Origin of the sequence: Cellulosimicrobium sp. AB352 (assembly GCF_049538415.1) — a bacterium.
GTDB classification, from domain to species: domain Bacteria; phylum Actinomycetota; class Actinomycetes; order Actinomycetales; family Cellulomonadaceae; genus Cellulosimicrobium; species Cellulosimicrobium funkei.
Map to the genome: position 1 here is coordinate 56,973 of NZ_JBMVFX010000009.1, position 99,140 is coordinate 156,112.

The 99,140-nt window shown below is 73.9% G+C and carries 92 protein-coding genes and 2 tRNA genes (1 of these 94 only partly in view); 52 read left to right on the forward strand and 42 right to left on the reverse strand.

The window, feature by feature from the left end; translation table 11 throughout:
- The 3 genes in view from ACPCUX_RS08465 to ACPCUX_RS08475 are tightly spaced (each overlapping or abutting the next) and all read left to right on the forward strand, a layout consistent with a single transcriptional unit that may run on beyond the window.
- On the forward strand, nt 1-1,348 hold the 3' portion of the coding sequence (locus ACPCUX_RS08465) for a glycoside hydrolase family 3 N-terminal domain-containing protein (protein WP_423388549.1). Its footprint begins 365 nt before the window's first position; 1,348 of the gene's 1,713 nt are visible here — the last part of the coding sequence; its start codon lies off the left edge, out of view; it ends in the stop codon at nt 1,346-1,348.
- The gene (locus ACPCUX_RS08470) at nt 1,345-2,646 is read left to right on the forward strand and encodes an anhydro-N-acetylmuramic acid kinase (RefSeq protein ID WP_137281005.1); all 1,302 of its coding nucleotides are present in this window, start codon (nt 1,345-1,347) and stop codon (nt 2,644-2,646) included. The genes ACPCUX_RS08465 and ACPCUX_RS08470 overlap by 4 nt, the downstream gene beginning before the upstream one ends.
- Complete coding sequence (locus ACPCUX_RS08475; protein WP_083711907.1) at nt 2,643-3,635, forward strand: N-acetylmuramic acid 6-phosphate etherase; 993 nt, start codon at nt 2,643-2,645, stop codon at nt 3,633-3,635. The genes ACPCUX_RS08470 and ACPCUX_RS08475 overlap by 4 nt, the downstream gene beginning before the upstream one ends.
- 102 nt (nt 3,636-3,737) lie before the next feature.
- Here ACPCUX_RS08475 and ACPCUX_RS08480 read toward each other — a convergent pair whose 3' ends face one another.
- Complete coding sequence (locus ACPCUX_RS08480; protein ID WP_423388550.1) at nt 3,738-4,508, reverse strand: YggS family pyridoxal phosphate-dependent enzyme; 771 nt, start codon at nt 4,506-4,508, stop codon at nt 3,738-3,740.
- Between the two features lie 109 nt (nt 4,509-4,617).
- On the opposite strand from ACPCUX_RS08480, the gene ACPCUX_RS08485 reads away from it, so the two are divergent.
- A complete protein-coding gene (locus ACPCUX_RS08485; RefSeq protein ID WP_021483390.1) occupies nt 4,618-5,016 on the forward strand; it encodes a YccF domain-containing protein in 399 nt (132 codons plus the stop codon).
- A gap of 8 nt (nt 5,017-5,024) precedes the next feature.
- Here ACPCUX_RS08485 and ybaK read toward each other — a convergent pair whose 3' ends face one another.
- From ybaK to ACPCUX_RS08500, 3 genes are all read right to left on the reverse strand, one after another.
- Nucleotides 5,025-5,528 (reverse strand): Cys-tRNA(Pro) deacylase, encoded by a 504-nt coding sequence (gene ybaK / locus ACPCUX_RS08490; RefSeq protein WP_194228482.1) that lies wholly within the window; start codon nt 5,526-5,528, stop codon nt 5,025-5,027.
- 44 nt (nt 5,529-5,572) lie between these two features.
- The gene (locus ACPCUX_RS08495) at nt 5,573-6,760 is read right to left on the reverse strand and encodes a Cmx/CmrA family chloramphenicol efflux MFS transporter (RefSeq protein ID WP_423388551.1); all 1,188 of its coding nucleotides are present in this window, start codon (nt 6,758-6,760) and stop codon (nt 5,573-5,575) included.
- Nucleotides 6,761-7,020: 260 nt separating this feature from the next.
- Nucleotides 7,021-7,746 (reverse strand): VIT1/CCC1 transporter family protein, encoded by a 726-nt coding sequence (locus ACPCUX_RS08500; protein ID WP_144682468.1) that lies wholly within the window; start codon nt 7,744-7,746, stop codon nt 7,021-7,023.
- An 89-nt stretch (nt 7,747-7,835) separates the two neighbouring features.
- Here ACPCUX_RS08500 and ACPCUX_RS08505 point away from each other — a divergent pair, with 89 nt between their 5' ends.
- From ACPCUX_RS08505 to ACPCUX_RS08515, 3 genes are all read left to right on the forward strand, one after another.
- Nucleotides 7,836-8,261, forward strand: a complete 426-nt coding sequence (locus tag ACPCUX_RS08505) for a carboxymuconolactone decarboxylase family protein (RefSeq protein ID WP_034650365.1) — start codon at nt 7,836-7,838, stop codon at nt 8,259-8,261.
- Between the two features lie 723 nt (nt 8,262-8,984).
- The gene (locus ACPCUX_RS08510; RefSeq protein WP_423388552.1) at nt 8,985-10,019 is read left to right on the forward strand and encodes a ParA family protein; all 1,035 of its coding nucleotides are present in this window, start codon (nt 8,985-8,987) and stop codon (nt 10,017-10,019) included.
- Entirely contained in the window at nt 10,012-10,872 is an 861-nt protein-coding gene (locus ACPCUX_RS08515; RefSeq protein WP_423388553.1) for an SIR2 family protein, read from the forward strand. The genes ACPCUX_RS08510 and ACPCUX_RS08515 overlap by 8 nt, the downstream gene beginning before the upstream one ends.
- A 104-nt stretch (nt 10,873-10,976) precedes the next feature.
- Here the strand turns inward: ACPCUX_RS08515 and ACPCUX_RS08520 are convergent, their stop codons facing one another.
- Nucleotides 10,977-13,712 (reverse strand): DEAD/DEAH box helicase, encoded by a 2,736-nt coding sequence (locus ACPCUX_RS08520; protein WP_423388554.1) that lies wholly within the window; start codon nt 13,710-13,712, stop codon nt 10,977-10,979.
- A 383-nt stretch (nt 13,713-14,095) separates the two neighbouring features.
- Here ACPCUX_RS08520 and ACPCUX_RS08525 point away from each other — a divergent pair, with 383 nt between their 5' ends.
- Complete coding sequence (locus ACPCUX_RS08525; protein WP_423388555.1) at nt 14,096-19,162, forward strand: glycoside hydrolase domain-containing protein; 5,067 nt, start codon at nt 14,096-14,098, stop codon at nt 19,160-19,162.
- Nucleotides 19,163-19,280: 118 nt separating this feature from the next.
- Entirely contained in the window at nt 19,281-19,874 is a 594-nt protein-coding gene (locus ACPCUX_RS08530; RefSeq protein ID WP_423388556.1) for a YdeI/OmpD-associated family protein, read from the forward strand.
- Nucleotides 19,875-19,901: 27 nt separating this feature from the next.
- On the opposite strand, the gene ACPCUX_RS08535 is transcribed toward ACPCUX_RS08530, so the two are convergent.
- Nucleotides 19,902-20,729 carry an aminoglycoside 3'-phosphotransferase gene (locus ACPCUX_RS08535; RefSeq protein WP_085387629.1) on the reverse strand — a complete coding sequence of 276 codons (828 nt, stop codon included), beginning with the start codon at nt 20,727-20,729 and terminating at the stop codon, nt 19,902-19,904.
- Nucleotides 20,730-20,810: 81 nt separating this feature from the next.
- Nucleotides 20,811-21,800 (reverse strand): 3-methyladenine DNA glycosylase, encoded by a 990-nt coding sequence (locus ACPCUX_RS08540; protein WP_423388557.1) that lies wholly within the window; start codon nt 21,798-21,800, stop codon nt 20,811-20,813.
- A 44-nt stretch (nt 21,801-21,844) separates the two neighbouring features.
- Here ACPCUX_RS08540 and ACPCUX_RS08545 point away from each other — a divergent pair, with 44 nt between their 5' ends.
- A complete protein-coding gene (locus ACPCUX_RS08545; RefSeq protein WP_423388558.1) occupies nt 21,845-22,573 on the forward strand; it encodes an HNH endonuclease family protein in 729 nt (242 codons plus the stop codon).
- A gap of 7 nt (nt 22,574-22,580) precedes the next feature.
- On the opposite strand, the gene ACPCUX_RS08550 is transcribed toward ACPCUX_RS08545, so the two are convergent.
- The 4 genes from ACPCUX_RS08550 to ACPCUX_RS08565 form a co-directional block, all read right to left on the reverse strand.
- Nucleotides 22,581-23,819: a PIN-like domain-containing protein gene (locus ACPCUX_RS08550; RefSeq protein ID WP_128082835.1), complete on the reverse strand. Its 1,239-nt coding sequence runs from the start codon at nt 23,817-23,819 to the stop codon at nt 22,581-22,583.
- A 233-nt stretch (nt 23,820-24,052) separates the two neighbouring features.
- Nucleotides 24,053-24,748, reverse strand: coding sequence for a hypothetical protein (locus tag ACPCUX_RS08555; RefSeq protein WP_423388559.1), 696 nt, complete (start codon nt 24,746-24,748; stop codon nt 24,053-24,055).
- Between the two features lie 11 nt (nt 24,749-24,759).
- The gene (locus ACPCUX_RS08560) at nt 24,760-25,179 is read right to left on the reverse strand and encodes a hypothetical protein (protein WP_034654486.1); all 420 of its coding nucleotides are present in this window, start codon (nt 25,177-25,179) and stop codon (nt 24,760-24,762) included.
- Nucleotides 25,180-25,329: 150 nt separating this feature from the next.
- Complete coding sequence (locus ACPCUX_RS08565; protein ID WP_043655110.1) at nt 25,330-25,545, reverse strand: hypothetical protein; 216 nt, start codon at nt 25,543-25,545, stop codon at nt 25,330-25,332.
- 397 nt (nt 25,546-25,942) lie between these two features.
- Between ACPCUX_RS08565 and ACPCUX_RS08570 the strand changes: the two genes are divergently transcribed.
- The 3 genes from ACPCUX_RS08570 (at nt 25,943) to ACPCUX_RS08580 (ending at nt 27,859) form a co-directional block, all read left to right on the forward strand.
- Nucleotides 25,943-26,728: a hypothetical protein gene (locus ACPCUX_RS08570; RefSeq protein ID WP_034654492.1), complete on the forward strand. Its 786-nt coding sequence runs from the start codon at nt 25,943-25,945 to the stop codon at nt 26,726-26,728.
- Nucleotides 26,725-26,976, forward strand: coding sequence for a hypothetical protein (locus tag ACPCUX_RS08575; RefSeq protein ID WP_034654493.1), 252 nt, complete (start codon nt 26,725-26,727; stop codon nt 26,974-26,976). Before ACPCUX_RS08570 ends, ACPCUX_RS08575 begins: the two co-directional genes overlap by 4 nt.
- Before the next feature lie 541 nt (nt 26,977-27,517).
- Nucleotides 27,518-27,859 (forward strand): hypothetical protein, encoded by a 342-nt coding sequence (locus tag ACPCUX_RS08580; RefSeq protein ID WP_137281009.1) that lies wholly within the window; start codon nt 27,518-27,520, stop codon nt 27,857-27,859.
- Nucleotides 27,860-27,890: 31 nt separating this feature from the next.
- On the opposite strand, the gene ACPCUX_RS08585 is transcribed toward ACPCUX_RS08580, so the two are convergent.
- A complete protein-coding gene (locus ACPCUX_RS08585; protein WP_034654496.1) occupies nt 27,891-28,196 on the reverse strand; it encodes a histone-like nucleoid-structuring protein Lsr2 in 306 nt (101 codons plus the stop codon).
- A gap of 161 nt (nt 28,197-28,357) precedes the next feature.
- Between ACPCUX_RS08585 and ACPCUX_RS08590 the strand changes: the two genes are divergently transcribed.
- On the forward strand, nt 28,358-28,861 hold the full coding sequence (locus tag ACPCUX_RS08590) for a hypothetical protein (protein WP_423388560.1): 504 nt from the start codon (nt 28,358-28,360) through the stop codon (nt 28,859-28,861).
- A gap of 4 nt (nt 28,862-28,865) precedes the next feature.
- Here the strand turns inward: ACPCUX_RS08590 and ACPCUX_RS08595 are convergent, their stop codons facing one another.
- Entirely contained in the window at nt 28,866-29,702 is an 837-nt protein-coding gene (locus ACPCUX_RS08595) for a hypothetical protein (protein ID WP_137281010.1), read from the reverse strand.
- A gap of 301 nt (nt 29,703-30,003) precedes the next feature.
- Between ACPCUX_RS08595 and ACPCUX_RS08600 the strand changes: the two genes are divergently transcribed.
- The 3 genes from ACPCUX_RS08600 (at nt 30,004) to ACPCUX_RS08610 (ending at nt 33,526) form a co-directional block, all read left to right on the forward strand.
- Nucleotides 30,004-30,270, forward strand: coding sequence for a hypothetical protein (locus tag ACPCUX_RS08600; protein WP_085387632.1), 267 nt, complete (start codon nt 30,004-30,006; stop codon nt 30,268-30,270).
- 1,212 nt (nt 30,271-31,482) lie between these two features.
- A complete protein-coding gene (locus tag ACPCUX_RS08605) occupies nt 31,483-32,550 on the forward strand; it encodes a DUF4190 domain-containing protein (RefSeq protein WP_085387633.1) in 1,068 nt (355 codons plus the stop codon).
- A 28-nt stretch (nt 32,551-32,578) separates the two neighbouring features.
- On the forward strand, nt 32,579-33,526 hold the full coding sequence (locus tag ACPCUX_RS08610; protein ID WP_423388561.1) for a hypothetical protein: 948 nt from the start codon (nt 32,579-32,581) through the stop codon (nt 33,524-33,526).
- A 24-nt stretch (nt 33,527-33,550) separates the two neighbouring features.
- Here the strand turns inward: ACPCUX_RS08610 and ACPCUX_RS08615 are convergent, their stop codons facing one another.
- From ACPCUX_RS08615 to ACPCUX_RS08625, 3 genes are all read right to left on the reverse strand, one after another.
- On the reverse strand, nt 33,551-33,931 hold the full coding sequence (locus ACPCUX_RS08615; RefSeq protein ID WP_423388562.1) for an MmcQ/YjbR family DNA-binding protein: 381 nt from the start codon (nt 33,929-33,931) through the stop codon (nt 33,551-33,553).
- A 76-nt stretch (nt 33,932-34,007) separates the two neighbouring features.
- Nucleotides 34,008-35,015, reverse strand: a complete 1,008-nt coding sequence (locus ACPCUX_RS08620) for an aldo/keto reductase (RefSeq protein ID WP_396052212.1) — start codon at nt 35,013-35,015, stop codon at nt 34,008-34,010.
- 10 nt (nt 35,016-35,025) lie between these two features.
- Complete coding sequence (locus ACPCUX_RS08625; protein WP_423388563.1) at nt 35,026-36,246, reverse strand: heparan-alpha-glucosaminide N-acetyltransferase domain-containing protein; 1,221 nt, start codon at nt 36,244-36,246, stop codon at nt 35,026-35,028.
- A 129-nt stretch (nt 36,247-36,375) separates the two neighbouring features.
- On the opposite strand from ACPCUX_RS08625, the gene ACPCUX_RS08630 reads away from it, so the two are divergent.
- The 5 genes from ACPCUX_RS08630 (at nt 36,376) to ACPCUX_RS08650 (ending at nt 40,703) form a co-directional block, all read left to right on the forward strand.
- Entirely contained in the window at nt 36,376-37,266 is an 891-nt protein-coding gene (locus ACPCUX_RS08630; RefSeq protein ID WP_083385369.1) for a methyltransferase domain-containing protein, read from the forward strand.
- A 31-nt stretch (nt 37,267-37,297) separates the two neighbouring features.
- Complete coding sequence (locus ACPCUX_RS08635) at nt 37,298-38,080, forward strand: fumarylacetoacetate hydrolase family protein (RefSeq protein ID WP_034654511.1); 783 nt, start codon at nt 37,298-37,300, stop codon at nt 38,078-38,080.
- A gap of 2 nt (nt 38,081-38,082) precedes the next feature.
- Entirely contained in the window at nt 38,083-38,349 is a 267-nt protein-coding gene (locus tag ACPCUX_RS08640) for a hypothetical protein (RefSeq protein ID WP_137281016.1), read from the forward strand.
- 66 nt (nt 38,350-38,415) lie between these two features.
- The gene (gene gltX / locus ACPCUX_RS08645) at nt 38,416-39,918 is read left to right on the forward strand and encodes a glutamate--tRNA ligase (RefSeq protein WP_021482938.1); all 1,503 of its coding nucleotides are present in this window, start codon (nt 38,416-38,418) and stop codon (nt 39,916-39,918) included.
- Nucleotides 39,915-40,703, forward strand: a complete 789-nt coding sequence (locus ACPCUX_RS08650; protein ID WP_415296466.1) for an HAD family hydrolase — start codon at nt 39,915-39,917, stop codon at nt 40,701-40,703. The genes gltX and ACPCUX_RS08650 overlap by 4 nt, the downstream gene beginning before the upstream one ends.
- 184 nt (nt 40,704-40,887) lie before the next feature.
- Here ACPCUX_RS08650 and ACPCUX_RS08655 read toward each other — a convergent pair whose 3' ends face one another.
- Entirely contained in the window at nt 40,888-42,153 is a 1,266-nt protein-coding gene (locus tag ACPCUX_RS08655) for a YeiH family protein (protein WP_415296464.1), read from the reverse strand.
- Nucleotides 42,154-42,222: 69 nt separating this feature from the next.
- Between ACPCUX_RS08655 and ACPCUX_RS08660 the strand changes: the two genes are divergently transcribed.
- The gene (locus tag ACPCUX_RS08660) at nt 42,223-43,146 is read left to right on the forward strand and encodes a LysR family transcriptional regulator (RefSeq protein ID WP_415296462.1); all 924 of its coding nucleotides are present in this window, start codon (nt 42,223-42,225) and stop codon (nt 43,144-43,146) included.
- 9 nt (nt 43,147-43,155) lie between these two features.
- On the opposite strand, the gene ACPCUX_RS08665 is transcribed toward ACPCUX_RS08660, so the two are convergent.
- Nucleotides 43,156-43,803 carry a hypothetical protein gene (locus tag ACPCUX_RS08665; protein WP_043656671.1) on the reverse strand — a complete coding sequence of 216 codons (648 nt, stop codon included), beginning with the start codon at nt 43,801-43,803 and terminating at the stop codon, nt 43,156-43,158.
- The gene (locus tag ACPCUX_RS08670; RefSeq protein ID WP_043656645.1) at nt 43,800-44,579 is read right to left on the reverse strand and encodes a class I SAM-dependent methyltransferase; all 780 of its coding nucleotides are present in this window, start codon (nt 44,577-44,579) and stop codon (nt 43,800-43,802) included. The genes ACPCUX_RS08665 and ACPCUX_RS08670 overlap by 4 nt, the downstream gene beginning before the upstream one ends.
- A 202-nt stretch (nt 44,580-44,781) precedes the next feature.
- Here ACPCUX_RS08670 and ACPCUX_RS08675 point away from each other — a divergent pair.
- A tRNA-Gln gene (locus ACPCUX_RS08675) sits at nt 44,782-44,853 on the forward strand.
- A gap of 100 nt (nt 44,854-44,953) precedes the next feature.
- A tRNA-Glu gene (locus ACPCUX_RS08680) sits at nt 44,954-45,026 on the forward strand.
- 184 nt (nt 45,027-45,210) lie between these two features.
- On the opposite strand, the gene ACPCUX_RS08685 is transcribed toward ACPCUX_RS08680, so the two are convergent.
- The 3 genes from ACPCUX_RS08685 to ACPCUX_RS08695 all read right to left on the reverse strand — a co-directional run bounded on the left by ACPCUX_RS08685 (nt 45,211) and on the right by ACPCUX_RS08695 (nt 47,239).
- Nucleotides 45,211-46,173 carry a PH domain-containing protein gene (locus tag ACPCUX_RS08685; RefSeq protein WP_198163048.1) on the reverse strand — a complete coding sequence of 321 codons (963 nt, stop codon included), beginning with the start codon at nt 46,171-46,173 and terminating at the stop codon, nt 45,211-45,213.
- Between the two features lie 2 nt (nt 46,174-46,175).
- Entirely contained in the window at nt 46,176-46,343 is a 168-nt protein-coding gene (locus ACPCUX_RS08690; RefSeq protein WP_163187158.1) for a hypothetical protein, read from the reverse strand.
- Between the two features lie 176 nt (nt 46,344-46,519).
- Entirely contained in the window at nt 46,520-47,239 is a 720-nt protein-coding gene (locus ACPCUX_RS08695) for an IclR family transcriptional regulator (RefSeq protein WP_034654517.1), read from the reverse strand.
- 161 nt (nt 47,240-47,400) lie between these two features.
- Between ACPCUX_RS08695 and leuC the strand changes: the two genes are divergently transcribed.
- Nucleotides 47,401-48,882: a 3-isopropylmalate dehydratase large subunit gene (gene leuC, locus ACPCUX_RS08700; protein ID WP_061266852.1), complete on the forward strand. Its 1,482-nt coding sequence runs from the start codon at nt 47,401-47,403 to the stop codon at nt 48,880-48,882.
- A gap of 57 nt (nt 48,883-48,939) precedes the next feature.
- Nucleotides 48,940-49,575, forward strand: a complete 636-nt coding sequence (gene leuD / locus ACPCUX_RS08705; RefSeq protein ID WP_076405679.1) for a 3-isopropylmalate dehydratase small subunit — start codon at nt 48,940-48,942, stop codon at nt 49,573-49,575.
- A gap of 193 nt (nt 49,576-49,768) precedes the next feature.
- On the opposite strand, the gene ACPCUX_RS08710 is transcribed toward leuD, so the two are convergent.
- From ACPCUX_RS08710 to ACPCUX_RS08725, 4 genes are all read right to left on the reverse strand, one after another.
- Entirely contained in the window at nt 49,769-50,680 is a 912-nt protein-coding gene (locus ACPCUX_RS08710; protein WP_244550477.1) for an LLM class flavin-dependent oxidoreductase, read from the reverse strand.
- Nucleotides 50,681-50,788: 108 nt separating this feature from the next.
- Nucleotides 50,789-52,096, reverse strand: coding sequence for a hemolysin family protein (locus tag ACPCUX_RS08715; protein ID WP_255179215.1), 1,308 nt, complete (start codon nt 52,094-52,096; stop codon nt 50,789-50,791).
- Between the two features lie 36 nt (nt 52,097-52,132).
- Nucleotides 52,133-53,119: a DUF808 domain-containing protein gene (locus ACPCUX_RS08720; RefSeq protein ID WP_114552894.1), complete on the reverse strand. Its 987-nt coding sequence runs from the start codon at nt 53,117-53,119 to the stop codon at nt 52,133-52,135.
- Nucleotides 53,120-53,314: 195 nt separating this feature from the next.
- Nucleotides 53,315-55,819, reverse strand: coding sequence for a leucine--tRNA ligase (locus ACPCUX_RS08725; RefSeq protein ID WP_423388564.1), 2,505 nt, complete (start codon nt 55,817-55,819; stop codon nt 53,315-53,317).
- 379 nt (nt 55,820-56,198) lie between these two features.
- Here ACPCUX_RS08725 and lpdA point away from each other — a divergent pair, with 379 nt between their 5' ends.
- Nucleotides 56,199-57,605, forward strand: coding sequence for a dihydrolipoyl dehydrogenase (lpdA, locus tag ACPCUX_RS08730; RefSeq protein WP_034654525.1), 1,407 nt, complete (start codon nt 56,199-56,201; stop codon nt 57,603-57,605).
- Between the two features lie 174 nt (nt 57,606-57,779).
- Here the strand turns inward: lpdA and ACPCUX_RS08735 are convergent, their stop codons facing one another.
- Together ACPCUX_RS08735 and ACPCUX_RS08740 are read right to left on the reverse strand one after the other, a co-directional pair.
- Complete coding sequence (locus ACPCUX_RS08735) at nt 57,780-58,223, reverse strand: MarR family winged helix-turn-helix transcriptional regulator (RefSeq protein ID WP_423388565.1); 444 nt, start codon at nt 58,221-58,223, stop codon at nt 57,780-57,782.
- On the reverse strand, nt 58,220-59,164 hold the full coding sequence (locus ACPCUX_RS08740; protein WP_171468131.1) for a serine aminopeptidase domain-containing protein: 945 nt from the start codon (nt 59,162-59,164) through the stop codon (nt 58,220-58,222). Before ACPCUX_RS08740 ends, ACPCUX_RS08735 begins: the two co-directional genes overlap by 4 nt.
- A gap of 169 nt (nt 59,165-59,333) precedes the next feature.
- On the opposite strand from ACPCUX_RS08740, the gene ACPCUX_RS08745 reads away from it, so the two are divergent.
- From ACPCUX_RS08745 to ACPCUX_RS08775, 7 genes are all read left to right on the forward strand, one after another.
- Nucleotides 59,334-60,224: an SDR family oxidoreductase gene (locus ACPCUX_RS08745; protein ID WP_061266821.1), complete on the forward strand. Its 891-nt coding sequence runs from the start codon at nt 59,334-59,336 to the stop codon at nt 60,222-60,224.
- A gap of 113 nt (nt 60,225-60,337) precedes the next feature.
- The gene (locus ACPCUX_RS08750; protein WP_171468129.1) at nt 60,338-61,378 is read left to right on the forward strand and encodes an adenosine deaminase; all 1,041 of its coding nucleotides are present in this window, start codon (nt 60,338-60,340) and stop codon (nt 61,376-61,378) included.
- Between the two features lie 351 nt (nt 61,379-61,729).
- Nucleotides 61,730-63,046: a UDP-N-acetylglucosamine 1-carboxyvinyltransferase gene (gene murA / locus ACPCUX_RS08755; RefSeq protein WP_061266819.1), complete on the forward strand. Its 1,317-nt coding sequence runs from the start codon at nt 61,730-61,732 to the stop codon at nt 63,044-63,046.
- An 81-nt stretch (nt 63,047-63,127) separates the two neighbouring features.
- Nucleotides 63,128-64,408: a sensor histidine kinase gene (locus ACPCUX_RS08760; RefSeq protein ID WP_363370912.1), complete on the forward strand. Its 1,281-nt coding sequence runs from the start codon at nt 63,128-63,130 to the stop codon at nt 64,406-64,408.
- Nucleotides 64,405-65,010, forward strand: a complete 606-nt coding sequence (locus ACPCUX_RS08765; protein WP_061266816.1) for a response regulator transcription factor — start codon at nt 64,405-64,407, stop codon at nt 65,008-65,010. Before ACPCUX_RS08760 ends, ACPCUX_RS08765 begins: the two co-directional genes overlap by 4 nt.
- A 31-nt stretch (nt 65,011-65,041) precedes the next feature.
- A complete protein-coding gene (locus ACPCUX_RS08770) occupies nt 65,042-65,767 on the forward strand; it encodes a lysophospholipid acyltransferase family protein (RefSeq protein WP_034654564.1) in 726 nt (241 codons plus the stop codon).
- Nucleotides 65,764-66,789, forward strand: a complete 1,026-nt coding sequence (locus tag ACPCUX_RS08775; RefSeq protein WP_423388566.1) for an NAD(P)H-dependent glycerol-3-phosphate dehydrogenase — start codon at nt 65,764-65,766, stop codon at nt 66,787-66,789. Before ACPCUX_RS08770 ends, ACPCUX_RS08775 begins: the two co-directional genes overlap by 4 nt.
- Nucleotides 66,790-66,815: 26 nt before the next feature.
- On the opposite strand, the gene ACPCUX_RS08780 is transcribed toward ACPCUX_RS08775, so the two are convergent.
- Nucleotides 66,816-67,535, reverse strand: coding sequence for an AMIN-like domain-containing (lipo)protein (locus tag ACPCUX_RS08780; protein ID WP_423388567.1), 720 nt, complete (start codon nt 67,533-67,535; stop codon nt 66,816-66,818).
- Nucleotides 67,536-67,668: 133 nt separating this feature from the next.
- Here ACPCUX_RS08780 and ACPCUX_RS08785 point away from each other — a divergent pair, with 133 nt between their 5' ends.
- The gene (locus ACPCUX_RS08785) at nt 67,669-68,004 is read left to right on the forward strand and encodes a DUF6191 domain-containing protein (RefSeq protein ID WP_423388568.1); all 336 of its coding nucleotides are present in this window, start codon (nt 67,669-67,671) and stop codon (nt 68,002-68,004) included.
- Nucleotides 68,005-68,068: 64 nt separating this feature from the next.
- The gene (locus ACPCUX_RS08790; RefSeq protein WP_423388569.1) at nt 68,069-68,539 is read left to right on the forward strand and encodes a hypothetical protein; all 471 of its coding nucleotides are present in this window, start codon (nt 68,069-68,071) and stop codon (nt 68,537-68,539) included.
- Nucleotides 68,540-68,618: 79 nt separating this feature from the next.
- Here ACPCUX_RS08790 and ACPCUX_RS08795 read toward each other — a convergent pair whose 3' ends face one another.
- From ACPCUX_RS08795 to ACPCUX_RS08810, 4 genes are all read right to left on the reverse strand, one after another.
- Nucleotides 68,619-69,770 carry a trans-sulfuration enzyme family protein gene (locus ACPCUX_RS08795; RefSeq protein WP_423388570.1) on the reverse strand — a complete coding sequence of 384 codons (1,152 nt, stop codon included), beginning with the start codon at nt 69,768-69,770 and terminating at the stop codon, nt 68,619-68,621.
- 153 nt (nt 69,771-69,923) lie between these two features.
- Entirely contained in the window at nt 69,924-71,108 is a 1,185-nt protein-coding gene (locus ACPCUX_RS08800; RefSeq protein WP_423388571.1) for an acyl-CoA dehydrogenase family protein, read from the reverse strand.
- A 107-nt stretch (nt 71,109-71,215) separates the two neighbouring features.
- Complete coding sequence (locus tag ACPCUX_RS08805) at nt 71,216-72,247, reverse strand: hemolysin family protein (RefSeq protein ID WP_043654869.1); 1,032 nt, start codon at nt 72,245-72,247, stop codon at nt 71,216-71,218.
- The gene (locus ACPCUX_RS08810; RefSeq protein ID WP_081600013.1) at nt 72,244-73,674 is read right to left on the reverse strand and encodes a hemolysin family protein; all 1,431 of its coding nucleotides are present in this window, start codon (nt 73,672-73,674) and stop codon (nt 72,244-72,246) included. Before ACPCUX_RS08810 ends, ACPCUX_RS08805 begins: the two co-directional genes overlap by 4 nt.
- Before the next feature lie 242 nt (nt 73,675-73,916).
- On the opposite strand from ACPCUX_RS08810, the gene ACPCUX_RS08815 reads away from it, so the two are divergent.
- Nucleotides 73,917-75,086 carry a D-alanine--D-alanine ligase family protein gene (locus ACPCUX_RS08815; protein WP_144682401.1) on the forward strand — a complete coding sequence of 390 codons (1,170 nt, stop codon included), beginning with the start codon at nt 73,917-73,919 and terminating at the stop codon, nt 75,084-75,086.
- Nucleotides 75,087-75,131: 45 nt separating this feature from the next.
- Here the strand turns inward: ACPCUX_RS08815 and ACPCUX_RS08820 are convergent, their stop codons facing one another.
- Complete coding sequence (locus ACPCUX_RS08820; protein ID WP_232422964.1) at nt 75,132-75,683, reverse strand: DUF3515 family protein; 552 nt, start codon at nt 75,681-75,683, stop codon at nt 75,132-75,134.
- Nucleotides 75,684-75,747: 64 nt separating this feature from the next.
- Between ACPCUX_RS08820 and ACPCUX_RS08825 the strand changes: the two genes are divergently transcribed.
- Nucleotides 75,748-76,740 (forward strand): thiamine-phosphate kinase, encoded by a 993-nt coding sequence (locus tag ACPCUX_RS08825; RefSeq protein ID WP_137281033.1) that lies wholly within the window; start codon nt 75,748-75,750, stop codon nt 76,738-76,740.
- Between the two features lie 9 nt (nt 76,741-76,749).
- Here ACPCUX_RS08825 and ACPCUX_RS08830 read toward each other — a convergent pair whose 3' ends face one another.
- Complete coding sequence (locus ACPCUX_RS08830; RefSeq protein WP_114554181.1) at nt 76,750-77,268, reverse strand: GNAT family N-acetyltransferase; 519 nt, start codon at nt 77,266-77,268, stop codon at nt 76,750-76,752.
- A 154-nt stretch (nt 77,269-77,422) separates the two neighbouring features.
- On the reverse strand, nt 77,423-77,614 hold the full coding sequence (gene rpmB / locus ACPCUX_RS08835) for a 50S ribosomal protein L28 (RefSeq protein ID WP_024840757.1): 192 nt from the start codon (nt 77,612-77,614) through the stop codon (nt 77,423-77,425).
- A 319-nt stretch (nt 77,615-77,933) separates the two neighbouring features.
- Here rpmB and ACPCUX_RS08840 point away from each other — a divergent pair, with 319 nt between their 5' ends.
- The 3 genes from ACPCUX_RS08840 to ACPCUX_RS08850 are packed head-to-tail and all read left to right on the forward strand — an operon-like array spanning nt 77,934 to nt 82,714.
- Nucleotides 77,934-79,769 carry a DAK2 domain-containing protein gene (locus ACPCUX_RS08840; protein WP_137281034.1) on the forward strand — a complete coding sequence of 612 codons (1,836 nt, stop codon included), beginning with the start codon at nt 77,934-77,936 and terminating at the stop codon, nt 79,767-79,769.
- A complete protein-coding gene (gene recG, locus ACPCUX_RS08845; protein ID WP_423388572.1) occupies nt 79,766-82,024 on the forward strand; it encodes an ATP-dependent DNA helicase RecG in 2,259 nt (752 codons plus the stop codon). Before ACPCUX_RS08840 ends, recG begins: the two co-directional genes overlap by 4 nt.
- Nucleotides 82,025-82,060: 36 nt before the next feature.
- On the forward strand, nt 82,061-82,714 hold the full coding sequence (locus tag ACPCUX_RS08850; protein ID WP_423388573.1) for an RsmD family RNA methyltransferase: 654 nt from the start codon (nt 82,061-82,063) through the stop codon (nt 82,712-82,714).
- A 173-nt stretch (nt 82,715-82,887) separates the two neighbouring features.
- Here ACPCUX_RS08850 and ACPCUX_RS08855 read toward each other — a convergent pair whose 3' ends face one another.
- Nucleotides 82,888-83,625: a GNAT family N-acetyltransferase gene (locus tag ACPCUX_RS08855; RefSeq protein ID WP_423388574.1), complete on the reverse strand. Its 738-nt coding sequence runs from the start codon at nt 83,623-83,625 to the stop codon at nt 82,888-82,890.
- 87 nt (nt 83,626-83,712) lie between these two features.
- Here ACPCUX_RS08855 and coaD point away from each other — a divergent pair, with 87 nt between their 5' ends.
- From coaD to mutM, 6 genes are all read left to right on the forward strand, one after another.
- Nucleotides 83,713-84,213: a pantetheine-phosphate adenylyltransferase gene (gene coaD, locus ACPCUX_RS08860; protein ID WP_031315746.1), complete on the forward strand. Its 501-nt coding sequence runs from the start codon at nt 83,713-83,715 to the stop codon at nt 84,211-84,213.
- 23 nt (nt 84,214-84,236) lie between these two features.
- A complete protein-coding gene (locus ACPCUX_RS08865) occupies nt 84,237-84,821 on the forward strand; it encodes a hypothetical protein (RefSeq protein WP_228485008.1) in 585 nt (194 codons plus the stop codon).
- 280 nt (nt 84,822-85,101) lie between these two features.
- A complete protein-coding gene (locus tag ACPCUX_RS08870; protein ID WP_163187270.1) occupies nt 85,102-85,620 on the forward strand; it encodes a YceD family protein in 519 nt (172 codons plus the stop codon).
- A 2-nt stretch (nt 85,621-85,622) separates the two neighbouring features.
- Nucleotides 85,623-85,817 carry a 50S ribosomal protein L32 gene (gene rpmF / locus ACPCUX_RS08875; RefSeq protein ID WP_021482203.1) on the forward strand — a complete coding sequence of 65 codons (195 nt, stop codon included), beginning with the start codon at nt 85,623-85,625 and terminating at the stop codon, nt 85,815-85,817.
- A gap of 5 nt (nt 85,818-85,822) precedes the next feature.
- Nucleotides 85,823-86,572, forward strand: a complete 750-nt coding sequence (rnc, locus tag ACPCUX_RS08880) for a ribonuclease III (RefSeq protein ID WP_423388575.1) — start codon at nt 85,823-85,825, stop codon at nt 86,570-86,572.
- Nucleotides 86,565-87,509, forward strand: coding sequence for a bifunctional DNA-formamidopyrimidine glycosylase/DNA-(apurinic or apyrimidinic site) lyase (gene mutM / locus ACPCUX_RS08885; RefSeq protein ID WP_168944353.1), 945 nt, complete (start codon nt 86,565-86,567; stop codon nt 87,507-87,509). Before rnc ends, mutM begins: the two co-directional genes overlap by 8 nt.
- Before the next feature lie 16 nt (nt 87,510-87,525).
- Here the strand turns inward: mutM and ACPCUX_RS08890 are convergent, their stop codons facing one another.
- Nucleotides 87,526-88,467: an NAD(P)-dependent oxidoreductase gene (locus tag ACPCUX_RS08890; protein ID WP_423388576.1), complete on the reverse strand. Its 942-nt coding sequence runs from the start codon at nt 88,465-88,467 to the stop codon at nt 87,526-87,528.
- A gap of 296 nt (nt 88,468-88,763) precedes the next feature.
- On the opposite strand from ACPCUX_RS08890, the gene ACPCUX_RS08895 reads away from it, so the two are divergent.
- The 3 genes from ACPCUX_RS08895 to ACPCUX_RS08905 are packed head-to-tail and all read left to right on the forward strand — an operon-like array spanning nt 88,764 to nt 92,181.
- Entirely contained in the window at nt 88,764-90,251 is a 1,488-nt protein-coding gene (locus ACPCUX_RS08895; protein WP_423388577.1) for an APC family permease, read from the forward strand.
- The gene (locus tag ACPCUX_RS08900) at nt 90,248-90,781 is read left to right on the forward strand and encodes a hypothetical protein (protein ID WP_144682383.1); all 534 of its coding nucleotides are present in this window, start codon (nt 90,248-90,250) and stop codon (nt 90,779-90,781) included. The genes ACPCUX_RS08895 and ACPCUX_RS08900 overlap by 4 nt, the downstream gene beginning before the upstream one ends.
- On the forward strand, nt 90,778-92,181 hold the full coding sequence (locus tag ACPCUX_RS08905; RefSeq protein WP_423388578.1) for a dipeptidase: 1,404 nt from the start codon (nt 90,778-90,780) through the stop codon (nt 92,179-92,181). The genes ACPCUX_RS08900 and ACPCUX_RS08905 overlap by 4 nt, the downstream gene beginning before the upstream one ends.
- A 10-nt stretch (nt 92,182-92,191) precedes the next feature.
- Here the strand turns inward: ACPCUX_RS08905 and cydC are convergent, their stop codons facing one another.
- The 4 genes from cydC to ACPCUX_RS08925 are packed head-to-tail and all read right to left on the reverse strand — an operon-like array spanning nt 92,192 to nt 98,452.
- The gene (gene cydC, locus ACPCUX_RS08910; RefSeq protein ID WP_423388579.1) at nt 92,192-94,006 is read right to left on the reverse strand and encodes a thiol reductant ABC exporter subunit CydC; all 1,815 of its coding nucleotides are present in this window, start codon (nt 94,004-94,006) and stop codon (nt 92,192-92,194) included.
- The gene (cydD, locus tag ACPCUX_RS08915; RefSeq protein WP_423388580.1) at nt 94,003-95,787 is read right to left on the reverse strand and encodes a thiol reductant ABC exporter subunit CydD; all 1,785 of its coding nucleotides are present in this window, start codon (nt 95,785-95,787) and stop codon (nt 94,003-94,005) included. The genes cydC and cydD overlap by 4 nt, the downstream gene beginning before the upstream one ends.
- Nucleotides 95,784-96,896, reverse strand: a complete 1,113-nt coding sequence (gene cydB, locus ACPCUX_RS08920; RefSeq protein WP_085387659.1) for a cytochrome d ubiquinol oxidase subunit II — start codon at nt 96,894-96,896, stop codon at nt 95,784-95,786. The genes cydD and cydB overlap by 4 nt, the downstream gene beginning before the upstream one ends.
- Before the next feature lie 41 nt (nt 96,897-96,937).
- Nucleotides 96,938-98,452, reverse strand: a complete 1,515-nt coding sequence (locus ACPCUX_RS08925; RefSeq protein ID WP_061266797.1) for a cytochrome ubiquinol oxidase subunit I — start codon at nt 98,450-98,452, stop codon at nt 96,938-96,940.
- A 410-nt stretch (nt 98,453-98,862) separates the two neighbouring features.
- Here ACPCUX_RS08925 and ACPCUX_RS08930 point away from each other — a divergent pair, with 410 nt between their 5' ends.
- Nucleotides 98,863-98,985, forward strand: a complete 123-nt coding sequence (locus ACPCUX_RS08930; protein ID WP_255181389.1) for a hypothetical protein — start codon at nt 98,863-98,865, stop codon at nt 98,983-98,985.
- Nucleotides 98,986-99,140: the final 155 nt, after the last annotated feature.

Here is a 99,140-nt window from a genome sequence, read left to right on the forward strand (position 1 = left end):
CGCGCTCGGTCGTCTGCTCACCGCGACCGGTGTCGACCTCGACCTCGCGCCCGACCTCGACGTGAACTCCGACCCCGACAACCCCGTGATCGGCGTGCGCTCGTTCGGCGCGGACCCCGCGCTCGTCGCCCGCCACGGCGCGGCGTTCGTCCGCGGACTGCACGCGGGCGGCGCGGGTGCGTGCGGCAAGCACTTCCCAGGGCACGGCGCGACAAACGTCGACTCGCACCTCGCCCTCCCGGTCGTGGACGCGAGCCTCGACGAGCTCCGCGCGCGCGACCTGCCCCCGTTCGTCGCGACCATGGCCCCGGACGCCGGACCCGGCGACGTGCTGCTCGACGCCGTGATGACGGCGCACGTCGTCGTCGCCGCGCTCGGCGCGCTGCCCGCGACGCTCGAGCCCGCCGTCGGCGCGCTCGTGCGCGAGCTCGGGTTCGACGGCCCGATCGTCACCGACGCGCTCGACATGGGCGCGGTCGCGACGTTCGCGGCGGACGGCGCGGGCTCCTCGTCCCGTGCCGACGACGCCGCGCCGCACGGCATCGGCGAGGTCGCGGTCCGCGCGGTGGAGGCCGGCGCCGACCTGCTGTGCCTGGGCACGACCGTCGGTCGCGACGACGAGGTCCTGTTCCGCCAGGCGCAGCGCGCGCTCGTGGACGCCGTCGCGTCCGGCCGGGTCACGGTCGAGCGCCTGCACGCGTCCGCCGCGCGCACGGCGCGCACCCTCGCCGCGGTGCGCGCGCGCCAGGCCGCGAGCGGCGTCGTCCCCTCGCCGGAGTCCGCGCGCGCCGCGCTCGACGCCCTCGACCAGGTGGGCGCCCGCGTCGCGGCGCGCGCCGTCCGGTTCGCCGGGCCCGCGCCGCAGGATCCGCCCGTCCCCACGGCACCCGACGTCGTCGACCTGCGCCTGCGGTTCGACCACGCCGCGGGCCGCACCGCGCAGCACGTCCAGCGCGCGCTCGACGACGCGTTCGGCCCCGACGTGCGGCACCTGCGCCCGGCCGACGCCGAGGCGTGGGCGCGCACGCTCGACGCCGTGCGCGCGGCCGACCGCCCGCTCGTCGTCCTCACGCGCGAGCCCGTCCCGGGTTCGGGCGAGCACGAGCGGCTCACCGAGCTGCTCGCCGCGCGGCCCCACGCCGCCGTCGTGCACACCGGGTTCCCCGGTGCCGTCGGCGCGTGGTTCGGCGCGGACCGCACGGTCGTGGTCGCGTGCGGGACGGGGCGCGCCAACGCGCGCGCCGCCGTCGCGCTCCTGCAGGGGGCCGCGGGCCCGCGCACGAGCCCGGACCAGGAGACGCGTGGCGCCGACCTGACCGTCGGCGCGGCGGGGGAGGGAGAGCGATGATCGTCCTCGGACTGTCCTCCGGCACGTCGGTCGACGCGATCGACGCGGCCGCGGCCGACCTCACGCTCGGCGACGACGGCGTGCTGCGCATGCGGCCCCTCGGCCACACGGAGTACGCGTGGCCGCGCGCCCTGCGCGAGCGCATCCTCAAGGCGTTGCCGCCCGCCGCCGTCGACGTGGCCGAGGTGGCCCAGCTCGACACCCTCATCGGGCAGGAGCTCGGCCGCGCCGGTCGGCGCGCGATCGACGACGTCGCCGGCGGTGACGTCGACCTCGTCGCGTCCCACGGCCAGACGATCTACCACTGGGTCGTCGGGGCGCGGGCCCGCGGCACGCTCCAGCTCGGCAACGCCGCGTGGGTCGCCGAGCACGTCAAGCGCCCGGTCATCAGCGACTTCCGCGTGGCCGACGTCGCGGCGGGCGGCCACGGCGCGCCGCTCGTGAGCGTGCTCGACGCGCTCTGGCTCGGGCGCGAGGACGCGGGCGCCGACGCGACCGCGGACGCCGGGCTCACCGCGGCGCTCAACATCGGGGGGATCGCGAACGTGTCCCTCGTGGGGCGCGTCGACGACCCGGTCACCGGCTGGGACACGGGCCCGGGCAACTGCCTGCTCGACGTCGCGGTCGCGGCGCTCACCGACGGCCGTCTCGCGTACGACAAGGACGGCGAGCTCGCCGCGCAGGGCACGGTCGACCCGGTGGCGCTCGCCGCCCTGCTCGACGACCCGTACTTCGCCGCGCCGGCCCCGAAGTCGACGGGCCGCGAGCTCTTCGACACGACGTACACGGCCCGCCGGCTCGCGTCCGTGCGCCCGGGGCTCACCGGCCCCGACCTCGTCGCGACGCTCACCGAGCTCACCGCGGTCAGTGTCGCCGACGCGCTCGCGGGCCGCGACGTGCGCCGCGTCGTCGCGTCCGGCGGGGGAGCACGCAACCCCGTGCTCCTCGACCGGCTGCGCGCGGCGCTCGCCGAGCGCGTGCCGCACGCGTGCGAGGTCGTGACGTCCGAGGCGCTCGGCCTGCCGGTCGACGCGAAGGAGGCGTACCTCTTCGCGCTCCTCGGCTTCCTGTCGGCCCACGGACTGCCGGGCACCGCCGCCGGCGAGCACCGCCGTCGGGCGACGGGGGCCCGCCGCGCGGTCGTCCTCGGCTCGCTCACCCCGCCCACGCCGCTGCCGTGGCCCGCCGCGAGCGGCCCGGTGCGCCGTCTGGCGCTCGCCAACACCCCGCACGGCCTGCACCCGGGCCCGCGCACCCAGGGTCCGCTGCCGGACCCGACGAAGGGAACCTCCCGATGACCGACCCGACCGTCGCCACGAGCGGCACTCCGAGCGGGGCTGCGAGCACCACCTCGAGCCCCGACGAGTGGCAGGAGCTGGTGCGCCTCGCCTCGCCGACCGAGGAGCGCAACCCGCGCACGACCGACGTCGACCTGCTCCCGACGGCGGACGTCGTCCGGCTCATCACCGAGGAGGACGCCGTCGTCGCGGACGCGGTGCGGGCCCAGCGCGGCCGCATCGCGCAGGCCGTCGACCTCGCCGTGGAGGCGCTGCGCTCCGGCGGCCGCGTGCACTACGTGGGGTCGGGCACGTCGGGCCGCCTCGGCGTGCTCGACGCCGTCGAGCTCCTGCCGACGTACGGCGTGGGCGAGGAGTGGTTCGTCGCGCACCTCGCCGGCGGCGTGGGCGCGATGATGCTGGCCGTCGAGGGGGCGGAGGACGACGTGGCGCTCGGGCGCGCCGACGTCGACGCGGTCGGCCCGCGCGACGTCGTCGTCGGGCTCGCGGCGAGCGGACGCACCCCGTACGTGCGCGGGGCGCTCGACGTCGCGCGCGAGCGCGGGGCGCGCACGGTGCTCGTCTCGGCCAACCCGGACGCGCCCCTCGCGGCCGGGGTGGACGTCGCGATCCTCGTCGACACGGGCCCCGAGGTCGTCACTGGTTCCACGCGCATGAAGGCGGCGACGGCCCAGAAGCTCGTGCTCAACACGTTCTCGACCGCGACGATGATCCGCCTCGGCAAGACGTACTCGAACCTCATGATCGACGTGCGCCCGACGAACCAGAAGCTGCGCGCACGCATCGTCCGGATGCTCGTGCAGGCGACCGGGCTGGGCTCGGCGGAGTGCGAGGACGTGCTGCGCGCGGCCGACGGCGAGGTGCACGTCGCGCTCGTGATGCTCCTCGCGGGCGTCGAGGCCGACGCCGCGCGCGAGGCGCTGGCCGGCGACGGCGTGGCCGGCGTCCGCGGCGCGCTCGCCCGGCTGGGCGCCCTCCCCGCGCGATGACCACCCTGCCGAGGGAGAGGCCGGGTACCGCGAGGTAGAGCCGTGGTCGCGACCAGGCCTCTACCTCGGCCGACCGGGCCTCTACCTCGGCCGGCCGGGCCTCTACCTCGGCGTGCCGGGGCTCTCCCTCGGCGGGGTGGGGCGGGGGCCGAAGACGGCGGTGCCGACGCGGACGATCGTCGCGCCCTCGGCGACCGCGAGCTCCAGGTCGCCGCTCATGCCCATGGACAGCGCGCGGGCGTCCGCGGTCCCCGGTGCGCCCGAGCCCACGACGGCGTCGCGCACCGCGCGCAGGCGTGCGAAGCCCGCGCGCACCACGGCCTCGTCGGGCGAGTTCGCGCCGATCGTCATGAAGCCTGCGAGCCGCAGCCCGTCGAGCGCGGCGACGGCCGTCGCGAGGGCGGGCGCGTCGTCGGGCCGAACGCCCGACTTCGACTCCTCGCCCGAGACGTTGACCTGCACCAGCACGTCGAGCACGCGGCCGTCGCGCGCGCAGCGCGCCGCGAGCGCCTCGGCGAGCGCGAGCGAGTCCACGCTCTCGACGCCGGTCGCGGTGGCGAGGACCTGGTTGACCTTGTTGCGCTGGAGGTGGCCGATCATGTGGACCTCGACCCGCCCCGCGGCGACGAGGTCGGCGAGGTCGGGCGCCTTCGCGACGAGCTCCTGCACGCGGTTCTCGCCGATGAGGTCCGCGCCCGCCTCGACCACGGCGCGGACCGCGTCGGCGGGCTGGGTCTTCGTCGCCACGAGCAGCCGCACGTCCGACGCCGCACGCCCGGCCGCGCGCGCGGCGTCGTCCACCCGGGCCCGCACCCGGTCGAGGTTCTGCGCGATCTGCGCGGGCAGCACGGACGACGGCTCGGGGAGGGGCATGCGGCCAGTCTAGGTCGGCCGCACGGTCCGGGATCCGGGTCGTCTCAGGGTGGTCCCCGATCCGCACCGAGCGCTCGATCGGCGAGAATGGAAGGGAAAGGACGGTGCCGTGAAGACGCTGCTCAACATCATCTGGCTCGTGTTCGCCGGGCTGTGGCTCGCGCTGGGCTACGTCGTGGCGGGGATCATCTGCTGCATCCTGATCGTGACCATCCCGTTCGGGATCGCGTCGTTCCGCATCGCGGGCTACGCGCTGTGGCCGTTCGGCCGCACGGTGGTCGACAAGCCGACCGCGGGCGCCTGGTCGACGATCGGGAACGTCATCTGGGTGCTCGTCGCGGGGATCTGGCTCGCGATCGGGCACGTCGTCACCGCGATCCCGCTGTTCGTGTCGATCATCGGGATCCCGCTCGGGATCGCCAACCTCAAGATGATCCCCGTCTCGCTCCTGCCGCTCGGCAAGGACATCGTCCCGACCGACGCCCGGTACACCTTCTACCAGCGCTGACGGACCGCCTACCGCGCGATCGGGGCGGCCGTGCCCGCCGTGAGGCGCAGCAGGTCCGCGGGCGCCAGGCCCACGTCGAGCCCGCGGCGCCCGCCCGAGACGTAGACGGCGTCGAACGCGAGCGCGCTGTCATCGAGGAACGTGCGGTGGGGCTGCTTCTGGCCCAGCGGCGAGATCCCGCCGACGACGTAGCCCGTCGCGCGCTCGGCGGCGGCAGGCTCGGCCATGCTCGCCTTCTTGCCGCCTGCGGCCTTGGCGAGCGCCTTGAGGTCGAGCTGCCGGTCGACCGGCACGATCCCCACGACGAGCGGGCCGCCGTCGACCACGGCGAGCAGCGTCTTGAACACCTGCTCCGCGGGCACCCCGATGGCCGCGGCCGCCTCGAGCCCGAAGGACAGCTCGCTCGACGGGTCGTGCTCGTACGGGTGGAGGGTGTGCGCGACCCCCTCGCGCTCGAGGAGGGCGACCGCGGGCGTGCCGGCGTGCGCGGAGGACTTCGACTTCTTGGCCACGGCCCGATTGTGCCGCAGCGGACGCGGGGGAGCGCCCGCACGGGTCAGCGGGGGGCGCGGGCCGTCGCGGGGCCGGTGACGCGACGCAGGACGGCCACGGGCACCAGGGCGAGCGCGGTCGCCGCCACGGCGACCCACACCGGCCCGCGGTCGCCGAGCCCGGTGGCGATGGTCGCTGCGGCGGCGGCCGGTCCCACGGCCGCGCCGACGTTGAGCGCCGCCGTCGCGAAGGAGCCGCCCAGCGTCGGTGCGCCCGACGCCGCGCGGAGCACCTGCGCGATCAACGTGCTGCCGACCGCGAAGCCGAGGACGCCCTGCACGAGCACGAGGCAGAGCAGCACCACCGGATCGGCGGCGAAGGCGGCCAGGGCGACCCAGCCACCCAGCAGCAGGACGCCGCCCACGGCGACCACGACCCCGGGGACGCGGTCGGACGTCCGGCCCGCGACGGCGACGCCGAGGAAGGAGCCGACCCCGAAGAGCACGAGCGCGACGGGCACCCACCACCGGCTCAGCCCGGCGACGTCGGTCACCAGCGGAGCGAGGAACGTGAGCGTCGCGAAGGTGCCGGTGTTGACCAGCGCGGCGGACACCATCGTGAGGACGAGCGGGGGCGAGACGAGCTGCGCCAGCTCCGCACGCAGCGGCGGCGCGACGATGGGCGACGGGTCCGCGCGCTCGCTCCCGCGCGCGGCGGGGAGGCCGCGCGCGATCCCGACCGCGGCGGGCAGGCAGAGCGCCGCGACGGCCCAGAAGGTCGACTCCCAGCCCCACGCGGCGCCGAGGAGCGCCCCGGCCGGGACGCCCGCGACCATCGCGACGGTGGTGCCCGACAGCAGCACGGCGACGGCGCGCCCCGTGCGGTCCGCGGGCACGAGCGTCGCCGCCGTGCTGAGCGCGACGGCGAGGAACCCCGCGTTGGCGAAGGCCGCCACCACGCGCACCGCGACGAGCGCCGCGAAGCTCGGGGTGACCGCGCCGACGACGTGGGCGAGGGCGAACAGCGCGACGCAGCCGAGCAGCGTCGCCCGCACCGGCAGGCGGCGGGCCGAGGCCGCCATGACCGGCGCGCCGACGACCATGCCGACGGCGAAGGCCGACGTCAGCAGGCCCGCCGTCCCCACCGGGACGTCGAGGCGGGCGGCGATGTCCGGCACCAGGCCGGCGAGCATGAACTCCGAGGTGCCCATGGCGAAGACCGCCAGGGCGAGCAGGTACAGGGCACGAGGCATCGAGGGCTCCGGGGTGCGAGAGGACGAGCAGGAGGCGTCTCGTCACACCACGGTCAGCGCCCGGAGGGCAGCATCCGGCACGGCACCCGCACGCAGCGGGGGGCGGAAGGCAGCGCTGAGAGGCTCAGCGGTCCTGGGGGCTGACGGTGTGACCGTAAGCCCCCGGAGTGGATGCCTCAGGGCTCGACATGGGCCACACCCTACCCAAGGCGCCGCGCGGGCGCCCGGAGCCCCCGACCGTCCCGGGCCCGGCACTCCGGTCAGACGTTCACGTCGAGCAACGAGCCGATCGCGTACGTCACGCCCATCGCGACCGCGCCGCCGACGACGGTCCGGACCGTCGCGCGACGCGTCGGCGCGTTGCCCAGGCGTGCCGACCCCCAGCCGGTGAGGACGAGCGCGAGCACGACGGCGACGAAGGTGAGCGGGATGCGGATGGTCGCCGGGGCGAGGAGGATCGCCGCGAGCGGCAGCAGCCCGCCGACGGTGAACGACACGATCGAGGCGACCGCGGCCTCCCACGGGCTCGTGAGCTCGTCGGGGTCGATGTGCAGCTCGGCGTCGGCGTGCGCGGCGAGCGGGTCGCGCTCGGTGAGCTGGACGGCGACCTGGCGTGCGAGGTCGGGCGTCAGGCCCTTCGCCTCGTAGATGCCGGCGAGCTCGTCGAGCTCCGCGTCCGGCATCTCCGCGAGCTCGCGGCGCTCGGTCGCCAGCAGAGCCTTCTCGGTGTCGCGCTGCGTGCTCACCGAGACGTACTCGCCCGCCGCCATGGACAGCGCGCCCGCGAGCAGCGCCGCGCCGCCCGCCGTCGCGATGACGGGGATCGACGTGCTCGTCGCCGCGACGCCCACGACGACGCCCGCCGTCGAGACGATGCCGTCGTTCGCGCCGAGCACACCCGCCCGGAGCCGGTTGAGCCGCGAGCCCGTGCTCTCCGGGTGGTGGGGCTCGCCGGGGTGCCGACCGGTGCGCGGTGCGTCGCTCATGGGTTCACCGTAAGACGCGACCGGCGCGGCGCGACCCGGGGCGCGAGACCGTCGACCCCGACCGCCGCGCGTCCTCTACCCTGCTCCGCGTGACGCAGGGGAACTCCACGGACGAACGGCCGACGACGCGCGCGGAGCGCTACGAGCACGGGCGGGCGGTGTTCGGCGCGGTCAACGAGGCGGCGCCCGCCGCCATCGCCGAGGCGCTCGCCGACGTCTCGCCCGAGCTCGAGCACCAGATCTCGGCGTGGGCGTACGGCGAGATGTACGCGCGCCCGCACCTGGAACCGCGGGACCGCCAGCTCGTCACGCTCGGGATGCTCGCCGCGCTCGGCGGGTGCGAGGCGCAGCTCGACATCCACGTGGGGACCGCGCTCGACGTCGGGCTGACGCCCCGGGAGATCGTCGAGGCGCTCCTGCAGTCGGCGGTGTACTGCGGCTTCCCACGCGCGCTCAACGCGACCGCTGTCGCGAAGGAGGTCTTCGGGCGGCGCGGGCTCCTGCCGGTCGAGTGATGGTGGCGTGGCCGAGACCCACCGGCCTGGCCCGGCCTAAAAGCGGCCCGACGGCAAGCAGCGTCACCGCGTGCGCGCCTGCCTCGTCGCTCGTCGCTCGTCGTGATGCCCCAGTCGTGGTTGTCCGCCGGCGTCGACCGTGTGCGTGGACAGGCGGGTAGTACTCGTGACGACGAGGCGTGGACATTGCTGCGCCGGGGTAGGCCTCTCCGGTCGGGACCCTGCGCCCGGGTGGAGGGTGCTGAACCGAGACAGGAGTAGTGCGGGGGCAAGACTTGCGTTTGTCGATCGGCGAGTCCACTCCTGCGCTAGTGGGTCCCCACTGTGGCTATTGCGTACAGACGGGCGGGGAATAGTAGTGCGTGCCTGCCCACTTCCCTCGCGCTATATAACCATGCGCGGTTACTACGTTGCCCATAGGGCCGCCGTAACCACTTCACGACAGGAACGCGTCCGCGCATTTGTCCCTGCGTCTCCTTGCGACTCTACCGACTTGAGAGGGCGGTCGTGCTCCAGCGCGTAGCAAGGGACGGGAAGTGTGGAAGTACGAGGGACCAGCGACCCTAGTTCCCAGCCAAACGGCGGGACCGTCTTCCGCTCCCGAGCAAGACTCGGGTCGCAACCGGGTGGCCGCATATAGGCTAAGTCATGCGTTGTATCCTATTGTCGGTCCGGCGAAGTTGCTGATACTATCCCAGGAGTCACAGCTGGGGCGGGAGGACAATGAAGACTGTCGCGTTTTTCAATAACAAGGGTGGAGTTGGGAAGACTACACTCGCGTGCAACGCCGCTGCGTTCATGGCACGCTTGGGGCAACGTGTAGTCTTGATCGACTGCGACCCCCAGGCAAACAGCACGCAACTACTTCTCCAAGACGAAACGTGGGGGGCGCTCTACGAGGATCGCCGCCGGGCCGAAAACGAGACAGTCATCAAGGCGCTGCGGCATATTCGATCAGGTGATTCTGGGATCGAGTCGAACGTAACCCTAATAGACTCACCGAGATTCGGAGTGAGGGTTCTCGCCGGTCACCCGTCGCTCTCGACACTTGAAGATCAACTCAGTCAATCGTGGGGCGAGTTTGGGAGCGGAGTGCTCGGAGGCGCGCGCCGGTCTCTTTGGGCTCGGAAACTGACTGACACCATCGACGCCGACGTGATTATATTCGACCTCGGGCCGAGCCTCGGTGCACTGAACCGCAGCGTCCTGATCGGAGCCGACTATTTTGTCACCCCTGTGGCGGCTGACCTATTCTCACTATACGCGCTTGAGAATATCGCCGAATGGATGAGGGACTGGGTTTCTGAGTATAAGGAGAGTTGGCAGAAACTCAATAAGAAAGACCCTGATGGGGTGCGCGATTGGGTGATTCCGGAAGGAGTCCCCATAACTAGTGGCTATGCCGGCTACACGGTTCAGCAGTACGTAACACGGAATACGCGAGGGCAGGGGCGTGGTGTCGCCGCCTACGAGCGCTATAGGCGGCAGATCCCGGAGCGCGCCAGCGGCTTGCAAGAATTTGGTGTCGGCAGCGACGGCTCCCTTGAGCTGGGCGTCGTGCCGAATATGTTCTCAATGATCCCTCTCGCCCAGTTCGCGCATGCGCCGATCAGCCACCTCACCACGAGCGACGGGGTGCGCGGGGCGCAAGTTTCTCAACAAGCGCGCTATACGCTACAGCTCGACAGGATATTCTCTCGTCTTGCAAAGAACGTGGGTGTCACTGAGCCGGGCATCTCGGGTGTGCTCAATGTTTGATTGGCCCGAGGACGTGCTTGAACATGCGCGCCGTAGAGAGCTGGTCCTCGTAATAGGTGCGGGTGTTTCGCAGAACGCCCAACCAATTGCGTCCAGGCGTCCGCCCGGATGGCGCGATCTGCTGAAAGAACTCGCCTCGAGGATTGGCGATCCTGAACTAGACGTAGAATTGGAGGAGTTGTTCTCTCAGGAGCGTTATCTCGACGCTGCAGAACTTCTCCGTCAGCACGCACGTGCTAAGAGTCAGGAGCAGGCGGTTCATACTCAACTCCGGCGCTCCGTAGACGGACACCCTCCCAACGTCTTTACGGGAGGTGAATGGCACGAGCAGATTGTTCGACTCGAGCCAAGAGTGATTATCACGACGAACTTCGACAAGATTCTGGAACGTGCGACAAATGATGGCTATGCCTCCCATAGCTTCGACTCGCCAACAGTCGCCAGCGACGTTCGCCGCGGTGAGCCTGTGCTGCTGAAGATGCACGGAACAGTGGATCACATTGAACGCGTGGTTCTCAGCAGGCGGGACTACACTCGTTTGCGCGTCGACGGTCGGCCTATGTTAGAAGTGATCCAGGCCCTATTCTTGACCCGAGTCGCGCTTTTTATCGGGTACAGTCTGCGTGACCCCGATATGCAACTTCTTCTTGAGAACAACTTCGGCGGCACGGACGGCCCCCCCGCGCATTACGTCCTGCTTGGTGACAATCTTCCCGATTTCGAACGAGAGGTCTTGAGGTTCTCGTATGGAGTCACGCCAGTCTTGTATCCTGCAGGCGATCATGATCAAGCGCTTGGGATGTTGAGAGTGCTTGCTGACGAGGTCGAGGCCGCCCGGCCCGAAATAGCGTAATTGTATTGAGCGGCGATTGGCCTTTGGGGTAGCAATAGTCTTGGCCCCTGACTCTAATTGGGGCAAATCGTTGACCAGTTAGGTGGGGTGCTTCTGATCTGTTTCTACAGCGGCCCGACGGCGAGCACGGTCACCACGGGCTCGCCCGCCTCGTCGCTCGCCGCGAGGTCGACGCTCGCCGTGACGGCCCAGTCGTGGTCGCCCGCCGGGTCGTCGAGCACCTGCCGCACGAGCCACGTGCCCGCGGGGACCACGCCGCCGGGGGCGTGCTCCGCCGTCGGGCCCTCGTGGCCGGCAGGGAGCTCGGCGCCCGCCTCGACGACGCGGAACAGCGCCGCGGAGCGAGCTCCGGGCCCGATGCCGATCGCGTCGTCGCCCTGGTCCTCGAAGAGCGGGTCGAGCGCGTCGCCCCACGCGTCCGCGTCCCAGCCCGCGCCGCCGTCGAGCGCGCCGAGCGCGCGGTAGTCCTCGCGTGCGGCGAGCTCCACGCGCTTGAACAGCGCATTGCGCACGAGGCGGCGGAACGCGCGCGGGTTGCCCGTGACGGGACGGGTCGGCGCCTCGGCCCCCGCCCCGGAGAGCGGGCCGTCGCCCACCTCGGTGTCCGCGTCGTCGTCGACCGGGTGCGCCAGGCGCTCCCACTCGTCGAGGAGCGACGAGTCGACGCCGCGCACCAGCTCGCCGAGCCACTCGACGATCTCCTGCACCTCCTCGGTGCGGTGCTCCTCGGGGACGACCTGGCGCAGCGCACGGTAGGCGTCCGCGAGGTAGCGCAGCACCACGCCCTCCGTGCGCTCGAGCCCGTAGACGGACACGAACTCCGCGAACGTCATGGCGCGCTCGACCATGTCACGGACCACGGACTTGGGGGAGAGCTCGGCGTCCGCGACCCACGGGTTGGACCGCTTGTACATCGCGAACGCGGGCGCGAGCAGCTCCTCGAGCGGCTTGGGCCACGTGATCTCCTCGAGCAGCGCCATGCGCTCCTCGTACTCGTACCCCTCGGCCTTCATCGCGGCGACGGCCTCGCCCTTGGCGGCGTTCTGCTGGGCGTAGAGGACCTGGCGCGGGTCGTCGAGCGTCGCCTCGATGACGGAGACGACGTCGAGCGCGTGGGTCGCGCCCTCGACGTCGAGCAGGTCCAGGGCCGCGAGCGCGAACGGCGACAGCGGCTGGTTGAGCGCGAACTCGCGCGACAGGTCGCCGACGAGGCGCACGCTCGGGCGGTAGCCCGCGGGGCGCGACGGGTCCGGGACGCGCACGCGCTCGACGATCCCCGCCACGCGCAGCGAGCGGTAGATGCGGAACGTCTGGCGCACGTGCTCGCGGCGCTGCGACTCGGTGTCGTGGTTCGCGAGGAGCAGGTGGCGCATGGCCTCGACCGGGTCGCGACGCGGGTCGCTCGCGTCGGCCTGGCCGCCGCGACCGTGCTGCGCGGTGCGCGCGAGGACGTTGAGCACCATGGCGTGCGTGACGGTGAAGTGGCTCGTCAACGGCTCAGGCTCGGCGTCGCGCAGGCGCTCGAACGTCGCGTCGGTCCAGTTGACCGAACCCTGCGGCGCCTTCTTGCGGACGATCTTCTTGAGCTTCTTCGGGTCGTCGCCCGCCTTGGCGAGCATCTTGCGGTTCTCGATGACGTGCTCGGGCGCCATGACGAGCACCTCGCCCACGGTGTCGTACCCGGCGCGGCCCGCGCGCCCCGCGATCTGGTGGAACTCGCGCGCCGTGAGGTGGCGCATGCGCTCGCCGTCGAACTTCACGAGGCTCGTGAGCAGCACGGTGCGGATCGGCACGTTGATGCCGACGCCGAGCGTGTCCGTACCGCACACGACCTTGAGCAGGCCCGCCTGCGTGAGGCGCTCGACGACGCGCCGGTACTTGGGCAGCATGCCCGCGTGGTGCACGCCGACGCCGTGGCGCAGGAACTTGCTGAGCGTCTTGCCGAACCCGGTGCCGAAGCGGAAGTCGCCGAGCTCGGCGGCGATCGCCTCCTTCTCGGACTTCGTCGCGACGTTCATCGACAGCAGGGACTGCGCGCGCTCGACCGCGTCCTTCTGCGTGAAGTGCACGACGTACACGGGCGCGCGGCGCGTGCTGACGAGCTCCTCGATGACCTCGGTCAGCGGCTCGACGACGTAGCTGAAGTGCAGGGGGACCGGCCGCTGCGCGGTGGTCACCTCGGCGACGGGCCGGCCGGTGCGCTCCTCGAGCTCCTCGACGAACCGGGTCGTGTCGCCGAGCGTGGCGGACATGAGCAGGAACTGGGTGTTCGGCAGCTCGAGCAGCGGCACCTGCCACGCCCAGCCGCGCTGCGGGTCGGCGTAGAAGTGGAACTCGTCCATGACGACCTGGGAGATCGCGTCCTCGTCGTCCGCACCGGCGTTCTCGCCGCCGCGGCGCAGCGCGATGTTCGCGAGGATCTCGGCCGTGCAGCAGATGATCGGCGCGTCGGGGTTCACGGCGGAGTCGCCCGTCGTCATGCCCACGTTCTTGGAGCCGAACGCCGCGACGAGCGCGAAGAACTTCTCGCTGACGAGCGCCTTGAGCGGCGCGGTGTAGTAGGTGCGGCCGCCGCGGCCCGAGCGGTGCGCGGCGAGCGCCGCGAACTGGGCGCCCATCGCGACGAGCGACTTCCCCGACCCGGTGGGCGTCGAGAGGATGACGTGCGAGCCGGTGACCAGCTCGATGAGCGCCTCGCTCTGGTGCGGGTAGAGCTCGAGGCCCTGCTCCGTCGCCCACGTGGTGAACCCCTCGTAGAGCGCGTCCGGGTCGGGGGCCTTGCCCGTCGGGGCGGGCACGTGCGCGAGGAGAGCCGGGGTGCGGCCGGTCGTGGTGGTCACTGGACGAGTCTGTCAGGTGTCGCGCAGGCGGGTCGCCGGGCCGCAGCCCGGGGCGATAGGCGAGGAGCGAGACGGGGGTTGATAGCGCTGTCAACGTGTGCGAGGGTAGCCCCGGACGTGCACGGGACGCGCGTCCGGCCTCCGCGTCACCGACGACCACCGAGCCCACGCCGCCGTGGGACGGAGGGAGCACCCCGTGCGGTCACCCGCAGATCACCCGCTCGTCACCTGCCCCTGACAGGGTGGCGCGGGCCCGCCCCGGCCCTCCGCGCCATCCCACCCCCTGACCGACCCTGCCGCCCCGGCGCCCCCGCCGGCGGCCCCTGCCCGAGGACACCATGGCCCCCAGCCTGCCGACCCCCCGATCCCTGCACCCCAGACCCGTGACCCCCGCGACCCCGGACCGCCCGCGCCGACCCGCCCCGCGGCTGGTCGCGGGCGCGCTCGCCGTGGCGCTCGCCGTCGTCGGCCTCGCGCCCGCGACCGCCGCGAGCGCCGCCCCCGAGCCGCCGTCGGCCGACTACGCGTCCCTGGTCGACGTCTTCGTCGGCACCGAGGGTGACTACGGCAACGACATGCCGGCCGCGCAGGCGCCGAACGGCCTCGCGAAGGTCAACCCACGCACGACCCCGGGCCGCAACAACACCGGGTACGACTACGCGCAGTCGAAGATCTCGGGCTTCACGCACACCAACCTCGACGGGGTCGGGGGCTCCGGCGGCGGTGGTGACCTCCTCGTGGTGCCGACGTCCGGGTCGTACACGGCGCGCCCCGGCACGGGCACGTACGCGCACCCGTTCTCGCACGACGACGAGGACGCCGGACCGGGCTTCTACTCCGTCGGGCTCGGCAACGTCGCGGGCACGGACGGCGCGATCACCGGCGCGCCGGGCACGATCGAGGCCGAGGTCGCGGCGGCCACGCGCTCGGGCGTGCACCGCTACGCGTTCCCCGCGGGCTCGACGCCGAGCCTCGTCGTGGACCTCGAGACGAACAACACGAGCCGCCGGTCGTCCTCGGTGCAGGTCGAGACGCGCGCGGACGGCACCGTGGAGCTGTCCGGACAGGTCACGGGCTACTTCTACAACGCGGCCTACACGCTGTACTACACCGCGCGCACGCTCCAGCCCGCGACGGTGCAGACGTGGGGCGACGACGACCGGCTCGTCGACGCCACGGCCCAGGACGGCGTCGACACCGGCGCGATCCTCACGTTCGACCCGGCGGACGCCGGGGAGATCGGGCTCCAGGTCACCCTGTCGCCGGTGAGCGTCGAGCAGGCGCGGATCGACCAGCAGGTCGAGCTCGGCGACCTGTCGTTCGACGCGATCCGTGACCGCACGCGCGCGGAGTGGAACGCGACGCTGGGGCGGGTCGCGATCGACGCCTCGACGGCGACGGACCCGACGGGCGAGCTCCAGCAGCTCTTCTACACGCACCTCTACCGCATGTTCGCGATGCCGATGAACGCGACGAGCACCTCGGGCACGTACCGGGGCGTCGACGGCGCGGTGCACGCCGCGCAGGGCTTCACGTACTACGACTCGTGGGCCACGTGGGACGACTTCCGCAAGTTCTCCGTCATCGCCTACATCGACCCGGCGCTGTACCGGGACATGGTGCAGTCGCTGGTCTACCTGTTCGCGGACGCCGAGGCGACGGGGACCGGCGGCGGGCTCGGCGGGTTCGTGCACTCCGTCCCGACGGTGCGCTGGGAGCGGTCGTCGGTCGTGGTCGCGGACGCGATCGCCAAGGGCTTCGACGGGTTCGACCGCCTCGACGAGGCGTACCCGGCGCTCCAGCGCCTCGTGGGACAGTACAGCGCGGACGAGCTCCGGCGCGGCTACGTGGCGGGCAACCCCGGCGCGTCGGTGCAGCGGGGCTACGACCAGTACGGCCTCTCCGTGATCGCGGACGAGCTCGGGCGGACCGACGAGGCCGAGACGCTGCGCGAGCAGGCGTCGTGGCCGATCGAGAAGCTCACCAAGCCGGGCGCGTGGACCGCGGCCGACGGCACGCCGGTCGGCCTCCTCACCCCGCGTGCCGCCGACGGCTCGTGGCAGAGCGCGGACCACGAGCGCTTCGAGGCCGCGAGCCTCTACCAGGGCACGCTCTGGCAGTACCACTGGTACGACGCGTACGACATGGACGCGCTCGTCGAGGCGATGGGCGGCCCCGAGGCGGCCCGCCTCGCGATGCGTCACATGTTCGGGGAGCACGCACCGGACGACGGCAAGGCCATGCTCCACTCGAACGCCAACGAGATCGACCTGCAGGCGCCGTACCTGTTCAACTACACGGGTGAGCCGAGCCTCACGCAGAAGTGGGCGCGCGCGATCTACACGAAGGAGACCTGGAACCGGTACATCGCGACGGGCTCCTCGAGCGCCGTCCCGAGCGGCGGCGGCGAGTTCACGCCGCCCGTGAGGACGAAGGTCTACCGGCTCGACCCGCGCGGGATGCTCCCCACGATGGACAACGACGCGGGCACGATGTCGACGATGTTCGTCGCCGCGGCCGTCGGGCTGTTCCCGGTGACCGCGGGCTCGTCCCAGTTCCAGGTCGGGTCACCGTTCTTCGATTCGACGACCATCACCTACGACGACGGCAGCGCCTTCACGGTCACGGCCGACGGCGTCTCGGAGGACGCGTTCTACGTCCAGTCCGCGACGCTCGACGGCGCGACGTTCGGCAACACGTGGGTCGACTACGCGACCGTGGTCGGGGGCGCGGACCTCGCGTTCCGCATGGGCGAGCAGCCGAGCGACTGGGGCACGGACACCGCGCCCGCGTTCTCGATGAGCACCGCGACCGACGAGCCGGCCGAGGGACCGCGCGTCAGCGCCGAACCGACCACCGTGCAGACCGGCGACGGCGGCGCGCTCGACGCGACCGTGACGCTCACGCTCGACGGCGCCCGCCTCGCCGCGCCCGCCGGTACGGACCTCGTCACGAGCGGGGCGGCGAGCGTCGTCGGGCTGCCCGACGGCGTCACGGCGGCGGTGACGGTCGCGTCGCCGACCGCGCTGACCGTCTCCCTGACGGGGACGGCGTCCGCCGACGCGCGCTTCTTCGTGCACCTGCGCGACGCCGCGCTCGCCGACGGCGTCGCCGCGGCGACGCTCCAGGGACAGGGCGTCTCGGTGCGCTCGCCCCTGCGGCTGTCCGTGGCGTCCGCCGAGCGCGACGCGCTCGCCGCGCTCGTCGACGACGCCGTGCTCGTGCGGCACGGGAACTACTCCTCGGTGACGTTCGACCGGTTCTCCACCGCGCTGACGAAGGCGCAGGAGGCCCTCGGTGACGAGGCCGCGACGAGCATCGCGCTGCGGTTCGCGGCCGACCGGCTCGGTGCGGCGGCCGACGCGCTCGACCTCACGGGCGGCGGGTACCGCACGCTCGAGGCCGAGCAGTCCGAGGCGTGGTCGGGCGGGGAGCTGAAGAACGAGGCGAACAGCTCGTCCGGCAACCTCGGCGGCGTGCGCTCCGGGTCGTGGGTGCAGTACCGCGACATGACCTTCGAGACCGCCGCCGGGGACACCCCGCCGCGCTTCCTCACGGTCCGGTACGACACGAGCTTCGCCCCGACGGACACGCCGAGCACCGTGCGCGTGCACGCGGGCGACGTGAGCGGCCCTGTGGTCGCGACCGTCGACCTGAAGGGCACGAGCGGCTGGGGCAAGTACACCGAGGTCACGGCGGAGCTCGGCGACGTGCAGGCGCTCGTCGACGCGCAGGTCGTCACGTTCGAGCTGCTCGCGCCGTCCGGGCGGAGCTGGGTCGGCAACTTCGACTGGTTCCGGTTCAGCGCCGAGGACCCGGCTGCCCCAGGTCAGCCGGGCGAGTCCCCGACGGTGACGATCGAGGCCGAGGACTGGACCGCGAGCTCCGGTCGCGGGCTCAAGAAGGAGTCCTCGACGTGGACGAGCGGTCCGGTGACGAACGTCGGCGGCACCGCGGACGGCGACTGGATCGCCTACGGCGAGGTCGACCTGGGTGAGCTCCCGCTCGGCGAGCTGTCGGTCCACTACGTGCACAACTCCAACCGGTCCGGGAACAACTCCGCGCTGTCGGTGTACCTCGACGCGTTCGACCCGGCGAACCCGGGCGAGCCGTTCGTCACCGTGCCGCTGCCGACGACCGGGTCGAGCTGGACCGCGGACGGGACCGCGACCGTCGTCCTGCCCGAGACGGTGCAGGGGACGCACGAGGTGTTCGTGCGCCTGTCGACCGAGCCGTACGCCGACCACCCGTACGTCGCGAACCTCGACAGCCTGACGTTCGCGCCGGGCGGCCCGACGTCGGTCGTCGTCGAGTCCGAGGCCTGGACGTCGAACTCCGGCCGCGGGCTGAAGAACGAGAGCTCGACGTGGACGAGCGGTCCGGTGACGAACGTCGGCGGCACCGCGGACGGCGACTGGCTCGCCTACGGCGAGATCGACCTCGGCTCCGCCGCGCTCGACCAGCTCTCGGTCCACTACGTGCACAACTCCAACCGGTCCGGGCGGAACTCCGCGCTGTCGGTGTACCTCGACGCGTTCGACCCGGCGAACCCGGGCGAGCCGTTCGTCACCGTCCCGCTGGCCAACACCGGGTCGAGCTGGACGACGGACGGGACCGCCGTCGTCGACCTGCCGAGCACGGTGCGCGGCAAGCACCAGGTGTGGGTGCGCCTGTCCACCGAGGCGTACGCCGACCACCCGTACGTCGCCAACCTCGACAGCATGCGCTTCTTCACCGACGCGTACGACGTCGAGGTCCCGCCGACCGACACCGCGGCGCTCGCGGCGGTGGTCGACGCGGCCGGGACGCCCGAGGCGGAGATCGCGCGGTACGGCCGGATCGACGCGCGCGTCTTCACACGCGAGCTCGCGGCGGCACGGTCCGTGCTCGCCGACGCCGGCGCCACCCAGGCGCAGGCCGACGAGCGGGCGCGGCGCCTCGGCCTGGCGACCGACCAGCTCGTGCCCGCCGAGCGCCGTCGGCTCGAGAACCTCGTGGCGAGCGCCGAGGCCCTGACCGACGAGGGGTACAGCCCCGAGTCCTGGCAGGCCTTCCGCACGGCTCTCGCCGCGGCGACCGGGACGCTCGACGACGCGGCGGCGTCCGACGAGGCGCTGCACGACGCGCGGCTCGCGCTCCAGGGCGCCGTCGACGCCCTGGAGGAGCCGGCCGACGTCGTGCTCGTCGAGGTCGAGGTCAGCCCGCGCTGCCTCGCCGGCAAGCCCTACGTCGCGGTCCGCGCGGTGAACGTCTCCGACGCGGCCGTCGACGTCGAGCTGGCGTCGTCACTGGGCACGAGGTCGTTCGTCGGCGTCGCGCCGGGGGCGAGCGCGTACCAGTCGTTCGCCGCGCGGTCCGCGACGGGCGACCTGGACGTCACCGTCACGGCGACGGGGGCGGACGGCACCCAGACGGTCGAGCAGGTCGTCACCGTCCCGTCCTGCTCCTGACCGCAGGACGCACCACCGACCCGGGAGGCGCCGACGGGGCGCCTTCCGGGTCGGCACCCTGGCGCCTCCGCGGCGGACCGGGCACGCTGGAGCCCCGACCGACGACGGAGGCGCCACCGTGACCGAGGAGTACCAGGGCCGGCCCGCGTTCCACGCGCAGACCCCCGCGGAGTGGCGGGCGTGGCTCGCCGCGCACCACGACGACCCCGAGCCCGGGGTCTGGCTCCTCACGTGGCGGCGCGAGAGCGGCCGGCCGACGTTCGGGTACGAGCCGTGGATCGAGGAGGCGCTGTCCTACGGCTGGATCGACGGGCAGGCCGCGACCGTCGACCAGGACCGGCATGCGCTGTGGTTCACGCGCCGCCGCCCCGGCTCCCGGTGGACGCGCCTCAGCAAGGAGCGGGTCGCGCGCGTCGAGGCGGACGGGCGCCTCACGGACGCGGGGCGCGCCGTCGTGGAAGCGGCCCGGGCGGACGGGTCCTGGACCCGGCACGACGACGCGGAGGCGCTCGTCGTCCCCAACGACCTCGCCGCGGCGCTCGGCGAGCGGCCCGACGCGCGGGCCCGCTTCGACGCCTTCACGCCCGGCGTGCGGCGCTCGATCCTCGGCTGGATCGTCGAGGCGAAGCGGCCCGACACCCGGGCGCGCCGGATCGCGGAGACCGCCGAGCTCGCCGAGCAGGGCGTCGCCGCCCACCAGCCGCGTCGCTGACGGCGCACGGCGCGCCGCACCCCGCCGTCAGGACAGGTCCCAGAGCAGCCGGTAGTACGCGATGCGCTCCGGGTCGGGGTCGATGCCGTAGCCCGCGTAGACGTGGCCGTCGTACCCGGGGCCGTAGTTCCACTCCGTGCTCCACGCCGCGACGGCGAGGTCCGCCCAGCGGTCCGCGACCCCGAGCGACCCGAGGTCGACGTGCGCGGCGAACGTGCCGTCGTCGTGCAGGAGCGTGTTCGGCACGCACGCGTCCCCGTGGCACACGACGAGGCGGTCGACCGGGGGAGCGTCGTCGAGCCGGGCGCGCGCCTCGGCGACGGCCAGACCGCGGTGCTCGGGGAACCACTCGTCGGGCCCGTGCCCCCGTGCGAGCCGGTCGTCGGCGTTCGCGACACGCTGCGCGACGGACCAGGTGAAGGGGCACGACGCGACCGGGAGCGCCTCGTGCAGCGCGCGCAGCCCGCGGCCGATCGCGACCGCCGCGACCGCCGGGTCGCCTGTCCAGCGCGCCTCGACCGCCGACCGCCCCGCGACGGCCTGCGTCACGAGCCACGAGCCGTCGTCGTCCGCGCCCTGGTCGAGGACGCGCGGCACGGGGGTCCGGTCGCCGACCCACGCGAGCCGCTCGGCCTCTCCCGCCAGGTCGATCTCCGGGACGCCCGCCGGGACCCACTTCGCGTACCGGACCGGTCGCGCGGCCTCGCCGCCGCGCGGGTCGAGACGGAACGTCAGCCCGCCGACGGTGTTGCGCCAGACCGGGGTGACGGCGTCGTCCCCCGCGAGCGCGCGGACGACGGCGGGGACGGCCACGGGGCCCGTGGGGATCTCGGCGATGGTCTCGGCGCGGCTCACGCGGGCGATCCTCGCACGCGGGCCGGTCGCCGGTCACAGCCGTCGCCGGCGCGACGCCGGTCTCGTCTGCGCGTCGGCGCGTCAGCGGGGAGAGCGGGCGGCCACGCCGTCCGGCGGGAGCAGCGCGTCGCACGCGGCGACGAGCCGCTCGCGCAGCGCCGCCCCGCGGGCGGCGAACGCGCGCTGGTGCCGCACGTACTCGGCCTTGCCCTCGGGCGTCTCGATCGCCACCGGCTCCAGCCCGTACGACGACACGTCGTAGGGCGACGCCTGCATGTCGACGACGCGGACGTCGCGCGCGAGCTCGAAGGCGTCGAGCACGACGTCCCCGGGGACGGCCGGCGTGAGCTTGAGCGCCCACTTGTAGAGGTCCATCGTCGCGTGCAGGCACCCCGGCTGCTCCAGGGCCGGCTGCGTCTCGCGCGTCGGCCGCAGGCGGTTGAGCGGACCGGCCTCGGGCGTGAAGAAGCGGAACGCGTCGAAGTGGGAGCACTGCACGGGGTGGTCCTCGACGACCCGGTCCGTCCCCTCGTGCCCGAGCCGCAGGGGGAGCGGGTGCCGGTGGTCGCGCCCGGCCGCCTTGTCGCGGTAGACCATGGCCCACTCGTGGAGCCCGAAGCAGCCGAACCGGCCCGGGCGCGACGCGGTGGCGTCGAGCAGGGCGCGCAGGTACCGCACGGTGTCGCTGCGGTCGGCGAGGAACGCGTCGGTGTCGAGCGCCAGGCCGTCGGGCGTGCGCCGGTACCAGCGCCATCCGGCGCGGTCGGCGTACGGGTGGGGCGCCGCGTCGGTGCCCGGCGCCGCGCCGCGCGCGGCGGTCGGGGGAGCCAGCACGACGCCCGGCCCCGGGTGCCAGCGCCGGAGCTGGGCCGGGCGCGTGGGGTAGTAGGTGAAGAGGAAGTCCTCGATCGCGTGCTTCTGCCCGAGCGGCTTGCGGTGCCGCCACCCGGCCGTGAGCGCGTCCGCGCGCTCGGCGTGGGCGCGGTCGAGCTCCGCCCACTCCGCGGCGGGCAGCACGACAGGGCCGACGACGGGCGTCGTCCGGTGGGTCGCGGTGGCGGTCGCAGGCACGCATCCAGGGTACGAGAGCCCACGGGGAAGCCCTAGGAGGACGCGTGCCACGGAAACGAACCGTCACCATCTCGACCCTCGTCGTCGCCGCGCTCGCGTGCGCAAGCATCGCCACGGCGCGCGACGACTTCCCAGCCCTGCTCGACGAACTCCGCGAGACGGCGGGCAGCTCCGCGCAACTGCCGGACGCCACCGCATCACCCGACCCCTCCGTCGACGTCGAGGAGGTTCGGGCGCTACTCGATGAGCTCGAGGTCAAGGGCCGCGCGCCCAAGGCCGGCTACGACCGAGACCTCTTCGGGCCTGCCTGGGCCGACACCGACCGCAACGGATGCGACACCCGCAACGACGTGCTGCGCCGCGACCTCACTGCCGTCACCTTCAAGCAGGGCACGAACGGCTGCGTCGTCCTGAGCGGGACGCTCCAGGACCCCTACACCGGGCAGTCGATCAACTTCGAGCGCGGGCAGGACACGTCCTCGGCCGTCCAGATCGACCACGTTGTCGCCCTCGCCGACGCATGGCAGAAGGGCGCCCAGAAGTGGAGTGCTGAGACCCGCGAGCAGTTCGCCAACGACCCGTTGAACCTGCGTGCGGTCGACGGACCGACGAACCAGCAGAAGGGAGCGGGCGACGCCGCCACGTGGCTCCCCCCGGCCAAGGGCTACCGATGTGAGTACGTCGCTGCGCAGGTCGCGGTGAAGAGCGCGTACGGCCTGTGGGTCACCGCGGCCGAGGCCGACGCCATCGAGCGTGTACTGGAGGGCTGCTGAATCTCGCTCAGCTTGTGCCCTCGTCATCCGGTTCTTCGGGCGGTGGTTCTTGCTCTGAGCGTTCGTGTCGGATGAAGTCTGCGTGCGTGAGCTGTTGGCGCAGCGCCCGGAGTGCCTCCGCCATCTCGGGCGTCAACGGCACCTTGTAGTGGCTGCCGAAGAGGTGACCCACCTCGTGGATCTGCGAGCTCAACCCACGGCTCGCTGCCGCGATCAGACGCTCCCGGTCGCTGTCAGAGAGGTTCCAACTGGGGCCATAGGTCCGGAGAAGATCGTTCTCGACGGCGGACGCTGCCGCGGATACGGTGAGACGGCCCCGGAAGTCGGTGATCCGTTCCAGGGCCCGCTCGGCCTCGACCGCCGCCGCGAGCTCGTCCTCCTCCTCCAGGTTCTGGGACGTGACGGAGATGGCGAGGGCGTCGTCAGCCTTCCTCAAGAGCTCGCGCGTGGAGAGCTGGTAGTACCTCTGTCCCGTCTCGCGCTGGAACTCCGACACCAGGAGCGGGTGCGGCACGTCGCGCCCGCCCGGGACCTTCTGCCACCAATCCGTCTTGGCGTCGTCGGTGATGAGGACGACGTCGGTCCCGTTCTTCCTGGCGTGGGCGAGCACCTCGCACCACAGCAGGTAGTCACCCGCCGCCGCGGACACGCCGCGGCCAGTGATCTTGTGCGCGTCGTCGAACCCCGGGGGTAGGCGCAAGGGGACGCGGACCGTCTCGAAGTCGCGGGCACGCTTCGCGACCTTCTTCGCCCGAGGGGCTCGGCCGACCTGGTCGTCGTCGAGCAGTGTTTCGAGCTCGGCGAGGACAGGGTCGTCGCTCTGGTCGATGCGGTGCGGGTCGTCCTTCTCGAGCTCATCGAGTCCGTCGACGATCGCCTTGACCAGCGGGTTGATGAGCTCCTTCACGCGGGTGGTCGTCTCGTCGTAGCGGCCTTCGCCGCCGCCGAAGGTCTTCACGGACTTCTGGAGCGCGTCCGCCGCCGCGCGGACCGTCTCGTAGGCGGTGCCGATCCCGGCCGCGACCTCGCGACGGTTGCGGTGGAACTCGATGCCCACCTGGTGGGGGAGGAAGAGCCGGGGGCCGATCGCCTTCAGTACCTTGAGTCGCGTGGCGCGCAGGTCAGGGGAGACGCGGTAGAGGCCGAGCAGCACGTTGGTGTCGAGCACGACCGTCGCCTCACGCAGGGCGGTGTTGACCTCGTCGTCGTCGGGCCGCTCGTAGTGGTGGCTGAACTGGGTTCGCACGCGCACACGCTACGCCCTCGGCGCTCGCTGTCGGTGGGGGCCGATACGCTCCCGCACGACGACGCCCCTACCGGCTACCCCCTGAGCTGGTCGGGGCTCGTCGCGTCTGGGCTCAGCGGCGCTCGACGGCGTCTGCCCAGAGCCACGCCCAGCCCTCGCTTCCCTCGCGCGAGACGTATTCCCCGGCTATTCGGTCCTCGTCGGGCTCATGCGTCGGTGCCACGCCCGTGCCCTCAGGCATCAGGTCGGATGTACGGCGTCACCTTGACAAGGCCCGTTGGAAGATCAGAGACCGCTCGCGCAAGGTCTGGTGTCACGAGTTTCACCTCGAGGAGGACCTGCGGCTGCAGCTGCTCTGTTACCGCTTCGCCGAAGGCGCTGAGCAGTTCGTCGGGGACGTGCGCGTACAGGCCTCGGGCCGTCCCCAGCTCGGTTCGGGTCCATTGGCACCGGACGATCCGGAACTGGGTGATTGGTATGCCCTCCGCGCGCAGCACGCGTTGGGCGGTGGGGGCGTCGAACACGCACAAGTCGCCGACGAGGTCGCTCCCTGGCGTGGTGTGCGCTGCGGCGAGCAGGTCTGCGGCCGTGAGCGCGTCGAGCGCCTTTCTCAGGATGGCGTAGCGCGATGGCTCGATCGGTCTGCCGGCAGAGGCTCTCTGCTGGAGGGGCTTGGGTTCCTCGCGCGTGACGGTCACGCGGGAGACGGCGATGCCGGAGCCGTCCCAGATCCCGTGCACCTTCAGCAGCTCGTCAGGTCGAAGGGTGGGCTCGGGTGGATCGGGCCACGTGGTCCTTACCGTCCATGGCGAGTCGTAAGGGGCAGTCTGCGCATGTTCCGGGTCGAGGGCGAGGCCTGTCTCGCCCTCGACCACAATGGGGAGTCCGGCGGCCACCACTCGTGACCCCGGCTGCAGCCCTTCGATCACGGTGATGGCGCTCAGTAGTTCGTCCCCACCATGACCATCCAGTAGTAGTACCCGGTCGGGCAGCCCGGCACGTAGAACCGCTGGCACTTCCATGACTTGAAGTCCGGTGCCACCTTCTTCAGGTACGCCATACGAGACTGACAGTTCGCAGACGACGTGATGTGGAAACCGTCGTAGGGCGTCCAGGTGATGACCTGCGGCGTGACGATGACCCCGCCGTCATCAGTGTCGACAGCGCCCCGCTCATCGATGCCCTGGAGCTCGCTGGCGACGTGAAGCTGGGCAACCTCGGCCTGGGCGTTCTCAGCAGCTGCGCACGCCGCTGCTGCGGCTGCCGGGCGAGCGCCGACAAGTAGGGCAACCAGGATCGTTGCCAGCACGGCAAGGGGGATCAACCCCTTGCGTGTACGCAAAGCGATCGATTCGTTCATTTCCACGCTTCTCTCTCGTCGGGAGCGTGCGCGAACTCCTGCAGCCCCCTGCTGGTGCCTGGGACGGTACGCCCGAACGTGTTCCTTGTCTCGGGATACCTCGGCCCGCCCGGCTCTGCAGCAGTCGCTACGGGCAACTCGAGGCTCCACTCAACTACCTGACCTGCACAAACAGATCCGATAGCCGGTTAACAGGTAGCGCACGTGGACCTGGCGGCCCGCCCATGCGACGGCCTCGCCGTCGACGCGGGCCTCGCCGCTCTGGCGCTGCGTGACCCACGCGCGCACCGGGATGCCCTCGGCCGGTCGCACGATCCGCTCGCCGCGCCGCGCGAGCTCGGGCGCTTCATCGGCGTGGTCGCGCATCGGGACCGTCTCGATGCCGGACGGTCAGCCGCCCGGAGGCGGACGTCGACGAGTACCCACGACACAATCGTATTCGAACACCAGTTCTATTGGGTTCTCGCCAAGGCGTCGTCGACGTAGGCGACGCAACTGCTGAGCCCGCACATCTCGTCGCACCCGGATGTTCTCCAGGGTGTTGTTGTCGACGCGGGCCTGACGAGGAGGAGAGGAGCCCGCGGCCAGCGGCGCGTAGCGGGGGTACGAGGCCGGAAGACGGCCCGAAGGCCATTCAGCCCCGAACGGGTGACAAAGGTCCTCGATCTTGTGTCTGGGCGAGCACCTGGCCGAGGTGACTGCCACGGTGGGGCGCGTCGGCCCGCAGGGGGCCAGACGCTTCAGTCGAAGGAGACCGCCAGGCATGAAGCAGCAGATGAGGCGCTCGACCACAGCACTCGTCACCGTGATGGCGCTCTGCGCCGCATCCATTCCCACGGCTGCCGCGCAGGAATCGAGCACCGCCACACAAGACCCGACCACGGACGTGGCCGTGCTTGATGGCCTCGATCCTCAGGCCGAGGTCCTAGTGATCGACGTCGGTGAGGGGCCCGGAGACCTGAGCACCCTTGTCGTCGACGTCAACGACCTGACCGAACGTGAGCAGCACGAGGTGGCGAGCGACCTTGAGATCATGCTCGACGCTGACGCCACCGCACAGGTGCTGCCCGCCGGTGAGGCTGAGAGCCAGCTCGCGCTCGACACAACAGTCGGGGCGGCGCTGCGCGAGGCGGGCGCACCCCAGGGCGGCGGGGGTGTCGTCACCGCGATGAAGACCGCGGCGACAGTCTCGATCAAGTGCAAGGCTGACCGCGAGTTCGTCGACGCCAACAATCGGCTCAGCATCCAGAACAACTGCCCCGTCAAGAAGGTCCACTGGGGGCTGCGTCTGAGCGACGGCTTGAAGAGCATCATCAACTCAACCGTCACTGAGCGTGGTGCCAAGGGCTGGCGTAACGGGATCTCCCTCGGCATGAACGCCCGCCACGCCAACGTGGGCAAGACCTACTGGTTCCACGGCGGGTTCTCGATGAACAGCGTGCCTGCGACATTCAAGTTCGATGACCAGTTCACGTTCACCATCCGCTCGGGAGGCAAGACCCTGCCTGCCTCGCTCTACGTCTGCAAGACCGTCAGGCTGACCGCATGAGCGCCAGCGACAAGCCCCCTGCCGCGGACCTCGCCACCATCACGACCTGGCTCCCCGAGGAGTCCCATGGGGTCGCCACGACCGACACCGATCGCCATGAGGTCTGGATCTTCTTCCCGATGCTCCGCGGCGGATTGCGCACCGACCAGCTCTACGTCGGTAAGCGAGTGCACCTCACCTACGAGCCGACCCCCGACCAAGACGGCTACAAGTGGATCGGGATCGAGGTAACGCCGCTACCCCGATAGTGTCCGGCGCGGGCCCGCAGACACGGGCCCGCGCCCTCGCACTGCCTGCCGCGTGACAGACACCGTCCACGATGCAGAAAGCCAGCATTCCCAACGATCTCTCGCGTCTCGCTCAGGGGAATACGTGTTCGAACAGCGGCGTAGCCTGGACGGGTGACGACGACCGCGCTCGACCCGCTCGAGGTGGCTCGCGCGACCTTGCGTCGCGCCGAGCTACGCACGGGCGTGCGCGCGTCGACGCCGGGCGTCGTCGACCTCGACGACGGCCCGCGGCCGCTCGGCGCGATTCTCGACGACGGGCGCCTGCCGCGTGGCACAGCGAGCGTCGTGACGGGCTCGACGTCGCTCCTGCTCGCGCTACTCGCGACCTCCCAGGGCACCTCGGACTGGCTCGCCGTCGTCGGCGCGCCCGACGTCGGGATGCTCGCGGCCAACGACGCGGGCGTGGCGCTCGACCGCGTCGCCCTGGTCCCCAAGGTAGGGGAGGACCCTGCGGGCGTCGTCGCGGCCCTCCTGGGTCGTCGCGGCCCTCCTGGACGGTATGACCTACGTCGTAGTAGGCCCCGACGCCCACCTCAGCCCATCCGAGCGACGCCGCTTGCTCGCCCGCGCGCGAGAACGCGGCTCGGGGCTGGTGAGTGTCTCACCGTGGGATCAGGCCGCGGTGCGTCTCGACGTCGTCGAGCGCCGCTGGGCGGGGCCGGACCGTGGGGCCGGCTACCTGCGTCGTTGCGAACTCGACGTCGCTCGCACGGCACGCGGCATGACGGACCGCTGGACACTCACCCTGCCCATGCCGGGAAGCCCGCTCGTCGACGCCGTCGACGGCCAAGCGCGCCCGGCAGCGTCGACGCGCCGCACGCGGCTGCGCCTCGTCGGGTAGGGCCTCGCCGCTCGGCGCTCGCGGCCCCGGGTCAGCGGTTGTTGTACGCCTCGACGACGGCGGCCGAGATGCGGCCGCGGTCAGACACCTCGTGCCCGTTCTCGCGCGCCCACTGACGGATCGCTGCCCGGTCGTCGCCACTGGCGGCGGGCACGGTGCGCCGTCCAGCGCGTCGTCCGGCGTCGATGAAGGGCTGGAGCGCGCGCAGGAGCTCGTCGCGGTGCTCGTCGTTGAGGTCGATCTCGTAGACGGTGTTCTGCCACGCGAACCGGTAGGGCTTCGCACCCTCCGTGCCGTCCAAGTCGTCGGTCACGATCACGCGCTTCTGCTGCACCATGCGCCCCATGATCGGGCATCGGCGCCCATGGACGCACCAGAACGGTGCTGGCCCCGTCCCAGCGCTTCGCAAGTGGCCCTCAGGCAGAGGCTCGGGTGATTTCCTGCGCGCTGGCGTCGTCCGGCGTTGAGCCCTCGGGCGGGGGCTGGCTATGGTCAAGCATGAGCAACCAACCGGAGGACCCGCGTGACCCTGACTACGAGGGTCGACGGTTCGCTAGCGACGAAGAAGCCGCCGCGGCATTGCCTGAACCGAGTCTCGACGACCCAGTCGCCGTGGGCATCTTGTTCCTCAAAGCGCTGCGAGACCCGGTGCAGTACTCGAATGCGCTCCACAATCTTGTCACTCCGGAGTCGCTCGACGTCTGGGGAGATTTTTCAGAGGCCGCGAAAGGCCTCGAGGCTATTCAGAACCCGGGCTTTGGAAGCAGGGCAAACAGGGCTCACGATGCCTCGGACGTTGCGTACGTCAAGATTCTCTCCAACATCGAACAATCGTACGAGGTAACAGAGGAGCAGGTGGTCCTCGCAGCAGCGGTGGTGACGCTTGTCTGGAGGCCTGAGTTCGGGCAATGGATGGTACATGGGCTCGGCGACCACATTCGCCCCGAAGACCTGCCACGTACCTCTCCCAACGATGCGCCAGAGGAGAGTCCGGAACCGTAGATTTTTACTCGGCCACTTCAGGGGATGGAAGTTCTATGCCATCCGGTCGTGAGAGCCAGTACGTTCGGTACTCCCGTTGAACGATGAGGCTCGGTGAGCCGGGACTGCTTCGGCCGGGCGAAGGTTCGGCCGAAATGAGGCGGTAGCGCCCGGGCTCTGAATCGTGCGTTTGGTAGATCGGGGCATGGCTGATCGCAAACGACCAGCTGATGCTCCCCCCACTGTCGAGCTGATCAGAGTAGGAGACTCCAGGTGGCTGCCCCTCCAATGACCGCGTTGCGGCATCCTCTTGGGTCACCCAGTGTTCGATCCAGGTCCAGGCGAGAAACTCAATCGAGTGATCTGCACCTGGGGCCAGCGTGACGACCCGGTCGTAGACCCTCTCTCCACCGTCCATCGGCAGGTAGTCGACTCGCAGTTGGACGACTCTCTGGCTGCCGTTGTAGATCCCAATGCGGCCCTGGACACCGAGCGCCTTGCGTGCGTCGGCGGGGAGCGTGAAAGACGCGTCCAGTGGGCAGCGTTCCCAGGAGTTGGCCTGGTAGGGATTCGGCGAGAGCGTCGGTGGCCAGAAGATCGTCTGCTGAGGGATGACCGAGATAGCTGGAAGTGTCGCGTCGATGCGAGCTCGATGAGCCTCTACGACGAGTGCCCTGCTATGGCCTTCCTCCTGCCGCGCGATCTCGAGCGCGTCGTTCGCGGTTTCTAGACCTGCTGCTGCTGCCTGGGCCGCCTCGCGCGAGGCATTCGCACTCTTCCGCGTCTCCCACGACTGCCAAGCGACGATTGCTGCTGCGACGCAGGCAGCAGTAGCAGCGACGACCTCGGCTCCATCCGGCATGTCCCGAAGGTAGCCCCGAAAGGGCCCGCAGTACGGGTGAATCTGGAGCAGGGCGCGACGCTACGGTCCGACGTGCTCCACCATGCGCGCCATGGTGATCGCAGATCAGGTTCAGCAGGTAGGGGAGCGCGCGCGTGGCCGCGTTCCGGAGGATCACGGCCTGGGTGGCGCTCGCGGCCCGGGAGGGGCCTCAGAGGGCCCGTGGGAGACGTGGGAGCCGTGGGAGCCCTCGTGGGAGGAGCCTGGGGGCACTGATCCTTGGTGGCCCGGTTGGGGGCCTCCTGACGCGGAGCGCGTGCGGGTGAGCGCGCGGGGCCCGCGGCGCTCGTGGACCTGGACGCGCACGGCCGCGGGGGACGAGTTCGAGCAGGTCGTCGAGGAAGGCGCCGTGCTCGCGGTCGAGGTCGACCGCGGCGGCGGCCCTCGCTCGCAGACCGTCCGCGGCGGGTCGCAGGTCCAAGACGGGGGAGACAGCCGGGCGCTCGCGGTGCTCCAGCTCGTCGTCGACGTCGTGGGGGTCGTCGTGACGGTCGGCGGGCTCGTGGCGACGGTCGCTGCGTTGGGGTGACCCGGCCGTCCCGCGGGGTCGGGCGTCGGAGCTTCGCCGGCTGGGGTCTGGGGGACGGTATGTCCTGGCTCTGGCCCTGGCCCGCGCGGTCCCCGGGTGAGCTGCTCGTCGAGCTAGCCCCCAGGCAGACATACCGCCGTGGGATCTCCTCGAGCTGAGCCGGCGGTGGTATGTCCGGGGGCTCGTGGTCGTCGAGCTGGGCGGCGAGCTCGTCGAGCTAGGGGGAGACATACCGTCGTGCTGGTCTGGCTCGAGCTCTCCTCGAGCTCGAGCGCGCGCCCGGGTTGTCGGGCTGCTGCTGGGGGCCCGCGTCGACGCGGGGCTTCGGTGGGGGCGACGTCGTCGTGCTCCGGGTCTCGTCGCGGTCGTCGTGCGCGGGCTGGTGGGGCGCTCGCGGCCGCGGCGGTCGCTCGTCGACGTCGGCGCTCGCGGCTGGTGGGGCGCTCGCGGGCGGCCGTCGGGGTGGGGGCTCGTCGGGCCGGGGCCCGGGCGGTATGTCTGGGGGGGTGGCCGCGGTCGTCGAGCTGCTGGTCGGGCTCGAGCTGCTCGTCGACGGGGAGCTGGTGGGACATACCGTCGGGCGTGAGCTGCGTGAGCTGCGTGAGCTCGGGGGTGTGGGGATCTCGGTGGGCTGGTCGTCGAGGGGGTGCTCGTCGACGTCGGGCGTGGGGTCACGGGCGTGGGCTACCAGGGCCAGTGGTGGGCGAGGGCGATCAGGGCGAGGCGTAGGGCGGTGGTCGCGGCTTCTCGGTGCCACCAGGGGCGTCCTTGGTGGCGGGCGCGTCGTCGGGGGCTGTGGTGCTCGGGCATGGTCGTCCTCTCGGGTCGTGGGGCCCCGGTCGGGGCCCTCGCTTCGAGGGTGCGGGGGCTGTCGAGCCACCCCCGCGGCGCTCGCGGCCGGGAGCCGGCTCCGGGTCGGGGGCGGTATGTCTGGGCGCGGAGGCCGCGGCTGGGTCGGGGGCGAGCTGCGTGAGCTCGCGGGGGACATACCGTCGTCGCGGTCGGAGCTGGAGGAGATCTCGGCGGCCTGGCTATGGGGCGTCGGCGCGGCGGACTTTCACCCGCCGCGCGGTTTTCCCGATGTGGGCGCGACCGGGAAGAATGGCCGTGAACGTGCTGTGAAGACCCGGCGCGTCCGGCCGGCCGACCGCGCGTCGGCCGGCCACCCCGACCCGAACGACCGATCTCGCGGCGAGGCCGCGGAGGAGCACCATGTCGCAGCCGCCCACGGCACCGCAGGACCCGTACCAGTTCGACCCCTACCGGCCGCAGGGCTCCGACCCGGCGCAGGAGGGGCACGGACAGGGGCAGGACGCGTGGGCGTCGCAGGGAGAGCCGCAGCCCCAGCCGTACGGCTCGCCCGACGCCGCGCCCGGGTACGGCGGCACGCCGGAGCAGGCGCCCTACGGAGACCCCGGCCACCCGCCCTACGGTGCCGATCCTCAGGCCGCGTACGGGCAGCAGGGCTACGGCCAGCCTGCCGGGTCCCCGGCGCAGGGGTACGCGCAGCCCTACCCCGACGCCGGGGCGCAGCAGCCGTACGGCCAGCCCTACGGCGACCCTGCCCAGCAGCCCTACGGCGCCGCACAGCAGCCCTACGGGAGCCCGTACGGGAACGGCTACGCCGCGTACACGGCGCCGGCGCCGTCGACCGGGACGATGGCGATCGTCGGCTTCGTGCTGGCGATCCTCGGCTTCCTCGGCAGCTGGATCCCGTTCGTCAACATCTTCGCCGCGGTGATGGGCATCGCCGGCGTGGTGCTCGGCTTCGTCGGGCTGTCGCAGGCGAAGCAGGGCCGGTCGGGCAAGGGCTTCTCGATCGCGGCGATCGTGCTCGGTGTGGTCTCGGTGCTCGTGACCATCCTCGTGTGGGTCCTCTTCGTCGTCGCGGCGAACGAGGCCTCGTCGCAGTACGAGCAGACGCTCTCGGAGATCCAGGAGGACTCCGACCGCGCGCTCGGCGAGTCGACGGACGAGATCCTCGCGAACGACCTCGGTGTCGAGGTCGGCACGTTCGAGGGCACCGCCGACGAGTTCGGCTGGGTCGAGTCCGCCCTGCCGCTCACGCTGACCAACACCTCCGACGAGCCGCTGACGTTCGACCTCGACGTCGACGCCGTCGCGGCCGACGGCACGGTCGTCGAGTCCGACTTCGTCTACACCGACCAGCTCGCCCCGGGCGAGTCGACGACCGTCGAGGCCTTCGACTTCATCGACTCCGAGAACCTGGAGGCCATGAAGACGGCGACCTTCGAGGTCACGCGCGTGAGCGCGTACTGACCGGCGCACGGGACCGAGGGACGGACCGGTGAGCACGAGCGACCCCAGGACCCCGCCCGACGACGCGGGGCCCGCACCCGCGTGGGGCACGGCGCCCGGCGCGGCGGGGGAGCGCGAGCCCGCGCCGTCGGCACCCGGCCCTGCGGAGCCCTCGCCGCCCGCAGACGGCGGGGAACGCCCGGCCCCCGGCGACCCCGAGCCCGCACCGACGGCGCAGCCCGCGCGGGTCCGACGGCCGGGGACGGGCGTGCTCGTCACGGCGTGCCTCGGCGTCCTGCTCGTCGGGGCCGTCCTCGTCACCGAGGCCATGACGGCGCGCTGGGGCTGGGCGCACGTGGGCTGGCTCTACCCCGTCGCCGGAGCCGTCGTGCTGACGGTCGGCGCCGTCGCCTGGCGTCGGGGCACGCGCGGCGTGCCGGGGGCGACGCGCGCGCTCGTCGCGCTGCTCGCGGGGACGGTCGTCGTCACGACCTGGGTCGCGGTCGACGTCGTGCCCGCGGCCGGTCCCGGCTACGGCGTGGGGAGCTCGCTGCGCGGGTACCCGCTCGGCGGCGGGTCCGACGACGGCCCGGAGATCACGGCCGTGTCCGACCGCGTCTGGTTCGGCGACTCGGTCCGGTACGCCGACGGCCTCGTCGTCTCGGTCTCGGCCCCGCAGGCGTACACGCCGAGCGAGCACGCGGCGGTGCGGGACGGCGACCCGCCGGACTCCGTGCGCGTCCGGGTGCGCCTGACGAACGGCACGGGCCGCGCCGTCGAACCCGGGAGCATCGACGTGCAACCGGTGTCGGGCGGCCTCGTGGCCCGCCGGGTGTACGACTACGCGCCGGACGTCCTGCTCGAGCGTCCCGACCTCGTGGCGCGGGGGTCGAGCGGCGAGTGGGATCTCGTGTACGCCGTCCACGACCCGGAGGACGTCACGGTGGCGCTGGAGCCGACGTGGGCGAACTACGCGGTGGCCGTCTTCTCCTGGTGACGCCTCTTCCGACGTGCGCAGGCGTCACTCCGTGCGTCGCAGGTACTCCTGCGCGAGGCGGTGCGGGGCGCGGGCGAGCCACGCGTCCTGCACGAGCTCCTCGAGCTCCGGCACAGGGACCCGGTCGAGCCGCGCGAGCACGATCGGGTACCCGTCGAAGTGGCTCGTCGTGAAGAACGTGCCGGGGTCGTCCTGGATCAGCGCGGCCTTCTCGCCCTCGTCCGCGACGCGCAGCGCGACGGGCGGCTCCGCCGGGGCCGCGTCGCCCAGCTCGTCGAGGTCGCGCGGGCGCAGGGGGCGCTCCCACACGAAGAGCTTGCCGTGCACCGTCCACCGGCGCGCGTCCTTGAGGTCCGTGCCCGACAGCACCGCCACGACCCGTCCGACGTCCTCCCACGAGGCCATGCCCCCACGGTAGGCAGCCGGTCGCGGTCGGGCCACACGACCGGCCGCCGCGCCCGCGGGAGCGCGGCGGGACGGGTCAGAAGGGTGCGACCTTCCCGAGCGGCGGGAAGATCTCGTCGAGCTCCGCGAGATCGTCGGCCGTGGGCCGCCACGCACCCGCGGCGGCGTTCTGCCGCACCTGCTCGGGCTTCGTCGCACCCGCGATGACGCTCGACACCTGGGACCGGGAGAGCAGCCACCCGAACGCGACCTGCACCTCGGTGATGCCGCGCACCTGGCAGAACGCGCCCAGCCGCGCGAGCGCCTCCCAGGGCGCGGACTCGAGCAGGTGCGGCTTGCTGCGCACGAGCCGGCCGTCGTCGGGCCGCGCGCCGTGCGCGTACTTGCCGGTGAGCAGGCCGTTCGCGAGCGGGAAGTACGGCAGGACGCCGAGCCCGTACGCCGCCGCGGCGGGCAGCACCTCGAGCTCGGCCGCGCGGTCGACGAGGTTGTACTGGTTCTGCGCGGACACGAACCGCACGGTGCCCGCCGCGCGCGCGACGAGCTCTGCCTCCGCGATCTGCCACCCGGCCCGGTTGGAGTGACCCACGTAGAGCACCTTGCCCGCGCGCACGAGGTCGTCGAGCGCCGCGAGCGTCTCGTCGATCGGCGTCTGCGGGTCGGGGGTGTGGAACTGGTAGAGGTCGATGCGGTCGGTGCCGAGGCGGCGCAGCGAGCCCTCGACCGCCCGCACGACGTAGCGGCGCGAGCCGCGCGCGTCGAAGTCCGCCCCCGCGGCCCCGCGCATCGACATGCCGAACTTCGTCGCCACGACGACGTCGTCGCGCCGCGACCCGAGCGCCTGGCCGAGCAGCTCCTCGCTCAGGCCCGGGCGGCCGCCGTACGTGTCGGCCGTGTCGAAGAACGTCACGCCCGCGTCGAGCGCGGCGTCGACGACGGCGCGCGTGCCCTCCAGGGTCTCCGTCGCCGTCGAGGGGCGCCCGAAGTTGTTGCACCCCAGCCCGACGGCGGACACGGCCAGGCCGGACCGGCCGAGACGGCGCAGGGCGGGGCGGGGTGCGGTGTCGTCGCTCGTGGTGGTCATGCGGCCGACCCTACGTCGGCCCGCGCGACGACGTGACGGCGGAGGCGCGCGCCGCGACGGACGCGACGAGCCGTTCCAGCGGGCCGCGCCCGATCGCCCAGCGCCACAGGGTCGCCACCACGAGCGTCGCGAGCACGAGCGCGAGGAGCGGTCCGTTCGTCGTCTGCTCGTACGCCGCGTCGCCCCACGCCCACAGGACGACGATCTGGGCCGAGTAGACCGTGAGCGCCATGGCACCGACCGCGGCGACGGGGGCGAGCGCCCAGCGTCCGACCCGGCCCGCGAACAGGCACAGCCCGAGCACCGCGACGGCGAACCCGCCCGACCCCACGACCTCGAGGAGCGTGTCCGTGTGCGGGCCGGCGAGCCAGAGGTACGCGCTCGTCGGCCACGGGTCCGCCCACCCGAGCGGCTCCGGCCGGTACGCGCTCGACCACACCGCGGCCGCGTCCTCCACGGCCTGCGCCCCGCCGAGCGGACCCGTCACCAGTGCCGAGACGCCGTACCCGAGCCCGGCCGCCAGCAGCCCGCCACCCACCAGCGCGACGCGCGTCGTCCTCGCGCCGAGGTCGGACCGGCCGATCGCAATCCCGACGAGCACGTACGCCATCCACACCACCGCCGGGTAGTGCCCCGAGACGAGGAAGTCCGTGAGCGCGCCCGACCCGTCGTCGGGCAGGTGGAGCCCGGCGCGCGCGAGCACCTCCGGGAGCCACAGGGCGAGTACCGGGCCGACGACGGCGACCACGCCCGCGAGGACCAGGAGGTCCCGGCGCCGCCAGCGCAGGAACGGCAGCGCGAGCACGAAGTAGGCGGCGTAGAAGCCGAGGATGAGCAGCACGCGCGTGCCGAGCAGGTCCAGCAGCCCGGCCAGGGCGAGCAGGAGCACCGCGCGCACGAGGACCCGGGTGCGGTTCTGGAGCGCGGGCAGCCCGTCGAGCGGGGTGCGTCCGCCCGAGACGAGGGCGAGCGACACCCCGGCCACGAGCGCGAAGAGGACCGACGAGCGGCCGTGCGACAGCGAGAGCCAGCCGGAGACCTCGCCGAAGTCGTCCGTCGTGAAGCCCACGTGCGCCGCGAACATCCCGAGGACCGCGACCCCGCGCGCGACGTCGAGCCCTGTGACGCGGCCCGGCCCGCCGAGCAGGAGCGCGGCGTGGCGCCGCGCGAAGCCGGCGGAGGGGCGAGCAGGGTCGCCCGGGGCGGAGGTCGTGCCGGTCGCGGCCGTCATGGGGGGATTGTCCGTGCGCGGGCGCGCTCCCACCCCGCCGCCACGCCGGGGACGAGCCGCGCGGGGACCGCGCGCCCAGAGTGTGAGAACGGGGTCGAGAACGCCGCACCCGCGGCCTACGGTGCGGGTATGACGCACACCCCCCACGGCGCCGACGAGGCCGCCGAGCACCACGCCGACGCCCCCACCGGGGCAGGCAGCGACCCCGCGCAGGAGTCCGAGTCGTACACCCACGGCCACCACGAGTCCGTGCTGCGCTCGCACCGCTGGCGCACGGCCGAGAACTCGGCCGGCTTCCTCCTGCCGCACCTGCGCCCCGGCATGAGCCTCCTCGACGTCGGCTGCGGCCCGGCCACGGTCACCGTCGACCTCGCCGACCGCGTCGGCGACGGGCGGGTCGTCGGCGTCGACGCGTCGGAGGCCGTCCTCGACAGCGCGCGCGAGCTCGCCGCCCAGCGCGGCACCGCGAACATCACGTTCCAGCACGCGAACGCCTACGAGCTGCCGTTCGCCGACGGCACGTTCGACGTCGTCTACGCGCACCAGCTCCTGCAGCACCTGTCCGACCCGATCGCCGCGCTGCGCGAGATGCGACGCGTCACGAAGCCGGGCGGGCTCGTCGCCGTGCGCGACGCCGACTACGCCGCGATGACCTGGTACCCCGAGTCGCCGGGGCTCACCGAGTGGAACACGCTCTACCACGAGGTCACGCACGCCTACGGGTACGAGGCCGACGCCGGCCGTCGCCTCTTCTCCTGGGTGCAGGACGCCGGGTTCCCGCTCGACGGGATCGAGCCCAGCGCGAGCACCTGGTGCTACGCCACCCCCGCCGACCGCACGTGGTGGGGCGGGCTGTGGGCCGAGCGCTGCGTCGCGTCGAACTTCGCCGTCCAGGCGAAGGAGTCGGCGCTCGCGGACGACGTCGCGCTCGAGCAGCTCGCGCAGGACTGGCTGCGCTGGGCCGAGGAGCCGGCGGGCTGGTTCGCCGTCCTCAACGGCGAGGTCCTCGCCCGCGCGTGATCGACCGGGCACGGCCGGATAGCCTGGGCCCGTGCGCATCGCGAGATTCACCACCGGAGACGACCCCCGCTACGCCCTCGTCCAGCAGGAGGGGGACCGCACCTACCTCGCGGTCCTCACGGGCGACCCGCTCTACATGCCCGTCACGCCGACGGGCGAGCGCGTCGAGCTGGGCGACGGCGTCCGGCTCCTCGCGCCGGTGATCCCGCGCTCCAAGGTGGTCGCCGTGGGCCGCAACTACGCGGACCACGCGAAGGAGATGGGCAACGACGTCCCGACGAGCCCGCTGCTCTTCCTCAAGCCGAACACGTCGGTCGTCGGCCCGGACGACCCGATCGTCCTGCCCGACTTCTCGCAGGAGGTCTCGTACGAGGCCGAGCTCGCGGTCGTCATCGGGCGCCTCGCGAAGGACGTGTCGCCCGAGGCCGCGCCGGCGTACGTGCTCGGGTACACCGTCGCGAACGACGTCACCGCGCGCGACGCGCAGCGCACCGACGGCCAGTGGGCGCGCGCCAAGGGCTTCGACTCCGCGTGCCCCCTCGGGCCGTGGATCGACACCGACCTGAACCCGGAGGACGTCGGCGTCCGCAGCCGCGTCAACGGCGAGGTCAAGCAGGACGGCCGCACGAGCGACATGATCTTCGACATCCCGTTCCTCGTGTCGTACGTCTCCGAGGCGATGACCCTGCTGCCCGGCGACGTCATCCTCACCGGCACCCCCGCGGGCGTCGGGCTGATCGACGTCGGCGACCGCGTCGAGTGCGAGGTCGAGGGGCTGGGCGTCCTGAGCAACCCGGTCGTCCGGCGCGGCTGACCGTGGGACGCGGTCCGGGCCGCGTCGTCGCGCGGTGGGCAGGCTGGGGCGCCGTCGTCCCGTGCGTGGTCGTGGTCGTGCTCGCGGTCCTCGCGATCGCCTCCGGGAACGTCCCCCTGGGCGAGGTGCTGGCGTACGCCGTCGTGCTGGCGATCGTCCTGGTCCCGGGGTGCGCGCTCGCGGGCGCCGCCCTCGGCGCGGCGGTCGCCGCGACGCGGTCGTGGCGGGCCGGGCGCGCGGGAGGCGCGGCGGGGACCGTCCCGGACTGAGACGAGGACGGGCCCGGCGCCGGACGCCCGGGCGGGGGGCGGCGTCGGGCAACTAGGCTGGGAGCCGTGATCCCCGCACCTGGTTCCTCGCCCGTCCGCGTCCGCTTCTGCCCGTCCCCGACCGGGACGCCGCACGTCGGGCTCATCCGCACCGCGCTGTTCAACTGGGCCTACGCGCGGCACACGGGCGGCACGTTCGTGTTCCGCATCGAGGACACCGACGCCGCGCGCGACAGCGAGGAGAGCTACCAGCAGCTCCTCGACGCGCTGCGCTGGCTCGGGCTCGACTGGGACGAGGGCGTCGAGGTCGGCGGCCCGCACGAGCCGTACCGGCAGTCGCAGCGCGCGGACATCTACCAGGACGTCATCGCGCGGCTCGTCGAGGGCGGGTACGTCTACGAGTCGTTCTCGACCCCGGAGGAGTCCGACGCGCGCAACGCCGCCGCGGGGCTCAAGACGAAGGGCTACGACAACTTCGACCGCACCCTCACGGACGAGCAGAAGGCCGCCTTCCGCGCCGAGGGCCGCGAGCCGGTGCTGCGCCTGCGGATGCCGGACGAGGACATCACGTTCACCGACGTCGTGCGCGGGGAGATCACGTTCAAGGCGGGCTCGGTCCCGGACTACGCGCTCGTGCGCGCGAACGGGCAGCCGCTCTACACGCTCGTGAACCCGGTGGACGACGCGCTCATGGGCATCACGCACGTGCTGCGCGGCGAGGACCTGCTCTCCTCGACGCCGCGCCAGATCGCGCTCTACCGGGCGCTGCTGGAGATCGGCGTCGCGCACGTGATGCCGGAGTTCGGCCACCTCCCGTACGTCATGGGCGAGGGCAACAAGAAGCTCTCCAAGCGCGACCCCGAGTCCAACCTGTTCCTGCACCGTGAGCGCGGGTTCACGCCCGAGGGCCTGCTCAACTACCTCGCGCTGCTCGGCTGGTCGATCTCGCCGGACCACGACATCTTCACGGTCACCGAGATGGTCGAGGCGTTCGACGTGCACGACGTGCTGCCGAACCCGGCGCGCTTCGACCTCAAGAAGGCCGAGGCGATCAACGCGACGCACGTGCGGATGCTCGCGCCGGAGGACTTCCGCGACCGCCTCGTCCCGTACCTGCACGCGGGCGGGCTCGTGCCGGCGGACTCGTTCGCCGACCTGTCGCCCCGCAACCAGGAGATCCTCACGGCGGCCGCTCCGCTCGTCCAGGAGCGCATGGTGCTGCTGGGCGAGTCGGTCGGGATGCTGGGCTTCCTCTTCACGGCCGACGACGCGCTCACGGTCGAGGAGGACGCGCGCGGCGCCCTGCGCGACGACGCGAAGGACATCCTCGCGGCGGCGATCGCCGCGCTCGACGTGCTGCAGGACGACGAGTTCGTCACCGCGGCCATCGAGGAGCGTCTGCGCGACGCGATCGTCGAGGGCATGGGCGTCAAGCCGCGGTTCGCGTTCACGCCGCTGCGCGTCGCGCTCACGGGCCGCCGCGTCTCCCCGCCGCTGTTCGAGTCGATGGAGCTGCTCGGCAAGGGCTCGACGCTGGAGCGCCTCGTGCGCCTGCGGGACGCGCTGTGACCGACGCCGCGGCCTCGGCGGGCGCGCCGCTCGAGGGCGTCCTGTTCGACGTCGACGACACGCTCGTCGACACGCGCGCCGCGTTCGCGCAGGCCATCGCCGCCGCGTCGCGCGTGTGGCTGCCGCACCTGCCCGAGGAGCGCTACGACGAGGTCCTCGCCCTGTGGCGCGCCGACCCCAACGGGCACTACCGCGCGTACACGCGCGGTGAGGTCGACTTCGACGCCCAGCGGATGGCGCGCGCCAACGAGCTCCAGGCGGCGTTCGGCGGCGAGCTGCTCGACGACGCGGCGTACGTCGACTGGAAGGACCTCTTCTGGGGCACGTTCGAGGCGTCGTGGGCGGCGTTCGCCGACTCCCGCGGCGTCGTCGACGCGCTCGCGGGCGCCGGGGTGCGCGTCGGGTCGCTGACCAACGCGCGCGTCGAGCTCCAGACCCGCAAGCTCGCGGCCGCGGGCCTGGCCGACGTGCCGCTGCTCGTCGGGGTGGACACGCTCGGCTTCGGCAAGCCCGACCCGCGCGTGTTCGCCGAGGCGTGCCGTCGTCTCGGCACCGACCCGGCCCGCACCGCGTACGTCGGCGACGAGCTCGACGTCGACGCGCGCGGCGCGCTCGCCGCGGGCCTCGTCGGGGTGTGGCTCGACCGCCCCGGCACCCGTCGCGGCGGCCCGCACCCGGAGGACCCGACGTCGGCCCGCGCGTCGGGCGTGCACGTCGTCCACGGCCTCGACGACCTCCCCGCGACGCTCGGCGTCGCGGCCGCGCAGACCCCCGCGCCGAGGTAACCCCCGGCCCTGCGAGGCACAGCCCCCGCTCCGCGAGGTAGAGCCCCGGTCCCGCGAGGTAGAGCCCTGGTCCCGTGAGGTAGAACCTTGGTTCCGCGAGGTAGAGGTCTGGTCATGACCAGACCTCTACCTCGGCCCACCATGCCTCTACCTCGGGGGACCGGGCCGCTTCCTCGCGGGGCGGTCAGGCGAGGAGCAGGACGCCCACGAGGGCCGTCGCGGTGACGAGCACCGCGGAGAGGGCGCCCAGCACGAGCGACCGCCGCCCGGTGCGCACGAGCGTCGGCACGTCCACGCCGAGCCCGAGGGCGAACATCGCCGCGACGAACGCGAGCGTCGAGGCCGTGACGAGGACGGCGAGCACCGGCGCGGGCACCACCCCGAGGCTGCGGAGCGCCACCGCCGCGACGAACCCGACGACGAACCACGGCACCGGGGCGACGCGTCGCTTCTTGGCCTCCGCACCCGCGCCCACGCCGCGGGACACGCCGTCCTCCGCACCGGTCGACGGCGCAGCGCCCGGCGCCCCGAGCGCGCTCGTGGTCGCGAGCGCCGACGCCGCGCGTCGGGCCCCGCGGGCCACGACGACCCCGGCGACGGCGACGAGCGGCGCGAGCAGGGCCACGCGCGCGAGCTTCGCGACCGTCGCGGTGGCGAGCGCCGGCGCGGAGATCGTCCCGGCCGCGGTGACGACCTGCGCGACCTCCTGGACGCTCGCGCCGATCCAGAGCCCGGCCCGGTCGTCGGTGAGCCCGAGCAGTCCTGCGAGCCAGGGCAGCACGACGATCGCGAGGGTGCCGTAGACGGTGACGAGCGCGAGCGCGGTGGCGACGCCGTCGTCGTCCTCGCGCACCTCGTCGGGCGTGCGACCCGGCCGGTCCACGACGCCCTGCATCGCGGAGATCGCGGCGGCCCCGCACACGGAGAAGCCGGTCGCGACGAGCAGCGTCGTCACGCGCGGCACGCGCAGCACGCGGCCGAGCGCGAGCGTCCCCGCGAAGGTGACGGCGAGCGTCGTCGTGACGACGACGAGCCCGCGCCAGCCCAGCCCCAGCACCTCCGGGAGGGAGAGCTGGAAGCCGAGCAGCACGACGCCCACCCGAAGCACGACGCGCGACGTCCACGCGACGCCGGGACGCGTCGCGGCGACCGTCGCCCCGCCCCGCCGGGTCGTCGCGAGCCGGCCGAGCGCCGGGGCGACGAGCGCGCCCAGGACGAGCGCGACGACGAGCGGGGACACCGTCGGGACCAGGCGCGCGCCCGCGAGCACGAGGAGCGTCGCCGCGCCCACGAGGACGAGCCCGGGGACGAGCGCGCGCGGTCCGCGCGGTCCGCGCGGTGCGTCGGGGCGCTGGTCGGGTGCGGGCGCCGGGGGAGCGGCCGTGACCGCCGGGACGCCTCGGGTCGCGAGGGCCTCCGTGCGGGCCGAGGGAGGTGCAGGCTGGGTCATGCTTCCAGCGTGCTGCGGCCGGTGCGGCGGCAGAAGAGCGACTTCCCTCGCGAGGCATAGAGTGGGTCTATGGCCTCGACCGCCCGCGACAGGACGTCCCTCTCCGCGCTCGAGCTGCTCGTCGCGACCGACTCGCACGGGTCGATCAGCGCGGCGGCCCGCGCGCTCGGCGTCGCCCAGCCCACGGCGTCGGCAGGCCTGCGCGCGCTGGAGCGCCGCCTCGGCCTCGACCTCCTCGAGCGCACGACGCGCGGGTCCCGGCTCACCGAGACCGGCCGCGCGACGGCGGCGTGGGCGCGCGAGGTGATCGAGGCCTCCGACCGCTTCGAGACCTCCGTCGCGGCGCTGCGCGACGCCCCGGCGGCCCGGGTGCGCGTCGCGGCCAGCCTCACGGTCGCGGAGTACCTGGCGCCGCGCTGGCTCGCGCGGCTCGCGCTCGAGGGGGCGCCGGGCGGCGGGGCTCCCGACGTCGAGCTCGTCGTCCGCAACTCCCGCGAGGTGACCGACCTCGTGCTCGACGGCGGCGTGGAGCTCGGGTTCGTCGAGAGCGCGACGCTGCGGCGCGGGCTGCGCAGCCGCACCGTCGCGCACGACCGGCTCGTCGTGGTCGTCGGCCCCGCACATCCCTGGGCGCGCCGCAGCGCCGTGCGCGTCGACGAGCTGCTGTCCGGGGGGCTCGTCGTGCGCGAGCGCGGCTCGGGCACGCGCGAGACGCTCGAGCGCGGCCTCGCGGCGCTCGGCGAGCGCCTGCCGGACCACCTGCCCTACCTCGGCTCCACCGCGGCGCTGAAGACGGCCGTGCAGCACGGCGGGGGGGTCGCCGTGCTGTCGAGCCTCGCCGTCGCCGACGACGTCGCGCGGGGCGCTCTCGTGCGGGTCGCGGTGCCGGGGCTCGAGCTGGACCGCCGGCTGCGGATGGTCTGGAAGGACGGCACGGCGCTCTCCTCGGCCGCGCGCCGCATCGCGGCGGCTGCGGCCGCGGCGTCGGGCTGACGGGCCGGCTCAGCCCGGCGTGTCCGCGCGCACGCTCGCGTCCCAGCGCCAGCGCGTGCGCCGGGGCCGACCCGGGAGCTCGTCCCGGCCGGTCGCCCAGAGGAGCACAGCGTCGGGGCCCTCGTCCGGACCCGTCTCGACGTCGGGAAACAGGCGCGTCAGCGCCCGGGCCGCCAGACCCGGGGGGAACGGGGTGGGTGCGTCCGTGAGCCCGAGCAGGACGTCGTGGCCGTGCACGAGGACCTCGACGACCCCCATCGCCGCGAAGCCGTCGGCGTCCGAGACCCCGTACGGGTGGAAGGCGCGCGCGCCCGCGGGCCGCGTCTCGGCGAGCGTCGCGAGCAGCTCCCCGCCGCCGACGAGCGCCTCGACGAGCCCCGCCGTCCCGGCCGCGCGGTCGACGTGCGCGATCTCGCCCTCGCCCTTGGGCCCGACGAGCGGCACGTACGCGAGCGCGGGGAGCGCCGCGAGCTGGAGCGCGTAGGCGAGGAGGTCGTCCACGACGTGCTCCGTCGTCGTCCAGCACGACCAGCGGACCGGACCGGCCTGCGCGTCGAACGCCGACACGGGCTGGTCCACGAGGCGGTCGGCGAGCCATCGGACGGCCACCCGGACGTCGTCGCCCGTGATCGTGCCGCGTGCGCCCGTGCCGCTCATGCTGCGCCCGGTGCGTCGGGGCGCACGTCCGCGCGCCAGCACTGGGCGAGGTAGGGGAGATCCACCTCGGTGCGGCCGGCGAGGTCGGGGTGGGTCGCGACGAGCCGGTCGATCTCGTCCAGCAGCTCCTCGCGCCGCGCCGGCGGGAGGGTCAGGAGGTAGCTGCGCGACGCGGCGAGCGGGCGCAGCGAGGACGTGGTGACCCGGTCGGCCCACGGCACCGTGCGGTGCTCGGGCGTCGTGAAGAGGCGCTCGGAGAGCGCGGGCTCCCGGTAGCTGTGCTCGAGCGTGTCACCCCGGTGGATGATCTCGGTGAACCGGCCCACCCAGTCCACCGAGCTGTCCCGGACGTTCCACACGATGCCGAGCCGGCCGCCGGGCCGCAGCACGCGCGCGATCTCCGGCTGGGCCGCGGGGGAGAACCAGTGCCACGCCTGGGCGACCAGCACGGCGTCGACGCTCGCGTCCGGCAGCGGGACGGCCTCCGCCGATCCGGGGAGCGCCTCGGCCTCGGGGACGGTCTCCGCGAGACGGCCCCGCATCGCGTCCGACGGCTCCACGGCGACGACCTCGAGGCCGCGCGCGACGAGCCGCTCCGTGAGCTTCCCGGTGCCGGCGGCGAGGTCCAGGACGCGGTGCGCGCCGTCGGGCACGAGCCAGTCGACGGCCGCGTCCGGGTAGGACGGCCGGGTGGAGGCGTACTGCGCGGCACCGTGCTCGAACGACGCGGCCCGGTCGGCGCGCGAACCGGGGTCGAGGGAGTCTCCAGGGCTCATGCCCCGACGGTGCCAGACGGCGGCCGTGCCCGTCGACCGCAGGACGCGCGCGTCGCCGGGCCGCTCGGGCGCGCGGAGCGCATTTGGTCCGCGTCGGCATGTCCGGTAATGTTCTCGGCCGGTGGGACCTCCACGGGAGGGAGCCAGGGGACGGGTCTATGACTCGTCGTCCCGGCTTCCCGACGCGGATCGGTTACCCCCTTGGGGTATGGTGTAATTGGCAGCACGAGTGATTCTGGTTCACTTAGTCTAGGTTCGAGTCCTGGTACCCCAGCGAAGAGCTCCGGCTCTGGAGCTCGCGGTCAAGACCGCGAGAAACATGAGGTAGAGTTCTCACCGGAGAAACGGACCGGAAACGGTACGAAGCTCCACAGGCCCCCATCGTCTAGCGGCCTAGGACGTCGCCCTCTCACGGCGGTAACACGGGTTCAAATCCCGTTGGGGGTACAGAAGAAGGCCCGGTCACCATCACGGTGACCGGGCCTTCGTCGTTTCGTCTTGATGCCCGATGCCCGCGCGTCGATCGACGACTGGGCGTGGCCGATGCCCGGTGTGACGCACGTCGCGTAGCGGGCGAGACCCCGCGGGGGTTCGTCTCGGGGCGTGCCGTCGGGTGGGTGGCGCGGCCGGGTCAGGGAGCGCCGTCGCGCCCGGGGCCCGGTTCGTACGGCTTCGGGATGGGCGTCGACGACAGCCGTGGGGGCGTGACCGGCACGTACGTCGCGCGGTGCTCGCCGGAGACCGTCCAGCCCTGCTCGTCCTCGCCGGCCCCCGCCTGCCCGCCGTCGGGACGCACCGTGTCCCGCGCCGCGTGAGCGTCGCCGGTCACGGGGATGGGCTGCGTGGGCCCGCTCGACGCACCGGCGGACCGGCCGGGCACGACGACGACCCGCGGGTCCGTCGGGAGCGGTGCCGGGGGAGGCGGGGTCGTGGCGGCCGGGCTGCGCCCGTCCCACGCGGGCGCGGGCTCGACGGGAGGCGGCTCGGCGGGCTGCGGCGGGCGCGGCGCGGGCGGCGGCACGGTCGCCGGCAGCGCACCACCCGGAGTCGCGGCGGCCCCGCCCGGGCCGACCGGCGCTCCGCCCGCGCGGACGCCCGGGATGAACAGCGTGTCGCACAGCAGGCGGTAGGTCCGGTCCGGGTGCGCGACCCAGTCGATCTGGCGCAGCGCCTGGTCCTGCCCGGCGGACTCGAGCAGGAACTGGCCGTAGCCCAGCACGCGCCCGACGAGCGAGCGCCCGTAGTTCATGTCCGTCACCTTGGTCAGCGGCATCATCGCCACCTTGTGCGTGATGAGGCCGTAGAGCAGGAGCAGGCGCTTGTCCGTGGCGACGAACCACTCGTTGCGCCACTCGAAGACCTTCCACCCCAGGCGGGCGGCGAGGATCAGCCACAGCCACCACAGCGCGAGCACGCCGTCGCCGACCGCGGGGCCGGCCTGCGCGACGAGCCAGGCGATCACGACCGCGCCCGCGACCGTCGTCGCGACGGGCTCGACGAGCATCCCCCAGTGGTGGCGCGTCGCGATGACGACCCGCTCGCCGTTGAGCACGTAGCGGTCCAGGATCCTGCTGCGAGGTCCGCCGCGGGCCACGGTCAGTCCAGGAGCGAGCTGAAGAACTGGCCGATCGAGCGGAACGCCCCGACGATCACGTCCCAGATGCCCTCGACGATGTCGGCCGCGCGGTCCGGGCTCGTGACGATCGCGTACACGGCGAAGATCACGAGGACCCAGATCAGGGCGGCCTTCAGCTTCGGGTGCATCGGAACTCCTCGTGTCTCGGGATCGGACGGTCAGCGGTCGCCCCCGCGACCGCTGCGCTGTCCGGGCGTCGGGCACGCACAGCATGGCAGCAGCCGGGGACATTTTGACAGGGCGCGTCCCGTTTGCGGCCCGCGGCACGCCGACGCCGGCCCGGTGCGGGCCGGCGTCGCCGTCCTCACTCGCCGGCGCGGCGCAGCACCTCGGTGAGGCGGTTCGCGGCGGCGACGACCGAGCCGGAGTGCAGCCGCCCGGGCTGACGGCTCAGGCGCTCGACCGGGCCCGAGATGGAGACGGCGGCCACGACCCGGCCCGACGGGCCGCGCACGGGCGCGGAGACCGACGCGACGCCGAGCTCGCGCTCGGAGACGGACTGGGCCCACCCGCGGCGTCGGACGCCGGAGAGGATCGTGGCGGTGAAGACGGCCTCGCGCAGCCCGCGATGCAGCCGGTCCGGCTCCTCCCAGGCGAGCAGTACCTGGGCGGCGGAGCCCGCGTTCATGGTGAGCGTCGCGCCGACGGGGATCGAGTCGCGCAGGCCGACGGGGCGCTCGGCGGCCGCGACGCAGATGCGGTGGTCGCCCTGGCGGCGGTAGAGCTGGGCGCTCTCGCCCGTGTGGTCGCGCAGCGCCGTCAGCACGGGGTTCGCGGCGGCGAGCAGGCGGTCTTCGCCGGCCGCCGTCGCGAGCTCGTTGAGCCGGGGGCCGAGGACGAACCGGCCCTGCATGTCGCGCGCGACCATGCGGTGGTGCTCGAGGGCGACGGCGAGGCGGTGCGCCGTCGGGCGGGCCAGGCCCGTGGCCGTGACGAGCTGGGCGAGGGTGGCAGGTCCGGACTCCAGGGCGCCCAGGACGGAGGCCGCCTTGTCCAGCACTCCGACTCCGCTAGTATTGTCCATAGGTCGATATTGACGTCTCACGCACTGAGATGCAAGTCCGGCACGGATGTTCCACCCGCTGGACGTCTTCCCCGGCAGGATGCCGGACGGCGGACCATCGACCCAGGCGGCTCTCCGTACCCCCCAGGAGGACCGTGACAGACGACGAGGAGATGAGCTACATGGCCGGCACGCTGGCGGAGAAGGTCTGGGACGCGCACCTGGTGCGACGAGGCGCCGACGGGTCGCCCGACCTCCTCTACATCGACCTCCACCTCGTGCACGAGGTCACCAGCCCCCAGGCGTTCGAGGGGCTGCGCCTCGCGGGCCGCCCGGTCCGCCGCCCCGACCTCACCATCGCGACCGAGGACCACAACACCCCGACGCTCGACATCGACCTGCCGATCGCGGACCTCACGAGCCGCACGCAGATCGACACGCTGCGCAACAACGCGCGCGAGTTCGGCGTCCGCATCCACTCGCTCGGCGACGCCGACCAGGGGATCGTGCACCAGGTCGGGCCGCAGCTCGGCCTCACCATGCCCGGCCTGACGGTCGTGTGCGGCGACTCGCACACCTCGACGCACGGCGCGTTCGGTGCGCTCGCGTTCGGCATCGGCACGTCCGAGGTCGAGCACGTGCTCGCCACGCAGACGCTCCCGCTCGCCCCGTTCAAGACCATGGCGATCAACGTCGACGGCGAGCTGCCGCCCGGCGCCACGAGCAAGGACATCATCCTCGCGATCATCGCCAAGATCGGGACCGGCGGCGGCCAGGGCTACGTCCTGGAGTACCGCGGCGAGGCCATCCGCAAGCTCTCCATGGAGGCGCGGATGACGATCTGCAACATGTCGATCGAGGCGGGCGCACGCGCCGGCATGATCGCCCCGGACGACACGACGTTCGAGTACCTCAAGGGCCGCCCGCACGCGCCCGAGGGCGCGGACTGGGACGCGGCCGTCGAGTACTGGCGCACGCTGCGCTCCGACGACGACGCCGTGTTCGACACCGAGGTCACGCTCCGCGCGTCCGACCTCGAGCCCTTCGTCACGTGGGGCACCAACCCCGGCCAGGGCCTGCCCATCTCCGCGACCGTGCCCGTCCCCGAGCAGATCGCGGACGAGAACGAGCGCGTCGCCGCCGAGCGTGCGATCGAGTACATGGGCCTCACGCCCGGCCAGCCGCTGCGCGAGATCCCCGTCGACACCGTGTTCATCGGGTCGTGCACCAACGGCCGCATCGAGGACCTGCGCTCGGTCGCGAAGGTCGTGCAGGGCAAGAAGAAGGCCGACGGCGTCCGGGTTCTCGTCGTCCCGGCGTCCGCGCGCGTGCGCCTCCAGGCCGAGGCCGAGGGTCTCGACCAGATCTTCCTCGACTTCGGCGCGGAGTGGCGCAACGCCGGCTGCTCGATGTGCCTCGGCATGAACCCCGACCAGCTCCAACCGGGCGAGCGCGCCGCCTCGACGTCGAACCGCAACTTCGAGGGCCGCCAGGGCAAGGGCGGGCGCACGCACCTCGTGTCGCCGCTCGTCGCCGCCGCCACCGCGCTGCGGGGCACGCTCTCCTCGCTGAGCGACCTCGACCTGCCCGAGGGCACCGACATCACGTCCTTCGACGGCACGCCGCTCGCGCCGCTCGACCCGCGCGTCCTCGTGCAGGTCTGAGCCAACCGCGCCGCGCTGCCCCACTCGTCGCCCCGAAGACCCGAAGAGGTTCCTGCCATGGAGAAGTTCACGACCCACACCGGCGTCGGCGTCCCGCTGCGCCGCAGCAACGTCGACACCGACCAGATCATCCCCGCCGTCTACCTCAAGCGCGTGACGCGCACCGGGTTCGAGGACGCGCTGTTCGCCGCCTGGCGCGGCGACCCCACGTTCGTCCTCAACCAGGACGCCTACCGTGCGGGCTCCGTGCTCGTCGCCGGGCCCGACTTCGGCACCGGCTCGTCGCGCGAGCACGCCGTCTGGGCGCTCAAGGACTACGGCTTCCGCGTCGTCCTCGCGTCGCGCTTCGCCGACATCTTCCGCGGCAACTCCGGCAAGCAGGGCCTCGTCGCAGGCATCGTCGCGCAGGAGGACGTCGAGCTGCTCTGGAAGATCCTCGAGACCAACCCGGGCACCGAGGTGACGGTCGACCTCGTCGCCCGCACCGCGTCGGCGCTCGACGTCACCGTGCCGTTCCAGATCGACGACTACACGCGCTGGCGCCTCATGGAGGGCCTCGACGACATCGGCCTCACGCTCCAGCACGAGGACGAGATCTCCGCGTTCGAGGCGACGCGCGCGTCGTGGCGCCCGAAGACGCTGCCCGCGAAGACGCTGCCCAAGGTCGAGATCGAGGCGGCGCGGCCGGTCTGATTCTTCGGGTTCATGGTCGGAGGGCGGGCGCTGGGGTGGTGACGACGGGTCTACCCTCCGCAGGGCTCGTCCCTCGCCCTGCTCCCGCCAGGCCCGCCACGACCCGTCGTCACCACCCCAGAGCCCGCCCGTGATCGTGTTGCCGACACACGTCGCGCGGCCGAGCCCGTGCGTCGCCTCGCCCCGTCCCTGCTCAGGGACGGGGCGGGCCTGCGTGGATCGCGGCGAGCAGCGACTCCGGGGTCGCGGTCTCGGGGTTCCAGCGGGACTCGACCCACCAGGTCGCTCCGGCGTCGGCGAGGCCGGCGAGCTGGTCGGCCGCCGCGGAGCGGTCCGCCGGGAGCTCGCCCTGGACGACGACGTCGAACGGCCGGTCCGCGTCGAGGCCCAGCTCGGCGCGGCGCGTGGTGAGCCACGCGACGAGGGCGGAGACGTCGTCGGGCGTGGGCACGTCGAAGCCGCGGTCGCCGCGGAGCTGGAGCACGATCCCGTCGGCGCGCAGGGTGCGGTCGAGCGAGCGCGCCGGCGGGCGCTCGGCGTCCCACACGCCGACCGGCCACACCGGCACGTGGTGGCCGACGACGGCACGCTCGACCGGGCGCGGCAGGAACTGCATCTCCCCGGTCCGCACGTGGGTCCCCTCGAACGTGAACCGCTCGCCGGTCCACGCGCGGTCGAGGTAGGCGAGCGCGTCGTCGAGCAGCTCGGCGCGCTCGCGCAGCGACTGCGGTTGACCCGGCACGGCGGAGAAGCCGCCGTCGTCGAGCACGCCGACGCCGACCGGCAGCACGAGGCGGCCGCCCGACAGGTGGTCGACGGTCAGCGCCTGGCGCACGACCTCCCACGGCTTGCGGCGGGGGAGTGCGAAGACCATCGCGCCCAGCGTGATCCGCTCGGTCCGGACCGCCGCCGCCGCGATCACCGCCCACGGGTCGAACGTGTCGACCGGCATGGACAGCAGGCTCAGCCCGTCCCACGAGAAGAACCCGTCCCAGCCGGCGTCCTCCGCCCCGACCGCCATCTCCAGCACCTGGGCGGCGGAGCCGAAGCTCCCGACCACCCCGACCTTGATCCCCGACCGTGTCTCCGTCGTCGCTGCGCTCATCCACCCGACGCTACGCGGCCCCACCCACACCGCTGAGTGCGGGAAAGAGTCGCGCGCGAGGTGCCGGGACGCGACTGTTTCCCGCACTCAGCGTCGTGCGCTCAGCGGTCAGGGGAGCGGGACGACGTCGACGCGCACGATGCGCCGCCGCGCGACGTCGGTCACCGTGAGCCGGTAGCCGTCCGCGTCGACGTGGTCGCCCACGACGGCGAGGCGGCCGAGCTGCGCCAGGACGAAGCCGGCGACGGTCTCGTACGGGCCGTCGGGGAGCTCGACGCCCGTGCGGCGTGCGAACTCCTCGATCGTCTGTCCGGCGTCCACGCTCGTCGTCGCGCCGTGCTCGCGCGCGGGCGACGGCTCGTCGGCGTCGTACTCGTCGCGGATGTCGCCCACGAGCTCCTCGACGAGGTCCTCGAGCGTGACGATCCCGTCGGTGCCGCCGTACTCGTCGACGACGACGGCGATGTGCACGCCCTCCCGCCGCATCTGCGACATCGCGGGCAGCACGGTGTTCGTCGCGGGCAGCGCGAGGATGGGCCGCACGACGTCGCGCACGGTGAGGGCGCGCCCCGTCGTCGGGTCCGTCGGCGGGTGGTCGGGGCAGTCCCGGCCGAGGAGGTCGCGCACGTGGAGGAAGCCGACGACGTCGTCGAAGTCGTCGCCCGTCACCGGGTAGCGCGAGTACGGGCCCGCCGCGACCGTCTCGGCGGCGTCCGAGAGAGGGGTGTCGGCCGCGAGGAACGCGACCTCGCCGCGCGGCGTCATCGCCTCGGCGAGCGAGCGGTCGCCCGCCGCGAACACGTCGTCAAGGATGCGGCGCTCGTCCTCGGGCAGCGACTCGTGCGCGAGCACGATCTCGCGCAGCTCCTCCTCGCTCATCTCCTCGCTGCGCGCCGAGGGGTCGCCGCCGAGCAGCCGCACGACGCCGTCGGTCGAGCGCGACAGCAGCCAGATGACGGGCCGCATGAGGGTCGCGAACCGGTCCAGGGGAGGGGCGACGACGAGCGCGACGCCCGCCGAGCGCTGGAGCGCGATGCGCTTGGGGACGAGCTCGCCGAGCACCAGGGAGAGGTAGGCGATGACGAGCGTGAGCCCCACGAGCGCGACGGTGTCCGCGAGCCCGCTCGACAGCCCCAGGTCCTTGAGCGCGGGCGCGAGGTCCGGCGCGAGCGTCGACGCGCCGTACGCGGCCGAGAAGAAGCCCGCCACGGTCACGCCGATCTGCACCGCCGCGAGGAAGCGGTTGGGGTCGCGCGCGACCGCCGCGACCCGCGCGCCGCGCGCCGACTGCTTCTCGATGCGGGCGACCTGGCTCTCGCGCAGCGAGACGAGCGCGATCTCGGTCCCGGCGAACACGCCGCCGACGAGGATGAAGAGCAGGACGAGGCCGATGTTGGTCCAGGTGCCGGAGTCCATGCCTCATCCAACCAGGCCGCTCGGCCCGGCGTGGCCTCAGCCGGCGGTCGGGGCCGGACCGTCCGGCGTCGTCGGCTCGGTCGCGGCGGGCTCGCCGTGCTTGCGGCGCGGGATCAGGTGCGCCACGAGGACCACGACGCCGCCGACCAGGATCCCGACGACGGCGGAGCACGCCGTGTTCACGAGCCAGCCGAGGAACCCGCCCACGCCCGCGACGCCGGTCACCGCGTGCTCGAGGTGGTGCACGACGTCGTACGGGCCGTGCCAGCCGAGGTCGTACGTGCCCTGCAGCAGGATGTGGCCGCCCACCCAGAGCATCGCGACGATCCCGACGATCGAGATGACGGACATGACCTTCGGCATCGCGCTCACGAGCCCGCGCCCGAACGACTGGACCCAGGGCGTGTCGCGCTTCGCGAGGTGCAGGCCGATGTCGTCCATCTTCACGATGAGCGCCACGACCCCGTAGACGAGGACCGTGATGAGGATCGCGACGATCACGAGGATGATCAGACGCGACCAGAAGTTCTCCGAGGCGACCTCGTTGAGCGCGATGACCATGATTTCCGCGCTGAGGATGAAGTCGGTGCGGACCGCGCTCGACACCACCGAGTCCTCGTCGACCGCCTTCTTCTCGGTCTTCGTCTCGACCTCGGCGTGGTGCCGCCCCGAGACGAGCTCCCACACCTTCTCGGCGCCCTCGAACGCGAGGTACGTGCCGCCGAGCATGAGCAGCGGTGTGAGCAGGTCGGGAAGGAACTGGCTCAGGAGCAGGATCGCCGGGAGGATGAACAGCAGCTTGTTGCGCAGCGACCCGGTCGCGATCCGCTTGACGACGGGCAGCTCGCGCTTGGCGGCCAGGCCCTCGACGTAGCGGGGCGTGACGGCGGTGTCGTCGATGACGACGCCCGTCGCCTTCGCGCTCGCGCGCCCGGCGGCGGCACCGACGTCGTCGATCGAGGCGGCCGCGAGCTTGGCGAACGCCGCGATGTCGTCCAGGAGGGCAGCGAGTCCGAAGGCCATGGGTGGGTGCTCCGTGCGCCGGCCCGTGTCGCCGCGCACGGGCCCGCTGGTCGAGTGGACGCGGCCGCAGCATCGTAGCGACTCCGCCCCCACCACGCGTCGCAGGACCGCACCCGCCGGCACCGGGGCGCCGAGCACGGGACCGGCGACCGGATCGAGGCGATTCCGGTCGCCCACCCCGTGCTCGGCGGCGGCTCACGTGACTGCCGGGTCGTCCGTGGAGGGGCGGGTCACCACGTTCACCAGGTGCGGCGGGCGGACGACGACGCGCACGACGTGCCGCCCGGCCGTCGCCCGGGCGGCACCCGCGGTCGCGAGCGCGAGGTCGTGCAGCGTCCGCTCGTCGACGTCCGCGGCCACCCGCACCCGGTCGCGCACCTTCCCGTCGACCTGGACGGCCGCCACGACCTCGTCGACGACGAGCAGCGCCGGGTCGACGGTCGGCCAGTCGGCCTCGGTCACCGACGGCTCGCGCCCGAGGCGGTGCCACGCCTCCTCCGCCGTGTGCGGCGCGACCAGGCTCAGCAGCACGACGGCGGCCTCGACGGCCTCGCGCACGGCGGCGGCGTGCGCGCCGGCCTTTTCGTCGGACGCCGGCCCGGTGTCGGTGGCGCGCCGCGCGGCGCTCGCGAGCTCCATGACGCGCGCGACGACGACGTTGAACCGGCTCCGGTCGAGCAGGTCCTCCGCCTCGTGCACGGTCCGGTGCGTGGCCCGGCGCAGCGCGTGAGCCCGCGACCCGGGCACGACGGCGCCCAGCACCTCGGGGCCGGTCGCCCGCGGCCCGGCGGCCGGTCCGACGGCGTCCGCGAGCCGCAGCACGCGCGCGCAGAACCGCCGCATCGCGCTCGCGTCGACGTCGGCCCAGTCGACGTCGTCCTCCGGCGGCCCCGCGAACACCAGGGCGAGGCGGACCGCGTCGGCACCGTGCCGGTCGAGCTGCTCGCCGAGGTCGACGCCGTTCCCGAGCGACTTGCTCATGGCCCGCCCGCCGTTGCGCACCTGACCCTGGTTGAGCAGGGTCGCGAAGGGCTCGACGACGTCCACCCAGCCCTCGTCGTGCAGGAACTTCGTGACGAACCGGCTGTACAGCAGGTGCAGGATCGCGTGCTCGACGCCGCCCACGTACTGCGCCGCGGGCATCCACCGACGCGCGTCCTCGGGGCGGAACGGGACGTCGTCGGGCGGGCTGTCGTCGCCCGGCGAGCAGTACCGCAGGAAGTACCACGACGAGTCGACGAACGTGTCGAGCGTGTCCGGGTCGCGCTCGGCGTCGGCGCCGCACCGGGGGCACGGCACGCGCCGCCACGCCTCGGCGGCGGGGGCGGCCAGCGGCGAGCGGCCCCGAGGGAGGAGGTCGTCGCCGGCCAGGTCGGGGAGCCGGACGGGCAGGTCGTCGTCCGGGACGGGCACGACGCCGCACCCCGGGCAGTGCACGACCGGGACGGGTGCGCCCCAGTAGCGCTGCCGCGAGACCAGCCAGTCGCGCAGCCGGTACGACGTCGCACGCTCGCCCGTGCCGTCGTCCTCCAGGCGGGCGATCGCCTCCTCCACGCCCGGCCACGTCTCGCCCGACCCCGTCGGCAGGCCGTGGGCAGCGGCGAAGCGCGCGTCGCGGTCGTCGTGCGCGGGCACGCCCATGACCGCTCCCGTCCCGTAGTGGGGCAGCACATGGTCGGCGGCCCAGACCGGCAGCCGCTCGTCGCTGCCGGGGCGGCGGACCCAGGCGCCCAGGAACGTCCCGGCGCTCGGGCGCTGCGCGCTCGTCCGCTCGATCTCCCCGGACGCCAGCGCGGTCTCCCGGTGCCGGGCGAGCGCCTCCGCGCGCTCCGGTGCGCACAGTGCCGCAGCGAGCGGCCCGTCCGGCGCGACCGCGACGAACGTCGCGCCGGGCAGGGTGTCGGGACGCGTCGTGAAGACCTCGACGTGCTCGGGCCGCGAGGCGGCCCCGGGCGCGGCGCTCGCGGGGGCGCGGGGGGCGTCGTCGGGCACGACGGGGAAGCGCACGCGCGCCCCGGCGCTGCGCCCGATCCAGTTCCGCTGCATCGTCAGCACGCGTGCGGGCCACGCGTCCTCGAGCGCCTCCATGTCGTCGAGCAGGCGGTCGGCGTACGCGGTGACGCGCACGAACCACTGCGTGAGTTCGCGGTGCACGACGGCGGCCCCGCACCGCTCGCACCGACCGCCCACGACCTGCTCGTTCGCGAGCACGGTCCGGTCGACCGGGCACCAGTTCACCGACGCCGTCGCGCGGTAGGCGAGGCCGCGCTCCAGCAGCCGCAGGAACAGCCACTGCGTCCATCGGTAGTACTCCGGTCGGTGGGTCTCCAGGCGGCGCGACCAGTCGAACGACACCCCGTACCGGCGCGCGGTGGCGGCCTGCGTCGCGATGTTCGTCTCGGTGAAGACGGCGGGGTTCTCGCCGCGGCGGATCGCCGCGTTCTCGGCGGGCAGCCCGAACGAGTCCCAGCCGATCGGGTTGAGGACGTCGTACCCGCGCAGGCGCCAGTACCGCGCGACGACGTCCTCCAGCGCGAACACCTCGGCATGACCCATGTGCAGGTCGCCCGAAGGGTAGGGAAACATCGTCAGCAGGTACCTGCGGGGGCGCGAGCCGTCGTCGCGCGCGCGGAACGTGCCGTGCTCGGCCCAGTACTGCTGCCAGCGGTCCTCGATCTCTCGCGACGACGCGCCGAGCATGCGGCTGTCGCCCGAGCTCGGCTCGACATGGTCGACACCCGCATGGTCGGCGGGGACGATCGGGACAGTGGGGACAGAAGGGTGGGGTGGGGGTGCGGCGTGCATCGGGAGGGCTCCTCGAGAGGTGGGCTCGTCGTCGGGCACTCGCCGTGCGGCCCCTCGGGGACGCGCAGGCACCGCCGCGCTGAGCGTGCCCGCCCGGCGGGCTCAGCGCGGCCGACGAAGGAGGAGCCGCAGGTGTCGCATCCCGGCCATCGTCGCCCGGGCGCCGACGCGCGGTCAACACCGGGACGGCCCAGGACCGGGGCGGGGCCGGGTGTGGCGGACGTCGCGCACGCGGGCGCGCCACGGCCGATGCTGCGCCAGTAGGCTTGAGGCCATGGCATCCCACTACGACGTCGTCGTCCTCGGTGCAGGTCCCGGTGGTTACGTGGCCGCGATCCGTGCAGCCCAGCTGGGTCTGTCGGTCGCGGTCGTGGAGGAGAAGTACTGGGGTGGGGTGTGCCTCAACGTGGGCTGCATCCCGTCCAAGGCGCTCCTGCGCAACGCCGAGCTCGCGCACATCTTCCAGCACGACGCGAAGACCTTCGGCATCTCCGGAGAGGTCAGCTTCGACTTCGGCGCGGCGTTCGACCGCTCGCGCACCGTCGCGGAGGGGCGCGTCAAGGGCGTGCACTTCCTCATGAAGAAGAACAAGATCACCGAGTACGACGGCCGCGGCACGTTCCGCGACGCGCACACGCTCGACGTGAAGCTCGCCGACGGCTCGACCGACCAGGTGACGTTCGACAACGTCATCATCGCGACCGGCTCGAAGGTGCGCCTGCTCCCGGGCGTCGAGCTGTCCGAGAACGTCGTCACGTACGAGAAGCAGATCCTCACGCGCGACCTGCCCCGCTCCATCGCCATCGTCGGCGCGGGCGCGATCGGCATGGAGTTCGCCTACGTCCTCAAGAACTACGGCGTGGACGTGACGATCATCGAGTTCCTCGACCGCGCGCTGCCCAACGAGGACGCCGACGTGTCGAAGGAGATCGCCAAGCAGTACAAGAAGCTCGGTGTCAACCTGCTCACCTCGACCGCCGTCCAGACGGTTAAGGACAACGGCGCCGACGGCGTCACCGTCAGCTACAAGGGCGTCAAGGACGACAAGCCGGGCGAGCTCGTCGTCGACAAGGTCCTCATGGCCGTCGGCTTCGCGCCCAACGTCGAGGGCTTCGGCCTGGAGAACACCGGCGTCCAGCTCACCGAGCGCGGCGCCATCGCGATCGACGACGTCATGCGCACCAACGTCGAGCACATCTACGCGATCGGCGACGTCACCGCGAAGCTCATGCTCGCGCACGTCGCGGAGGCGCAGGGTGTCGTCGCGGCGGAGACCATCGGCGGCGCCGAGACGCTCACGCTCGGCGACTACCGCATGATGCCGCGCGCGACGTTCTGCCAGCCGCAGGTCGCGAGCTTCGGCCTCACCGAGCAGCAGGCGCGCGACGAGGGCTACCAGGTCAAGGTCGCGACCTTCCCGTTCATGGCGAACGGCAAGGCGCACGGCCTCGGCGACCCGGTCGGCTTCGTCAAGCTCATCTCCGACGAGACCTACGGCGAGCTCCTCGGCGGCCACCTCATCGGCCCCGACGTCTCCGAGATGCTGCCCGAGCTCACGCTCGCGCAGAAGTGGGACCTCACGGTCAACGAGGTGGCGCGCAACGTGCACACCCACCCGACGCTGTCCGAGGCCGTCCAGGAGTCGATCCACGGCCTCGCGGGGCACATGATCAACTTCTGACCCGTCAGACGCGGTCGCCCGCGCGGGCGACCACCCGAGCCGAGGCCCGGACCTGCTTGTCTCAGGTCCGGGCCTCGTGCTGTCCGGCGGGCGTGCGTGCGCCTGGGGACGAACGTGCCCCCGCGCGCCCTCGCCGGGGAGGCGGACGGTCCGCCGGGCGACCCGCCGGTGCCGCTAGGCGAGCGTCCGCGTCACGTGCTCGAGCCAGCGGGCGACGGTGACCAGCTCGTCGGGGGTGAAGCCCTCGGTGAGGCGGTCGTTCAGCTCGGCGAGCGCGGCGCGCACCTCGTCGAGCGCCGCGGTGCCGGTGGGCGTGAGGTCCAGGCGGACGGTGCGGCGGTCGTCGGGGTCGGGGCGACGGCGCACGAGGTCCGCGCGCTCCATGCGGGCGAGCAGGCCGCTGGTGCCGGCGGGGGAGGCCTGCAACGCGGCCGTCACCTCGCCGATCGTCGCGCCGGGGTGGGTGGCGAGGTGCAGCAGCACGCCGGCGGCGGCGGCCCCGAGCCCCGGGCCGCCGTCCCCGGACGTGCGCGCGCTGCCGCGGCGCGCGATCCAGCGCCGCATCTGGCGCTCCGCCGCGGTGGTGAGGAACACCAGCCGCGGCGGGCGGCCCGTCATCGTCGCGGCTTCCTGGCGGGGAAGTGGACGTTCCCGTCCTGCTGCGACGGGGCGGCCGCGGCGCGGGCGTCGAGCCAGGCGAGGAGGTCGGGCCAGAGCGTGTCGCGCAGGCCGCGGCGGAAGAAGCCCAGGTGGCCGATCGCCTCCACGCCGCCGTCGGCGGGGCTCCAGGTGCGGCGCTCGACGTGGGCGGCCGTGAGGCGGTCGGTGATCGCGTCGATCTGCGCGGGGGTGGCCCACGGGTCGTCGGTGAACCCGACGGCGAGGACGTCGCCCGTGACGCGTGCCGCGTCCGCGGCGGCGCGCATGGTCGGGTCGTCGAAGAAGTAGCCCGGCATGGTCGACCAGCGACTCCACTCGAGCATCGCGGCGGCGGGCATGTCCTCCCCGAGGCTCAGACGACGGCCGGGGATGTGGCCGAGCACCCGGGCCGTCGCGGGGCCGAGCGCCCGCAGGATCAGTCGGACGCGCGCTCGCTCGGCGCGGTCGGGGATCGCGGACGTCGCGGCGACGTGGGACGCGACCGTGACGAACCCGGCCAGGCCCCGTGAGCCCTTGCCGAGCGCGAGCGCGTGCCCGCCGATGCTGTGCCCGACGGCGAGCTGGGGCACGTCGCCGAACCGCGGGCGGGCCCACGCGGCGACCGCGGGGACGTCGTCGGCCATCCAGTCGCGCATGCGCAGGCCGCGGTGGTCGCGGGGGCTGCCGGACCGGCCCGTGCCGCGGTAGTCGTAGGTGACGGCGACATACCCATGAGTGGCGAGGAACTCCGCGAACCCCGTGTACAGGCGCTCGGGGACCGCCGTCGCGGGGTGGATCACCACGACACCGCGGGGCGACTCCTTGGCGGGCCCGCGCACCGTGCCGACGACCCAGCCGCCCGCCGGGATCTGGATCCGCAGCTCGTCGGAGCCCACCGTCGCCGGGCTTTCGTTTCGCATGCGAAGTACCTTAGCGGGCTCCGTGGGTGAGGTAGTGCGTGCCCTGACGCTGGGTCTGGTGGCGGCGGACTAGGGTGCGCGTCGTCGGCGCACGGGGCGGGCGCGCTGCGAGCGCGCGCGGACGCCCCCATGCTGGACGTTCCGCCGAACGACGACAGGGGAGTTGCTCATGTCCGACCAGACCACGCCGCAGGACCCCACGACGCAGCAGCCGCAGCCGGAGCAGCCCGCGGACCAGCTCCAGCCGCCGGGACGCACGGGCGACATGTCGCAGGAGCCGGACCACGGGGAGACCACCTACCGGGGGTCCGGCCGGCTCGACGGGAAGCGGGCGCTGATCACCGGCGGCGACTCGGGCATCGGCCGGGCGGTCGCGATCGCGTTCGCGCGCGAGGGCGCGGACGTCGCGATCTCGTACCTCCCGGAAGAGGAGGAGGACGCCCGCACGACGGCCCGGTGGATCGAGGACGCGGGCCGCACGGCCGTGCTGCTGCCGGGCGACATCCGCGACGAGGCGTTCTGCCGGCAGCTCGTCGCGGACGCCGTCGCGGGCCTCGGCGGGCTCGACGTGCTGGTGAACAACGCCGCGTACCAGATGGCGCAGGACGAGGGCCTGCGGGGGATCACGACCGAGCAGCTCGACCGGGTCCTCAAGACGAACGTCTACGCGCTGTTCTGGATCACGCAGGCGGCGCTCGACCACCTGCCCAGCGGCGGCGCGATCATCAACACGACCTCCGTCCAGGCGTTCGACCCGAGCCCTCCGCTGCTCGACTACGCCAGCACCAAGGCGGCGATCCTCAACTTCACCAAGGGGCTGGCGCAGCAGCTCGCGCCCGAGGGCATCCGCGTCAACGCCGTGGCGCCCGGGCCGATCTGGACGCCGCTCATCCCGGCCACGATGCCGGAGGAGAAGGTCGAGCAGTTCGGTGCCGACACGCCGCTCGGCCGCGCCGGGCAGCCGGCCGAGCTCGCGCCGGCGTACGTGTTCTTCGCCTCGCAGGAGTCGAGCTACATCACCGGTGACCGCATCGGCGTGACCGGCGGTCGGCTGCTCTGACGGGTCCTCCCGTCCCCGGCGCGACCAGGCGGCGGCCACCCCACCCGGGTGCGCCGCCGTCGTCGTGCGCGGGAGAAGATGGTCCCGGGGGACACCGACCGAGAAGGAGACCCATGCCCGCGCCCACGACGCCCACCCGCGAGTTCGTCACCGGCCTGCCGAAGGCCGAGCTGCACCTGCACCTGGAGGGCACGCTCGAGCCCGACCTCAAGCTGCGCCTCGCGCAGCGCAACGGCATCGACATCGGCCAGTCGACGGTCGAGGAGGTGCGCGCGACGTACGCGTTCGACTCCCTGACGAGCTTCCTCGCCGTGTACTACCCGGCGATGGAGGTGCTGCAGACCGCGGACGACTTCTACGAGCTCGCCGACACCTACCTCGCCCGCGCGGCGGCGGACGGCGTGAAGCACGCCGAGATGTTCTTCGACCCGCAGGCGCACACGTCGCGTGGCGTGCCGTTCGAGGCGGTCGTGACGGGGTACCACCGCGCCGCGGCCGAGGCGCCGAGCAAGCATGGCATCGACGCGCACCTCATCCTGTGCTTCCTGCGCGACCACTCCGCGCAGAGCGCGGCCGAGACGCTCGAGGCGTCGGTGCCGTTCCGCGACAAGATCCTGGGCGTCGGGCTCGACTCCGACGAGCGCGACAACCCGCCGCAGAAGTTCGCGGACGTGTTCGCGCGCGCCCGCGAGCTCGGGTACCGGCTGACGATGCACTGCGACATCGACCAGGTCGGCAGCATCGACAACATCCGGACCGTGCTCGACGAGATCGGCGTGGACCGGGTGGACCACGGCACGAACGTCGTGGAGGACCCGGCGCTCGTCGACGTCGTGCGTGAGCGCGGGCTGGGCCTCACGACGTGCCCGATCTCGAACTCGTTCGTCACCGACGACATGAAGGCGACCGAGATCGCCGGCCTGCTGCGCTCGGGCGTGCGCGTCACCGTGAACTCCGACGACCCGGCGTACTTCGGCGGCTACGTCGCGGAGAACTACGTCGCGCTCGCGGAGGCGGCGGGCCTCACGACGCAGGAGGTCGTGCAGCTCGCGAGGAACTCGTTCGAGGCGTCGTGGCTCGGCGACTCGCAGCGTGCGGCCTACCTCGCCGAGATCGACCGGTACGTCGCGGCGTTCGACGCGAACGCCGTCTGACCCGGCCCCCCACCCCGCCGAGGTAGAGCCTTGGTCCGCCGAGGTAGAGGCGTGGTCACGACCACGCCTCTACCTCGCGGGACCGGGGCTCTACCTCGCGCGATCGAGGCTCTGTCTCGCGGTTCTGGGCGCTCGTCCCGCGCGGACGTACCGGGGAGTAACGTGTCGGGGACGGCCGCCGCCGTCCGTTCGGCGGCGAGCACCCCCGCAGGGGGTGAATAATCTCCGGGTGCCGCACGTTGGCACGCAAGGGACCCGCGCGCGCGGAACGGCCGTCCGCGGCCCCGCACGCGGGCCCCTGCCCGCAGGGGCACCACGACCACCGGCTTGGCGAGAGGGCGACCAGAGCTCATGAAGGATGTGCTGTACGTCGACGGCGGGACCCCGCTGGACGGGACGATCACCGTGCGCGGCGCGAAGAACTTCGTGTCGAAGGCGATGGTGGCGTCGTTGCTGGGGGAGTCGCCGAGCGTGCTGCGCAACGTGCCGCAGATCCGCGACGTCGGCGTCGTGACGGGGCTGCTGGAGCTGCACGGCGTCACCGTGAAGTCCGACCCGGACGCGGGGATCCTCGACCTGGACCCGTCGAACGTCGAGTCGGCGCACGTCGCGGACATCGACGCGCACGCGGGCTCGAGCCGCATCCCCATCCTGTTCTGCGGCCCGCTGCTGCACCGTCTCGGTGAGGCGTTCATCCCGGACCTGGGCGGCTGCCGGATCGGCGACCGGCCGATCAACTACCACCTGGACATCCTGCGCCAGTTCGGCGCGGTGGTGGACAAGCGGGAGAACGGCATCCACATCCGTGCCCCGCGTCGCCTCCAGGGCACGAAGATCGCGCTGCCGTACCCGTCGGTGGGCGCGACCGAGCAGCTCCTGCTGACGGCCGTGCGCGCCGAGGGCATCACGGAGCTCGCGAACGCCGCGATCGAGCCCGAGATCATGGACCTCATCGCGGTGCTCCAGAAGATGGGCGCGATCATCTCGGTCGACACCGACCGCGTGATCCGCATCGAGGGCGTCGACCGCCTCGACGGCTACACGCACACCGCGCTCGGCGACCGCATCGAGGCGGCCTCGTGGGCGTCGGCCGCGCTGGCGACTGGCGGCGACATCACGGTCAAGGGCGCGACGCAGCCCGAGATGATGATGTTCCTCAACACGTTCCGGAAGGTCGGCGGCCGGTTCGACGTCCAGGACGACGGCATCCGGTTCTGGCACCCGGGCGGCGACCTGTCGCCGATCGTGCTCGAGACGGACGTGCACCCGGGCTTCATGACGGACTGGCAGCAGCCGCTCGTCGTGGCCCTCACCCAGGCCAAGGGCCTGTCGATCGTGCACGAGACGGTCTACGAGAACCGCTTCGGCTTCACGGACGCGCTGCGCGGCATGGGCGCGACCATCCAGGTCTACAAGGAGTGCCTGGGCGGGCGCGACTGCCGGTTCGGGCAGCGCAACTTCCACCACTCCGCGGTCATCTCGGGCCCGACGCCGCTCGCCGCTGCCGACATCGAGGTGCCCGACCTGCGCGGCGGCTTCTCCCACCTCATCGCCGCGCTCGCCGCGAAGGGCACGTCGACCGTGCGCGGCATCAGCCTCATCGACCGCGGCTACGAGAACTTCCAGGACAAGCTGGTCGCGCTCGGCGCGGACGTCCGCCGGGACTGAGCCGTCCACGGGTGCCCGGGGCACCCACCTCATGACGACTGTCACGGCCTCGCACGCGGTCCGCGTGCGAGGCTGTTCGTCGTGATCACCCGACCGCGCACGTTCCTCGACGTGTGGAGCCGGCGGACCGGCCCCGAACGGTTCGACTCCTACACCCGATGGTCGCTCTACTTCCTCTCGGGGACCGAGCCCCTCATCGCGCTCGCCCTCATCGGGAGCGACCCGACGTTCGACCCGTCGGTGACGCGGTTCTGGCTGGCGCTCGTCCTCGTGCACACGGTCGTCTGCATCCTCGCGCTGCGCGCCGGGATCGGGCACTTCCTCGGCGGACGCCGCGTCCACCCGGTGCTGCTCGTCCTCCTCGGGGTCCTCTCGCTCGCGGTCGCCGCGCTCGCCGTCGGCACCTTCCCCGTGGATGGGGTCGACGACGTCGCCGCGAGCAGTCGCTACTACGGGCTGCTCCTGGGCCTCGGCTACGGGGTGCTGGCGCTCGTCCCCCTGCTCACGTTCCGGCGGGTCGCCCTCGTCGCGCTGGTCCTCGCCGTCGTCACCGGGTGCTCCGTGTGGATGGGCACCGGGCCCGTGACGGCGCGGACGGCGGGCATCGCGGTGGGCCTCGGCCTCTCGGCCCTGGTCATGCTGCTCGGCGTCTTCGGCTCGTACCGCGCCTCGGTCTGGATGCTCGGCGTCGTGTGGGAGCAGGAGCGCACGCGCGTGCTCCACGCCCGCCTCGCCGTCGCCGAGGAGCGGCTGCGGTTCTCGCGCGACCTGCACGACGTCTTCGGGCGCACCCTGTCCGTGGTCGCCGTGAAGAGCGAGCTCGCGGCGGAGCTCGCGGCCCGCGGCCGCCCCGGCGCCGAGGAGCAGATGCTCGAGGTCCGCCGCATCGCGCAGGACGCGCTGCGCGAGGTGCGCGCCGTCGTCGCGGGCTACCGCACGGCCGACCTCGGCGCCGAGCTGGCCGGGGCGCGGTCCGTCCTGCGGTCCGCCGGGATCGAGACGACCGTGCACGGCGACGAGACCCCCGTGGGCGAGGACGCGCAGGAGGCGCTCGCGTGGGCGGTCCGGGAGGCCGTGACGAACGTCGTGCGGCACTCGACCGCGCGCACGTGCACCATCACGGTCCACCGCGACGGGGCGTCGAGCGTCGTGGAGGTCGTCAACGACGGCGTCCCGACGGCGCCGCGCACCGGCGGCGGGTCGGGCCTCGTCGGGCTCCGCGAACGCCTGGAGGGCGCCGGCGGTCGCCTCGAGACGTGGGTCGACGACGGCCGCTTCGGGCTCGTGGCCCGCGTGCCCGACGCCGCCCGTCCCCACCGCGCGTCCCCGTCCCCGCTCCCCGAGAGGACCACCCCGGCGTGATCCGCATCCTGCTCGCCGACGACGAGAACCTCATCCGCGACGCCGTCGCGTCGCTCCTCGCGCTCGAGGACGACCTCGAGGTCGTGGCGCAGGCGGCGTCCGGCCCCGAGGCCGTCGCGGCCGCGCTCAAGCTCCGGCCCGACGTCGCCGTGCTCGACCTCCAGATGCCGGGCCTCGACGGCGTCGAGGTCGCGCAGCGGCTCGCCGGCGAGCTGCCGTCGTGCGGCGTCGTCATCGTCACGAGCCACGGTCGCCCGGGCTACCTCAAGCGCGCGCTCGAGGCGGGCGCGCGGGGCTTCCTGCCGAAGACCGTCTCGGCGCGCGTCCTCGCGGACGTCGTGCGCCAGGTGCGCGACGGCGGCCGGTACGTGGACCCGGAGCTCGCCGCGGAGGCGATCGCCGCGGGCGCGAGCCCGCTCACGCCGCGCGAGGCCGACGTGCTCGAGCTCGCGGCCGACGGCGCCCCCGTCGAGGAGATCGCGACGCGCGCCCACCTCGCGCCCGGCACGGTGCGCAACTACCTCTCGTCCGCGGCGGCCAAGCTGGGCGCCGCGAACCGGCACGAGGCCGCGCACGCCGCGCGACGGCACGGCTGGATCTGAGGGCGGGCTCCGCCCGGTAGGCTCGGTGACCGTGCCGAGCCAGCCCCAGACCCCGCGCGCGTACAAGACCTTGGCGTTCCTGCTGCGCCCGATCCTGTTCGCGATCACCCGACGCGACTGGCGGGGTGCCGAGAACCTGCCCGACGGCGGGTTCATCGCCGCCGCCAACCACGTCACCGAGGTCGACCCGGTGACGCTCGCGCACTTCCTCTACGACCAGGGCCGCGCCCCCAAGATCACGGCGAAGGCCTCGCTCTGGAAGGTGCCCGTGCTCGGCGGCCTCCTCACCCGCACCGGGATGATCCCCGTGCACCGCGGCACGGCCGGTGCCGCGCAGTCGCTCGTCGACTCCACCGCGCGGCTGGACGAGGGCGAGTGCGTCGTGTTCTTCCCCGAGGGCACGCTCACGCGCGACCCGGACGGCTGGCCCATGGTGGGCAAGACGGGCGTCGCGCGCCTCGCGCTCACGAGCCGGGCGCCCGTCGTCCCCATCGCCCAGTGGGGCGCGCACCGGCTCCTCGCGCCGTACGGCAAGGTGTTCAAGCCGATCCCGCCCAAGCAGGTCGCGGTCCACGCCGGGCCGCCCGTCGACCTCTCCGACCTCTACGACCGCCCGCAGGACACCGCGACGCTGCGCGAGGCGACCGAGCGCATCATGGCCGCGATCACGAGCCAGCTCGAGGAGATCCGCGGCGAGCAGGCGCCCGCCGAACGGTTCGACCTGCGCCGTCGGCCCGGGACGGAGGACCGCGCGTGAGCGCCGAGCGCATCGTCGCCGCCGTCCTCGGGTCCGGCAGCTGGGGCACCACGTTCGCCGCCGTCCTGGCCGACGCCGGGTGCGAGGTACGTCTCTGGGGCCGTGACGCCGAGGTCGCCGAGCAGGTGAACACCTCGCGCCGCAACGAGAAGCGGCTGCCGGGCATCGACCTCCCCGAGGGGATCCGCGCCACGACCGACGCGGCCGAGGCGCTCGCGGGCGCCGGGCTCGTCGTCGTCGCGGTGCCCTCCCAGGTCGCGCGCGAGACGCTCACCGAGCTCCGCCCGCACGTGGCGCCCGACGCGGTCGCGGTGTCCCTCATGAAGGGCGTCGAGCTGAGCACCGACCGGCGCATGAGCGAGGTCGTCGCGGAGTCTCTCGGTCTGGCTCCCGAGCGCGTCGCCGTGGTCTCGGGGCCGAACCTCGCGCGGGAGATCGCGCACCGGCAGCCGACCGCGACCGTCGTGTCGTGCGCCGACGACGACGTGGCCCGCTACGTGGCGCGCGCGTGCTCGTCGTCGTACTTCCGCCCGTACACCAACCGGGACGTGGTCGGCGTCGAGCTGTGCGGCGCAGTGAAGAACGTCATCGCGCTCGCCGTGGGGATCGCCCAGGGCCGCGGGTTCGGCTACAACACGACCGCCACCGTCATCACGCGCGGCCTGGTCGAGATCACGCGCCTCGGGCTCGCGCTCGGGGCGGACGCCGAGACGTTCCCCGGGCTCGCGGGCATGGGCGACCTCGTCGCGACGTGCTCGTCGCCGCTCTCGCGCAACCACACGCTCGGCAAGCACATCGGCCAGGGCCTGACCCTCGACGACGCGATCGCCGCGACCGGCGGCACGGCGGAGGGCGTGAAGTCGTGCCGCTCGGTGCTCGAGCTCGCGCGCAAAGTCGGTGTCGACATGCCCATCACGGCCGGGGTCGTCGCGGTGCTCCACGAGGGCATGCCCGTCGACGAGATGGCGCGCGGCCTGCTGTCGCGGCCGCAGAAGGCCGAGGGCGTCTCGGCGGAGCGCTGAGGCCCTCGGCCTGACGAGTGGGGCCGTCAGCCGTCGTCGCGGACGTCGACGACGACGCGGGTCGGGTCCTCGAGCGAGAACACCCGGAACGGGCGCCGCTCGTCGTCGACCCCGACGAACGCCTGCGTGTACCCCTCGAACACGCCGCGCAGCAGCACCTCCTCGACCTCGCCGTCGTCCCCGGCCCGGACGGGGTTGGGGCCCGCGTACTCCTCGACCCCGGTGTCCATGGGGTACCCCGAGCCGGAGATCATGACCTGCAGGTAGGCGTCGCCGTCGACCGCGACGACGTCACCCTTGCCGTCGTCCGTCGGCTGGTCCACGTACTCGACCCGCCACCCGGGCGTCCCCGTGCCGCCGAGCTCGAGGACGACCCGGTCGAACCCGTCGTGGTGCCCGACCCGGACGTCCGTCACCGTGAGCGCGGCGTCCGCGGACGGGTCCTGCGTGTCCGGATCGGTGTTCGCGGGGAACGGCAGCGGTGCCTCCGTCGCGTCGTCCGACGGCGTGGACGCGCCGTCGGTCGGCTCGGCGCCGGGCTCCGGGGTGGTGCTCGGGGAGCCGGTCGGGCTGGGCGACGCGCTCGTCGCGGTGCTCGACGGGGAGGGCGAGTCGTCCGACCCGCCCGGGCTGCACGCCGCAAGCGCGAGGACGAGGACCGCGCCGGCGGCGGCGGCCGGTCCTCCGGGCACCGCGCGCCCCGTCGGTCGTGCCTGCCGCGTCCGCACCGCTCGTCGTGTCGTCATGCCGTCGATCCTAGAAAGCCCAGGTCACGCGCGCGCGGCGGGCGGGCCACGGTCCGGCGACGGTCGTGTCACAGCCCGGTCTCGGGGACCGCGCACCCTGTCCTGACGAGGTGGCTGCCGCTACCCTCGGGGGATGCTGCAGGGGATCGGTGGTGCGTTCTTCGCGGTCGCGCTCACGGGACTGGTCGTCGTGGGGATCGTCCGCTTCACGTCCGGGGCGGAGGCGCGTGCCCGGCGCTCCGAGGGCGCGGGCGAGAGCGCGTCGTCCGGCATGTTCGGCGAGATCGTCGAGATCTTCCAGCCCAGCCGGACGCACCTCACCGAGGAGAAGGAACGTCAGCGGCTCGACATCGTGCAGCGGCCGGCGGAGGGCCGGCCGTTCGACGTCGACCTGGACGGCGGGGTCTTCTACGTCCCTCGGGAGCAGTCCCGCGGCGGCTCCCCGGCACCTGAGCCCGACGCGGGCTAGGGTGCGGTGACCGACAGGTGGTGGTGCGCGGGCCGTGGCGGCCTGCGCGGAGAGGATCCAGGGCGTGCGTGACGAGCATCCGTTCGGTATCCGCCTGCACCCGGTGGCAGCGAGGACCGACCTCGACCCCGGGGCCCGCGAGATCGGCGTCGTCCACGACGGAGAGCTTCTGGTCATGGAGCACGAGGACGGGTCGACATGGGTGCGGGACGTCGCGACGGGCGACTCGTCCCCTCTCAACCGCGACCGCGCGGCGACCGAGGGGTTCCTGGAGGCGTTCGCGGAGTACCTGAGCTCCGGACGGCCCGCCCCCGGGCCGACGACGATGACGGCCGAGCAGGCCGCGGAGCGTCTCCGCGCCTTCCGGGCGGGGGAGGTTCGTCCGCCCTCCAGTCCGTCCGGGCGCAGGGCTCCCTCGCACCGCGCACGGCTGCGCACGCTCCGCACGAGGCTGCGCGCCATCGACAGCGCCGCGACCGGGCCGGGCTCCTGGTGGAGCGGTCCCCTCGAAGAGGCGGAGAACGACCTGCTCTGAGGGGTCGCAGCGTGGCGGCGCGGAGCCGGATCGACGCACCCGCCGCCGCGGCGCCGCGCGGCCGGGGCCGTGGCGCGCGTCAGTCGACCGCGCTGCGCAGTGCGCGGTCCAGGTCGCGCCAGAGGTCCTCGACGTCCTCGACGCCCACCGAGAGCCGCAGCAGGTCTTCCGGGACCGTGCGCGACTCGGTCGCGAACCGGCGTCGGCGCTCGAGGCTCGACTCGACGCCGCCCAGGCTCGTCGCGGGTACCCACAGCCGGACCGCCGCGACGACGGCGTCCGCGCCCGGCGCGCCACCCCGCGGGCGCACGCCGAGGATCGAGCCGTACCCGGTCATGAGGCGCGTCGCGCGCTCGTGACCCGGGTCGTCGGGCAGGCTCGGGTGCCGCACCTCGACGACGTCGGGGTGCTCGGCGAGCCGGCGCGCGAGCTCCGCCGCGTTCTGCTGGGACCGCTCGACGCGCAGGGCGAGCGTGCGCAGGCCGCGCAGCGCGAGCCATACCTCGAACGGCCCGGGGATCGAGCCGTGGAGCGTGCGGTAGGCACGCAGCGCGGCCGTGAGCTCCGGCGTGCGCGCGACGGCCGCCCCCAGCACGACGTCGGAGTGCCCGGCGAGGTACTTCGTCACCGAGTGCACGACGACGTCCGCGCCGTGCGCGAGGGGCTGCTGGCCGAGCGGCGTCGCGAACGTGTTGTCCACCGCGGACAGGACCCCGCGCTCGCGCGCCGCCGCGAGCAGGGCGGGCAGGTCGGCGACCTCGAGCATGGGGTTCGTCGGGGACTCGACGAGGAGGAGCGACGCGCCGTCGAGGGCCGCGACGACCTGGTCGGTGTCGGCGACGTCGACGCGAACGACCTCGACGCCGGCCCGTGCCGCGAGGTCGTCCGCGAAGCCGAGCGACACCTGATAGGCGTGGCGGGGCAGCACGACCTTCCCGCCCGCGGGCACGGCCGAGAACACCGCGGCGATCGCCGCCATCCCGGAGCCGAACACCACGCCGGGGTGCTCCGCGCCCTCGAGCGCGGCGAGCGCCTCCTCGAACGGGTGCCACGTCTCGGTGTCCATCCGCGTGTACAGGAGCTCGCCCGGCTGCTGGACGCCCTGCGACACGTACGTCGAGGACAGCACGATCGGGGGGTTCACGGGCGCGCCCTGCGACCGCTCGGGGCGTCCCGCGGCGACGGCGACGGTCGCGGGGGACAGGGCGTCGGAGGCGTGCGGGTCGGTCATGGCGGCAGCGTACGCCCGGCCGCCCGACGAGTGCCCCGGGCGACCACCCCCTGACCGGGCGACCAGGCGATCACGGTCGGCCGAGCAGGTCGTGCTGGTGCGTCGTGCGGCCGGGACGTGCCAGGACCACCTGCTCGGCGCCGGCGGTCCGCGTCAGGGGAGGGGGCCCAGGAGCGACTGCGCGACGGTCGAGTGGGCGGACTCGTCGTCGGACGGGTGGAAGATCCCGGCGAGGACGTCGCGGTAGAGACGGCCGAGCTCGTTGCCGGCGAAGTAGCTGGAGCCGCCCGCGACCCGCACCATCTGGTCGACGACGGTCTTCGCCGTCTCCGTCGCGCGCACCTTGAGCCCTGCGGTCGCGCGGAACCAGCCCGCGCCGCGGTCGACGAGGGCGTCGAGCTCGGCCGCGACGGTGTCGATCTGCGGCCAGACGGCGTCGAGCGCGAGCGCGGCGTCCGCGAGGCGCCAGCGGACGTCCGGGTCCTCGGAGAGCGGCGCGCCGTCGTTCTTCATCGACGTCCGACGGCGGGCCGCGGCGACGCCGAGCTCGAGCGCACGGTCCGCGATGCCCGTGTACACCGACGCGAGCAGCGTCTCGAACGTCGTGAAGATCCCGACGACGAGGGGGTCCAACGTCGGGCCCGGCGGCAGACGCCGGACGACGCGCTCGACGGGGGCGAACGCGCCGTCGAGCACCGTGGAGCGCGACTGCGACGCGCGCATGCCCATCGTGTCCCAGTCGTCGAGCACCTGGACCCCGGCGTCGCGCGACACGAACGCGTGCACGAGGCGCGGGGCGTCGCGCGACTGGGTGTCGAGCCCCAGCACGCCGAGCCGCGTCCACGCGGGCGAGTTCGACGTGAAGATCTTGCGGCCGTGGAACGTGTACCCGCCCCGCTCGTCCGGGCGCGCCTCGGTGCGCGAGCCGAGCAGCACGAGGTCGTTGCCGCCCTCGGAGTACCCGAACCCGAAGACGTCCCCGCGGACGGCGTCCTCGAGCAGCCAGTCGAGCGACGCGTCACCGCGCAGGTGGAGGTAGCGCGCGACGCCCGTCCACACGTGGTGCATGTTCACGGCGAGCGCCGTCGCGGGGGCGGCACCCGCGAGCCGCGCCTGCTCGTGCGTCAGCTCGCGCAGGGTGAGGCCCGCGCCGCCGAACGACTCCGGCACGAGCGCGCGCAGGTACCCGGCCTCGGTGAGTGCGGCGAGGTCCTCGGTGAAGAACGCGTTGTCGCGGTCGTAGCCCGCGGCCCGGCCGCGGATCTGCTCCAGCAGCTCGTCGGAGAGCAGCGTGCGCGGCGTGGGGAACGGGGCGGGTGACGGGACGGGCGTGGGCATGGCCTGCCTTCGGTCTCGGGACGGACGGTGGAGGGGCGGACGGGGAAGGGCCCCGGCGACGTGCGTCGCCGGGGCCCCTCCACCGTACGGCGGCCGGTGGCCGGCCGTCAGCCCACGAGGACGGGCACCGGGTCCTCCGGGTGGGGGAGGATGCGGCGCAGGACGTCCGCGAGCGTCACGACGCCGACGAACCGCTCGCCGTCCATGACGACCGCGAGCTGCTCGCTCGACTCGCGCATGCGCGCGAGCGCGGCGTGCACCGTGGTGCCGGACTCCAGGACGAACCCGGGGCGCGCGAGCTCCTTGGCGAGCCGGTCGTCCGGCTCGAGGAGCGTGTCGCGCACGTGCACGACCTTCGGGACCACGCTCCCGTTCTGGACGAGGATGCGCAGGTGGCCCGAGCGGGCCGACGCGCGTCGCACGTCGGCCGCGGTCGCGTCGGCGGGGACCGACGTGGGCCGGCTCCCGGCCGGCACGAGCGCGTCGACCGTGAGGGTCTCGAGCTCGATCACGCCCGAGATCTGCGCCCGGTATGACGCCTCGAGCGCGCCGACGTTCGCCGAGTGCTCGACCAGGTGCCGCAGGGTCGCGGCGTCCTGCCCGCCACCCTCGACGTTCTCCACCGGCTCGACGCCCACGGCCCGCACGCAGCGGTTCGCGAGCTCGTTGAGCCAGCGCAGGAGCGGGCGGAACGCCCACATGAACCCGCGCATCGGCAGCGCGAGGAGCGTGGCAGACCGCTCGGGGTGGGCGATGGCCCACGACTTCGGTGCCATCTCGCCGACGACGAGGTGCAGGAACGTCACGACGATCAGCGCGAGCACGAAGCCCGCGACGTCGGCGGCCCACAGGGGCGCGCCCCACGTCTCGAAGACGGGCGTGAGCCAGTGGTGGACGGCGGGCTTGGTGATGGCACCGAGCGCGAGCGTGCACGCGGTGATGCCGAGCTGGGCGCCGGCCATGAGGAGCGTGAGCTCGTTCGAGCTGCGCAGCGCGGCGCGCGCGGCGCGGCTCGTGGGGGCGGCGTCCTCGAGGCGGTGCCTCTTGGCGCCGAGGAGCGCGAACTCCACGGCGACGAAGAACGCGCTGAGCGCGATGATCGCGACGGTCGCCGTGACGACGACCCAGGGGTTGCTCATCGGGTCTCCTCCGCGGCGTCGGTCGGGTGCGCAACCTCGCGCGCGGTCGGGTGCACGACGACGTCGACGGGGACGTCGCCCCGCCGCTCGACGAGCCGGACGCGCACGAGACGCGGCACGTGCCGCTCGACCGACAGGACGTCGACGAGGAGGGCGCGGTGCACCGGCTCGTCGTGCACGAGGTCGGCCGGGTCGTCCGGCAGCGGCACCTCGATCTGGTCGCCCGCGCGCGGCAGGGCGCCGTGCTGGGCGATGAGGAGCCCGGAGACCGTCTCGTGGTCGCCGCGGGGCAGGTCGTGCCCGAGGGCGCGCTCCGCCTCGTCGACGTGGACGTCGCCGCCCATGACCCACACGCCGTCCTCCTCGGCCGTGACCGTGGCGGGCTGCTCGGGGTCGTGCTCGTCGGTGATCTCGCCGACGAGCTCCTCGGCGAGGTCCTCGACGGTCAGCACGCCGGTGAAGCCGCCGTACTCGTCGATGACGCACGCGAGCTGGTTGCGCGTGGAGTTGAGCTGCGCGAGGGCGTCCGGGAGCGTCATGGCCGTCGGCAGCACCACGGCCTGGCGCATGAGCGCCGTGACGGGGGCGTCCGCGGGCAGGTCGGTCGCGAGGACGTCGGCGAGCTGGACGACGCCGAGCGGCTGGTCCGTGTCGTCGACCACCGGGTAGCGCGTGTGGGCGCGGGCCATGAGCTCTCGCACCTCGGCGACGGTCGCCTCGGGCCGCACGGTTCCCACGCGCGAGCGCGGGATCATCGCGTGCTCGACGTCGCGCTGCGGGAAGTCCAGCACGCGGTCGAGGAGCACGGACAGCTCGTCGGTCAGGTTCCCGCTCTCGCGCGAGTCGGCCACGATGTGCTCGAGGTCGCGCGCGGTCGCGGTGTTGTCGACGTCGTGGACGGGCTCGATCCTGAGCATCCGCAGCAGCGCGTTGGACGCCTTGTCGAACACCGCGATGAGCCAGCCGAACACCGTGAGGTACGCCGACGTCGAGCGTGCCAGACCCTTCGCGAGCGGCTCGGGCCGCGCGATGGCGAGGTTCTTGGGGAACAGCTCGCCGAAGAGCATCTGGATGATCGTCGACAGCACGAGCGCCAGGACGGTGCCCACCGCGACGCCGACACCCGTCGGGACGCCGACGCCGCCGAGCATGGTGCCGAGCGACTGCCCGATGAGGGGCTCGGCCACGTAGCCGACGAGCAGGCCCGTCACCGTGATGCCGAGCTGCGCGCCGGACAGGACGAAGGAGGTGCGCCGGGTCACGGCGAGCGCGCGCCGGGCCGACTCGTCGCCGGCCTCCGCCTTGGCCCCCAGCCGGGAGCGGTCGACGGTCATGTAGGCGAACTCCTGCGCGACGAAGTAGGCCGTCGCCGCCGTGATCGCGAGGACCACGAGGAGCCCGAGGAGGAGGGAGAGGAAGGTCGTCATCGTGCCCGCACCGCCCTGCGGTCGACGGGGACGCGTGGGTGCGTCCGCTCGCTGCCGGGGCCGGTGCGGCCGGGACTATGGTCGGGGTCGTCGGCCGCGGGGGCCTCGAGAGTCGTGTCTTCCACGGCACTCCCAACGCCGGAGCCTCCCGGATCGTTCCCGGGATCTCGCGGGGATGCTCGCCGGGATCTCGCACCGGCGCGCGTCCGCGCGCGAGCAGGCGTCCGGTAGGGTCGTCCGCGATGTCCAGCCAGAGCCCCGACCGGTCCGTGCCGTCCACCGACGAGCACCCCACCGGCGCCCCCCGCAAGCCCCGCGTCCTCGTGCTGTTCGGCGGGCGCTCGGGCGAGCACGCCATCTCCGCCGCGACCGCCGCGGGCGTCCTGCGCGCCATCGACCGGACGCGTTACGACGTCGTCCCGGTCGGGATCACGCCGTCGGGCGAGTGGGTCCTCGCGGCCGACGAGCCGTCGCGCTGGGAGATCACGGCGGGCCGGCTGCCTCAGGTCGAGCCGACGGGCGAGGAGGTCATCCTCCCGCTGTCGACCGGGCGCCGGGACCTGCGGGTGCTCGCGCCCGGCGAGGTGCCGCGCGTGCTCGGCGAGGTGGACGTCGTCTTCCCGCTCCTGCACGGCCCCTACGGCGAGGACGGCACCCTCCAGGGCATGCTCGAGCTCGCCGACGTGCGCTACGTGGGCGCGGGCGTCCTCGCCTCGGCGGTCGGCATGGACAAGCACTTCATGAAGCTCGTGCTCGCGGGCGAGGGCCTGCCGATCGCGCCGTACACCGTCGTCAAGCCGGGGGCGTTCGAGCGCGACCCGGAGACGGTGACGCAGGCGGTGGCCGCGCTCGGCCTGCCCGTCTTCGTCAAGCCCGCGCGCGCCGGGTCGAGCCTCGGCATCTCCAAGGTCGACGACCTCGCCGACCTGCCCGCGGCGATCGCGGCGGCGCAGGAGCACGACCCGAAGGTCGTCGTCGAGGCGGGCGTCGTCGGTCGCGAGATCGAGTGCGCCGTCCTCGGCGGACGCGGGGGAGCGCGGCCGCGCGCGTCCCTGCCGGGGGAGATCGTCGTCACGGGCGAGCAGCACGACTTCTACGACTTCGAGGCCAAGTACCTCGACGAGGCCGGGGTCGAGCTGTCGTGCCCGGCGGACCTCCCGGAGCACCTCGTCGAGCGCGTGCGCGAGATCGCCGTGCGCACGTTCGAGGCGGTCGGCGCGGAGGGCCTCTCGCGCGTCGACGTGTTCGTCACGCCCGACGAGCAGGTCGTCGTCAACGAGATCAACACCATGCCCGGCTTCACGCCGTTCTCGATGTACCCGCGCATGTGGGAGAAGTCGGGGCTCAGCTACCCCGACCTCATCGACGAGCTCGTCGCCCTCGCGCTCGAGCGGCCCACCGGCCTGCGCTGACCGCGCGGGCGGCGAGCCGGGGGCAGGCCCGGGACGGGCACCGGCTCAGCCGACGTCGCCCACCCCGACGCACGCGCGCGTCTGCGGGACCTCCATGACCGCGCGGCCCAGGTCCGCGATGAACGACGTCGAGTGTCCCTCCGTCACGGCGGGCGGGACGACGACCTGCACCGCGGGGTCGCGCCCGTAGGTGGTGAACGTCCACGTGCCCTCGTCCTCGACGACGAGCCAGTCGACGCTGCCCCCCTCGGACACGACGCTCTGGCACGCCGTCGTCGTGGGCCCGGGCACCTCGACGCCGCACCGCAGCGTCACCGCTGCGCCCGGCTCGCCCCAGGCGGCCGTGGCCTGGCTCGTCGTGCCGACCTTCGGCAGGTCCTCGCCCAGCGAGTCGGGCAGCGCGAGCACGACGTCCGCGCACAGCGGGTTCTGGGCGTCGTCCGCCACGGGGACGCCGATGCGCGGCGCGCACGCGGCGGTCGCGGCCACGACTCCCAGGAGCGCGGGGACGGCCAGGGCGCGGACGAGCCGGCGGCGGGACGGCCGGGACGATCCCGGACGGGCGGAGGGGAAGCGGGGAGGAACGACGTCGAGCACGCGACCACCGTAGCGGCCCGCGACGGGTGCCCGTGACCGCCCGGGCGGCGACTAGGGTGGCCGCGTGAGCGAGACGCCCCTGCTGGTCCGCGACGTGCCCGAGGAGGCGCTCCTCGCCCGGATCTTCCCCCTGCTGCCCACGGCCCCCTCGACGCTCGTCGGGCCGGGGGACGACTGCGCGGTCGTCGCCGCGCCCGACGGCCGCTACGTCGTGTCCACCGACGTCCTCGTCGAGGACCGGCACTTCCGCCGACGCTGGTCGACGGGCTACGACGTCGGCCGCCGCGCCGCCGTGCAGAACCTCGCCGACGTCGTGTCCATGGGCGCGCGCCCCGCGGCGCTCGTCGTCTCGCTCGTCATGCCGGGCGACCTGCCCGTCGACTGGGTCACCGGGTTCGCGCGCGGGCTGGCCGACGCGTGCACCCCGCTCGGTGCCGCGGTCGTGGGCGGTGACCTGTCCGGAGGGGACCAGGTCGTGGTCGCCGTGACCGTCCACGGGGACCTGGAGGGACGCGAGCCGGTGCTGCGCGGCGGCGCCCGGGCGGGCGACGTGGTCGCGCTCGCGGGGACGCTCGGGCGGTCCGCCGCGGGTCTCGCGCTGCTCGACGCCGGTCGCGCGGACGTCGACGACGCGCTCGTCGCCGCCTATTTGCGTCCCGACCCGCCGCTCGCCGCAGGCCCGGTCGCGGCCGACGCCGGGGCCACGGCGATGATGGACGTCTCGGACGGCCTGCTGCGGGACGCGGGGCGGGTCGCGCGGGCGAGCGGCGTCGTCGTGGACCTGGACCCGGGCGCGCTCGACGCCGACCGTGCCCGGCTGCGGGACGCGGGCGCCGCGCTCGCGGGCGAGGACGACGGGGCGGAGCTCGTCGACGGGTGGGTCCTGTCCGGGGGAGAGGACCACGGCCTGCTCGCCACGTTCCCCGCGGCGGCACCGCTCCCGGCCGGGTTCCGGCGGCTCGGCACGGTGCGTCCCGCGGGCGACGACGGCGCGGGCGTGCGCCTGGACGGCGCGGTGCCGCGCCGGTCGTCGGGGTGGGACCACTTCCGCGCTTGAGCGCGGGCGTCAGCTCCGGCGGCGGTAGCGGACGGCGGTGAGGTCCTTGCCGCCGATGTCGTCGCGGCGCTCGACCCCGTCCGGGCTGAACCCGTGCCGGCGGTAGAACCGGCGCGCGCGCTCGGCGTCCTCGAGGACCCAGAGCGTGACGGTGGTGCCGGGGGCCACCTCGCCGAGCATGGTGCGCATGAGGTCGCGCGCGACACCGCGGCCCCAGGACTCGGGGTCGAGGTAGATGGCGTAGATCTCCAGGTCCCCGGGTTCGGCGTCCTCGTCGCGACCGGGGCCGAGGGTGGCGAAGCCGATGGTGCGGCCGTCGGCGTCGGCGAGCCACGTGCGCGCCCCGGCGGTGCCGAGGCTCTGGACCCAGTGCTTCTCACGCTGGTCGTGGTCGAGCGAGGCGAGGTACTCGTCCGGCACGATGCCGGCGTACGCGCCGCGCCACGACGCGATGTGCACGGCCGCGATGGCGCGCGCGTCCGCGGGGCCGGCCGGGCGGATCGTTACCTCGCTCAGTTCCGTCACCATGGACAAAGACTGCCACCCGGGCGGGGATACACCAAGCCCGTTTGTCCGGATCCTCAGGAGATCTTCGGAGCTCGGGCGTCCGGCGACGGGGGCCGCAGACGACGAGAGCGCCCGCCGGGGACCGGCGAGCGCTCTCGTGGAGGAGTCGCGCGACTCAGGCGGGGCGGGTGACCTTGCCGGCCTTGAGGCACGAGGTGCACACGTTGAGGCGCTTGGGCGTCCCCGCGACCACGGCGCGCACGCGCTGGATGTTGGGGTTCCAGCGGCGCTTCGTGCGGATGTGGGAGTGCGAGATGCTGTGCCCGAAGCCCGGGCCCTTGCCGCAGACGTCGCAGTTGGCAGCCACGGTTTCTCCTGATCGTCGTGCACGTCGCGCACGCAGCGGCGACGTCCTGAATGGTCTGTAGGGTGTCCGGCCCGGTGTCCCTCGGCGGCTCCTCGACGACGTCGAGGGCGCGCGAAGCACCCGGGCAACCTCGTCAGGGTAGCCGATCCGAGGCCCTGAGCTCAAACCGGGTCCGCGTCGCGCGGATCACGCCGGACCCGGGGCGGCTCGCCCCACGACCGGGGGCCGGGTTGACTACCGTGGTCCCGACGACCGCCGGGTCGTCCGACCCGCCGCGCGCGGCCGGGCCGTCCCCCAGCGTACGAGGAGCCGTCCCGACGTGAGCCCCGGAGCCGACGTGGTCGACGCCGCCGTCGTCGTCGCGTGGGGTCGTGGCGGTGTCCACGCCCTCGCCCAGGCGCGTGCGTCGCTCGACCGCGTGAACGTCTTCCCCGTGGCCGATGCGGACACCGGCACGAACATGTACCTCACGCTGCTCGACGCCGTGCGGGCGCTGCCCGCGGGTACGGCGGACGCCGCGGGCCCAGCAGGCGGGGCGGGCGACGTGCTCGTGCGTCTCGCGCGCGGGGCGCTCGTCGGGGCGCGAGGCAACTCCGGCGTCATCCTCAGCGAGTACCTGCGCGGGCTCGCGCTCGAGCTCGCCGAGCACCGGACGGTCTCGGGGGCGGCGCTCGCCGTCGGCCTGGACCGCGCCGCGCGCACGGCGCGGGGCGCCGTCGCGCGCCCGGCGCCGGGCACGATCCTCACCGCGGCGGACGCGGCGGCCCGCGCGGCCGCGGACGTCCTCACGGACGGCGACCCCTCGCCCGGTGCCGTCGCCGCGGCGGCGCGGGACGGCGCCCGCGCGGCGGCGCTGCGCAGCACCGACGAGCTCGACGCGCTGGCACGAGCGCAGGTGCTCGACGCCGGGGCCCTCGGCCTCGTGCTCGTGCTCGGCGCGCTCGTCGCGGCGCTCGACGGGCGGACCGGCGGACCGGACCGCACGCAGATCGACGAGCCGGGCCGCGGGACCGTCGACGCCCGCCTCGACGGGCCCGGCGCGGCGCCGGAGACCCCCGCGCCGGTCGTGTCGGAGGTGCTGGGCATGATGTCCGGCATGACGCCGGTCACCGGGTCGTCCGCGGGGGCGGCGTCGGGGACCGAGGCCGCGCACGAGGGGGGCGAGTTCGAGGTGATGTACGTGGTCGACCTGCCGGGCGGTGCGCTCGGCGACGCCATGGGCGCGTCGACGGGACCGGGGGAGCGGCTGCGGTCCGACCTGTCCCGGATCGGGGACTCCGTGGTGGTCGTCGGCGGCGCGGGCGAGGACGGGTCGGGGCTGTGGCAGGCGCACGTCCACACCGACGACCCGATGGCCGCGGTCGCGGCCGGGCGGGCGGTGCTCGCCGACGCCCGCGGCCGCGCGTCGCGGGAGCGAGCGGGGGCGCTCGTCGCGCTGCGGCAGGTCCGCGTGCGCCACCTGCCGGGGGCGCACGGGCACGGCCACCTTCCGGAAGCGGCGGGCATCACGGCGGACGGCGGCCCGTCGGACGAGCCGGGGCTCGTCGCCGTGACCAGCGCACCGGGGCTCGTCGCGGACCTCGCGCGCGCGGGCGCCGTCGTGCTCCTGCGCGACGAGCCCGGTGCGCCCGACCTCGCGGCGCTGCACCGCGTCGCCGTCGACGCGCGCGCGGCGCACGTCGTCGTGCTGCCCGGCGGCGACCTTCCCGAGCGGGACGTCGCGACGCTCCGCGCGGCCCTGCGCGAGGACGGCGTCGAGTCGCTCGAGGTGCTCCCGGCGCCGACGGACCTGCACGTGACGGTCGCGCTCGCCGCCGCCCAGCTCGTCGACGGCCCCGGGCGGGTGGACGCCGTGCGGTCCGCGCTCGACACGGTCCGCACGTCCCGGGCGTCGGCGGCCGGGACGGACGACCCCGAGGCCGCGCGCCGGCTCGTCGGGCTCCTGGAGGGCCTGCTCGAGCGTCCCGCCGAGGTCGTCACGGTCCTCGCGGACGACGACGTGCCCCTCCCGGCGCTCGACGCGCTCGCCCCCGCGGCAGCCCGCGCCGGGGCCGAGCTCGTGCTCCTGCGCTCGGGCCGGGACGGCGGCACGGTCGCGCTCGCCGCGGAGGGCGCCGTCGTCCACCACGGCACGGACGAGGCGGTGGGCGCATGACGGACCGGCTGGCCGAGCCGCTGACCCGCGCCGTCGGGACGCGCAGCGCGGGGCCGCTCGCGAAGCTCGGCGTCGAGACCGTGGGCGACCTGCTGCGCCACTACCCGCGCCGCTACGGCGACCCCGGCCGTCTCACGGACCTCGGCGGGCTCGCCCTCGGCGAGCACGTGACGATCGTCGCCCAGGTCCGCAGCGCGACCGTCCGGCGCATGCGCAACCGCGCGGGCGCCATCCTCGAGGCCGTCGTGACGGACGGTCCGCAGCAGCTCTCGCTCACGTTCTTCGCGAAGAGCCCCAACGTGCTGCGCTACCACGAGCAGCGGCTCGCGCCGGGGCGGCACGGCCTGTTCACGGGCGTCGTCGGCCTCTACCGGGGCACGCGCCAGCTCACGCACCCCGACTACAAGATCATCGGCATGGACGACGACGCTGAGGACGCCGAGAGCGCCGTCCTCGAGGCGAGCAGGCCGATCCCCATCTACCCCGCGAGCGGGAGCATCCCGAGCTGGAAGATCCAGCCGGCCGTGCGGACGGTCCTCGACCCGCTGCGCGAGGAGGACGTCCCCGACCCGCTGCCCGACGCCGTCCGCGAGCGGCGCGGGCTCGGCACCCGGCTCGAGGCGCTGCGCGACGTCCACGAGCCGTACGACGAGAAGCAGTGGCGGCGCGGTCGCGACCGGCTGCGGTACGAGGAGGCGTTCGTCCTCCAGGCCGCGCTCGCGCAGCGGCGTGCCCGGGCCGCCGCCGAGCCCGCGACCGCCCGCCCGCCCCGGCCGGAGGGCGAGCCGGGCATCCTCGCGGACTTCGACGCGGCGCTGCCGTTCACGCTCACGCAGGGACAGCGCGAGGTGGGCCGGGAGATCGCCGACGACCTCGCGCTCGCGCGCCCCATGCAGCGGCTCCTCCAGGGCGAGGTCGGCTCCGGCAAGACCGTCGTCGCGCTGCGCGCGATGCTCCAGGTGATCGACGCCGGCGGCCAGGCGGCGCTCCTCGCGCCCACCGAGGTGCTCGCCGCGCAGCACGCGCGGACCCTGCGGGCGCTCCTCGGACCGCTCGCCGAGGGCGGGTTCCTCGGAGGCGCCGACCACGGGACGCGCGTCGCGCTCCTCACGGGCTCGCTCGGCGCCGCGGCGCGCAAGGAGGCCCTGCTCGACGCCGCGAGCGGCGCGGCGGGGATCGTCGTGGGCACGCACGCGCTGCTCTCCGAGAACGTGCAGTTCGCCGACCTCGGGCTCGTGGTCGTCGACGAGCAGCACCGGTTCGGCGTCGAGCAGCGCGACGCGCTGCGGGCGAAGGCGCGCACCTCCCCGCACCTGCTGGTCATGACGGCGACGCCGATCCCGCGCACCGTCGCGATGACCGTGTTCGGCGACCTCGAGACGTCGTCGCTCACGGAGATCCCCGCCGGGCGGTCGGGCATCACGACGCACGTCGTGCCCGCCGGGAACCCGACCTGGATGGAGCGGACGTGGGCGCGCGTGCGCGAGGAGGTCGACGCCGGGCACCGTGCGTACGTGGTGTGCGCCCGCATCCACCCGGACGAGCCGGACGCCGACGCGGGCGCGACGGGGGACGACGACTTCGACGACGTCCCGGACTTCCTGCTCGACCCCGAGGCGCCCGACGCCGTCGAGCGGGCGCCGTTGCGCGCCGTGCTGGAGGTCGCGGAGGAGCTGCGCGCCCACCCGCGGCTCGCCGGGCTGACGGTCGGCGTGCTGCACGGCCAGATGCCGCCGGCCGAGAAGGACGCCGTGATGGCCGACTTCGCGTCGGGCGCGGTCCAGGTGCTCGTCTCCACGACGGTCGTCGAGGTCGGCGTCGACGTCCCGGAGGCCACGGCGATGGTCGTGCTCGACGCGGACCGGTTCGGCATCTCCCAGCTCCACCAGCTCCGCGGGCGCGTCGGGCGCGGGTCGGCCGCCGGGCTGTGCCTGCTCGTGTCGACCGCGCAGCCGGGCACGCCCGCCGCGACGCGCGTCGAGACGCTCGCCCGCACGACGGACGGGTTCGAGCTCGCCACCGTCGACCTCGAGCTGCGCAGCGAGGGCGACGTCCTGGGCGCCGCGCAGTCAGGGCGCGCGAGCTCCCTGCGCCTCCTGCGCGTCGTCAAGGACGCGGACGTCATCGAGACCGCGCGGGCGGACGCGGCGGAGGTCGTCGCGCAGGACCCGGACCTCGCGGACCACCCGGCGCTCGCCGCCGCGATCCGCGAGCAGCTCGACCCCGAGCGCGAGGAGTTCCTCGAGCGTGCGTGACGGCGGGGCGCCGCGGCGTCTGCGTAGGGTGGGCGCGTGACGAGGATCGTGGCGGGAACAGTCGGTGGGCGCACGCTGCAGGTCCCGCCCCGCGGCACGCGACCGACGAGCGAGCGCGTGCGGGAGGCGATCTTCTCCCGGCTCGAGCACCTCGGCGTCGTCGACGACGCGCACGTCCTCGACCTCTACGCGGGCTCCGGCGCGCTCGGCCTCGAGGCGGCGAGCCGCGGCGCGGCCGACGTCACGCTCGTCGACTCCGCCCGGGTCGCGGCCGACGTCGCCCGACGCAACGTCGCCGCCCTCGGCCTGTCGAACGTGCACGTCGTCGCGCAGCCGGCCGAGGCGTTCGTCGCGGGCGTGGCGGCGGCCGCGGCGCAGCGGTCGACGGCCGGGGACGCGGCCGGAGCGGCCGGGGCGGCTGGGGCATCGTCCCCGGGGCGTGCGGGCCACGGCCCCTTCCACCTCGTGCTCGTGGACCCGCCCTACGACGTGACGGCCGAGGCGCTCGAGCGCGTCCTCGCGCACCTCGCCGTGCCCGGCGTGCTGGACCCGGCCGCCGTCGTCGTCGTCGAGCGCTCGACGCGCACGCCCGAGCCGACGTGGCCCGCCGGCTGGGAGCTCGTCGCGCACAAGGACTACGGCGAGACCGCGGTGTTCTTCGTCGGCCCGGAGCTCCCCGACGACGCATAGCCCGCCGCCACCCGTGTCCGGCCCCACGTCCCCGTCGACCAGGTGGTTCTGGCTCGTCCGGGTCGGCTGACGCGCCAGGATCGCCTGCTCGGCCTGACGGGACTGCCTGGTCGGTGGGCGCGTCGTAGCGAGCCCTGCGGCTCGCGGCGGCAGTCTCCGGCGGGACCGGCGGGTCAGGCCGTCGGGGCTCGGGTCTCGGCCGGGGCGAGGGTGCCGACGGGCACGGTCGCGAGGGCGGCGGGGTCGTCCGGGTCGACGAGGCGGACGCGGTCCCCGCCCGCGGCGTCGAGCAGGCGGCGGGTCGCGGCGTCGTCGGCGAGCGTGCCCTCGCTCTCGCGGAGATTCTCCGCGAGGAAGGCGCGCAGCGGCGCGGCCGGGACGTCGTCCTCGGCGGCGTGCGGGCCGAGGGGGAACGACACGAGGAGGAGCGCGGGCACGCGCTCGCCGCCCGGGCCGTCGCCGGGCTGGAAGTAGGGGAGCGCCAAGACGCGCGCCCCGAGGCGCGCGTAGAACCGGAGTCGCGCGACCGGGTCGCCGTGGGCCTCGCTGCCCGTGTGGTGCGCGGGGTGCTCGACCTCGCCCACGACGACGAGCGGGTCGAGCGCGCGCCAGTCGTCGAGCGCGGTGGTGACGAGACGACGGCCCACGCCGCCGCCGCGGCGTCCGGGGGCGATCGCGAGGTAGAGCACGAGGAGGACGCGCGCGTCGGCGAACCACTCGCCGACGACGCCGGCGACGACGCGGCCGTCCTCGACCACGCCGAGGCTGCGCAGCCGCCCGCTCGCGTGGGCGTCGAGCAGCTCCTGCTCGTCGACGAGCTCGGCCGGCGGGAACGACGGCACGAGGACGTCGCGGTGCAGCGAGCGCAGCAGTGCGGGGTCGGTGAGCGGGACGACGGCGGGGGTGGTCACGTCGACCATCGTCGCGCCCGACGCCGGTCCCCGCGCGCCCGGCCGCGCCGCCCGGGTCCGGCGGCCCCCGTGTACTACCGTGACGAGGTGACCACAGCCGTCTGTCCCGGGTCGTTCGACCCGATCACCCTGGGCCACCTCGACATCGTCCGCCGTGCGCGCGCCCTCTTCGACGAGGTCGTCGTCGGCGTCGCGCGGAACGCGTCGAAGTCGGCGCTCCTGAGCGTCGACGAGCGCGTGGACCTCGCGCGGTCCGCGGTGCGGGACGCGGGGCTGGACGGCGTCCGGGTCGAGGTCGTGCCGGGGCTGCTCGTCGACTTCTGCCGCGACGTCGGTGCGACGGCGGTGGTCAAGGGCCTGCGCGGCGGTGCCGACTTCGACGCGGAGCTGCCGATGGCGCTCATGAACCGGCACCTCGCGGGGGTCGAGACGGTGTTCGTCGCGGGCGACGCGGCGCTCCTGCACGTCGCGTCGTCGCTCGTGAAGGACATCGCGCGGTACGGGGGACCGGTGGACGACCTCGTCCCGCCGGGGGTGGGCGACGCCGTCCGGGCGGCGCTGGCACGGACGCAGGGGACCAGCAGGTGAGCACGACGGGAAGGACCGGGTACGTGAGCGAGCAGCAGGACCGACGGCCGACGCACGAGGACCGCGCGGGCGAGGAGGCGCAGGTCGGGTTGAACGCGATCCTCGACGACCTCACGCACCTCGTCGAGTCGGCGCGCACGATGCCGATGTCCGCGTCGGTGCTGGTGCACAAGGGCGACGCCCTCGCGCTCCTGGACGAGCTGCGGGGCGCGCTGCCGGAGCAGCTCGCGCACGCGGACGAGGTGCTCGCGCAGGCGGACGCCGTGCTCGAGGACGCGCACCGGCAGGCGGAGGAGATCCTCACGACGGCGCGCGCCCGGGCGATCGAGCTCGTGCAGACGGAGCAGGTGGTGGTCCAGGCGGAGGCGCGCGCCCGCGACATCGTCGACGAGGCGCAGGAGGCGGCTGCCGTGCTGCAGCGCGACGCCGACGACTACTGCGACCGGCGGCTCGCGGACTTCGAGGTGGACCTCGGGAAGCTCCTCGCGCAGGTCCAGGCCGGCCGGGCGAAGCTCGCGGACCGGCTCGGCGACCGCTTCGGCGACGCCGACGAGTCGCCGTTCCCGGCGACGATGCGCGAGCGCGGCGGGGAGCGCGCGGCCCGCTGACGGGCGTGCCGGTCGCCGGGCCCGACGACCGTCGCGGTCGCCACCGCGAAGGTGGCGACCACGGCGTCCGGTGACGTAAGATCGATGTTTGGCTCGTCGTGTCACGCGTCGACCCGTGCCTGGCAGCCGCCGTCGAGCGGTCGCCGGCCCCCGACCATCGTTGACCACCGTCCGCGGGCGCCCACGCCTGCGGGCTCCGATCCTGGAGCGCACCATCACCGCCGAGAAGACGTCGCCGCTCGTGCTCGACACGCACGAGCTCGCTCGGCGACCCGGGAGCATGCTGACGGTCCGCCGGACCGTCCCCGCGCCGGCCGACCTCGGGACCGCAGTCATCGGCATCCCCGAGGGCAGCGAGCTCGAGCTCGACCTGCGTCTCGAGGCCGTCATGGAGGGCGTGCTCGTCTCCGGGACGGTGACGGGGCGTGCGGTCGGGGAGTGCGTGCGCTGCCTCGACACGGTGCACGAGGACGTCTCGGTCGAGCTCGGCGAGCTGTTCGCCTACCCGGAGCGCGCGAAGGCCGCCGAGGAGTCGGGCGACGACCTGGAGGACGCCGAGGACGTCTACGAGCTGGACGGCGACCTCGCGGACATCGAGCCCGCGCTACGGGATTCGGTCGTCACTGCACTACCATTCAGTCCGGTGTGCCGAGCGGACTGCCCGGGGCTGTGCTCCGAGTGCGGTGCGCGCCTGGCGGACGACCCGGGCCACACCCACGAACTTGTCGACCCTCGGTGGTCGGCGCTGGAGAGCATGTTCGACACCTCGAACGTGTCCGACGAGACGAAAGAGAGCTAGCCGTGGCTGTTCCGAAGCGCAAGATGTCGCGCAGCAACACCCGTGCGCGTCGTTCGCAGTGGAAGACGACCGCCGCGAACCTCACCACCTGCCCGCAGTGCAAGGGCGACAAGCTGTCGCACGCGGCGTGCCCGACGTGCGGTACCTACAAGGGCCGCCAGTACGCCGAGGCGCTGCGCACCGAGCACGCAGGCTGAGGCGCGTGGCACCGGCTGCACCGGCATCCGGTCTTCTCGAGAAGCTCTGGGTCCATCTGGACCCCGAGCTTCTCGTGCTTGCGCTCACGCACCGGTCGTTCGCGCACGAGAACGGCGGCATCCCCACGAACGAGCGTCTCGAGTTCCTCGGTGACACCGTCCTGGGCCTCGTCGTCACGGAGACCCTCTACCGCCGCCACCCCGACCTGTCCGAGGGCGAGCTCGCCAAGATGCGGGCCGCGACCGTCTCGCAGAAGTCGCTCGCCGCGATCGCGCGCCGGCTCGGCCTGGGGCAGTACGTGCTGCTCGGCAAGGGCGAGATCCGTACGCGCGGCAACGACAAGGACTCGATCCTCTCCGACACGGTCGAGGCGATCATCGGCGCGGTCTACCTGAGCCACGGCCTGGAGCCGGCCCGCGGGCTCGTGCTCGGGCTCGTCGAGCCGACGCTGTCGGCGGCGGCCGGTCTGGGTGCCGGGCTCGACTGGAAGACGTCGCTCCAGGAGGCCGCGGCCGCGGCCGGGCTGAGCGCGCCGTCGTACTCGAGCGACGCCGTCGGGCCGGACCACGCGCGGGTCTTCACGTCGTACGTGCACCTCGACGGCCGCCTCTACGGCACGGGCAGCGGGACGGCGAAGAAGTACGCCGAGCAGGAGGCCGCGGAGCGCGCGTACCGCGCGCTCGCGGCGGAGCAGGCCGAGCGCGAGGCGGCGTCCGCGGCCTCGCCGGTCGCCGCCGAGGACGCCGGTGCCTGAGCTGCCCGAGGTCGAGACCGTCCGCGACGGTCTCGCCCGCCACGTCGTGGGCGCCCGCGTCGTCGACGTGGAGGTGCTGCGCGACTACAGCGTGCGGCGCCACGAGGGCGGGCCGGCGGGCTTCCGCGACGAGCTGCTCGGCCAGCGGCTCGGCGCCGCGGTGCGCCGCGGCAAGTTCCTCTGGCTCCCGCTCGAGCCCGCCGCCGGGTCCGACGATGGTCCCGCCGCCGCCCTGCTGGCCCACCTCGGGATGTCGGGCCAGCTCCTCGTCCGCTCCGGCGTCGCGCTCGCCGACCGCTCGCCGCACCTGCGGGTGCGCGTGGTGCTCGAGCACGACGACCGCACCGCGTACGGTGCGCAGGCGCTCGACTTCGTCGACCAGCGCACGTTCGGGCACCTGTCCGTCCAGGACCTCGTCCCGACGCCCGACGGCGCCCCCGGCGGCCTCGGCTCCGACCTCGCCGCGGTCCCGGCGCCCGTCGCGCACATCGGCCGGGACCTGCTCGACCCGTCGCTGCGGCGCGACGACGTGGTGGACGCGATCCGGCGTCGTCGGACGGGCGTCAAGCGCGCGCTGCTCGACCAGACCGTCGTGTCCGGGGTCGGCAACATCTACGCGGACGAGGCGCTGTGGCGCGCCCGGCTGCACTACGCCCGCGCGACGGACACGCTGCGCCGTCCCGAGGCGCACCGTCTGCTCGACGCGGCGGCCGAGGTCATGACCGAGGCCCTCGCGCAGGGCGGCACGAGCTTCGACGCGCTGTACGTCAACGTGAACGGCCAGTCCGGCTACTTCTCGCGGTCGCTCGCCGTGTACGGGCAGGAGGGCGAGCCGTGCCCCCGGTGCGGCACGCCCGTCCGGCGCGACGAGTTCATGAACCGCTCGTCGTACACGTGCCCGCGGTGCCAGCCGCGCCCCCGCAACGGCCGCTGGTAGACCCCGGAAGCGCCCCTCAGCGGGGGACGACGTTGCGGAGCTCGCGGCCCGCGCGGAGCGCGTCGAGGTTGGCGTTGACGAGCTCGGACGCGCGCTGGGGCCGGTTGCCCGCGACGTGCGGCGTGAGGACCAGGCGCGGCGCGTCCCACAGGGGTGACTCCGCGGGCAGGGGCTCGGACCCGGTGACGTCGAGCGCGGCGCCGCCGAGGCGCCCGTCGTGCAGCGCGGCGACGAGCGCGTCCTCGTCGACCGTGGCGCCGCGGCCGACGTTGACGAAGACCGCGTGGTCGGGGAGCTGGTCGATCCGCGCGGCGTCGAACGCGTGCCGCGTCGTGTCGAGGGCGGGCAGGAGCGAGACGAGCACGTCGGTCGAGGCGAGCACGTCGGGGAGGTCGTCGTCGGTCACGACGGGGAAGCCGTGCCGCTCGCCGCGGCGGCTCGCGACGCCCGTCACGTCGGCGCCGAGCGCCGCGAGCAGCGGCGCGAGCCGGGCGGCGATCGAGCCGAAGCCCCACACGGTCACGCGTGCGCCGTCGAGCGTGTAGCGCGCGGCCGTCGCCGGGTCCGCCTGCGCCTGGTTCACCGCGGTGTCCCACCGGTGCTCGCGCTGAGCCGCTCCGAGCACGTCGAGCCGGCGCACGACGGCGAGGACCAGCGCGAGCGCGTGCTCGGCGACGGGGCCGTCGTGCAGGGACCGGCCCGAGGTGATCGTCACGTCCGGCCCGAACCCGGCGGCGAGCACGGCGTCGGGGCCCGCGGCGAGCGTCTGGACCCAGCGCAGGCGCGGGAGCCGCGTCGCGGCGTCGCCGAGGTTCTCCGCGGAGCTGCCCCACACCACGAGCACCGCGGCGTCGGCGTCCTCGGGGCGGAACGGGGCCGCGGCGTCGTACACGACGACCTCGTCGTCCGGGCCCGCGTGCACGTCGAGGGCGATGGTGCCGGGCACGAGGATCTTCACCGCTGCTCCTGAGGTCGTCCGTGGTGTCGTCACGGCCCTCGCGCTGCGCGGGACGGGCCGCCTCGCGAACGTATCACCGCGTCCGAGCCGCCACCGAGCCGCCCTCGCGCCACCTCTGAGCAGGCCCGGCGCCGACCCCGTGCCGGTGCGGCGCCCGGTCCGCGACCTGGCCGCGCCCCGGACGACTCCCCAGGCGCGACCTGCGTCGCGGCGATATGTTCGCGGTGTTCCGACGACGCGCCGTCCGCGCGCCGTCCCGGTCGGCCCCGGCGGGGTCACGGCTTCGGGGGTGGGGGATGGGCTCGTCCACGGGCGCGCCGACGCACGCTGAGGTGCGCGCGGCGATCACGGCACGGACACCGAAGAACTACATCACGTGGCTCACGCTCGCGTTCATGATCACGTCGTCGGTCGCGAGCCTGCGCGCCGCGCCGACCATGGCGGTCTACGGCCTCGCGGCCGTGTTCCTCTACGTGGTCCCGGCGCTCGTGTTCCTGCTCCCCACGTCGCTCGTGTCGGCCGAGCTCGCGTCGGGGTGGTCCGGCGGCGTGTACCGCTGGGTCGCGGACGGCGTGTCGAAGCCGCTCGGGTTCCTCGCGATCTGGTGCCAGTTCGCGATGACGATCTTCTACTACCCGAGCCTGCTCGGGTACGTCGCGAGCACGTTCGCCTACGTCATCGACCCGAGCCTCGCGAGCAACGGGCTCTACGTCGCGATCGTCATCGTCGTGCTCTTCTGGACGGGCGTGTGGCTCTCCTCCCAGGGCACCAAGACGGTCGCGGGGCTGTCGAGCTGGGGCCTCGTTATCGGGACGCTCGTCCCGGCCGCGATCCTCGTCGTGCTCGGCATCGTCTTCCTGGCCCAGGGCAACCCGTCGGCCGCGCCGATGGACGCGCAGCACCTGCTGCCCGCCTGGACCGGGCTCGCGTCGCTGGTGCTCATCGTCAACAACTTCCTGTCGTACGCGGGCATGGAGATGAACGCGGTGCACGTGACGAGCCTGCGCAGGCCGGCCACGGAGTTCCCGCGGTCGATGTTCCTGGCGATCGGGCTCGTCCTCGTGATCTTCATCCTCCCGGCCGTCGCGATCAGCTGGGTGATCCCCGCCGACCAGCTCAGCCTGACCGCCGGGGTGATGCAGGCGTTCGACGCGTTCTTCGCCAACTTCGGCGTGAGCTGGCTGACGCCGATCCTCGGCCTCATGCTCATCGCGGCGTCGCTCGGCGGCATGCTCACCTGGCTCGCCGGGCCGTCGAAGGGCCTGCTCACGGTCGCGCGCGAGGAGGGCTACCTCCCGCCGTTCCTGCAGCGGCTCAACAAGCACGGCGTGCAGCAGAACATCCTCGTCACGCAGGGCGTCATCACGACCGGCATCGCGCTCCTGTACGCCTTCATCCCCGACGTCTCGAGCGCCTACTGGATCCTGTCCGTCATCACGACGCAGGTGTACCTCGTCATGTACCTGCTGCTGTTCGTCGCGGCGGTGCGGCTGCGCCGTCGGGCACCCGACCACCCGCGCGGCTACCGCGCGCCCGCGCTGACGCTCCTGTGCGTCGTCGGGTTCTGCGCCTCGGTGGCCGCGATGATCATCGGGTTCGTGCCGCCCGCGCAGTTCTCCAGCGGGAACGTGGGCGTCTACGTGCTGATCGTCGGTGGCGGCCTCGGGATCATCGGCATCCTCGTCCCGGCGCTCTTCTACCTGCTGCGCAAGCCGTCCTGGAGGGACCCCGAGGCCGCGGCGCTCGCGGCGGCGGACGAGGCGGGGGAGGGCGACGCGGCATGACCACGACCCGTCCCTCCCACGTCCCCGAGCACGAGCCCGAGCCGGTCTCGTCGAAGCGGTGGGTCACGTACACCGCCGCCGCTCTGCTCCTCGTCGCCCTCGGCGCCGTCATGCTGATCGTGTTCGACAACGTGCGGTCCAACCGCGACGCGCGCGAGGCCGAGCAGAAGGCGGCCGAGCTGCACGAGCAGTTCGCCGCGATCGGGATCACCGCCTTCAGCGAGGAGACGATCGCCGACGTCCTCGGCGACGACGGCGGCGGCTTCTGCGCCGACCCGGCCGCCCTCGTCGAGGCGACCGCGAACCTCGGCGCGGCAAACGGGGCCGCCGGCCCCGGCCTGCGGCCCTCCGTGCTCGACGAGCGCCGCCTCGCCGGCGACCGGCTCGTCATCGAGGTCTACTGCCCCGACCAGCTCGCCGCGTTCGACGCGTACGTGGACTCGCTCGACCTCGACCCCGGCCGCACCACCGAGCAGGGCGGCGAGGGCACCGACGCCACCACCGGAACCACGACCGAGGAGGACGCGTGAGCCAGCCGAGCACCGGAGCACGACCCGACGCCACCGGGCGCGTCGAGGAGGTGCGGGCCGCCGTGCAGGGCCTCCTGCCGCGCGCGCTCGACGACCTGCGCACGCTCGTCGCCATCCCGTCCGTCGCCGACGAGCGCCTCTACCCCCGCGCCGAGTGCGAGCGCGCCGCCCGCTGGGTGGCCGACGCGTTCCGCGCGGAGGGGATCGACACGCGCCTGGAGGTCACGCCCGACGGGTCGCAGGTCGCCCTGGGCCACCGTCCCGGGCCCGACGGCGCGCCCACCGTCCTGCTCTACGCGCACTACGACGTCCAGCCGCCCCTCGACGACGCGGCGTGGACCAGCCCGCCCTTCGAGCTCACCGAGCGCGACGGTCGCCTCTACGGGCGCGGCGCCGCGGACTGCAAGGGGAACGTCGTCACGCACCTCACCGCGCTGCGGGCCCTGCGCGCGCTCGGCGGCGACGACCTCCCCGTCGGGGTTCGGCTCGTCGTCGAGGGCTCCGAGGAGCAGGGGACGGGCGGCCTCGACCGGTGGGTCGAGGCGAACCCCGGGGCGCTCGCGGCCGACGCGATGCTCGTGCAGGACACCGGCAACGCCGAGCTCGGCCTCCCGACGCTCACCGTGACCCTGCGCGGCGCGGCGAACGTCGTCGTGCACGTCGAGGCGCTCGAGGGCGAGATCCACTCCGGCATGTTCGGCGGCGCCGCGCCCGACGCGCTCGCGGCCCTCGTCGCGATCCTCGCGAGCCTGCGGGACGAGCACGGCGACACGACCATCGACGGCGTGCCGGCCGCCGTCGCGCACGGCACGTGGGACGGGGTCGCGTACGACGAGGACCAGTTCCGCCGCGACGCGGGCGTGCTCGACGGCGTCGGGCTCGTCGGGACCGGCAGCGTCGCCGACCGGCTGTGGGCGCGGCCCGTCGTGACGATCCTCGGGATCGACGCGCCGAGCGTCGTCGGCTCCGCGGCCGCGATCCAGCCGCGCGCTTCGGCGCGGCTCAACCTGCGCGTACCGCCCGGCGCCGACGCCCAGGACCTGCAGGACAAGCTCGTCGCGCACCTCGAGGCCCACGCGCCCTGGGGGGTGCGCGTGCGGGTCGAGCGCGACGCCGTCGGGCAGCCGTTCGCGGCCCGCACGAGCGGGCACGTGTTCGACACGCTCACGGGGGCGCTCGCGGACGCGTACGGGCGTGAGACGGTCACCGCGGGCCAGGGCGGCTCGATCCCGCTGTGCAACGTGCTCGCGGGCCAGTACCCGGACGCGGAGATCGTGCTCCTCGGGGTCGAGGAGCCCGCGTGCCTCATCCACGCGCCGAACGAGTCGGTCGCGCCCAGCGAGATCGAGAACCTCGCGGTCGGCGAGGCGCTGTTCCTCGCGCGCCTCGGCGAGGGCTGACGTCGCGGGCTCACCGCACCGCGGGGGCCTCCTGGTCGAGCGCCCAGCGGTAGGCGGGGAGCCCGAGCAGCTCGGCGTGCGTCCCGCGCGCGACGACGCGCGCGGGGGCGCCGTCCGGCGCGCCGTCGGGGACCCCGAGCAGCAGCACCTCGTCGACCGCCTCCAGCGCGCTCAGCCGGTGCGTCGCGAGGACGACGCCGCGCCGGTCCTGCGCGGCGCGCGTCGTCGCGACGAGGTGCCGCACGAGCGCGTCGGCACCCGCGGCGTCGAGGTGCTCCGCGGGCTCGTCGAGCAGCAGCAGCGGCGCGGGGGACAGGAGCGCGCGGGCCACGAGCAGACGGCGGCGCTCGCCGCCCGAGACCGTGGTGGCGTCGGGGCCGAGCAGCGTCTCCAGGCCGTCGGGCAGCGCGGCGAGCCACGGGTCGAGGCCGACGGCGCGTAGGGCGGTCTCGGCCTCCTCGGTCGTGACGTCGCCGCGCGCGACGCGCAGGTTCTCCAGCACGGTCGTGTCGAACACGTGCCCGTCCTCCGCGACGAGCACGACGTGGTGCGCCGCGTCCTCGCGCGCAAGGTCACCCGTCGGGAAGCCGTCGAGGAGCACGCGCCCCGCGACCTCCGGGACGAGCCCGGCGGCGGTCGCGAGCAGCGTCGTCTTGCCGACGCCCGACGGCCCGACGACGGCGACCGCACGGCCCGGCGCGAGCGCGAGGTCCACGCCCTCGACGACGGTGCGTCCGGTGCCCGGCCAGCCGGCCGCGACGTCGTCGAGCACGAGGGACGTGCGCGGGTCCGGGGCGCGGCCCGCCTCGCCGGGGGCAGGGGTCGGGCCGCGGCCTGCCGCGGGCGCCGGCCCGTCGAGGAGTCCGACCACGCGCGCGGCGGCCTGCCGCGAGCGGTGGAGCTGGACGGCGGCGGCGGGCAGCGTGTTCGCCGCCTCGAACACCGCGAGGGGCGTGAGGACGATGACGGACAGCTCGACGGGCGCGAGCGTGCCGGCGGTGACGGCCGGGATGCCGAGCAGGAGCGACGCGAGCACCGCGAGGCCGACGGCGAGCGCGGCGATCCCGGCCGCGACCCCGGCGGGGCGGGCGCCGTCGTCGGTCACGCGGGCGAGCGCCCGGTCGGTCGCGCGCAGGTCGTCGAGGCGCGTGCCGAGGCGCCCGGACACGGCGAGCGGCCCGGACTCCTCGAGGATCTCCAGCGTCGTGGCGGTCATCGCCGCGCGCGTCGTGGCGCCGCGCGCCTCGACCTCGCGCGCCGACCGGGCGGAGAGCCACGGCGCGACGACGGCGGCGAGCAGGAGGCACAGTCCGAGCGCGACCCCGGCCGCGGGCAGGAAGGCGCCCACGAGCACGACGGACCCCACCGACACGGCGAGCGCGACCCCGGCGGGCACGAACGCGCGCACGACCACGTCGCCGACCGCGTCGACGTCCGCGCCGACGCGCGCGAGCAGGTCGCCGCGTCGCAGCCCGACGAGCGCGGCGGGCGAGCCCTGCGCGAGCGCGGTGTAGAGGTTGGCGCGCAGGGACGCCATGCCGCGCAGCGCGACGTCGTGCGACGCGAGCCGCTCCAGGTACCGGAAGACGCCGCGCGAGATGCCGAACGCGCGCACGCCGACGACCGCGACGGACAGCGTGAGGACCGGCGGCATCTGCGAGGCGCGCGCGATGAGCCACGCCGCGGCGGCCGCGAGGCCGACGGCGCTCCCGAGCGAGAGCGTGCCGAGCACGACCGCCCACACGACGCGGCGCCAGCGCACGTCGAGCAGCCCGACCGCGCGCCACAGAGGGTCGGCGGCGAGGCGGGCACGAGGTCCGGTCACGGGACGCTCCCCTCGGGGGTCGTGGAGGTGGCGGCGCCGACCGCCAGGGCAGTGCCCTGGGGGTCGGCCGGGTCGGCGTCCGGGCTCGCCGGGGACGGGTCGAGCCGTGCGGAGCGGACCTCGACCACGTCGTCCGCCGCGCGCACGAGCGAGGCGCGGTGCGCGACCACGACGACGGTGCGCCCCTGGTCGCGGAATGCGCGCACGGCGTCGAGCACGACCTGCTCGCCGCGCGCGTCCAGGTGGGCGGTCGGCTCGTCGAGCACGACGAGCGGGACGCGCGCCGGGTCGCCGAGCAGCGCCGCGGCGAGCGCGACGCGCTGGCGCTGGCCGACGCTCAGCCCGACGCCGCCGCGCCCGACCTCGGTGTCCCAGCCCGCGGGCAGCGTGGCGAGCACCGTGTCGAGGCCGGCGGTGCGCGCCGCGCGGTCGAGGTCGGCGTCGGTGACCTCCAGGCCGCCGGCGACGACGTCGCGCAGCCGCCCCGGCGCGAGCACGGGGCGCTGGGGGAGCCACGCGACCTGGGGCCAGTACGTCTGGGGGTCGACGTCGGCCAGGTCGAGCCGGGCGCCGTCGGGCCTGGTGAGTGTCGCGGTGCCGCGGTCGGGCCGTACGAGGCCGAGCAGGACCATCGCCGTCGTCGTCTTGCCCGCGCCGCTCGGCCCGGTGAGGGCCACGACGCGGCCGCTCGACGTCCCGAGCCGGAGCTCGAGGTCGAGGTCGGCGGGCGCGAGCACGTCGCGCTCCCCGGCCCGCACGCTCACGCCGCGCAGGGTGAGCGTCGTCCCGGCGAGCGCGGGTGCGGGCGCGGTGCCCGGCGCGGGCGCGTCCTCGTCGAGGACGGCGAACGCCTGCTCGGCCGCGGCGATGCCGTCGGTCGAGGCGTGGAAGTGCAGGCCGACCTGGCGCAGCGGGAGGTAGACCTCGGGGGCGAGCACGAGGACGGCGAGCGCCGGCTCGAGCTCCATGCCGCCGTGCACGAGGCGCAGGCCCACGCCCACGGCCACGACGGCCACGGACAGGGTCGTGAGGAGCTCGAGCACCATGCCGGAGAGGAACGCGACGCGCAGCGTGCCCATGGTCGCGCGGCGGTTGGCCTCGCCCAGCGCGCGCACGCGCCGCTCGGGGCCGCGCGCGCGACCGAACGCGAGGAGCGTCGGCAGACCGGCGAGCAGGTCGAGCACCTGCGCGCCGAGCCGCTGCATGACGACGAGGCGCCGCTCCGACGTCCCCGCGGTGAGACGCCCGACGAGCGTCATGAAGATCGGGACGAGGGGGATGGTCACGGCGATGATCACGGCCGAGACCCAGTCCAGGCCCAGCACGACGGCGAGCGTCGCGGGCGTGACGGTGGCGGCGAGCAGGAGCTGGGGCAGGTACCGCACCATGTAGGGCTCGAGCTGGTCGAGCCCGCGCGTCGCGAGCGTCGCGACCTCGGGGCCGCGCCCCGAGGCCAGCCACCGCGGGCCGAGTGCCACGGCGTGCGTGACGACCTGCTCGCGCAGCTCGGCGACGGTCCGCGTCGCGGCACGCAGCGCGAAGCGCTCCTGCGCCCACGAGGTGCCGGCGCGCGCGGCGACGACGGCGGCGAGCAGCCCGACCCGCGGCCCGAGGTCGGCCAGGTCGGCCGTCCCCTGGACGGCCGGCGCGAGGACCGACGCGAGGACGAGGGCCTGGGCGACGACCAGGGCCGCCGTGGCGAACCCGAGCACTGCCGTCAGGACGACGTACCCTCGCGCGGCCCGCGCGTGGCGCAGGAGCCGCGGGTCGAGCGGCTTCACGAGCCGGAGCCCCCGCCGTCGGTCAGGCCGCGGCCGGTCGAGCCGCCCGAGGACGCCCCGCCGAACGCCGCCTCGCGGACCTTCTTGAGCGACAGGCCGGCGGGCGCGGGGATGTCCTTCGTCGACAGGCGGCGGCGGAACACCCAGTACGTCCACGACTGGTAGGCGATGACGAGCGGCGTGAGGATCACGGCGACCCACGTCATCACGGTGAGCGTGTAGTCGGTCGACGACGCGTTGTGCACCGTCAGCGAGTTCGCCGGGTCGACGGCGGGCATCACGTCGGGGTACATCGAGCCGAAGATCAGCACGACGGCGGCGACGATCGTCAGGGCCGACGCCGTGAACGCGCGTCCCTCGGAGCCCTTGCGGTTCGCGAGGAGCGTCGTCACGAGCCCGGCCGCGGCGAGCACGACGGCGGCCCACGTCCAGGGCACCGAGTACGCGACCTGGGCCCAGACGGCCCAGCCGCCGGCGAGCACGAGCGCGGCCACGCCGAAGACCGAGGCGTGCTGACGGGCGCGGGCGCGGATCTCGCCGTCGGTCTTGAGCGCGACGAAGACCGAGCCGTGCAGCAGGAACAGGCTCAGCGTGACGAGACCGCCGAGGAGCGCGAACGGCGACAGGAGCGAGAAGAAGCCGCCGACGAACTGGTGGTCGGCGTCGAGCTGCACGCCGCGCACGAGGTTGGCGAACGCGACGCCCCACAGCACGGCGGGGACCCACGACCCGACCTGGATCGCGACGTCGCAGCGGCGCGCCCAGCCCTCGTCGCGGATCTTGCCGCGGTACTCGAACGCGACGCCGCGCACGATGAGAGCGACGAGGATGAGCAGGAGCGGCAGGTAGAAGCCGGAGAAGAGGGTCGCGTACCACTCGGGGAAGGCGGCGAACGTCGCGCCGCCCGCGGTGAGCAGCCACACCTCGTTCCCGTCCCAGACGGGGCCGATGGTGTTGATGAGGACGCGGCGCTCCTTCTCGCGGTGCTCCTTGTCACCGCGCGGGAGGATCGACAGCAGCATGCCGACCCCGAAGTCGAATCCCTCGAGCACGAGGTAGCCGGTCCACAGGACCGCGATGAGCACGAACCAGACGACGGCGAGATCCACGGTGTCTCCTGAGTTTTCTGGGCGGGTTCAGGCGCGTCGTGTCAGTACGCGAAGGACAGCGGACGGTCGGCGGACTCGGAGTCCTCGTCCGGCGGCTCCTGGGCCTCCGGGGACTCGTCGCGGACCGTGAGCGGGACGCCCTCGATCGCGTAGCGCCGCATGAGCGTGAACCAGACCGCGGCCAGCGCCCCGTAGACGAGCGTGAAGACGATCATCGAGGTCAGCACCACGCCGGGGCTCACCACGGTGGACACGCCGCGCTCGGTGAGCAGGCGGATCTGGTCGATGCCCGTCGGGTTCGGCGCGACGACCCAGGGCTGGCGGCCCATCTCGGTGAAGATCCAGCCGAACGAGTTCGCGAGGAACGGCATGGGGATGGCGATGAGGCCGACGCGCGCGAACCACTTGTTGTCGGTGACCCGGCCCTTGCGGGTGAGCCACAGCGCCATGAGCGCGAGGAGCACGGAGCCGGCGGCCATGCCGATCATGAGCCGGAAGGACCAGTAGGTCATCGCGAGGTTCGGCGTGTACGTGACGGGGTCGCCGGAGGCGGTGACGTCGCCGTAGCGCTCGGTCATCTGCTCCTGGACGTCCTCGACGCCGGGCAGGTAGCTCTCCGGCCCGGAGAAGTGGCCCGTGCCGAGGTAGGACGCGAGACCGGGGATCTCGATGAGGTGCCGGACGTTCTCGCACGAGTTCGACAGGTCGCCGATCGTGAGGATGGAGAACGCGGCACCCTCGGAGCCCTGGCAGAGCGCCTCGGCCGACGACATCTTGCCGGGCTGCTGCTCGTACATGATCTTGCCCTGGATGTCGCCGGAGACGGCGACGCCGAGCCCGCCGACGAGCATGGCGATGACGCCGAGCGTGACGGCCGGGCGGTAGACGTCGCGCGCGAGCTCGACGTTCTCCGCCTTGCGGGTGCGCACGAGACGGACCATCCACCAGGCCGCGATGCCCGTGACGAACGTGCCCGCGGTGAGGAAGGTCGCCGTGATCTGGTGCGGGAACGCGGCCCAGAGGGTGTTGTTCGTGAGGACGGCGCCGATGTCGTTCATCTCGGCGCGCCCGGTCTCGGGGTTGAAGATCGCGCCGACCGGGTGCTGCATCCACGAGTTCGCCGCGAGGATGAAGAACGCGGAGAGGTTGGTCGCGATCGCGACGGCCCAGATGCACGCGAGGTGCACCTTCTTGTTGAGGCGGTCCCACCCGAAGATCCACAGGCCGAGGAACGTCGACTCGATGAAGAACGCGGCGAGCGCCTCCATGGCGAGCGGCGCGCCGAACACGTCGCCGACGAAGCGCGAGTACTCGCTCCAGTTCATGCCGAACTGGAACTCCTGCACGATGCCGGTCACGACGCCGAGCGCGAAGTTGATGAGCAGCAGCTTGCCGAAAAACTTCGTCAGGCGCAGCCAGCGCTCGTTGCCGGTGCGGACCCACGCCGTCTGCATGATCGCGACGAGGGGCGACAGGCCGATCGTCAGCGGGACGAAGATGAAGTGGTAGACGGTCGTGATGGCGAACTGCCACCGCGCCAGGGCTAGGGCATCCACGTGCGCTCCTCGGGGGGCCCGACCGGGTCGGGGAAGTGACGGCGGAGTATCGGGAGGTGCCGCCGGGCGGGGGCCGGTGAGAGACGGCCCGGGTCCGGCGCTAGGTCCCAATCTGCCGCATCCGAGGGCCGGGAGATGACGTGAAGTACTGAAAACACGCCGCTTGTGACTATGTTCACAAGGTCCCGGGACGTTGGTCCCGGCCCGGCGGGACCGGCGGCCCGGGGCGCGGTGCGTGTCGCCCGGGTTCGTCCGCACCCCTGTGCGATACTGGGCGGAGCCGGGCGGGCTCCGCATCGCTCACCCGGCGAGCACGAGATCGCGGCACCAGCGGACCGCGGCAGTCGGCGCGCCGACCGGGGCGAAGGGCCCGGTGGCAGGCGCCCGCGCCGCGCACGCGGACCGCGGCCGTGACCGACGACTTCCGTCGCCGGACGACGCGCTCCGGTGCGCTCGTCCCGAGCGACGACCGACCGCCCGACGGGCCGCACGGTGCGGGGCGGTCCCTGTGGCAGCAGGAGCACGACGCGTGACGCTCGACAGCACCTCCGACAGCACCCCCTCAGAGTCGACGGCGGACGCCGCCGCGGACCGGGCCGAGAGCCCGACGACCCCGGCGCGCAAGCCCGCCCGCCGCCGCGCGACGCGCAGCGCGGCACCGCCGCAGACGCCGACCGCGGCGACGGCA

Excerpts from the sequence above, each read along its gene's own strand:
- ACPCUX_RS08470 (WP_137281005.1), top strand. The coding sequence starts at position 1,345 with ATGATCGTCCTCGGACTGTCCTCCGGCACGTCGGTCGACGCGATCGAC.
- ACPCUX_RS08475 (WP_083711907.1), top strand. The coding sequence starts at position 2,643 with ATGACCGACCCGACCGTCGCCACGAGCGGCACTCCGAGCGGGGCTGCG.
- ACPCUX_RS08480 (WP_423388550.1), bottom strand. The coding sequence starts at position 4,508 with ATGCCCCTCCCCGAGCCGTCGTCCGTGCTGCCCGCGCAGATCGCGCAG.
- ACPCUX_RS08495 (WP_423388551.1), bottom strand. The coding sequence starts at position 6,760 with ATGCCTCGTGCCCTGTACCTGCTCGCCCTGGCGGTCTTCGCCATGGGC.
- ACPCUX_RS08500 (WP_144682468.1), bottom strand. The coding sequence starts at position 7,746 with ATGAGCGACGCACCGCGCACCGGTCGGCACCCCGGCGAGCCCCACCAC.
- ACPCUX_RS08510 (WP_423388552.1), top strand. The coding sequence starts at position 8,985 with ATGAAGACTGTCGCGTTTTTCAATAACAAGGGTGGAGTTGGGAAGACT.
- ACPCUX_RS08515 (WP_423388553.1), top strand. The coding sequence starts at position 10,012 with ATGTTTGATTGGCCCGAGGACGTGCTTGAACATGCGCGCCGTAGAGAG.
- ACPCUX_RS08560 (WP_034654486.1), bottom strand. The coding sequence starts at position 25,179 with ATGAACGAATCGATCGCTTTGCGTACACGCAAGGGGTTGATCCCCCTT.
- ACPCUX_RS08565 (WP_043655110.1), bottom strand. The coding sequence starts at position 25,545 with ATGCGCGACCACGCCGATGAAGCGCCCGAGCTCGCGCGGCGCGGCGAG.
- ACPCUX_RS08570 (WP_034654492.1), top strand. The coding sequence starts at position 25,943 with ATGAAGCAGCAGATGAGGCGCTCGACCACAGCACTCGTCACCGTGATG.
- ACPCUX_RS08575 (WP_034654493.1), top strand. The coding sequence starts at position 26,725 with ATGAGCGCCAGCGACAAGCCCCCTGCCGCGGACCTCGCCACCATCACG.
- ACPCUX_RS08580 (WP_137281009.1), top strand. The coding sequence starts at position 27,518 with ATGACCTACGTCGTAGTAGGCCCCGACGCCCACCTCAGCCCATCCGAG.
- ACPCUX_RS08585 (WP_034654496.1), bottom strand. The coding sequence starts at position 28,196 with ATGGTGCAGCAGAAGCGCGTGATCGTGACCGACGACTTGGACGGCACG.
- ACPCUX_RS08590 (WP_423388560.1), top strand. The coding sequence starts at position 28,358 with ATGAGCAACCAACCGGAGGACCCGCGTGACCCTGACTACGAGGGTCGA.
- ACPCUX_RS08595 (WP_137281010.1), bottom strand. The coding sequence starts at position 29,702 with ATGCCGGATGGAGCCGAGGTCGTCGCTGCTACTGCTGCCTGCGTCGCA.
- ACPCUX_RS08605 (WP_085387633.1), top strand. The coding sequence starts at position 31,483 with ATGTCGCAGCCGCCCACGGCACCGCAGGACCCGTACCAGTTCGACCCC.
- ACPCUX_RS08615 (WP_423388562.1), bottom strand. The coding sequence starts at position 33,931 with ATGGCCTCGTGGGAGGACGTCGGACGGGTCGTGGCGGTGCTGTCGGGC.
- ACPCUX_RS08620 (WP_396052212.1), bottom strand. The coding sequence starts at position 35,015 with ATGACCACCACGAGCGACGACACCGCACCCCGCCCCGCCCTGCGCCGT.
- ACPCUX_RS08625 (WP_423388563.1), bottom strand. The coding sequence starts at position 36,246 with ATGACGGCCGCGACCGGCACGACCTCCGCCCCGGGCGACCCTGCTCGC.
- ACPCUX_RS08630 (WP_083385369.1), top strand. The coding sequence starts at position 36,376 with ATGACGCACACCCCCCACGGCGCCGACGAGGCCGCCGAGCACCACGCC.
- ACPCUX_RS08655 (WP_415296464.1), bottom strand. The coding sequence starts at position 42,153 with ATGACCCAGCCTGCACCTCCCTCGGCCCGCACGGAGGCCCTCGCGACC.
- ACPCUX_RS08660 (WP_415296462.1), top strand. The coding sequence starts at position 42,223 with ATGGCCTCGACCGCCCGCGACAGGACGTCCCTCTCCGCGCTCGAGCTG.
- ACPCUX_RS08665 (WP_043656671.1), bottom strand. The coding sequence starts at position 43,803 with ATGAGCGGCACGGGCGCACGCGGCACGATCACGGGCGACGACGTCCGG.
- ACPCUX_RS08670 (WP_043656645.1), bottom strand. The coding sequence starts at position 44,579 with ATGAGCCCTGGAGACTCCCTCGACCCCGGTTCGCGCGCCGACCGGGCC.
- ACPCUX_RS08690 (WP_163187158.1), bottom strand. The coding sequence starts at position 46,343 with ATGCACCCGAAGCTGAAGGCCGCCCTGATCTGGGTCCTCGTGATCTTC.
- ACPCUX_RS08695 (WP_034654517.1), bottom strand. The coding sequence starts at position 47,239 with ATGGACAATACTAGCGGAGTCGGAGTGCTGGACAAGGCGGCCTCCGTC.
- leuC (WP_061266852.1), top strand. The coding sequence starts at position 47,401 with ATGGCCGGCACGCTGGCGGAGAAGGTCTGGGACGCGCACCTGGTGCGA.
- leuD (WP_076405679.1), top strand. The coding sequence starts at position 48,940 with ATGGAGAAGTTCACGACCCACACCGGCGTCGGCGTCCCGCTGCGCCGC.
- ACPCUX_RS08710 (WP_244550477.1), bottom strand. The coding sequence starts at position 50,680 with ATGAGCGCAGCGACGACGGAGACACGGTCGGGGATCAAGGTCGGGGTG.
- ACPCUX_RS08715 (WP_255179215.1), bottom strand. The coding sequence starts at position 52,096 with ATGGACTCCGGCACCTGGACCAACATCGGCCTCGTCCTGCTCTTCATC.
- ACPCUX_RS08720 (WP_114552894.1), bottom strand. The coding sequence starts at position 53,119 with ATGGCCTTCGGACTCGCTGCCCTCCTGGACGACATCGCGGCGTTCGCC.
- ACPCUX_RS08725 (WP_423388564.1), bottom strand. The coding sequence starts at position 55,819 with ATGCTCGGCGCGTCGTCGCGAGAGATCGAGGACCGCTGGCAGCAGTAC.
- lpdA (WP_034654525.1), top strand. The coding sequence starts at position 56,199 with ATGGCATCCCACTACGACGTCGTCGTCCTCGGTGCAGGTCCCGGTGGT.
- ACPCUX_RS08735 (WP_423388565.1), bottom strand. The coding sequence starts at position 58,223 with ATGACGGGCCGCCCGCCGCGGCTGGTGTTCCTCACCACCGCGGCGGAG.
- ACPCUX_RS08740 (WP_171468131.1), bottom strand. The coding sequence starts at position 59,164 with ATGCGAAACGAAAGCCCGGCGACGGTGGGCTCCGACGAGCTGCGGATC.
- ACPCUX_RS08745 (WP_061266821.1), top strand. The coding sequence starts at position 59,334 with ATGTCCGACCAGACCACGCCGCAGGACCCCACGACGCAGCAGCCGCAG.
- ACPCUX_RS08750 (WP_171468129.1), top strand. The coding sequence starts at position 60,338 with ATGCCCGCGCCCACGACGCCCACCCGCGAGTTCGTCACCGGCCTGCCG.
- murA (WP_061266819.1), top strand. The coding sequence starts at position 61,730 with ATGAAGGATGTGCTGTACGTCGACGGCGGGACCCCGCTGGACGGGACG.
- ACPCUX_RS08780 (WP_423388567.1), bottom strand. The coding sequence starts at position 67,535 with ATGACGACACGACGAGCGGTGCGGACGCGGCAGGCACGACCGACGGGG.
- ACPCUX_RS08785 (WP_423388568.1), top strand. The coding sequence starts at position 67,669 with ATGCTGCAGGGGATCGGTGGTGCGTTCTTCGCGGTCGCGCTCACGGGA.
- ACPCUX_RS08795 (WP_423388570.1), bottom strand. The coding sequence starts at position 69,770 with ATGACCGACCCGCACGCCTCCGACGCCCTGTCCCCCGCGACCGTCGCC.
- ACPCUX_RS08800 (WP_423388571.1), bottom strand. The coding sequence starts at position 71,108 with ATGCCCACGCCCGTCCCGTCACCCGCCCCGTTCCCCACGCCGCGCACG.
- ACPCUX_RS08805 (WP_043654869.1), bottom strand. The coding sequence starts at position 72,247 with ATGAGCAACCCCTGGGTCGTCGTCACGGCGACCGTCGCGATCATCGCG.
- ACPCUX_RS08810 (WP_081600013.1), bottom strand. The coding sequence starts at position 73,674 with ATGACGACCTTCCTCTCCCTCCTCCTCGGGCTCCTCGTGGTCCTCGCG.
- ACPCUX_RS08815 (WP_144682401.1), top strand. The coding sequence starts at position 73,917 with ATGTCCAGCCAGAGCCCCGACCGGTCCGTGCCGTCCACCGACGAGCAC.
- ACPCUX_RS08830 (WP_114554181.1), bottom strand. The coding sequence starts at position 77,268 with ATGGTGACGGAACTGAGCGAGGTAACGATCCGCCCGGCCGGCCCCGCG.
- recG (WP_423388572.1), top strand. The coding sequence starts at position 79,766 with ATGACGGACCGGCTGGCCGAGCCGCTGACCCGCGCCGTCGGGACGCGC.
- ACPCUX_RS08870 (WP_163187270.1), top strand. The coding sequence starts at position 85,102 with ATGCTGACGGTCCGCCGGACCGTCCCCGCGCCGGCCGACCTCGGGACC.
- ACPCUX_RS08895 (WP_423388577.1), top strand. The coding sequence starts at position 88,764 with ATGGGCTCGTCCACGGGCGCGCCGACGCACGCTGAGGTGCGCGCGGCG.
- ACPCUX_RS08900 (WP_144682383.1), top strand. The coding sequence starts at position 90,248 with ATGACCACGACCCGTCCCTCCCACGTCCCCGAGCACGAGCCCGAGCCG.